The 110,670-nt window shown below is 68.2% G+C and carries 109 protein-coding genes and 2 pseudogenes (2 of these 111 cut by a window edge); 54 read left to right on the top strand and 57 right to left on the bottom strand.

Annotated elements, in window-relative coordinates; all coding sequences use genetic code 11:
• A protein-coding gene (locus EAO78_RS02610; protein WP_122104307.1) for a DUF499 domain-containing protein crosses the window boundary here: on the bottom strand, positions 1–3,086 show its 5' portion. Its footprint begins 130 nt before the window's first position; the window shows 3,086 of its 3,216 coding nt (coding positions 1–3,086); its start codon is at positions 3,084–3,086; the stop codon falls past the left edge of the window.
• 145 nt (positions 3,087–3,231) lie between these two features.
• Here EAO78_RS02610 and EAO78_RS02615 point away from each other — a divergent pair, with 145 nt between their 5' ends.
• Together EAO78_RS02615 and EAO78_RS02620 are read left to right on the top strand one after the other, a co-directional pair.
• The gene (locus EAO78_RS02615; protein ID WP_122104308.1) at positions 3,232–4,986 is read left to right on the top strand and encodes a DEAD/DEAH box helicase; all 1,755 of its coding nucleotides are present in this window, start codon (positions 3,232–3,234) and stop codon (positions 4,984–4,986) included.
• Positions 4,979–6,136 carry a hypothetical protein gene (locus EAO78_RS02620; RefSeq protein WP_122104309.1) on the top strand — a complete coding sequence of 386 codons (1,158 nt, stop codon included), beginning with the start codon at positions 4,979–4,981 and terminating at the stop codon, positions 6,134–6,136. Before EAO78_RS02615 ends, EAO78_RS02620 begins: the two co-directional genes overlap by 8 nt.
• A 67-nt stretch (positions 6,137–6,203) precedes the next feature.
• Here EAO78_RS02620 and EAO78_RS02625 read toward each other — a convergent pair whose 3' ends face one another.
• The 4 genes from EAO78_RS02625 to EAO78_RS18055 all read right to left on the bottom strand — a co-directional run bounded on the left by EAO78_RS02625 (position 6,204) and on the right by EAO78_RS18055 (position 9,533).
• Positions 6,204–7,154 (bottom strand): HhH-GPD family protein, encoded by a 951-nt coding sequence (locus EAO78_RS02625; RefSeq protein WP_122104310.1) that lies wholly within the window; start codon positions 7,152–7,154, stop codon positions 6,204–6,206.
• A gap of 117 nt (positions 7,155–7,271) precedes the next feature.
• A complete protein-coding gene (locus EAO78_RS02630) occupies positions 7,272–8,612 on the bottom strand; it encodes a class-III pyridoxal-phosphate-dependent aminotransferase (RefSeq protein WP_122104311.1) in 1,341 nt (446 codons plus the stop codon).
• Between the two features lie 100 nt (positions 8,613–8,712).
• On the bottom strand, positions 8,713–8,988 hold the full coding sequence (locus EAO78_RS02635) for a PadR family transcriptional regulator (protein WP_066411259.1): 276 nt from the start codon (positions 8,986–8,988) through the stop codon (positions 8,713–8,715).
• Positions 8,989–9,386: 398 nt separating this feature from the next.
• On the bottom strand, positions 9,387–9,533 hold the full coding sequence (locus EAO78_RS18055) for a hypothetical protein (RefSeq protein ID WP_198664597.1): 147 nt from the start codon (positions 9,531–9,533) through the stop codon (positions 9,387–9,389).
• 123 nt (positions 9,534–9,656) lie between these two features.
• Between EAO78_RS18055 and priS the strand changes: the two genes are divergently transcribed.
• The 4 genes from priS to EAO78_RS02655 all read left to right on the top strand — a co-directional run bounded on the left by priS (position 9,657) and on the right by EAO78_RS02655 (position 13,935).
• Complete coding sequence (gene priS, locus EAO78_RS02640; RefSeq protein WP_122104312.1) at positions 9,657–10,820, top strand: DNA primase small subunit PriS; 1,164 nt, start codon at positions 9,657–9,659, stop codon at positions 10,818–10,820.
• A complete protein-coding gene (locus tag EAO78_RS02645) occupies positions 10,817–11,938 on the top strand; it encodes a DNA replication complex subunit Gins51 (RefSeq protein ID WP_122104313.1) in 1,122 nt (373 codons plus the stop codon). The genes priS and EAO78_RS02645 overlap by 4 nt, the downstream gene beginning before the upstream one ends.
• 84 nt (positions 11,939–12,022) lie before the next feature.
• Positions 12,023–12,661: a DUF998 domain-containing protein gene (locus EAO78_RS02650; RefSeq protein ID WP_122104314.1), complete on the top strand. Its 639-nt coding sequence runs from the start codon at positions 12,023–12,025 to the stop codon at positions 12,659–12,661.
• A 23-nt stretch (positions 12,662–12,684) separates the two neighbouring features.
• On the top strand, positions 12,685–13,935 hold the full coding sequence (locus tag EAO78_RS02655; protein ID WP_122104315.1) for an MBL fold metallo-hydrolase: 1,251 nt from the start codon (positions 12,685–12,687) through the stop codon (positions 13,933–13,935).
• 4 nt (positions 13,936–13,939) lie between these two features.
• Here the strand turns inward: EAO78_RS02655 and EAO78_RS02660 are convergent, their stop codons facing one another.
• Together EAO78_RS02660 and EAO78_RS02665 are read right to left on the bottom strand one after the other, a co-directional pair.
• Complete coding sequence (locus EAO78_RS02660; protein ID WP_122104316.1) at positions 13,940–14,923, bottom strand: hypothetical protein; 984 nt, start codon at positions 14,921–14,923, stop codon at positions 13,940–13,942.
• A gap of 6 nt (positions 14,924–14,929) precedes the next feature.
• On the bottom strand, positions 14,930–15,514 hold the full coding sequence (locus tag EAO78_RS02665; RefSeq protein WP_122104317.1) for a DUF7344 domain-containing protein: 585 nt from the start codon (positions 15,512–15,514) through the stop codon (positions 14,930–14,932).
• Between the two features lie 440 nt (positions 15,515–15,954).
• On the opposite strand from EAO78_RS02665, the gene EAO78_RS18365 reads away from it, so the two are divergent.
• The 3 genes from EAO78_RS18365 to EAO78_RS02675 all read left to right on the top strand — a co-directional run bounded on the left by EAO78_RS18365 (position 15,955) and on the right by EAO78_RS02675 (position 19,253).
• A complete protein-coding gene (locus EAO78_RS18365; RefSeq protein ID WP_238987605.1) occupies positions 15,955–16,653 on the top strand; it encodes a hypothetical protein in 699 nt (232 codons plus the stop codon).
• Between the two features lie 69 nt (positions 16,654–16,722).
• Positions 16,723–17,319, top strand: a complete 597-nt coding sequence (locus EAO78_RS17640; RefSeq protein WP_136516478.1) for a hypothetical protein — start codon at positions 16,723–16,725, stop codon at positions 17,317–17,319.
• A gap of 194 nt (positions 17,320–17,513) precedes the next feature.
• The gene (locus EAO78_RS02675; RefSeq protein ID WP_122104318.1) at positions 17,514–19,253 is read left to right on the top strand and encodes a DUF1102 domain-containing protein; all 1,740 of its coding nucleotides are present in this window, start codon (positions 17,514–17,516) and stop codon (positions 19,251–19,253) included.
• Between the two features lie 142 nt (positions 19,254–19,395).
• Here EAO78_RS02675 and EAO78_RS02680 read toward each other — a convergent pair whose 3' ends face one another.
• Complete coding sequence (locus EAO78_RS02680; protein WP_122104319.1) at positions 19,396–19,653, bottom strand: hypothetical protein; 258 nt, start codon at positions 19,651–19,653, stop codon at positions 19,396–19,398.
• Between the two features lie 152 nt (positions 19,654–19,805).
• Between EAO78_RS02680 and EAO78_RS02685 the strand changes: the two genes are divergently transcribed.
• Positions 19,806–20,693, top strand: a complete 888-nt coding sequence (locus EAO78_RS02685) for an inositol monophosphatase family protein (protein WP_122104320.1) — start codon at positions 19,806–19,808, stop codon at positions 20,691–20,693.
• Positions 20,694–20,706: 13 nt separating this feature from the next.
• Here EAO78_RS02685 and hmgA read toward each other — a convergent pair whose 3' ends face one another.
• Both hmgA and EAO78_RS02695 read right to left on the bottom strand, forming a co-directional pair.
• Positions 20,707–21,927 (bottom strand): hydroxymethylglutaryl-CoA reductase (NADPH), encoded by a 1,221-nt coding sequence (gene hmgA / locus EAO78_RS02690; RefSeq protein WP_122104321.1) that lies wholly within the window; start codon positions 21,925–21,927, stop codon positions 20,707–20,709.
• A gap of 84 nt (positions 21,928–22,011) precedes the next feature.
• Positions 22,012–22,485 carry a GNAT family N-acetyltransferase gene (locus EAO78_RS02695; protein ID WP_122104322.1) on the bottom strand — a complete coding sequence of 158 codons (474 nt, stop codon included), beginning with the start codon at positions 22,483–22,485 and terminating at the stop codon, positions 22,012–22,014.
• Between the two features lie 111 nt (positions 22,486–22,596).
• On the opposite strand from EAO78_RS02695, the gene EAO78_RS02700 reads away from it, so the two are divergent.
• From EAO78_RS02700 to EAO78_RS02710, 3 genes are read left to right on the top strand one after another with little or no spacing between them, the layout of a single operon-like run.
• Positions 22,597–23,463: a DUF502 domain-containing protein gene (locus tag EAO78_RS02700; RefSeq protein WP_122104323.1), complete on the top strand. Its 867-nt coding sequence runs from the start codon at positions 22,597–22,599 to the stop codon at positions 23,461–23,463.
• Positions 23,460–23,912, top strand: a complete 453-nt coding sequence (locus tag EAO78_RS02705; RefSeq protein ID WP_122104324.1) for an archease — start codon at positions 23,460–23,462, stop codon at positions 23,910–23,912. The genes EAO78_RS02700 and EAO78_RS02705 overlap by 4 nt, the downstream gene beginning before the upstream one ends.
• Positions 23,913–23,960: 48 nt before the next feature.
• Entirely contained in the window at positions 23,961–25,469 is a 1,509-nt protein-coding gene (locus EAO78_RS02710) for an RtcB family protein (protein ID WP_122104325.1), read from the top strand.
• A gap of 8 nt (positions 25,470–25,477) precedes the next feature.
• Here the strand turns inward: EAO78_RS02710 and EAO78_RS02715 are convergent, their stop codons facing one another.
• From EAO78_RS02715 to EAO78_RS02725, 3 genes are all read right to left on the bottom strand, one after another.
• Positions 25,478–26,095, bottom strand: coding sequence for a thymidine kinase (locus tag EAO78_RS02715; protein ID WP_122104326.1), 618 nt, complete (start codon positions 26,093–26,095; stop codon positions 25,478–25,480).
• 86 nt (positions 26,096–26,181) lie between these two features.
• Entirely contained in the window at positions 26,182–27,240 is a 1,059-nt protein-coding gene (locus EAO78_RS02720) for an amidohydrolase family protein (RefSeq protein ID WP_122104327.1), read from the bottom strand.
• A 91-nt stretch (positions 27,241–27,331) separates the two neighbouring features.
• Positions 27,332–28,591, bottom strand: coding sequence for an HD domain-containing protein (locus tag EAO78_RS02725; RefSeq protein ID WP_122104328.1), 1,260 nt, complete (start codon positions 28,589–28,591; stop codon positions 27,332–27,334).
• Between the two features lie 100 nt (positions 28,592–28,691).
• On the opposite strand from EAO78_RS02725, the gene EAO78_RS02730 reads away from it, so the two are divergent.
• Positions 28,692–29,093: a universal stress protein gene (locus EAO78_RS02730; RefSeq protein WP_122104329.1), complete on the top strand. Its 402-nt coding sequence runs from the start codon at positions 28,692–28,694 to the stop codon at positions 29,091–29,093.
• 38 nt (positions 29,094–29,131) lie between these two features.
• Here EAO78_RS02730 and EAO78_RS02735 read toward each other — a convergent pair whose 3' ends face one another.
• The 3 genes from EAO78_RS02735 to EAO78_RS02745 all read right to left on the bottom strand — a co-directional run bounded on the left by EAO78_RS02735 (position 29,132) and on the right by EAO78_RS02745 (position 31,695).
• Positions 29,132–30,325: an HD domain-containing protein gene (locus tag EAO78_RS02735; protein WP_122104330.1), complete on the bottom strand. Its 1,194-nt coding sequence runs from the start codon at positions 30,323–30,325 to the stop codon at positions 29,132–29,134.
• Positions 30,326–30,332: 7 nt separating this feature from the next.
• A complete protein-coding gene (locus tag EAO78_RS02740) occupies positions 30,333–30,920 on the bottom strand; it encodes a helix-turn-helix domain-containing protein (RefSeq protein ID WP_122104331.1) in 588 nt (195 codons plus the stop codon).
• Between the two features lie 88 nt (positions 30,921–31,008).
• A complete protein-coding gene (locus tag EAO78_RS02745) occupies positions 31,009–31,695 on the bottom strand; it encodes a TVP38/TMEM64 family protein (RefSeq protein WP_122104332.1) in 687 nt (228 codons plus the stop codon).
• A gap of 126 nt (positions 31,696–31,821) precedes the next feature.
• Between EAO78_RS02745 and ddh the strand changes: the two genes are divergently transcribed.
• On the top strand, positions 31,822–32,814 hold the full coding sequence (gene ddh, locus EAO78_RS02750; protein ID WP_122104333.1) for a D-2-hydroxyacid dehydrogenase: 993 nt from the start codon (positions 31,822–31,824) through the stop codon (positions 32,812–32,814).
• 308 nt (positions 32,815–33,122) lie between these two features.
• Here the strand turns inward: ddh and EAO78_RS02755 are convergent, their stop codons facing one another.
• On the bottom strand, positions 33,123–33,392 hold the full coding sequence (locus tag EAO78_RS02755) for a DUF2249 domain-containing protein (protein ID WP_122104334.1): 270 nt from the start codon (positions 33,390–33,392) through the stop codon (positions 33,123–33,125).
• Between the two features lie 87 nt (positions 33,393–33,479).
• Here EAO78_RS02755 and EAO78_RS02760 point away from each other — a divergent pair, with 87 nt between their 5' ends.
• The 3 genes from EAO78_RS02760 to EAO78_RS18370 all read left to right on the top strand — a co-directional run bounded on the left by EAO78_RS02760 (position 33,480) and on the right by EAO78_RS18370 (position 34,713).
• Positions 33,480–33,749 carry a DUF2249 domain-containing protein gene (locus EAO78_RS02760; protein WP_122104335.1) on the top strand — a complete coding sequence of 90 codons (270 nt, stop codon included), beginning with the start codon at positions 33,480–33,482 and terminating at the stop codon, positions 33,747–33,749.
• Positions 33,750–33,919: 170 nt separating this feature from the next.
• The gene (locus EAO78_RS02765; RefSeq protein WP_122104526.1) at positions 33,920–34,306 is read left to right on the top strand and encodes a cupin domain-containing protein; all 387 of its coding nucleotides are present in this window, start codon (positions 33,920–33,922) and stop codon (positions 34,304–34,306) included.
• A gap of 137 nt (positions 34,307–34,443) precedes the next feature.
• Positions 34,444–34,713 (top strand): cupin domain-containing protein, encoded by a 270-nt coding sequence (locus EAO78_RS18370; RefSeq protein WP_238987610.1) that lies wholly within the window; start codon positions 34,444–34,446, stop codon positions 34,711–34,713.
• On the opposite strand, the gene EAO78_RS02775 is transcribed toward EAO78_RS18370, so the two are convergent.
• The gene (locus EAO78_RS02775; protein WP_122104336.1) at positions 34,655–35,974 is read right to left on the bottom strand and encodes a phosphoribosylglycinamide synthetase C domain-containing protein; all 1,320 of its coding nucleotides are present in this window, start codon (positions 35,972–35,974) and stop codon (positions 34,655–34,657) included. The genes EAO78_RS18370 and EAO78_RS02775 overlap by 59 nt on opposite strands.
• A gap of 320 nt (positions 35,975–36,294) precedes the next feature.
• On the opposite strand from EAO78_RS02775, the gene katG reads away from it, so the two are divergent.
• Positions 36,295–38,442, top strand: a complete 2,148-nt coding sequence (gene katG, locus EAO78_RS02780) for a catalase/peroxidase HPI (protein ID WP_122104337.1) — start codon at positions 36,295–36,297, stop codon at positions 38,440–38,442.
• Positions 38,443–38,542: 100 nt separating this feature from the next.
• Positions 38,543–39,829 (top strand): MFS transporter, encoded by a 1,287-nt coding sequence (locus EAO78_RS02785; RefSeq protein WP_122104338.1) that lies wholly within the window; start codon positions 38,543–38,545, stop codon positions 39,827–39,829.
• A 15-nt stretch (positions 39,830–39,844) separates the two neighbouring features.
• Here EAO78_RS02785 and EAO78_RS02790 read toward each other — a convergent pair whose 3' ends face one another.
• Positions 39,845–40,828 carry a nucleoside recognition protein gene (locus EAO78_RS02790; protein WP_122104339.1) on the bottom strand — a complete coding sequence of 328 codons (984 nt, stop codon included), beginning with the start codon at positions 40,826–40,828 and terminating at the stop codon, positions 39,845–39,847.
• A gap of 162 nt (positions 40,829–40,990) precedes the next feature.
• On the opposite strand from EAO78_RS02790, the gene EAO78_RS02795 reads away from it, so the two are divergent.
• The gene (locus EAO78_RS02795; RefSeq protein WP_122104527.1) at positions 40,991–41,971 is read left to right on the top strand and encodes an HVO_0234 family beta-propeller protein; all 981 of its coding nucleotides are present in this window, start codon (positions 40,991–40,993) and stop codon (positions 41,969–41,971) included.
• A 27-nt stretch (positions 41,972–41,998) separates the two neighbouring features.
• Here EAO78_RS02795 and EAO78_RS02800 read toward each other — a convergent pair whose 3' ends face one another.
• Entirely contained in the window at positions 41,999–42,949 is a 951-nt protein-coding gene (locus EAO78_RS02800) for an aminopeptidase (RefSeq protein WP_122104340.1), read from the bottom strand.
• 205 nt (positions 42,950–43,154) lie between these two features.
• On the opposite strand from EAO78_RS02800, the gene EAO78_RS02805 reads away from it, so the two are divergent.
• Positions 43,155–44,222 (top strand): type II glyceraldehyde-3-phosphate dehydrogenase, encoded by a 1,068-nt coding sequence (locus EAO78_RS02805; RefSeq protein ID WP_122104341.1) that lies wholly within the window; start codon positions 43,155–43,157, stop codon positions 44,220–44,222.
• A 79-nt stretch (positions 44,223–44,301) separates the two neighbouring features.
• Here EAO78_RS02805 and EAO78_RS02810 read toward each other — a convergent pair whose 3' ends face one another.
• Complete coding sequence (locus EAO78_RS02810; protein WP_122104342.1) at positions 44,302–44,523, bottom strand: hypothetical protein; 222 nt, start codon at positions 44,521–44,523, stop codon at positions 44,302–44,304.
• A gap of 113 nt (positions 44,524–44,636) precedes the next feature.
• Positions 44,637–46,160 (bottom strand): amidase, encoded by a 1,524-nt coding sequence (locus EAO78_RS02815; RefSeq protein WP_122104343.1) that lies wholly within the window; start codon positions 46,158–46,160, stop codon positions 44,637–44,639.
• A gap of 245 nt (positions 46,161–46,405) precedes the next feature.
• On the opposite strand from EAO78_RS02815, the gene EAO78_RS02820 reads away from it, so the two are divergent.
• The 5 genes from EAO78_RS02820 (at position 46,406) to EAO78_RS02840 (ending at position 52,477) form a co-directional block, all read left to right on the top strand.
• Entirely contained in the window at positions 46,406–48,178 is a 1,773-nt protein-coding gene (locus EAO78_RS02820) for an ABC transporter substrate-binding protein (protein WP_122104344.1), read from the top strand.
• 82 nt (positions 48,179–48,260) lie between these two features.
• Positions 48,261–49,220, top strand: coding sequence for an ABC transporter permease (locus tag EAO78_RS02825; protein WP_122104345.1), 960 nt, complete (start codon positions 48,261–48,263; stop codon positions 49,218–49,220).
• A gap of 2 nt (positions 49,221–49,222) precedes the next feature.
• Positions 49,223–50,119: an ABC transporter permease gene (locus tag EAO78_RS02830; protein ID WP_122104346.1), complete on the top strand. Its 897-nt coding sequence runs from the start codon at positions 49,223–49,225 to the stop codon at positions 50,117–50,119.
• Entirely contained in the window at positions 50,116–51,354 is a 1,239-nt protein-coding gene (locus EAO78_RS02835; RefSeq protein WP_122104347.1) for an ABC transporter ATP-binding protein, read from the top strand. Before EAO78_RS02830 ends, EAO78_RS02835 begins: the two co-directional genes overlap by 4 nt.
• Entirely contained in the window at positions 51,344–52,477 is a 1,134-nt protein-coding gene (locus EAO78_RS02840) for an ABC transporter ATP-binding protein (protein WP_122104528.1), read from the top strand. The genes EAO78_RS02835 and EAO78_RS02840 overlap by 11 nt, the downstream gene beginning before the upstream one ends.
• Before the next feature lie 83 nt (positions 52,478–52,560).
• Here the strand turns inward: EAO78_RS02840 and EAO78_RS02845 are convergent, their stop codons facing one another.
• The 3 genes from EAO78_RS02845 to EAO78_RS02855 form a co-directional block, all read right to left on the bottom strand.
• A complete protein-coding gene (locus EAO78_RS02845) occupies positions 52,561–52,860 on the bottom strand; it encodes a hypothetical protein (protein WP_122104348.1) in 300 nt (99 codons plus the stop codon).
• 81 nt (positions 52,861–52,941) lie between these two features.
• The gene (locus tag EAO78_RS02850) at positions 52,942–53,991 is read right to left on the bottom strand and encodes a hypothetical protein (RefSeq protein ID WP_122104349.1); all 1,050 of its coding nucleotides are present in this window, start codon (positions 53,989–53,991) and stop codon (positions 52,942–52,944) included.
• 61 nt (positions 53,992–54,052) lie between these two features.
• Positions 54,053–56,449, bottom strand: a complete 2,397-nt coding sequence (locus tag EAO78_RS02855) for a heavy metal translocating P-type ATPase (protein WP_122104350.1) — start codon at positions 56,447–56,449, stop codon at positions 54,053–54,055.
• 147 nt (positions 56,450–56,596) lie between these two features.
• On the opposite strand from EAO78_RS02855, the gene EAO78_RS02860 reads away from it, so the two are divergent.
• The 4 genes from EAO78_RS02860 to EAO78_RS02875 all read left to right on the top strand — a co-directional run bounded on the left by EAO78_RS02860 (position 56,597) and on the right by EAO78_RS02875 (position 60,956).
• The gene (locus EAO78_RS02860; RefSeq protein ID WP_122104351.1) at positions 56,597–56,959 is read left to right on the top strand and encodes a DUF5518 domain-containing protein; all 363 of its coding nucleotides are present in this window, start codon (positions 56,597–56,599) and stop codon (positions 56,957–56,959) included.
• Between the two features lie 130 nt (positions 56,960–57,089).
• The gene (locus EAO78_RS02865) at positions 57,090–57,434 is read left to right on the top strand and encodes a DUF5802 family protein (protein ID WP_122104352.1); all 345 of its coding nucleotides are present in this window, start codon (positions 57,090–57,092) and stop codon (positions 57,432–57,434) included.
• A 63-nt stretch (positions 57,435–57,497) separates the two neighbouring features.
• Complete coding sequence (locus EAO78_RS02870) at positions 57,498–58,412, top strand: Vms1/Ankzf1 family peptidyl-tRNA hydrolase (RefSeq protein ID WP_122104353.1); 915 nt, start codon at positions 57,498–57,500, stop codon at positions 58,410–58,412.
• 258 nt (positions 58,413–58,670) lie between these two features.
• Positions 58,671–60,956 carry a PGF-CTERM sorting domain-containing protein gene (locus EAO78_RS02875; protein WP_122104354.1) on the top strand — a complete coding sequence of 762 codons (2,286 nt, stop codon included), beginning with the start codon at positions 58,671–58,673 and terminating at the stop codon, positions 60,954–60,956.
• Positions 60,957–61,055: 99 nt separating this feature from the next.
• Here EAO78_RS02875 and EAO78_RS02880 read toward each other — a convergent pair whose 3' ends face one another.
• The 3 genes from EAO78_RS02880 to EAO78_RS02890 form a co-directional block, all read right to left on the bottom strand.
• Positions 61,056–61,436 carry a rhodanese-like domain-containing protein gene (locus EAO78_RS02880; protein ID WP_122104355.1) on the bottom strand — a complete coding sequence of 127 codons (381 nt, stop codon included), beginning with the start codon at positions 61,434–61,436 and terminating at the stop codon, positions 61,056–61,058.
• Positions 61,436–61,762 (bottom strand): cupin domain-containing protein, encoded by a 327-nt coding sequence (locus EAO78_RS02885; protein WP_122104356.1) that lies wholly within the window; start codon positions 61,760–61,762, stop codon positions 61,436–61,438. The genes EAO78_RS02880 and EAO78_RS02885 overlap by 1 nt, the downstream gene beginning before the upstream one ends.
• A 64-nt stretch (positions 61,763–61,826) precedes the next feature.
• Positions 61,827–62,780, bottom strand: coding sequence for an alpha/beta fold hydrolase (locus EAO78_RS02890; RefSeq protein ID WP_122104357.1), 954 nt, complete (start codon positions 62,778–62,780; stop codon positions 61,827–61,829).
• 283 nt (positions 62,781–63,063) lie between these two features.
• On the opposite strand from EAO78_RS02890, the gene EAO78_RS02895 reads away from it, so the two are divergent.
• The 4 genes from EAO78_RS02895 (at position 63,064) to EAO78_RS02910 (ending at position 67,287) form a co-directional block, all read left to right on the top strand.
• The gene (locus tag EAO78_RS02895) at positions 63,064–64,176 is read left to right on the top strand and encodes a branched-chain amino acid ABC transporter permease (RefSeq protein ID WP_122104358.1); all 1,113 of its coding nucleotides are present in this window, start codon (positions 63,064–63,066) and stop codon (positions 64,174–64,176) included.
• Positions 64,173–65,579: a branched-chain amino acid ABC transporter permease gene (locus EAO78_RS02900; RefSeq protein WP_122104359.1), complete on the top strand. Its 1,407-nt coding sequence runs from the start codon at positions 64,173–64,175 to the stop codon at positions 65,577–65,579. Before EAO78_RS02895 ends, EAO78_RS02900 begins: the two co-directional genes overlap by 4 nt.
• A 191-nt stretch (positions 65,580–65,770) precedes the next feature.
• Entirely contained in the window at positions 65,771–66,586 is an 816-nt protein-coding gene (locus EAO78_RS02905; RefSeq protein ID WP_238987611.1) for an ABC transporter ATP-binding protein, read from the top strand.
• On the top strand, positions 66,583–67,287 hold the full coding sequence (locus EAO78_RS02910) for an ABC transporter ATP-binding protein (protein ID WP_122104361.1): 705 nt from the start codon (positions 66,583–66,585) through the stop codon (positions 67,285–67,287). Before EAO78_RS02905 ends, EAO78_RS02910 begins: the two co-directional genes overlap by 4 nt.
• Before the next feature lie 566 nt (positions 67,288–67,853).
• Here EAO78_RS02910 and EAO78_RS02915 read toward each other — a convergent pair.
• Together EAO78_RS02915 and EAO78_RS02920 are read right to left on the bottom strand one after the other, a co-directional pair.
• The gene (locus EAO78_RS02915; protein ID WP_122104362.1) at positions 67,854–69,161 is read right to left on the bottom strand and encodes an ABC transporter substrate-binding protein; all 1,308 of its coding nucleotides are present in this window, start codon (positions 69,159–69,161) and stop codon (positions 67,854–67,856) included.
• A gap of 194 nt (positions 69,162–69,355) precedes the next feature.
• Positions 69,356–69,985, bottom strand: a complete 630-nt coding sequence (locus EAO78_RS02920; protein WP_122104363.1) for a class I SAM-dependent methyltransferase — start codon at positions 69,983–69,985, stop codon at positions 69,356–69,358.
• A 147-nt stretch (positions 69,986–70,132) separates the two neighbouring features.
• Here EAO78_RS02920 and EAO78_RS02925 point away from each other — a divergent pair, with 147 nt between their 5' ends.
• Positions 70,133–70,753 (top strand): CinA family protein, encoded by a 621-nt coding sequence (locus tag EAO78_RS02925; RefSeq protein WP_122104364.1) that lies wholly within the window; start codon positions 70,133–70,135, stop codon positions 70,751–70,753.
• A gap of 31 nt (positions 70,754–70,784) precedes the next feature.
• Here the strand turns inward: EAO78_RS02925 and EAO78_RS02930 are convergent, their stop codons facing one another.
• The 5 genes from EAO78_RS02930 to thyA all read right to left on the bottom strand — a co-directional run bounded on the left by EAO78_RS02930 (position 70,785) and on the right by thyA (position 75,257).
• Positions 70,785–71,675 carry an MOSC domain-containing protein gene (locus EAO78_RS02930; protein WP_122104365.1) on the bottom strand — a complete coding sequence of 297 codons (891 nt, stop codon included), beginning with the start codon at positions 71,673–71,675 and terminating at the stop codon, positions 70,785–70,787.
• Between the two features lie 63 nt (positions 71,676–71,738).
• Entirely contained in the window at positions 71,739–72,557 is an 819-nt protein-coding gene (locus EAO78_RS02935) for an archaeal proteasome endopeptidase complex subunit alpha (protein WP_122104366.1), read from the bottom strand.
• Positions 72,558–72,740: 183 nt separating this feature from the next.
• The gene (locus EAO78_RS02940) at positions 72,741–73,517 is read right to left on the bottom strand and encodes a competence/damage-inducible protein A (RefSeq protein ID WP_122104367.1); all 777 of its coding nucleotides are present in this window, start codon (positions 73,515–73,517) and stop codon (positions 72,741–72,743) included.
• Positions 73,518–73,605: 88 nt separating this feature from the next.
• Positions 73,606–74,229: a dihydrofolate reductase gene (locus EAO78_RS02945; protein ID WP_122104368.1), complete on the bottom strand. Its 624-nt coding sequence runs from the start codon at positions 74,227–74,229 to the stop codon at positions 73,606–73,608.
• Positions 74,229–75,257 (bottom strand): thymidylate synthase, encoded by a 1,029-nt coding sequence (gene thyA, locus EAO78_RS02950; RefSeq protein WP_122104369.1) that lies wholly within the window; start codon positions 75,255–75,257, stop codon positions 74,229–74,231. The genes EAO78_RS02945 and thyA overlap by 1 nt, the downstream gene beginning before the upstream one ends.
• Before the next feature lie 179 nt (positions 75,258–75,436).
• Between thyA and EAO78_RS02955 the strand changes: the two genes are divergently transcribed.
• From EAO78_RS02955 to speB, 4 genes are all read left to right on the top strand, one after another.
• Complete coding sequence (locus EAO78_RS02955; RefSeq protein ID WP_122104370.1) at positions 75,437–76,627, top strand: aminotransferase class I/II-fold pyridoxal phosphate-dependent enzyme; 1,191 nt, start codon at positions 75,437–75,439, stop codon at positions 76,625–76,627.
• Position 76,628: 1 nt separating this feature from the next.
• Entirely contained in the window at positions 76,629–76,886 is a 258-nt protein-coding gene (locus tag EAO78_RS02960; RefSeq protein WP_122104371.1) for a hypothetical protein, read from the top strand.
• Between the two features lie 126 nt (positions 76,887–77,012).
• Positions 77,013–77,390 carry a translation initiation factor IF-5A gene (locus EAO78_RS02965; protein WP_094532605.1) on the top strand — a complete coding sequence of 126 codons (378 nt, stop codon included), beginning with the start codon at positions 77,013–77,015 and terminating at the stop codon, positions 77,388–77,390.
• A gap of 7 nt (positions 77,391–77,397) precedes the next feature.
• The gene (speB, locus tag EAO78_RS02970; protein ID WP_122104372.1) at positions 77,398–78,222 is read left to right on the top strand and encodes an agmatinase; all 825 of its coding nucleotides are present in this window, start codon (positions 77,398–77,400) and stop codon (positions 78,220–78,222) included.
• 50 nt (positions 78,223–78,272) lie between these two features.
• Here speB and EAO78_RS02975 read toward each other — a convergent pair whose 3' ends face one another.
• From EAO78_RS02975 to EAO78_RS02985, 3 genes are all read right to left on the bottom strand, one after another.
• On the bottom strand, positions 78,273–78,524 hold the full coding sequence (locus EAO78_RS02975) for a SelT/SelW/SelH family protein (protein ID WP_122104373.1): 252 nt from the start codon (positions 78,522–78,524) through the stop codon (positions 78,273–78,275).
• 131 nt (positions 78,525–78,655) lie between these two features.
• Positions 78,656–79,333 carry a TIGR00266 family protein gene (locus tag EAO78_RS02980; protein WP_122104374.1) on the bottom strand — a complete coding sequence of 226 codons (678 nt, stop codon included), beginning with the start codon at positions 79,331–79,333 and terminating at the stop codon, positions 78,656–78,658.
• Between the two features lie 128 nt (positions 79,334–79,461).
• The gene (locus EAO78_RS02985) at positions 79,462–80,112 is read right to left on the bottom strand and encodes an HVO_0476 family zinc finger protein (protein WP_122104375.1); all 651 of its coding nucleotides are present in this window, start codon (positions 80,110–80,112) and stop codon (positions 79,462–79,464) included.
• Between the two features lie 152 nt (positions 80,113–80,264).
• Between EAO78_RS02985 and prs the strand changes: the two genes are divergently transcribed.
• A complete protein-coding gene (gene prs / locus EAO78_RS02990; RefSeq protein ID WP_122104376.1) occupies positions 80,265–81,146 on the top strand; it encodes a ribose-phosphate diphosphokinase in 882 nt (293 codons plus the stop codon).
• 57 nt (positions 81,147–81,203) lie between these two features.
• Here the strand turns inward: prs and EAO78_RS02995 are convergent, their stop codons facing one another.
• Positions 81,204–82,598: an ATP-binding response regulator gene (locus EAO78_RS02995; protein ID WP_122104377.1), complete on the bottom strand. Its 1,395-nt coding sequence runs from the start codon at positions 82,596–82,598 to the stop codon at positions 81,204–81,206.
• Between the two features lie 115 nt (positions 82,599–82,713).
• Between EAO78_RS02995 and EAO78_RS18715 the strand changes: the two are divergent.
• The 4 genes and pseudogenes from EAO78_RS18715 to EAO78_RS03010 all read left to right on the top strand — a co-directional run.
• Positions 82,714–82,962: pseudogene (locus EAO78_RS18715) on the top strand (helix-turn-helix domain-containing protein); the annotation flags it as partial.
• A 9-nt stretch (positions 82,963–82,971) separates the two neighbouring features.
• Entirely contained in the window at positions 82,972–83,364 is a 393-nt protein-coding gene (locus EAO78_RS18375) for a hypothetical protein (protein WP_238987606.1), read from the top strand.
• Between the two features lie 97 nt (positions 83,365–83,461).
• Entirely contained in the window at positions 83,462–84,484 is a 1,023-nt protein-coding gene (locus tag EAO78_RS03005) for an ATP-binding protein (RefSeq protein WP_122104378.1), read from the top strand.
• A 116-nt stretch (positions 84,485–84,600) separates the two neighbouring features.
• Positions 84,601–86,118, top strand: a complete 1,518-nt coding sequence (locus EAO78_RS03010; RefSeq protein ID WP_122104379.1) for a replication factor C large subunit — start codon at positions 84,601–84,603, stop codon at positions 86,116–86,118.
• 111 nt (positions 86,119–86,229) lie between these two features.
• On the opposite strand, the gene EAO78_RS03015 is transcribed toward EAO78_RS03010, so the two are convergent.
• A complete protein-coding gene (locus EAO78_RS03015) occupies positions 86,230–87,339 on the bottom strand; it encodes a sensor histidine kinase (protein WP_122104380.1) in 1,110 nt (369 codons plus the stop codon).
• Between the two features lie 264 nt (positions 87,340–87,603).
• On the opposite strand from EAO78_RS03015, the gene EAO78_RS03020 reads away from it, so the two are divergent.
• Complete coding sequence (locus EAO78_RS03020; RefSeq protein WP_122104381.1) at positions 87,604–88,665, top strand: zinc-dependent alcohol dehydrogenase family protein; 1,062 nt, start codon at positions 87,604–87,606, stop codon at positions 88,663–88,665.
• A gap of 21 nt (positions 88,666–88,686) precedes the next feature.
• On the opposite strand, the gene EAO78_RS03025 is transcribed toward EAO78_RS03020, so the two are convergent.
• The gene (locus EAO78_RS03025) at positions 88,687–89,613 is read right to left on the bottom strand and encodes a COX15/CtaA family protein (protein WP_379747943.1); all 927 of its coding nucleotides are present in this window, start codon (positions 89,611–89,613) and stop codon (positions 88,687–88,689) included.
• A 124-nt stretch (positions 89,614–89,737) separates the two neighbouring features.
• Positions 89,738–90,193 carry a DUF5814 domain-containing protein gene (locus tag EAO78_RS03030; protein ID WP_122104382.1) on the bottom strand — a complete coding sequence of 152 codons (456 nt, stop codon included), beginning with the start codon at positions 90,191–90,193 and terminating at the stop codon, positions 89,738–89,740.
• Positions 90,194–90,282: 89 nt separating this feature from the next.
• Between EAO78_RS03030 and EAO78_RS03035 the strand changes: the two genes are divergently transcribed.
• The gene (locus EAO78_RS03035; RefSeq protein WP_122104383.1) at positions 90,283–90,891 is read left to right on the top strand and encodes a hypothetical protein; all 609 of its coding nucleotides are present in this window, start codon (positions 90,283–90,285) and stop codon (positions 90,889–90,891) included.
• Between the two features lie 31 nt (positions 90,892–90,922).
• Here EAO78_RS03035 and EAO78_RS03040 read toward each other — a convergent pair whose 3' ends face one another.
• The 3 genes from EAO78_RS03040 to EAO78_RS03050 form a co-directional block, all read right to left on the bottom strand.
• The gene (locus tag EAO78_RS03040) at positions 90,923–92,767 is read right to left on the bottom strand and encodes an SLC13 family permease (protein ID WP_122104384.1); all 1,845 of its coding nucleotides are present in this window, start codon (positions 92,765–92,767) and stop codon (positions 90,923–90,925) included.
• 100 nt (positions 92,768–92,867) lie between these two features.
• Positions 92,868–93,152: a translation initiation factor eIF-1A gene (gene eif1A / locus EAO78_RS03045; protein ID WP_066417331.1), complete on the bottom strand. Its 285-nt coding sequence runs from the start codon at positions 93,150–93,152 to the stop codon at positions 92,868–92,870.
• Between the two features lie 115 nt (positions 93,153–93,267).
• Complete coding sequence (locus EAO78_RS03050) at positions 93,268–93,834, bottom strand: P-loop nucleotide/nucleoside kinase family protein (RefSeq protein ID WP_238987607.1); 567 nt, start codon at positions 93,832–93,834, stop codon at positions 93,268–93,270.
• 120 nt (positions 93,835–93,954) lie between these two features.
• Between EAO78_RS03050 and EAO78_RS18585 the strand changes: the two genes are divergently transcribed.
• From EAO78_RS18585 to EAO78_RS03070, 5 genes are all read left to right on the top strand, one after another.
• Positions 93,955–94,080 carry a hypothetical protein gene (locus tag EAO78_RS18585; protein ID WP_275263138.1) on the top strand — a complete coding sequence of 42 codons (126 nt, stop codon included), beginning with the start codon at positions 93,955–93,957 and terminating at the stop codon, positions 94,078–94,080.
• A gap of 62 nt (positions 94,081–94,142) precedes the next feature.
• Positions 94,143–94,628: an Lrp/AsnC family transcriptional regulator gene (locus tag EAO78_RS03055; protein WP_122104386.1), complete on the top strand. Its 486-nt coding sequence runs from the start codon at positions 94,143–94,145 to the stop codon at positions 94,626–94,628.
• A 172-nt stretch (positions 94,629–94,800) separates the two neighbouring features.
• Complete coding sequence (locus EAO78_RS03060; protein WP_122104531.1) at positions 94,801–96,285, top strand: proton-conducting transporter transmembrane domain-containing protein; 1,485 nt, start codon at positions 94,801–94,803, stop codon at positions 96,283–96,285.
• On the top strand, positions 96,275–98,794 hold the full coding sequence (locus tag EAO78_RS03065; RefSeq protein ID WP_122104387.1) for a DUF2309 domain-containing protein: 2,520 nt from the start codon (positions 96,275–96,277) through the stop codon (positions 98,792–98,794). Before EAO78_RS03060 ends, EAO78_RS03065 begins: the two co-directional genes overlap by 11 nt.
• 178 nt (positions 98,795–98,972) lie before the next feature.
• Positions 98,973–100,226: an outer membrane protein assembly factor BamB family protein gene (locus EAO78_RS03070; protein ID WP_122104388.1), complete on the top strand. Its 1,254-nt coding sequence runs from the start codon at positions 98,973–98,975 to the stop codon at positions 100,224–100,226.
• A 327-nt stretch (positions 100,227–100,553) separates the two neighbouring features.
• Here the strand turns inward: EAO78_RS03070 and ndk are convergent, their stop codons facing one another.
• The 9 genes from ndk to EAO78_RS03110 form a co-directional block, all read right to left on the bottom strand.
• Complete coding sequence (gene ndk / locus EAO78_RS03075; protein WP_122104389.1) at positions 100,554–101,033, bottom strand: nucleoside-diphosphate kinase; 480 nt, start codon at positions 101,031–101,033, stop codon at positions 100,554–100,556.
• Positions 101,034–101,222, bottom strand: a complete 189-nt coding sequence (locus EAO78_RS03080) for a 50S ribosomal protein L24e (protein WP_122104390.1) — start codon at positions 101,220–101,222, stop codon at positions 101,034–101,036.
• 3 nt (positions 101,223–101,225) lie between these two features.
• Positions 101,226–101,450 (bottom strand): 30S ribosomal protein S28e, encoded by a 225-nt coding sequence (locus tag EAO78_RS03085; RefSeq protein ID WP_112077388.1) that lies wholly within the window; start codon positions 101,448–101,450, stop codon positions 101,226–101,228.
• A 6-nt stretch (positions 101,451–101,456) separates the two neighbouring features.
• Positions 101,457–101,819: a 50S ribosomal protein L7Ae gene (rpl7ae, locus tag EAO78_RS03090; protein WP_094529274.1), complete on the bottom strand. Its 363-nt coding sequence runs from the start codon at positions 101,817–101,819 to the stop codon at positions 101,457–101,459.
• 238 nt (positions 101,820–102,057) lie between these two features.
• Positions 102,058–102,792 (bottom strand): ABC transporter ATP-binding protein, encoded by a 735-nt coding sequence (locus EAO78_RS18060; RefSeq protein WP_203227812.1) that lies wholly within the window; start codon positions 102,790–102,792, stop codon positions 102,058–102,060.
• The gene (locus EAO78_RS18065) at positions 102,789–103,535 is read right to left on the bottom strand and encodes an ABC transporter ATP-binding protein (protein ID WP_203227813.1); all 747 of its coding nucleotides are present in this window, start codon (positions 103,533–103,535) and stop codon (positions 102,789–102,791) included. Before EAO78_RS18065 ends, EAO78_RS18060 begins: the two co-directional genes overlap by 4 nt.
• Complete coding sequence (locus EAO78_RS03100) at positions 103,532–104,563, bottom strand: branched-chain amino acid ABC transporter permease (protein ID WP_122104391.1); 1,032 nt, start codon at positions 104,561–104,563, stop codon at positions 103,532–103,534. Before EAO78_RS03100 ends, EAO78_RS18065 begins: the two co-directional genes overlap by 4 nt.
• The gene (locus tag EAO78_RS03105) at positions 104,560–105,453 is read right to left on the bottom strand and encodes a branched-chain amino acid ABC transporter permease (protein WP_122104392.1); all 894 of its coding nucleotides are present in this window, start codon (positions 105,451–105,453) and stop codon (positions 104,560–104,562) included. The genes EAO78_RS03100 and EAO78_RS03105 overlap by 4 nt, the downstream gene beginning before the upstream one ends.
• Before the next feature lie 9 nt (positions 105,454–105,462).
• Positions 105,463–106,737 carry an amino acid ABC transporter substrate-binding protein gene (locus tag EAO78_RS03110; RefSeq protein ID WP_122104393.1) on the bottom strand — a complete coding sequence of 425 codons (1,275 nt, stop codon included), beginning with the start codon at positions 106,735–106,737 and terminating at the stop codon, positions 105,463–105,465.
• A gap of 154 nt (positions 106,738–106,891) precedes the next feature.
• On the opposite strand from EAO78_RS03110, the gene EAO78_RS03115 reads away from it, so the two are divergent.
• Entirely contained in the window at positions 106,892–108,301 is a 1,410-nt protein-coding gene (locus EAO78_RS03115; protein ID WP_122104394.1) for a bifunctional metallophosphatase/5'-nucleotidase, read from the top strand.
• A gap of 22 nt (positions 108,302–108,323) precedes the next feature.
• On the opposite strand, the gene EAO78_RS03120 is transcribed toward EAO78_RS03115, so the two are convergent.
• Positions 108,324–109,217 carry a bifunctional methylenetetrahydrofolate dehydrogenase/methenyltetrahydrofolate cyclohydrolase gene (locus EAO78_RS03120; protein ID WP_122104395.1) on the bottom strand — a complete coding sequence of 298 codons (894 nt, stop codon included), beginning with the start codon at positions 109,215–109,217 and terminating at the stop codon, positions 108,324–108,326.
• A gap of 235 nt (positions 109,218–109,452) precedes the next feature.
• Here EAO78_RS03120 and EAO78_RS18380 point away from each other — a divergent pair.
• Positions 109,453–109,566: pseudogene (locus tag EAO78_RS18380) on the top strand (AN1-type zinc finger domain-containing protein); the annotation flags it as partial.
• Positions 109,567–109,837: 271 nt separating this feature from the next.
• Here the strand turns inward: EAO78_RS18380 and EAO78_RS03130 are convergent.
• Both EAO78_RS03130 and EAO78_RS03135 read right to left on the bottom strand, forming a co-directional pair.
• Positions 109,838–110,602: an aldo/keto reductase gene (locus EAO78_RS03130; RefSeq protein WP_122104532.1), complete on the bottom strand. Its 765-nt coding sequence runs from the start codon at positions 110,600–110,602 to the stop codon at positions 109,838–109,840.
• Between the two features lie 67 nt (positions 110,603–110,669).
• Position 110,670: a 1-nt sliver of an HAD family hydrolase gene (locus EAO78_RS03135; protein ID WP_122104397.1), read on the bottom strand. 674 nt of this gene lie beyond the right edge of the window; only 1 of the gene's 675 nt is visible here; its start codon lies off the right edge, out of view; its stop codon straddles the right edge of the window (only 1 of its three bases is visible, at position 110,670).

Here is a 110,670-nt window from a genome sequence, read left to right on the forward strand (position 1 = left end):
GCGGTTCCCTGAAGAGCACCGGGAACACCCTCCCGTTCGGGCAGCATGAACGTGACGTCGCCGTACTCGACGCTTCCCGTCTGGTGGTTGTTCCGCCACTTGCTCCGCATCGCGGCGACGTCGTCGCCGTTGTACTCGAAGCGCCACGTATCGGCCTCCGTGTCGGCCTTCCGGAACGGATAGCCGGGCACCCAGTCGGTGGCCTTGTCCGACCCGGTCGTGTTGACGACGTACTCCGGCTCCTCGTCCTTCCCGATGTTCTCCAACAGGAACGTCCGCACCATGTACTCGGTGACGCTGTCGTCGAAGCGGTCGGTGACCTTGTTGACGGTGAACTGGTCGCCCGGGTCCAGGTCCTCGAGGTACGACAGGATCCGGTCGCCGATCCGGTCGGACACCGTCGGGACGATCTTCACCGTCGTCGGCTCGCGGTCGCCGAGCGATCCGAGGTACCGACCGCCGGCCTCCAGCACGTAGTCGTCCACGAGGAACTCGTTGACCGCCTCACGAGCGACCGACTCGGTCTCGTCCGGCGGCAGGAACACCGCTTCATCCGACCGAACCTCGCCGATGATCGTGTCGAGGTTCGCGTACCCGTCGTCGTCGATGTGCTCCTCGATACGGTCCACGAGGGACGACGCACCGACGACCTCCGCACCGCCGACGTCGCGGAGGGTCGCGTCGGACTGCGGCTTGTCGAGGATCTCGTTCCCCTTCACGATGACGTACTGGTCCTCGTGGGCGAGCCGACCGAGAGCCCGCATCACGACGTCGTGGCTGTCGCCGTCGATCCAGATCTCGCCGTCCTCGACGAGCTCCAACTCGAAGTCGCCGATGTCGAGCGCACTCGTCCCGCTCCCGAAGCGCTGGCGGAGCTCCTGCTCGGCGTCATCGACGCCCCACACGTCCACGTCGTCCTGGTGAACGAGCACGGTGTCCAGCGAGCTTCCGGAGAGGTCGTCGCGGAACCCGCCGGTGTCACGGGCGAGCACCGGCTTGCCGCCGAGCGCTTCGACGGTCGCGTTCAACACGTCGTTCGGGCTGCCGGGGATCGGGAGCTCCGGGTCACGGAGGAACTGCTCGTAGACGTCCTCGACAGAGATCTCTCCGCGTCGTTCCAGCAGGTCCTCGGCGATGTCCCAGACGTGCGACCGGAGGTCGAACGGGTCAGCTGCCGCGGAGTCCGCGATGTTCGAGGCGTCGAGTTCCGCCTCGTCGAGGACAAAGACGTCGAGGTCCATCGGCTCCACTTTCGCCCACTCGTCGTCGTCCATCAGATCGTCCCCGTCGATCACGTCGCCGTACAGGAGTTGGAGCTCCTCGCGGAGTTCGTTCTCCTCCTGTTCCTTCATACTGCGAATCGACGTGCGGATCTCGTCGTCGAGAGACTCGTCGGCGAGCACCTGCCGCGCGCCCTCGATATACCGTGCCTTGTCGATGTACCGTGTTCCCGACTCGATGGCCTTCTCGCCCGAGGGCTGCACGAACACGAGCGTGTTGCGCCACTCGCGGCCGCGACCGTCGTTCGTGATGACCTTCTTCACCTCCGCTTGGGTCCACTGGCCGTCCTTCACGACGACCTTCACCTCACGGTCGTCCGGGATGTCCCGCATGTCGTTGGTCCGGAATCCGACAGGGTGCGCGTTCGATCCGAAGATGTCGGTGATGAAGTCCGCGATCTCGGCCTTCGCGGACGTCTCCGACACGTCCACGGCCGCGTTCCGGATGAGCGCGTTGGGGTTCTGTCGGTCTCGAATGGCGTACTTCCCGTTCAGCTTGTGGAGGTGCCACGCGACGCCGTGCAACCGTTCGAGGTTGAGGACGACGTCGGAGACGAGGTCACCCGTCTGGTAGGCACCCATCACGATCTCCGAGACCTCCGCGCCCTCGCCCTCGCTGGGCTTCAACGAGTACAGGAGGATCGTGTTCAGGATGCGGCGACCGTGAGGCACTTCATCGGTGTCGATACGGCTTTTGATGTCGCCGGTGGCGGCGTTCAGCCGTTCGTAGTTGATCTTCGCCAGTTCGTCTTCGAACTCGATGGCGTCGATGTCGCCGTGCGTGATCAGGTCCGTCTGGTCCTGCATCTGCAGGAGGACCTTCGAGAAGAGGTAGATCATCCCGCGCGTGTTCTGGTTGCCCTCGTCGGCGTAGTAGCGCGTCTCGAGCGCGTCCAGAAGCACGGGGTGGAACGGATAGAGGTCGTGCATCTCCGACAGCAGGTCGTCGGGGAGATCGACGTGCCCGTCGGCTTGGTCGTACGCGTCGAAGTACCCGTTGACGATCTCTCGGGCTGCACCCTCGTCTACGGAGTCGATCAGGCGGTGGCGAAGGACCTCGCGCTTGTCCACCTGGTTGTTCATGTTGACCTCGACCGCCCGTTCCCGATTCAGAATGTCGTGAACCTCGGACCCCTCTCGGAGGACGGAGACGATAGTGTAGAGTTCGAGGTCGGAGAGCGCGGTCGATTCGAGCAGCGACTGGAGGAACGCCTTGTTCGCGCTCTTGCGGTCGCCCTGCAGCGTGTCGAACCAGTCCTCCAGCTCGTCCACGAAGAACGCGACCGTGTCGTCGCCGACGGCCTCCTGGATCGTCTGCATGTCGGGGTACCCACCCGACTCGAACGTTCCGGGATCGTAACCGAGCGCCTCGAAGAACGGCTCCCAGAGGTACTCGTACTGTTCGTTCTGCATGGCAACCGTGACCGGTGTCGCGGACTCCGGAAGCGCGGCATCGAACCCCTCAACCGAACCACTCACCCACGCGCCTGCTGCCGTGGGATCGTCGAAACAGTGGTACAGCGCCACCATCTGGTGGGACTTCCCGCTGCCGTACGGTCCGTAGAGGACGTGCGTTCCCCGAGGGTCATCACCAGTCAACGAATCGCGGAGTATCGAGAGGGCCTCCCGAAGGCCCTGTGTCATCAGCGTCCGCTCGAAGAAGAGTTCCGCATCGGACTCGAACTCGTCGTCGTCGTCAACGTTGTAGAGCTTGACCTGCCCGTCGATCTGCCCCTCTTCTCGAAGCTCACGGCTGAGGGTAACCGTGTCTTCGAGGGTGTTCGATAAGGATCCCGTCTGTGCCATCTTGATACTTAAACAAACCTCAGTGGCACCCAATAAACACTATGGTCCCGATGAACACGTCCCGAGGCGCAACAACGGTACTGCGTACCGATCCACGACCGTCGGTCACAAAACGTATTTCACGCTCACCTGTCTCTACGAACGTATGAGCGGATACGACCTCGTGGATGTCGAGGTCACACACGAACCCGCTGGCGACCTTCTCGATTCGCTGTCTGAGGACGGCACTGAGGAGGACCATCTACGGAGTATCCAGGCTGTCCGTCTCCAAGCGGGCCAGCCGGACTCCGAACTTCGGTCGCTGAAAGAGCTGGACGAGAACTCAGTCAAGCTACTCGAACACCAGGTCGATGCCGCCTACCGCGCCCTCTTCGAGATGGACGGGAAGGCCCTCCTCGCAGACGAGGTCGGGCTCGGAAAGACCATCGAGGTCGGGATGATCCTCAAGGAGATGCACTTCCGAGAGACGGACGATTCCGTCCTCATCCTCACGCCCGCACAACTGGCCAAACAGTGGCAAGCGGAACTCCGTGAGAAGTTCGGACTCGACTTCATCTGTAACTACGACGATGAATTCGAAGATTTCGACGCCCACGACTACGTCATCGCAAGCATCGATACTGCGAAGAGCGAGCGACACCGTCGGACCGTCCTTGACCGCGACTGGGACGTGCTGGTACTCGACGAGGCACATTACGTCAAGAACGAGGAGACGGACCGCTACGACCTGATCGACCGGCTCTCCTACGACTATGCGTTCTTCCTGACGGCGACACCGATACAGAACGAGCTGACGGACCTGTACAACGTGGTCTCGCTGCTCCGACCCGGGCTGTTCGGAACCCGTGACGTCTTCCACCACTACTTCGTCAACGGTAGCCAGGAGACGCTGGTGAATCGAGACGAACTGCAGGACCGCCTGAACAGGGTGATGATCCGGAACCGACGGGAGGACACGGACATCGACTTCACCGACCGGACGATCGACACACGGACGTTCGACCCAACCCCGAAGGAACGCGAACTCTACCAGGCAGTCTCTGACTACGTGAAAGGTGCCTACGGCCAGGACCAGGGCCAGAAGCTCGTGTTGATGCTCCTCCAGAAGGAAGTCGTCAGCAGCCCGGTCGCACTTAAGCGGACTATCGAGAAGAGGCTCTACGAACAGTCGGAGCTCACGCACGCGGACGAACTGGAGACCATCCTGGACCTGATCGATGAGATCGATACGGTAACCAAACAGGAGCGGCTCTTGGACATCGTCGAAGAAGCCCGCGACAACGTCGAGATGGGGAGGGTCATCGTCTTCACTCAATTCCGAGCAACCCAACAGCGGATCCTCGACAGACTCGTCTCGGAGGGATACACAGTACATGCGTTCCACGGCGGGCACTCAAGTAGCGAGAAGGAGCGGATCGTCGAAGACTTCGAAGAGGAGGGAGGAATTCTCGTTTCAACCGACGCGATGAGCGAAGGCCGAAACCTCCAATTCTGCAATATGTTGGTCAATTTAGACTTGCCCTGGAACCCGATGCGCGTCGAACAACGCATCGGTCGGATACATCGAATCGGACAGAAACGGGATGTCTTCATCTTCAATATGGCGCTGAAAGACACGATCGAAGAGTACGTACTGGAACGGTTGTACCACAAGATCGATCTATTCCAGCAGAGCGTTGGTGAACTGAGCTCGATCTTAAGCCGCTTGGAAGAGTCGGGGACGAGCTTCGAAGACGAGATCTTTGAACGGCTGATGAACGCTAACTCCGAAGTCGATCTTGAGAACGACTTCGACGCGATGGCCGTTGACCTCCAGGAACAGCGTGAGCTCGCCAACAAACTGGAGGAGTTCAACAGCGCCGTGTTCGAAGGATTTGACCTCGGGGAGGGCGATGCCTGACGCGTCGATCCCCGTCACGCGATCCGCGGTAGAGCAGTTCACGGAACGGTATCTTCGCTCTCTCGGCTGCTCCATCGAGCGAAGCGACGAACACTGGGTGGTGTCGGTACCTGAAGACACGGACGCCGGGATCTCCCACGGAAAACACACGCTCGTCCGTGGAGAGGGTGCTCCAGACGATGACGATGATGGCACGAAGCGGCTGCATCCGGAGAGTGCGTTCTTTCAGCGACTCCTCCGTGAGGCAGGGGAACGGTCGCCTACTGGCAAGCTATCGATCGAGAGCAACTCTGATATCGAGACGCCGGAGTGGATCCACAATGGCGGCGTTGGAGTACAGAACGTGGAGTTCACTCCGTACTACGACCGCACGGCCGTCGTGGTTCTCTTCCGCGTCGGCATCGAGACCGTCAGTGAATACCAACGAGAGTTCCTCCGCGCCGTCGCCGTGGATGCACGATCAGGGGATCATCTACCGGAATTAGCGGATTCCTTCCTCGAACTGACGTCGATAGAATCCAGCGAAGTCTCCGGTGGCTACGCGCAATTGGGACGAACGGAGGTGGAACCGCTTCTAGATACGGCTCGTGAGCTGGTCCTGGACGGGCTACAAGACCGACTCGACGAGATCCATCGGGAAGCCTCCCGTGCGGCAGATTCGGAAGTCGAAGAGTACCGCCGGCTGCAAGAGCAGCGCATCGAGGAACTACTGGAGGAACACTCGGACTTGTCGTCGAAGATCAGCGACCTGAGTGAGCAGATCAACACCGGAGACGAAGGTTCACGGGTCCAAGCGCTGCGGGAACGAAAGGAACTCAAATCGGAGTACGAGGAACTCGACGAGACGCTCAACGAGTTACGAGAGCGCCGTGACGGTGGGTTCCCCGAGCGACAGCGCGAGATCCGGGAGCGGCACGCACTCGACGTGCGGGTCACGCCGCTCACGTTGACGGAGATCGAGTACGAGCGGGGCGAGGTCGATTTCAAGCTTCGTGACGGGGACACAAGTCGAACCGTTACTCTCGGATACGGGAGCGGGGTGACGGAGACTGTACGATGTGCGTCGTGTGATCGGGTACTCTCTGAACACAACCCGCTACGATCGATTTCGAACGGTCTCGAATGTCAGATCTGTGCTAAAGAACAGTGAGATCATGGTTCTTCACCTGAAGACCCGGAGTAGTTCGACCGGTCACGACCAACAGATCGACTGATTGCTACCGGAGGCGAGCAGTTATCCGATCGTCCCCGTTCTCGATCTGGACGAGACCGTCATCGGAAAGGTCCGAAAGGAGACCTCGCAGCCACTCTCGCCCGTGTTCGCCGTCCGGCGTGTAGTCTACTCGAATCCGATGGCCGAGCGTGTCTATCTCGATCTCCTCGTGTTCGCCGAGGAGTCGAACAACGCGCCCGCGGAACTGCCGACGGCTCCCCTCGAAGCTCGGCTGTGTGGGCACGTCGGGCGCGGTGAAGTCGCCCGTTTGGTACGCGTGACACCACTCGCGCCAGGGACACCCGGCCTCGTCACACCGTGGTTTCTTCCCGCAGGCGACGCCGCCGAGTTCCATGATCGCGTTGTTCCAGGTTCGGGAGCCGCCCTCGGGCATGAGGTGGGAGGCGACCCGCTCGAAGGCCGCGTCGTCGTCCGGGACGTCGAACGCGCGGTAGAGCACGCGTTTCACGTTGGTGTCGACGACCGCGTCGCCCGCGTCGAACGCGAACGACGCCACCGCGTTGGCGGTGTACGGGCCGACGCCCATCAGCTCCTGAAGCTCCTCCGGAGACTCCGGGAACTCCCCGCCGTACTCCGTCCCGACCTGCGTCGCCGCCTCGTGGAGGTACTTCGCGCGGTTGTTGTATCCGAGCGAGTGATCCGACCAGAAGGCGACCACGTCGCTTCGGTCGGCGTCCGCGAGAGCGGCCGCGGTCGGCCAGCGCTCGAGGAAGTCCTCCCACGCGGGAACGACCCGATCGAGTTGCGTCTGTTGGCTCATCACTTCGCTGACGAGGATCTCGTAGGGATCGGTCGTCCGCCGCCAGGGGAACTCGCGATGGTCCCCCTCGTACCACTCGACGAGCGCGGTGCGAACCGCGTCGCGGTCCGCCGGAAGCGACGGAGCGTCGTCGGCGGCGAGTCCGCGGGAGGAGGTCCCGTCGTGGTCGGTCATACGTCTCGTCGGAACGCGGGCGGTTTATCGGTGATGGTCCGGATCGACGCGAGTGAGAAGACGGGCGGCGGGATCGAGAGTCGATCGAGGAGGACCCGAACCGTGGGCGGCGAGCCGCTACGCGACCTCGGCGATCGCGGTCGTCAACAGATCACAGCCGAGGTCGATCTCGCGTTCGGTGACGTCGAGCGGCGGGAGGATCCGGATCACCTTCTGGCCGCATGCCAGGGTGAGCAGGCCGTGTCGGACCGCCCGTTCGACCACCTCGTCGCGGCGGTCCGTCGTGTCGAACTCCACGGCGAGCATGAGCCCCTTTCCGCGCACGTCGACGACGCCCTCGGGATCGGCGTCGCGCATCGTCTCGAGGAACTGTCGGCCGCGCTCGCTCGCGTTCTCCATGAGCCCCTCCTCGCGGATCGCGTCGATCGTCAGCGAGCCCTGAAGGGAGCCGATGATATCGCCCGCCCCCCACGTCGAGGAGATCCGACCGGTCTCCTCGGGGAACACGTCCGACCGGGAGACGGTCGCGCCGACGCGCAGGCCCTTCGCGCTCGTGATCACGTCGGGCTCGAGCGCGTAGTTGTCCGCACCCCACATCTCGCCGGTCCGGCCGAGTCCGGACTGGATCTCGTCGGCGATGAGGGTGATGTCGTGTTCCTCGACGAGGTCGGCGATCTCGTCGGTGAACGCCTCCGAGGGGAACCGATAGCCGCCCTCGCCCTGGATCGGCTCCATGATGAGGTACGCGACCTCGTCGGGGTCGATGTGGCCGCTCTTCGGGTCGAACTTCTCGCGGAGTCGGGACTCGCCGTCGGCGAAGAAGCCACACGAGCAGGTGTTGGCCGAACACGTCCGGTCGTCACAGAACGGCGCGTCGTGGACGCCGCTCATCTCCGGGAAGTCCCGGCGATAGACCGACTTCGAGCGGTTGAGCGAGAGCGCGCCGAGCGTCCGCCCGTGGAACGCGCCCTCGAAGGTGATCGCGTACTTCGCGCCGTCGGCGGCGTCGTATGAGATCTTGATCGCGTTCTCGACCGCCTCCGCGCCCGAGTTCGAGAGGAACACGGTGTCCATGTCGTAGTGGGCGGTGATGTCGGTGAGCCGGTCCATGAGGTCGGCGGGACCGGGAGCCGCCTCGCCCGGCGGGTTGCCGTCGGAGACGTAGAAGTCCTGTCCCGCGATCTTCGTCGGATCCACGATATCGAACTCCTCGAGCGGCTCGGTGATGAGCGGGTTGTTGTATCCGAGCGGCGCGGCGGCGACGTGGCTCGTGAAGTCCAGGAGGACGTTGCCGTCGACGTCGGTACAGAAGGGTCCCGTCGCGGGCGCGGTGCGGTCCCAGACGAACTCGTAGACGTACGTGCTCGGCGCCGCCGATCGGTGGTGGTGATCGACCCACTCCTGGGCTCGCTCGCCGGGGAAATCGGCCACTTCGGGTGTTACGGTGTCACGGTCCATACGATGGGATGTATCCCGACGGCGAAAAAACGGGGGGCTACCATGGGAGGACGCCCGGCGACGAACGCGTCGGAGATCGAGAGAGAACGCGTCGGGTCGGTCAGTGTTCGATGTACGTGGTCTCCCACTCGGTGCGCGCGTCTATCTCGCGTCGACCGCGGCGAGTGAGGGTGTAGTAGTTCGTCCGCCGGTCGCGCTGTCCCTTCTCGACGAGCCCCTTCTCGACGAGCGTGTCGAGGTTCGGATAGAGCCGGCCGTGGTGGATCTCCTTCTCGTAGTAGTCCTCCAGTTCGTCCTTGATCGCCAATCCGTGCGGCTCCTCGAGGCCGGCGATCACGTAGAGCAAGTCGCGCTGGAAACCTGTGAGGTCGTACATGCGGCTGTGCGAACATATATGTGGAAAATAAATAAATATACCGTTACATAGGATCGGAATTCCAGGTAATCCGACACGTATCACCCCGGTATGAGTCGTTCGGAAATGTCATGTGACGTAGTGAATTTACCGGATCGTCCGACGTTTTCGGCGGCAAAAACTCATTACATAACTGATGTATATCCGGTGATGCCGGTCTCTCGTCACCGTTGGATCGACGGACTCGGCGTCGACGAACCGGGGGCTACGTGTTCGATCGTCGAGAACGAACGCAGGCCCCACGCGGAAAAAAGCCGCGTGAGGCGCGTTCGAATTGGTCCCCGCTGACGCTTCGGCCCTCCAGACGAAGCGTCACGTGACAGTATTGGGTTGATAGTAATAAACCTATCGAGCGCTGGCTACATGTGTTCCTCTTCCAACACCCATCCGAGCGCACGCTTGTAGTGGGTGAAGAGCTCCTCGACGCCGCGGTGGGACATGTCGTCGTCGGCCAACTCCTCACACAGGAACTCGTACTGCTCGCGGACCTCCTCTTCCGAGCGCATGCGGAACGGTACGCGTGCCCGACCCAAAGGGTTGTGGTCGTCGACGCCGAGCGGCGTCGGATCCGGTCCGACCCGGTCGCGAGCGACACGCCTATACGGTGACCCCGGATACATGGTGGAACGATGGACGATCGGACGCGCGAGTACCTCCGGGGTCGGTTCGGCGACTACTATCGAGGGATCTCCCTGTCGCCGCCGCCGGACGCCCACCTCCGCGAGTGGGGACACATCCCGTGGACGCCCGGCGCGGGCACGACGATGGTCCGCCACCAGTCGATGTACGACCTGGGCGACCTCGACACGTTCTTCGCGGACAACGCCCCGCGACACGCGTACTTCTCGGCCGCGCGATACGACGATCCGGGCGCGTCGACCATGTCGAGGAAGGGGTGGCGCTCCGCCGACCTCGTCTTCGACCTCGACGCCGACCACCTTCCCGGCGTCGACCCCGAGTCCGCGAGCTACCGGGAGATGCTCGAGAGCTGTAAGGACGCCCTCCTTCGACTGCTCGATTTCCTCGAGAACGACTTCGCGTTCGAGGACCTCACGGTCGTCTTCTCCGGGGGGCGCGGCTACCACGTCCACGTCCGCGACGAGTCGATCCGCGAGCTGGAAAGCGAGGCTCGCCGGGAGGTCGTCGACTACGTCCGCGCGATCGACCTCGACGTCGACGGGCTGATCCGCACCGTCTCCGACCGCGGAACGACGAAACGGGTGCTCCGCACCGAGGGCGGGTGGGGCGCGCGCGTCCACGACGCGCTCGTCGAGTACGCCGACGACCTCCGGGAGATGGACGACGCGGACGCCCGCGAGCGGCTCATGGAGCTCGACGGGATCGGCGAGGGCCGCGCGGAGACGATCCTCGGCGCGTTCGATCGAAACCCCGACGCGGTCCGTGAGGGAAACGTCGAGGCCGGCGGCCCGGGGGTGCGCCGGCTCGTCTCCGCGCTCGCCGCCCGGGTTGCCGCGACCGACGCCGCCCCGATCGACGAACCGGTGACGACCGACACGCGCCGGCTCATTCGGCTGCCCGGAACGCTTCACGGCGGGTCGGGACTCGTCGTCACGCCCATCGACCGTGACGACCTCGACGGGTTCGACCCGCTTCGGGACGCGGTGCCCGAACGGTTCGTCGGCCGGGACATCCGGATCGAGGCCGACGGGGACTCGACGGTAGAATTAAACGGCAAGAGGGTCACAGTCCAAGCCGGCGAGAACACCGTACCCGAGTTCGCGGGCGTCTTCCTGATGACCCGCGGCGAGGCACGGAAGGCCCCCGAACGATGAACCTGGACGAACTGCGCTCGGTACAGGCGAAGGAACGCCGCAAGGACAGCCTCCAGCACCTGCGGGACGCCTTCTACGACGACGTGGCGGGATACGTCTCCGACCTGCGCGCCGCGCGTGACGGACGCGCCGACCAGGTCGACGACCCCTTCTCGGACGACGACGTTCGGCGGATGTCCGACGAGCTCGAGACGGCCGAGGAGGTCGCGGAGGCGCTCTACGAGCGCCGCGTCGGCAAGGTCGTCAAGCTCGCGTCGTTCGCGGCGGCGGACATGTCCGTCGAGACGGAGGGGATGACCACCCAGGAGCGCGCGCTCTTCGACGACCTCGTCGCGCGGATCCGCGCCAACAAGTCCGAGGTCCTCGCGACGCTGGCCGGCGAGGTGCCGCCCGCGGGAGACGGCGAGACCCCCCCGAACCCCACGGATCAGAGCGAACCGACGGATCGTTCGACCGCAAGCGACGCCGACGGATCACCGACGGAGGAAGCGGACTCGATCCCCGAATCGGAGATCCCGCCCGCCTCCGACGTTCCGCCCGACTCCGATTCGCCGGAGGCCGATGACCCCGTCTCACGGGCAGCCGAGACCTCCGACGACGCTCTGCCACAGGACCTCGAGGAGGACACATCGCCGGAAGCCGCTCCCGATCCGGACGTGCTCGCGGGAGCGATGGGCGGTGGCTCCACGGAGCCGTCCGACGACGGATCGTCCTCCGATCGGATCGAGCCGACCGACGCGAACGCGTCCACGAGCGACGCCGAACCCGGTACCGCGAGCACCGACGGCGGCCCGACGCCGGTGGACCCGGATCCCGCACCTCCCGGCGCGCCGGGGGTGGACGGTTCGGGTGTCGACGAACCGGGTCCGGTCTCGAACGGACCGGCTCCGTCCGAAGACAACAGATCGGCAGCGACGGAGGAAAGAGAGTCGTCGTCGACGACTGAAACCGACACGCCGACGATCGACCGCGAGACCGTCCGCATCACCCGTGACGTCGGCGAGATATTCGGCGTCGACGAGCGCGAGTACGACCTCGCGAGCGAGGACGTCGTCACGCTCCCCGCCGCGAACGCGGACCCGCTCGTCCAACGGGACGCCGCGGAGCGGATCGACTGAGGTCGGGGCGTCGTCGTGTCGACACCACACCGATTCCCCGGACACCACGTCGACTTTTACGCCGCCATCGGATACCGTTCGACCATGGACGACGATCGAGCGACGGACGAACGGATCGAGGGGCCGTCCCCGACCGCCTCCCGCGTCCTCGGTGCGGTCGCGACGCTCGCCGCGCTCGGCGGGATCCTCCTCGCGATACGCCTCGATCCGACGTTCTCGTGGACGACCGACGCGCTCTCCGATCTGGGCGTTCGCGACCGGAGCGCCCCGGCGTTCAACGGCGGACTGGTCCTCGGCGGGCTCGCGGGGCTCGGCTACGCCGCCGGGCTATGGGGACGCGGACAGGCGGACATGCCCGTTCGGCTCCGAGCGATCGTCCTCGCGCTCGCGATGGTCTCGATGGCCGGCGTCGGCGTCTTCGACCTCACGCGGCCGCTCCACGGCCCGGCGGCGGTCGGCTTCTACCTCCTGGTCACGGTCGTCTTCGGGATCGACGGGACCGTTCGTCGGAACGTCACGACCGGCCGGATCGCGCTCGCATTCGTCCCCGTTCACGTGGCCGTCTGGGCCTCGTTCCTCGCGGGATTCTGGCCGGTGATGGGGCTCGCGCTGCCGGAACTCCCGGGCGCGCTCATGCTCGCCGCGTGGGTGTGGCTCGTCGGCCCGCTACCGGTGATCCGGGCAGGGTCGGTCGACTCCGAGTCCGCGACCGACGAACACTAACCCGGTCGCGGGCTACGGGGGCCATGGAGATCGAGTTCCTCGGCGGGGCCCGCGAAGTCGGCCGGAGCGCGGTCCTCGTCGACGGCTCGCTGCTTCTCGACTACGGCATCCTGACCGCCGATCCGCCGCAGTACCCGATCCGTGACCCCGAACCCGACGCGGTCGTGGTCTCGCACGGCCACCTCGACCACGTCGGCGCGGTGCCGGCGCTGTTGAAAGGTGACCGACGGCCGGCGATCCACTGGACGCCGCCGACCGCGGACCTCGCGCGCGTCCTCGCACGCGATACGCTGAAGCTCCACGGGAACGGCCCGCTCTGCCCCTTCGGCGAGGAACACGTCGCCCGGATCGGCGAGGTGGAGGAGCGGCACGGCTACGGCGAACCCTTCCCCGTCGCCGGCGGGATAGGGAGCGGAGGATACGAGGTGACGCTCCACTCTGCGGGCCACATCCCCGGCTCCGCACACGTCCTCGTCGACGACGGCGACACTCGGCTGTTGTACACCGGCGACTTCCACACCGACGACCAGCGGCTGGTGGCGGGCACCACGGCGCGGCCGGACGCCGACGTCGTGATCTGTGAATCGACCTACGCGGACGTGACCCACGAGGACCGCGCCGCGGTCGAGGAGGGGTGGGCCGAGCGCGTGCGGACGACGATCTGGGAGGGCGGCACCGTCGTCGCGCCCGCGTTCGCGATCGGGCGGACACAGGAGCTGCTGCTCGTCGCCGACGCCCACGACCTCGCTCCCTACGTCGACGGGATGGGCAAGGAGGTCACCCGCCTGCTCCAACGGCATCCCGCGTTCCTCCGCGATCCCGAGGCGCTCCGGCGCGCGACGGGGGCCGCGCGTTTCGTGACGGGCCGGGACGGCCAGCGCGAGCGGATCGCCGCCGACAACGCCCTGGTCGTCACCACCTCGGGGATGCTCGCCGGCGGCCCGGTCCACTCGTACCTCCCGGAGATCCGGACGAACCCGACGAACGCGGTGACGCTGACGGGGTATCAGGTCGAAGGGACGCCCGGGCGCGAGCTCCAGGACCACGGCCGGATGGAGATGAACGGTCGCGTTCGGCCCGTGAGCGCGCGGGTGTCCTCACACGACTTCTCCGCGCACGTGGACCGCGACGGGCTGGAGTCGTTCCTCGAGTCGTATCGCGGCTCGGAGGTGCTGGTGACCCACGGTGATCGATGCGAATCGTTCGCCGAAGACCTGCGGGAGGACGGGTTCGAGGCGAGCGCGCCGGCGTTGGGGGAGCGGGTGGAAGTGTAGGCAGTTAGTCGTCGGACTCTTCTCCGTCGTTGCTGGCGTCGACGACCTGTCCGCCCTCGACGACGGCGTTCAACAGGAAATCCTCGTCAACGGTGCCGCCGTATTCGACTCCGTCGCCCGACTTCGGCGAGGTGTACTTCCCGTTATCCCAGCCGGGGTGAACGTACGTGACTCCCTGGTTCGGGAACTCGATGGCAGCGATCTTCCAGTTGCCCGGAACTCCACTCGCCGACGGGTTTTGATTGATCTGTGGCCGGACCTTTCTCGACGCGTCGAACTTCAGGTTCCCTTCGAACTCAACTTCGGTCAGGTCGTCAGCCCGCTTGTTCGGCGGGTTGGGAGCGAGCCACACGTGGGCGGTGACCTCGCCGCCTCCCCGTTCGGTGTTGACTCTCGCGTTTCCGTTGCCGTCGTTGCCAGTGCTGTTACCCCCGACCGTGCTCTGCGTTCCGACGCCGGCGTTCGCGGCGTCGTTGAACGTGACGCCCGTCACCTCGGGTTCTTCCGGCACGCATACAACCGTGACCGTTCGATTTAACGAGACGCTGACGTCTCCTCCGCTCCCGTTGACACTCAATTCGAGCGGGACCTCCTTCTCGACGTCACAGTGGAGTGTGACCTCGACCGTGCTCTCGTTTCCTTTCGGCAGGATCTCGGGCGGGTCGTCAAGCTCGGCGCTCACGTCCGAATCATGAGCCGACACGTCGACGTGGAACTCGGTCAGGTTGACGCCGAACTGGTTGCGAAACTCGACGATATCGGTCGGTTCCTTCTCGTCGATCTCTTCACGATCGTCGACGACAGGCTCGTAGCCCAGATAGGCGCTTTCGTCGTTCGTCACGTTGGCGGCGACTCCGCGGTCGGCCTCCATCGCGGTGAAGCCGGCGGTCCCGAACACCAGCCCGACCGCCGCCGTGAACGCGAGCACGATGCTCAGGGTACGGAGGGCGCTCACGCGGGCCGGCGGCGTTCGGGTGCTGGTGCTCATTCGTGTTCACTCGATCTTTCGCACTTCGGGCGGCTTCTCCGTGTTGCCGAGGCGGGCGCGTCGGCCGACGACGTGGTGGACCACCGCCGAGACGCCGAAGGTCGTCGCGATGAACACCCCGACGTCGAGCGGGGTGAACACGCCGAATCCCGGGGTGTTCGTCGCGACCGCGAGCAGCAGCGAGACGGCGACGCTCGCAAGCCCGACGTAGTAGAGGCTCCACGGGATCTCCTTGCTCCCTAAGGCCTCGATGTAGATGTCGAGGTTCTCGAGCGCCGGCGTGGGCCTGACGCGGTTCTCCTCGTCGACCTCGACGATGTCCTTCTCCTCGAGCTTCGGGAGGTGGGTTCGCTGGAGCGTGCTGTAGACGTTCCGGCGGTCCTCGTACTCCACCTCTTTCGGATCGACGTCGAGCTCCCACGCGGTGACGTGCGTGGAGAGGTCCGAGACGTCGAGCGGCTCCTCCGTGCGCTTGAGCGCGTGGATGACGAAGCGCCTGCGGCGGTTGGAGAGCACGTCGAATATCTCGTCCTCGGTCAGTTTCTCTCCGGTAGCGTTCGATTCGTCCGTCGTGGCGGCAGCGGATAGCATGCGTTAGAGACCCTCCCCGCCGGCGATCGGCTCTCCCCCGTCCGATACCGGCATGTTTCGCTTGTTGTGTGTGAGTGGATACCGTATAAAGTGGTTGGATAGTTTATCTGTTAATGAGTGATATATGATAATAGATGGCGTTCCTCGTTGGCGATACCGCAGATATCGTCCACGTATAGGGTACACATACCGATCTTCAGGGCCTTCCCAACCGGACCGCTGATCATGCCTGAAGGTTGCTCTACCGAGTGTCTAACGCTTCAGGCTCGGATCGATGGCGACGACGAGGTGTGCTCACGACGCAACGAGGCGACCTCGGAGATCCAACGAGACGATCCCGTGAACATGTCGAGGATCTCATAACGAAGTACCACCCTCCCCATGGCCTATCCGAGCACTCCCGGCCCGGACGTCCGGGTTGTGAGGGTGCGTGAACACAGGTGAGATACGACATGGAACGACGCAAATTCGTGATCGGACTGGGTGCATTGGCAAGTGGAAGCGCGGCTGCGGTGGGGACGGGTGCGTTCACCGCAGCGGAACTCGAAGATCGGAGTGTGGGGGTCACTGTCGCGGACGACAGTCAGGGTCTCGTCGCGCTCGTCGCGGGCGAAAACGATTACGTGAACGAGACGAACGGTGAGCTTGGTATCGATCTCTCCAACGGGAGTTACGGTGTGAACCCGAACTCCAAGTACCAGATCGGTGCGATTCCGGATCTCGACGACGAGACGGCACTCGGTGTGGATCCGTTACACGTCGGTCCCAACGATAGCGACCACGCCTTCCAAGTCCAGAACCAGAGTTCGAGTGAGCAGGCCATCGAGGTCGAGGTGGACATGGACGACTGTCCCGATGACGCCACAATCTACCTCGTCGGTTACACGAACGACAACGCCAGCGGGGACGGCGAAGAAGCGCTCGTTGAAGGAAAGGTCGCGGAGTCCAACGATTGGGAAGGCCTCCTGTCTTTCACGGAGGAAACTAGCGGATCGATCATCGGCAGTGGCGGTGTGATCTACGTCTCGATCCTCGTCGACCGCGACGACAAGACCACCTCAACGGCCAGCGAGGAGTGGAGCGGGACGATGACTGTTCGGGCCGGCGAGCACGACGACATCTTCGACCCGAACGCGTAATAGAGGTAATCTAAACAACCTCTCTCCATTATGAATCGAAGACAAATAATCTTGGGTCTGGGTGCCACCGTGAGCGGGATGACCGCTGCTCTCGGAACGGGTGCGTTTACAGCAGGGGAGCTGAGCGACCGTCAAGCTCGCATCACCGTAACAAACGATGATGCGAGCTTGATCGCCTTGGACCCAAACGACGATCTCCGTGGTGTTCGACTAGAGAACGGGGAACTCACTATCGATCTCGACGATCCCGGAATAAACGCGAATTCGATCTATCAGTTCGGATACTTCGCAGAAGACGGAGAGGAACTTGACGTGGGAAGTAGTACTTTTCCACTGAGGATGGAAGACCCAGTTTCGGGCTCAGGTTTCGGATCGGCTTTCGTTGTTCGAAACCAATCATCAAGCTCGAAGAAGGTCGAACTCGATTTTACCGTCAATACCGAAGGATCTGACCCGGGGGGAACCACGTTCGTCTATCAGACGCATTCCAAAGACGAGACTGACACACTTGTCTACCCTGATGATGAAGTTCTTGCCCTCAGTGTAGACGAACTTGGCGTTGGTGAGGAGTTCGGTGTGTCATTTCTTGTCGACACAACAGAAGGAAGCATCGGGGACCGATTCCGAGCATCCTTCTCGATTACTGCTGGCCCGGCGAGCCAGTAGCCTCAGATTTTTGATCTACGTTTGTCTAGCACTCAATCTCAATTTCATTGACACGATGGAGGGATCCGGAAACAACCAGAACCCGTTGATCGAAGGAGATCACAGGAATAATCATCGAAATCCGACATCAAGCACTCCTCGATGCGGCTCGTGCGGTCTATACTTTTGATACCGGGATCCTATTGATCGGACGCATGACGCGAACGCGGGGTTCGGCGACGGTCCTCCTCCTCGTAGCTGCAGCCACCCTCGCCCTCATCGTCTCCAGCGGCGCGGTCGTCCTCGACGGCCCCACCGATCCCATCACCGATGAAGTCGCCCTCCAGCCCGGCGACAACCCGTACACCTACCTCGACGAGGACGGCGAACTGGTAGTCGACGTCACCGAGGACAACCGGAACCTCGACGCCGGCGGCGTCAACCCGGACGCGTTCGTCGCCGAGGACACCCTGTTCTACGTCGTCTACGACGCCAACGCGACCGCCGAGGTGTGGATCGAACACGACTCGAAGGCGGTGACGTTCGTCGCGAGGGGCGAGCCGATCGAGAGCGGCGAGGACCCCCTCCTCTTGACCCCCGAGGACGAGGCCGTCCCGGTCGGCGTCGAAGTCGACACCCGGATCGTCGACGCCGTCCCCGGCGACCGCGTCCTCGACGAGATCTCGGTCCACGCGCGACCCGCCGAGCCGGAGGCGATAACCCAGGACGACGGTGGTGCGGGGACCGATGGCGACGACGGAGGCGATGGAGACGGCGGAGACGACGAATCCGGCGACGAGGATGGCGACTCCTCCGGGCCGACCGTCACCGTCGAGTCGCCCGAGCCGACCGCCCGCCAGGTCGAGGTCTACTCGGTCGCCGTGAACGACGAGACCGAGGTCGACCTCTCGGGCCTCCACGTCGGCGGGCCGTCGGTCCGGCTCGACGGGCTGTCGTTCGTCCGGGAGGAGCCGGGCGACGTCGAGTTCTCGGTCGAGGGAAGCGCGGACGCGCCGGCGGGGGTCGACCCCGTCGACCGGGCAGGCGTCGACCCGCTCGGCTACTATGCGGTCGCCTTCGCGGAGCCCGACCAGCCGATCGAGTCGGCGACCGCGGAGGTGGTCGTCGAGCGCGACCGGCTCGAGGAGGCCGGCGTCGACCCCGCGAACCTCGCCGCCTACCACGAGACCGGGGACGGCGACGACTGGAACGCGACGGACCTTCGCGTGACCGGCGAAACCGAGGGGACGGTCCGGCTCGCGATCGAGTCGGACGGCTTCTCCGCGTTCGCGCTCGGGGTCCGCCGTCCGGCGCTCGACCCGGTCGACGCGGAGATCGCGTCCGAGTCGGTCGCCCCCGGCGAATCCGTACGTCTCGACGTGACCCTCTCGAACGTCGGCCCGGCCCCCGCCGAGGGCGCGCGGGTCTCGGTCCGGGCGGTCGACGCGACCGACGACGACGCGGCCGACGCCGACGATCCCGACCCCGCGGACGCCGAGCGCCTCTCCGTGGACGCCGAGCCGAACGGGACCGTCACGCGGACGCTGACCGTCGAACTCGACGATCCCGGCGAGTACGACCTCGTCGTCGACGGCGACCGGGTGACCGACCCCGAGGCCGTCGCGTCGCTCGCGGTGCGGGAGCCCGAGCCGGAGCCGACCGATCCGGACTCCGGTGACGGGGAAGGAGCGGGATCCGGGACGGACGCGGAGCCCGGATCGGGAACGGACTCCGGGTCGGTGCCGACCCCCGGCACCGGTCCCGACACGGGGGACGAACCCGGAGACGGCGATACCGAGGAGTCGGTGTCCGGCGACGGCGCGGGCGACGACGCGGAGACCCCGGTCGAGTCGGTGGAACCGAACGGGTTCGAACCCGAGGACTTCGCCGGCCTCGCGGTGCTCGTGACGATCGTGCTCGCCACGCTGTTCCTGGTTCGGCGCGCCCCGAGGTGATCGGGTCCCGTGACCGAGGCGGACGGATCCTCGTCTCGGCGGACGGCCATCGGATAGAGGGAGTCGTCGGGGAAAGAGGGGTTGGGCAGGGGACGAGAGGAGAGGAAGGAAAAACGGTGGGGTCCGGGGGTCCGGACTGCGACTACTCCCCGCCGTCGGTGTACGCCCGGTCGGCGAGCACGCGATCGGCCGTCTCGTTCGCCTCGGCGGGGGTCGGACAGTCGCCGCAGACGACCTCGTCGGCGAGCTCGCCCGCGAGCGCGTAGACCGCGGCCCCGTCGGCGCGGTCGGCGACGCGCTCGAACGTCGGACGGTAGCCCGCGGCCGCGCGCTGGCCGATCTCGTCGAGCGAGGCGTCGATGGCGTATTCGAGCTGACGGACCGCTTCCTCGGGTCTCATACGCGTACCAACCACGTGGACGCACTTAAATATACTCGGATTCGGAACCGAGTTAATACCGTCGGCCGCGCCGGCCGCGATCGTCCCGAACTCCGGAACGACGGGCGTCTCGAACCGACGTTTATACGCGTCGGGAGCGACGACCCGGGCCCATGACCGACGGAGACGAGCGCGCGGCCCTGGCCGAGCGGGCCGCGCAGGCGGGTGCCCGCGTCGCGAGCGACGCCTTCCGGACCGACGTCGCCGTGGAGGCGAAAGGCGAGGACGACGTGGTGACCGAGGCCGACCGGGCCGCCCAGCGGACCACCATCGAGGCGATCCGCGAGTCGTTCCCGGACGACGCGGTCGTCGGCGAGGAGGAGGACGTCCGCAAGCGCGTGCCCGACGAGGGGCCCGCGTGGGTGATCGACCCCATCGACGGCACCCACAACTTCGTCCGCGGGATCCGCGTGTGGGGGACCGCGGTTGCGGCCGTCGTCGACGGCGAGCCGGTCGCGGCGGCGACGGTCTGCCCGGCGCTCGACGACGTCTACACCGCCGACGCCGACGGGGCGTACCGCAACGGCGACCCGCTGTCGGTCAGCGACGTCGACGAGCCCCGGCGGGGCACGGTCGACCCGACGCTGTGGTGGGATCACGACGCCCGCGAGGAGTACGCCAACGCCTGCGAGGCGATCGTGACCCGGTTCGGCGACATGCGCCGGCTCGGCGCGGCCCAGGTCGTCCTTCCCACGGTCGCGGCGGGCGGGCTGGAGGGGACGATCTCGAACCTCCGGGCGAACCCCTGGGACTCCGTCGCCGGCGTCTTCATGGTCCGGCAGGCCGGCGGCCGGGTGACGGACCTCGAGGGGAACCGCTGGCGACACGACTCGGTCGGGCTCGTCGCCTCCAACGGCCGCCTTCACGAGGAGGTGCTGGCCGCGGCGCGGGCGATCGACGAGAGGGGCGTGGACGTGGACGGGGACGAGGACGGCATCGACGGGAACGATATCGACGGCGGTGACGATATCGACGACGTCGACGGCGGCGACGGAAACTGAGTCGTTCGTCCGGCTACCGCCCCAGGTCGGCGTGCGCCGACGCCAGGTGCCTCGACCCGAGCGCGGCGAGAAGCGAGAGCTCGCCCGCGAGCGCGCCGACCGCGATCGCCTCCGCGAGCGCGTCCGCGTTGCTGCCGGCGGGGTCGCCGCCGCCGCGGATGCCGAGCACGTCGAGGCCGGCCGCCTGCGTCGGGAGCTTCGTCCCGCCGCCGACCGTGCCGACCTCGAGGCTCGCGATCGACACCGAGACGTAGAGGTCGCCGTCGGCGGTCGCCTCGGCGGTGGTGATCGCGTTCGACCCCTCGACGACCTGTGCCGCGTCCTGGCCGGTCGCGAGGAACATCGCCGCCACCGCGTTGGCGACGTGGGCGTTGAATCCGAGCGAGCCGGCCTTCGCCGAGCCGACGTGGTTCTTGCGCGTGTTGATCTCGGCGATCGCCTCCGGCGTCGTGTGGAGCCGCGCCTCGACGACCTCGCGGGGGATCTCGACGTCGGCGGTCACCGACCGGCCGCGACCCTCGACCGCGTTGACGGCGGCGGGCTTCTTGTCCGAACAGAGGTTCCCCGAGAGCGCGACGAGCTCGGCGTCGGTCTCCGCCTCGAGGGTGTCGCAGGCCTCGCCCGTCGCGATGGTGACCATGTTCATCCCCATCGCGTCCTTCGTGTCGAAGCGGAACCGGAGGTAGACGTTGTTGCCGACGACGTAGGGAGTGACGTCGAGCAGCTCGCCGTGGCTCGTCGTCGACTCGGCGGCCGCCCGCAGCGCCGGCTCGTTGTCGCGGACCCACTCGACGAGCGCCTCCGCCTCGGCCACGTCGGCCACGCGGAAGACGGGCGCGCGGGTCATCCCGCGCTTCGTGACCCGGGCGGTCGCGCCGCCCGCCGCGTCGACCACGGAGCAGCCGCGGTTGACCGAGGCGACGAGCGCGCCCTCCGTCGTCGCCATCGGAAGGAAGCGGTCGCCCTCGAACGCGCCGCCGTCGACGGCCACCGGCCCCGCGACGCCGAGCGGGACCTGGACCCCCCCGATCATGTTGTCGATGTTGGGGTCGGCGGCGGCGGCGTCGAAGGCGTACTCGCCGACGACGTCGAGGTCGGCTCCGGATCGGTCCGCGACCAGCCGGCGGCGCACCGTCGCGGCCGTCTCGGCGTCGACGTGGTCGTCCAGTTCGTGGAGCCGCACCTCACCCTCGCGGACGCGCTCGAGGAGGTCCTCGACTGTGGGATCGGTCATGCCCGCGTCTCCTCGCGGGGGGCGCTAATGCGTGTCGGTTCCGGGGCTCCCGGGGCGGCTGACACGGTCCGGTCGACCGGCGACCTACCCGCGGACGAACTCGGAGAGGCGCTCCCGGAGGCTGTTCGGCCCCAGGGTGAGGTAGTAGGCGTCGCCGCCGTCCTCGTAGTAGCCGTCGATCCGGCGTTTCACCTCGAAGCCGACGTGTTCGTAGAAGCCGAGCGCGCGCTCGTTCGTGGTCCGCGCGTGACACGAGACGGACTGGTACTCCTCGGCCACCTCGGCGATCAGCCGTTCGGCGAGCCCGCGTCCTCGATGGTCCGGGTCCACGGCGAGAAAGAGCACGTAGCCGTCCCGTCGGACCGAGGCGAACGCGATCACCTCGTCGTCCTCGAGTATGAGGTGTGTCGTTGATCGACGGTAGGCGTCGGTGAAGAACCCGCGTCGCTGCCGGAGAACGCCGTCGACCCGATGGATCCGCTCCTTGAGTTCCCACGCCTCACGGACGTGTTTGGAATCGCCGGGCGGGTCCGTCCGTCGCTCCACGTTGACGCTCACTGGGAAAACGTAACACGCCTGTGGAATATAACTCCACCGGCCGCGCGGCGCGCCGCGGTCGTTTCAGTCGGGTGACCGAAGCGTTTTGACGGGGTCCACCGTCTGTCCGCCATGACCGACGAACCGAGATCCGGTCGCGCACGGCTCCGGGGGGCGTTCCTGACCGGCGTCGCCGTGATCGTCCCGCTCGTCATCACGCTCGTCGTGCTCACGATCGCGTTCAACGCGGTGTACGACTACCTCGACGCGTTCTCCTCGGCGGTCGTGGTCGTCTCCCCGGAGTTCGTCCTGCCGGTCGTCGGACGGGTCGGACGCGAGCTGTTGATCGAGCTCGTGACGCCGGTCGTGTTCGTCGCGCTGATCCTCCTCATCGGTCTCGCCGTCGAGTCCACGCGGTACGGGGAGCTCGCCGTCGACTACGTCGACCTCGCGATGGAGCAGGTCCCCGGGGTCGGCTCCGTCTACGAGGGGTTCAGACAGATGAGTGACGCCATGCTGGAGTCCGACGGCGGGAACTTCCGGGAGGTCGTGCTCGTCGAGTTCCCCACCGGGGGCGTGTACACGCTGGCGTTCGTCACGAGCGAGACGCCGGAGACGGTGGCCGCCCCGGCCGACTCGGCCGACGACGAGGGGATTCGGACCCTCTTCATGCCGATGGCACCCAACCCCGTGATGGGCGGACACGTCGTCTTCGTCCCCGAGAGCCGGGTCGTCGAGGTCGACCTGACGGTCGAACAGGGGATCCGCGCGCTGGTGACGAGCGGGGTCGCCCTCGAGGGAGCGGCCGACGACGTCGGGGGGTTCTCCGACGAGGAGCTCCGCGACCTGTCGGTCCCCGACCGGCTGGACGGGTGGCTTGATCCGTCGTTCGGGGAGACGACGGACCGGGGCGACGCGAGCGACGTCGATATGACCGACGACGACGCGACCGACGATGACAACGCGGAAACCGACCCGACCCGAAACGACGGACCGTGACGTACGAACTCCGCGACCACACGGCCGACGTCGCCGTCGAGGCGACCGCGCCGACCCTCTCGGCGCTGTTCGCGGCGGTCGCCGACGGACTGACGGCCGCGAGCTGTGAGTCGGTCCCCGCCGAGGGCGGCGACCGGTTCGCGATCGAGGAGGCGGCCGAGAGCCGCGAGGCGCTGCTCTTCGACTACCTCGACCGCCTGATCTACGAGCGCGACGTGCGGCTCGTCCTCCCCGCGGACCACGAGTGCCGGGTGACCCCGCCCGGAAACGCCGCCGGTTCCGCGTGGCGCGTCGAGGCCGACGCTCGCGGCGTCCCGCTCGACGCGGTGAGCGCCCGGGAGATCAAGGCGGTCACGTACTCGGAGATGACGCTCGAACGGCGCGAGGGTGGTGACGATGGCGACGGTGGTGACGGCGAGTGGTACGCGTACGTCGTCTTCGACGTCTGAAACGCGCCTCTCGTAACGCCCTTCCCCGCCGGCGTCGAAGCCTCGCGTATGACTTCACGCGAGTTCGACGGGATCCGGCTTGAGAAGGTGCGAGAGCACGTCTGGGAGATCCCGCGCGAGGGCGAGATGAACGTCCCGGCGCGGGTGCTCGCCAGCGAGGCGTTGCTCGAGGAGATCGGCGAGGACGACACGCTCCAGCAGCTGCGGAACGCGACGCACCTCCCCGGCATGGTCGAGCCCGCGCTGTGTATGCCCGACGGCCACCAGGGATACGGCTTCCCGGTCGGGGGCGTCGGCGCGATCGACGCCAGAACCGGCTGTATCTCGCCCGGAGCGATCGGGTACGACATCAACTGCGGCGTCAGAATGGTGAACACGACGCTCACCTACGACGACGTCCGCGGCCGCGAGGCGGAGCTCGTCGACGCGCTCTTCGAGGCGATCCCGTCGGGGCTCGGCGGCGGCGGCGTGATCGACGGCGACGCCGACGCGATCGAGGGCGCGCTCGAACGAGGCGTCGAGTGGGCGATCGAGGAGGGGTACGGGATCGAGAGCGACCTCGCGCGCTGTGAGGACGAGGGGCGGCGGCCGGACGCCCGCCCCGAGTACGTCTCCCAGAAGGCCAAGGACAGGGGCCGCAACCAGCTGGGTTCGCTCGGCTCCGGCAACCACTTCCTCGAGGTCCAGCGCGTCACGGACGTGTTCCGCGAGGAGGTCGCGGAGGCGTACGGGCTCTCCGAGGGGCAGGTCGTCGTCCTGATCCACTGCGGGAGCCGTGGGCTCGGCCACCAGACGTGTAACGACTACCTCCGGCGGATCGAGACCGAACACGCCGACCTCCTCGAGTCGCTGCCGGACAAGGAGCTCGCGGCCGCGCCGGCGGGCTCGGAGCTCGCGGAGGAGTACTACGGCGCGATGGGCGCGTGCATCAACTTCGCGTGGGTGAACCGACAGCTGATCACCCACCGGACCCGCGAGGTGTTCGGCGACGTCTTCGACGCCGACCCGCTCGACGACCTCGGGATGGAGCTGCTGTACGACGTGGCCCACAACATCGGGAAGAAGGAGACCCACGAGGTCGCCGTCGACGCCGACGGCCACCCCGCCGTCGGCGACGAGGCCGTCTCCCGCGCCGAACGCGAGCTGTACGTCCACCGAAAGGGGGCGACGCGGGCGTTCCCGGCCGGCCGCGAGGAGGTTCCCGAGGCGTACCGCTCGGTCGGCCAGCCCGTGATCATCCCCGGGAGCATGGGCGCGGGCTCGTACGTGCTCCGCGGCGGAGCGGAATCGATGTCGCTCTCGTTCGGCTCGACCGCCCACGGGGCCGGCCGACTGATGAGCCGGACGCAGGCGAAACGGGAGTTCCGGGGCGGCGACGTCGCCGACGACCTCGAGAGCGAGCAGGCGATCTACGTGAAGGCCCAGTCGGGCGCGACCGTCGCGGAGGAGGCTCCCGGCGTGTACAAGGACGTCGACGAGGTGGTCCGCGTCAGCGACGAGCTCGGCATCGGCGACAAGGTCGCCCGGACGTTCCCGGTGTGTAACATCAAGGGATAGCCGTTTCCTCAGGCTCGCCGGTCCAGCCGTTCCTCGCGCTCGCCGGTTCGGAGCACGTGACAGTCGCGACACCGCGCCTCGTAGGACTCCTCGGCGCCGACCAGGATCGTCGGGTCGTCGACGTGGGCGGGCTCGCCCTCGATGAGCCGCTGGTTCCTGGTCGCGGGCTCACCGCAGACGGTACAGATCGCCCGGAGCTTGTCGACGTACTCGGCGGTCGCCATCAACTGCGGCAGCGGCTCGAACGGCTCGCCCCGGAACGTCTGGTCCGTCCCCGAGACGATCACCCTGGAGCCCCGGTCGGCGAGGACGTTACAGACCTCGACCAGCGCCTCCGAGAAGAAGTTGGCCTCGTCGATCGCGACGACCTCGGCGGCGGAGTCGGCGTCGAGGATCTCCAGGGGTCCGTCGCCCTCGTTGTCGACGACGGTCGCGTCCCACTGCCGGCCGTTGTGCGTCCCGATCGTGGTCTCGCCGTAGCGGTCGTCGACGGCGGGCTTGTAGACCGCGACGGACTGGCCGGCGATCTCCGCGCGCCGGAGTCGTCGGAGCAGTTCCTCGGTCTTTCCCGAGAACATCGAGCCGGAGATCACCTCGACCCACCCTGACTGGGTGATCGCGTGCATGCGCTCACCGGGTGGATCCAGCGACTAAACCGTTTCTCTCCGGGCGGAGTATCGCGACCCGACGTCTCGCGGGGCGCGTCCCGACGTCACGCCCGATGGACCGTCTCGCCGCCGATGACGACCCGAGAGACGTCCGCGCTCCCGGCGCGGCGCACGACCGCGCGGACGACGTCTCGCGCGCCCGCGAGGTTGTCCGAGTCGCCGTCGAGCACCAGCAGGTCCGCCGGCCGCCCCGGCTCGATGACGCCGCGGTCGATCCCCGCGATCCTCGCCCCGTTCAGCGTCGCCATCCGGAGCACCTCGCGGGCGGGCAGGTCCGAGAGCTTCGCCGCGAACTCCATCTCGCGGAACATCGACGGCGAGTCGAGCATGACGTTGTCGGTGCCGAGCGCGACCGTCGTCCGCTCGGCGAGTTCGCGGATCGGCGGGACGCCGACGTTCGTCACGAGGTTCGACCGCGGGCAGACGACGACGGGCGTCCCCCGGTCCGCGAGGCGGTCGAGGTGTAACGGCTCCGCGTGGACCATGTGGACGAGGAAGTCCGGATCCAGGTCCATCGCGGGATTGACGTCGTCGGCGTCGCGCTCGCCGGCGTGGATCCCGAACAGCTTGCCGGCCTCCCGGGTCGCGGTCCGCACCGCGTCGAAGTCGCCGTCGCGCGCGCCCGACGCCCCGTAGCCGTCCGCGACCGGGAGCACGTCGGGGTCGTCGCGACCGAACACCACCGCGCGGAGGTCCCGCTCCCCGAACTCGACGCCGTCGCCCGCGAGCGCGTCGCGGATCGCCCGGACCCCGTCGACGCCTCCCTCGCGGAACTCGAGGAAGGTCCCGGTTCCCGTCGACTCCATGTACCGGAGGGTCCGCGCCATCGCCGCCACCTTCTCCTCGTGGCTCGCCGCCCGCAGCAGGCGGTGTTTCAGCCCGTCCGGCGGGGCGACCAGATCGTCGAGCGAGAGCCCCGCGCCGGCCTCCTTGGCGATCGAGTCGCCGATGTGGGTGTGCGCGTTCACGAACGCGGGGAGGATCACGGCGTCGCTCTCCGTCTCTCGCTCCTCGATGTCGGCGATCCCGCCCCCCTCGACGACGACGCAGCCCTCGACGGGCTCGAAGTCGGGGCCGCGGAGGACAGTCCCCTCGATGTCCATACGCGGGGGTCTCCGGCCCGAGGGTAAAACGTACCGGGACGGATCGGCGGAGGGGGTGGCGTGGGATTACCCGACCGTCCCCGGACGTCGGTCAGAACTCGTCGAGCGTCGTCGGCATCGCCTTCCGCACCTCGATCACGAGCGCGTCGGGATCGAGCCCGAGCACGTCCGCGGCCGCCCGGCCGACCCGATCGGTCGCCGAGTCGGGCGCGTACACGCCGAGCCGCCACTGGTTCCGCTGGGCGACCCGCAGCGCCGAGACGAGCGGCGACTGCCGCTCCAGTCGCCGGACCTCGCCGTTGACCGTCACCCGCGCCGTCGACTCGCGCATCGAGGGTTCCGGAGGAACGTCGAGTATCACGTCCTCTCGGGCGACGCCGGCCGTCTCGGCGATCTCGCGTTCGAGCGATAGCTCGGCCTCGTGGTCCGCGTCGTGGACGCGGTCGGGGACGTCGTCGTACTCCGCCCACACCGCCCGCTTGTAGAGGTCGCGTTCGTCGTACCGCCGCGAGAGCTCCGCCGTCGCCGGACGGTCGCGGATCGCCGCGAGGAAGTCGTGGTCGTCCATCCGTCGGAGCTCGGCCGCGGTCGTCGCCGTGGCGTCGAGCAGGTCGGCTGCCGCCCGGCGCAACATCGCCTTCGAGATCCGCGCGACGTGGTGGGTGTACACGACCGGGTTCATCAGCGCCCGGGCGAGGAGGAGGCTCTCCGCCGTCTGGACGTTTCCTTCGTCCAGCACGAGCGTGGGCGAGGAGCCATCGTCCGTCCCGTTTCCACCGATCTCATTCCCCTCGACGAAGGTGAGCTCCCGAACGAACCGCTCGGTGTCGATGGTTCCGTAGGGGACGCCCGTGTGGTAGGCGTCGCGCACGAGGTAGTCCATGCGGTCGACGTCGAGCTCGCCCGAGACGAGGCCGGCGTACGTGCCCTCGCCGGCGACGACGTCGGCGACCCGACCGGGGTCGAGGCCGTGATCGCGGAGGACCGCTCCGACCTCGCCGCCGTCGAGCAGCTCCGCGACGTCGTCGTGGTACTTCCCGGTTCGGCGGTGCGTGAGCGACTCGAGGTTGTGGCTGAACGGGCCGTGTCCGACGTCGTGGAGCATCGCGGCCGCCTCGATCCGGTCGGCCCGCAGTCCTTCGATTCCGAGGTGATCGAGCGCCTGACGGGCGAGGTGGTAGACGCCGAGGCTGTGTTCGAAGCGGGTGTGGTTCGCGGAGGGGTAGACGAGCTGGACGGTACCGAGCTGTTTGACGTGTCGCAGCCGCTGGACCGCGGGCGTGTCGAGGAGGGCCGCGCCGACGCCGTCGATCTCGATGTGGTCGTGGACGGTGTCCTTGACCGTGGTCATGCGCGCTCTTCGTCGGGATCGGTTAAAAACGCGGGCGTTCCGAGGGCGGACGTCCCGAGGGTGCCACCGTTTTATTACCCCGCCCGATCGACCGCGACGTATGTACGACGTGCTCATCGCCATCGACGACGACGAGGCGCGAGCGACCGCCCAGGCGCGCGCGGTCGCGAACTGGCCCGGCGCGGACGGCGGGCTGACCGCCCATCTCTGTCACGTGTTCACGGACAACCCGGAAGGGGCGTCGGTCAACCAGCTCGCGTCGGTTCGGCGCGCCCGGGAGGCCCTGGAGGACGCCGGCGTGGCGGTCGTCCACCACGAGGCGAGCGGGGAGCCCGGCCCGGAGATCGTCGACGCCGCCGACGACGTCGACGCCGACGCGATCTGCGTCTCGGGACGGAAGCGCCGGCCGAGCGGCAAGGCCGTCTTCGGAAGCGTCACCCAGGACGTGATCCTCTCCAGCGACGTCCCCGTGTTCGCGGTCCCGAAGCCGACCACGGAGTAGTCGGTCACGTCGCGTTCACGGAGCCGCCGTCCTCCCGCTCACCCGGCGATCCGGAGCCCCAACACGTCCCGGGCGGCCCCGCGGACCGCGTCGACGTGGTCGCCCGGACAGTAGACGCCGAGCCGCCAGCGGCTCCGCTCGGCCGCACGGATGCCGGCGACGAGCTCGGAGGCGTCCGACAGTCGCTGCGTGATCCCGTCGACGACGACGGCGGATCCGGACTCCTTGAGGCCCGGTCGAGACGGGACGTCGACGACGACGGCCCCGGGGTCGACGCCGGCCCGTTCCGCGATCTCGCGTTCGGCCGCGAGCTCCGCGTCGTGGTCGGCGTCGACGGTGCCCGCCGGTACCTCGCTCAGGCCGACCCAGACGGCGCGTTTGTACAGGTCGCGGTGCTCGATCCGCCGGCCGAGGTCCGGGGCGTGTTCGCGGAACGCGACGAGGAGGTCGTGGTCGGCCATCCGACGGAAGGCCTCGACGTCCGTCCCCGTCCGGTCGAGGTAGCGCTCGCAGGCGCGCTCGAGCATCGCGCCGGCGACCCGGGAGACGTGGTGGCGATAGACGACGGCGTTCATCAGCGACCGGGCGAGGAGCAGGCTCTCGGCGGTGGCGACGTTCCCCTCGGCGAGGACCAGCTCCGCGTCCGCGGGGTCGTCGCTCCCGTCGCCGAGGAGCCGGAGCTCGTTCACCAGCCGACCGGTGTCGACGGTGCCGTAGGGGACGCCCGTGTGGTGCGCGTCGCGCACGAGGTAGTCCATGCGGTCGACGTCGAGCTCGCCCGAGACGAGCGTGCCGACGCCGCCCTCCCCCGCGATCAGTTCGGTCACGCGTACCGGATCGAGGCCGTTGCGCTCGAGGACCTGACAGACCTCGCGGTCGGCGTCGGTCAGGAGCCACCCGACGTCGTCGTGGTCCCGACCCGTCCGTCGTCGGATGATCCCCTCGGTCTGATGGCCGTAGGGGCCGTGGCCGGCGTCGTGGAGCAGCGCGGCCGCCCGGACGTGCGCGGCTGTGTCTGGGTCCAGATCGAGCCCGTCGAGCGCTCCCCGGGCGAGGTGGTAGACGCCGAGGCTGTGTTCGAAGCGGGTGTGGTTCGCGGAGGGATACACGAGACGGACCGTGGACAGCTGTTTGACGTGGCGCAGTCGCTGGAACGCCGGCGTGTCGATCAGCTCGGTCGCCGCCGGATCCAGCCGGACGTGGCCGTGAACGCTGTCCTTGATCGCGTTCATCTCGCGCTCATTCCTCGACGAGTTCCACGTCGAGCCGCTCCGCGACCGCGCGGACGACCGAGCCGCCGACGCCCGCCGTCGCCGCCCGCCCGTCCTCGATCGCCAGCAGGTCGTCCTCGTCGACGTCGAGCTCCGCGGCCAGCTCCTCGACGGTGAGTCCCGCCTCCCGGCGCGCCTCGGTCGCCAAGTCGCCGTAGCCCGAGACGAGGTACGGGAGCCGGTCCGTCTCGTAGTTCGTCCCCTCCTCCTCCCAGTGGGAGGAGTCGCCGGTCGCCGCGTCGTACATCCTCGCCTGCTTGTTGGCGATCTCCTGTGTACGGCTGCGCGGGCCGTCGGTCCCGTCCGCGCCGCCGGCGCTTCCCGAGCCGCCGGTACCGCTTCCGCCGCCGGCGCCGCCGGCACTGCCCGAGCCGCCGCCGCCACCGCCGCCGCCCGATCCCCGCCGAGAATCATCGTGCGGGCGACAGTTCGAGCAGACGAGCAGGCGCGCGCCCGCGACGTTCGCGCGCTGGAGGTTCGTCGTCTCCCGCCCGCAGAGCTCGCAGGCGCCGCCGTCGTCGTCGCCGCCACCGCCGCCCGTCGAGTACTTCGGCATACCTCACGTAGCACCCCCGGCGCGGTAAAAGGTGACGGGCCGGGAACCGTCGAACGGTGGAACGGCAGAGCGGCGTCCTCCGACCGCGTCACCGCCACCGCTCCAACGCGGCCAGGATCCGGTCACGCCGGAGGTATCCCACCACCGAGAAGCCGAACAGTGCCGCCAGGAGTCCGACCGCCAGCGCGAGGTCGCCGTTCGCGAGGCTCGACCCGGAGACGGCGACGACGACGTACGCCGGCGTCCGTCCGACGACCATGACGGCGACGAGGTTCCGGAGCCTGACGTCGGTCAGCCCGCCCATGAGACAGAGGACGTCGTCCGGCAGGCCGGGGATCAGGAACACGAGGAACATGCCCGGAAGTCCGGCCTCGGCGACGAACGCGTCGAACCGCTCCAACGCGTCCGGGCGGACCACCCGCTCGACGAAGGGGCGGCCGTATCGGCGGGAGAGTCCGAACGCGACGGTGCTCCCGATCACGACCCCGATCAGGCTGTAGACGGTCCCGAGGAACGCCCCGAACAGGTAGCCGCCCGCGAACGCGATCACCTGTCCCGGGATCGGTGCCAGAACCACCTGTGCGGCCTGGATCCCGATGAACACGAGCGGTGCGAAGGGACCGTATCCGGCGACGAAAGCCCGGAACTCGGGGCCGCTCGCCAGGAACGGGAAGTACTCGCGAACGAGCACGTAGGCGCCGCCGAGGACGACGACGAGGCCGACGGCGACGGCGACGGATCGTCGACGGTCCGCGGCCGATCGGAAGATTCCCATGGGTCGTGGTTCGATGGCCGTCGATCCGTCCGGATCGACATCAAACCCCGTCACCGGAGCCGAAGTGATCCGCCCATCACCGGATCCGGAGCAACCTATTTGTGCCGCCTGCCGGTAGCCGCCGGTATGGTGTCCACCCTCGGCATCCACGAGTCCGTCGAGTTACTGTTTCCCCCGACCGCCCTGCGTGACGCCCTCGACCCTGCTCACGGCGACTCCGCGGGCGACGGGGACTCGGCAGGCGACGGCGAGTCCACGGGCGACGAGGGCTCCTCCGAGGTCCGCGTCGTCGGGTCGTCGGCCGAACTCGAGGGCTGTGACGCGCTGGTGACGTTCGCCTACGAGGAGGCGTTCCTGTCGGCGGGGCTCTCCTGGATCCACTCGGTCCAGGCCGGCGTCGACCGATTCCCGTTCGACGAGCTCGAGGAGCGGGACGTCCGGCTCACCAACAGCACCGGGATCCACGGCGACGCGGTGGGCGAGACCGTCCTCGGCTACATGACGTCGTTCGCCCGCCGGCTCCACCGCTACCGCGACCGCGGGCGGGACGGCGAGTGGAAACACCCGGAGTGGGACGAGCCGTTCACGCTCTCCGGCGAGTCGCTCTGTGTCGTCGGTCTCGGCACGCTCGGGCGAGGGATCGCCGCGCGCGCCGACGCCTGCGCGATGGACGTCGTCGGCGTGAGACGGACGCCGACGCCCGTCGACCACGTCGGGGAGGTGTACACGCCCGAGGAGATCGAGAGGGCCGTCGCGGACGCGCGGTTCGTCGCGGTCGCGACGCCCCTGACCGAGGAGACGCGGGGACTGATCGGCGCCGACGAACTGGCGGCGATGCCCGACGACGCGTACCTGCTGAACGTCTCCCGCGGCGGCGTCGTCGACGAGGCGGCACTCCTCGCGGAGCTCGAACGCGACCGGCTCGCGGGCGCGGCCCTCGACGTCTTCGAGACGGAGCCGCTGCCGGAGGACTCCCCGTTCTGGGAGCTCGACGACGTCATCGTCACGCCGCACGCGGCCGCGACGACGCGGGACTACTACCGGCGGATCGCCGACATCGTCCGCGAGAACCGCCGCCGAGCCGTCGCCGGCGAACCGTTCGTGAACCGGGTGGTCTGATAGTGATTACTGCGAGTCTTTACCGCCGCGACGATCCGTGTCGGTGATGTGAGCCGCTGAACCGGCGTCTTTCGACACCATCCATGAAACTAGTCGCAGTAATCACTATGAGGGGCGGACGGCTCGATCGCGGATCGGGTCGTCCGTCGAACTGTCTGCGTCGCCGCCCGCCCGTCGGGGTGGGAGCGCGCCGAGGAGGACCCGTCTCTATCCTCCGGCTACGACTCCCATGGAAGTGAGTACTTCTCGCCCGATCCCGCCGATGAGCGTGTCGGCGACGGCGTCCCTTCGGAACGCCGACCGCCCCGCTAGCCCTGCGGGGTCCAGATCACGGTCACGACCGTGTCGTCCTCCTCGAGGGTCTCGTGGCGGTATCCACGCTCGTCCAGTCGCGGATAGAGGTGTTGCGGTCGGCGGTCGTTGCGTTGGACCAACGCCACGTCGTCGTCCAGTTCCGCCAGCCGCTCGAGGGTGTCCTTGAGCGGTCGCGGCGGCGGGAGCTCCCGCGCGTCGAGCGTCTCGTGTTCCCGCCCCTCCGGGACCCCGGCTCGGTCGAGGAACGCCGTCGTCTCGGGCATGTCTCAAAGGGGGAGGTCCGTCCACGTACGCCTCCTCCCGAACGGGTTCGGGAGAACCCCTACGCCGACCCCGTTCCGGTATCCGGTATGTCCGTAGACCAGTTCGACCGGGGCGATCAGTCCGACGCGGGACGACGGCTCGACGTCCGCGAGATCGACGGCGAACCGTTCGGCGAGATCATGGCCGCCCTCGAGGGCCTCCCCGACGACGGGTCGCTGCTCCTGGTGAACTCCTTCGAGCCGGAGCCGCTGTACGACGTTCTCGAACGCCGCGGGTTCCGATACGAGACCACGTCCGAGGAGTCGGCGGAGGGCGACGGCTCGACGGTCTGGTACGTCGAGATCGCTCACGCGTGAAACGCCGGTCGGCCGGAGGCTACTCCTCGTGCTTCGGGAACTCGGCGACGAACTCGCCGGGTGACTCCTGGCTCACCTCGTAGGCGCGCTCGTCTCGGACGTCGACGCCGACTCGCACTTCCCGTACGCCACGGAGCACCGCGACTCGTCCGCCGAGAGGGGTGAGTGACGTGCCCGCGACCGACATCCACGCCGAGCGACGCTACGACGACGAGCGGTTCACGACGAGCGGGGTGTTCCGAAGCGACCGGATGAAGGTCGTCTGCGGCTACTTCGAGCCGGGGCAGTTCATCCCGGTTCACGCCCCCGACAGCGACGTGGCGGTCACGGTCCGAACCGGGTCGGGGACCGTCCGGGAGGGCGGGACCGATCACCGAGTGGAACCCGGAGACGTGGTCGTCGTGGAGGCGGGGACCGAACGCGGCGTCAGAGCGGACGACGGCGAGCGTTTCGAGGCGCTCCTCGTCACCGCGCCGCCGCCGACCGACGCGGAACACGGTCCGGTCCGCGAGGGGATACGCCGCGGCGAGTTCGACCCGCGCGGAGGCGAAGCGTGACGACCGTCAGGTCGCTCTCGGATCTCGATGGAACGCCGCACGCCGTCGTCTTTCCGGACGCCGAACCACGGACGATCCGTCTCACGCTCGACGCGGGCGAGTCGGTCGCGCCACATACCCATCCCGATCGGGAGATCGTGTTCCACGTGACCGACGGAACCGTCGAGTTGGACGTCGGCGACGGGACGCACGAGCTGTCCGCCGGCGACGTCGCCCCGGTTCGACGGCGCACGCGAGATCTCGCCGCGTGCGACCGAGTCGGCGACCGTGCTCGTCGTCCTCGCGAAGCGCTCGGACGGGTGACTCGCCTCGTCGTCCGGGGTGACTCCCCTGCCGTCCGGGCCGAGTCTATCCGTCGCCCGGGCCGAGGTACCCCCACGCCTGGAGGCGGTCGCCGTCTCCGTTGATCCACCGTTCCCCGATGTCGTCACGGTAGTACATGTTCGGCATGACGATGTCGTCGATCCGGTCGTACGCCTGCTCCCGCGCGGCCTGCATCGTGTCACCCTTCCCGGTCACGACGATGGGCATTCCGTTACCGCCGGCGACGCGCCACTGCCCGTCGACCTTCTTCGCGTCTTCGAGATGGATCCCCTCACGACTCTCCGTCTCGAAGACCACCGCTGCGTTCCGGGAGTTCTCGTCGTACGTCTTGTCGTCGTCGAACGGGAACGGCGGAAGGACGATCCGAATGCCGATCTGGTACCCGTTGTGGACCTCGACGTCGGGCTCGTTGCCGTGTGCGAGGTCGGAGAAGAACTCGCCGGTGGACGACTCGATCGACTCCTCCTGCAGCGCGATCGTCGGGTACCCGAACCGCGGCGTGAACTCCAACGGATAGATCCCGTTCTCGTTGACGATGCAGTTGATGTCGATGCTTCCCACGTACCCCTCGTCGGCGAGCCAGCCCTCCAGCTTGCCGAACGTCTCCTGAAACAGTTTGTTCTGGGCTGCCCAGAACATCGACGTTCCCATCTCACCGGTCTGTGGACCGATGTTTCCGGGGAACAACTTCTTGTGCTCGAAGTTGAAATTGACTTGATCAATGAACTCCTCGCCGTTGAAGAACCCGCAGATGGCGACCTCGACGCCTTGGACTTTCCGTTGGAGCTGGAACCCCTTCATGCGATGTCCCCACGCCTTCTTGTAGGCGCGGAGGACGTCTACGACGTCGCTCCCGTCGTCCTCGTTCCCGACGTAGAGCAGTCGTTTGACGTTCTGAACCTCGCCGAGCGGCTTGATGACGTACGGGGCCGGGTTCTCCTGGACGTGCTGGATGCCCGCATCGAAGTCGTTGAAGACGTGATGTTCGACGGTGTTGACGCCGTGCTCCTCGAGGACCTCCATCGCGTAGCCGCGGTCCTCCTCGAGGTGATCGGTGTTCGGCGTACCGCCGACGACGGCCTTCCCCTGCTCGCGGAGTTCCTGTGCGAGTTCGCCCGTCCCAACATCCGATCCCACCCAGACGTCGTCGAAAACGATGACGTCGGCCCACTCGACCTCCGCGCGCCAATCATCGGTTTTGGGCACGAAGCCGTCCCCGATCTCCTGGTCGCTTTCGGCCTCGATGTAGTACTTCACGTCGTGGCCCTCACGGTGGACCTGCCACGCGAGGTCGGTGATCAACGCGGCGTCCGCGGAGACGAACAGGAAACGCTCGGTGTCCATGTCCCCGTATCCAGCCTCGGGACCTTGAGTGTGTGCCCGCCACGGAGATCCGACGATCCCGGGTGCGAGGGACGGATCGATCGACTCACGACGACCGTCCGGTACGGGGACCCTCGCGACGACCGTCCGGCGCGGAAGCGTCCGCTGACCGTGCTCGGTCCGTCGACCGATGGCACGACGAATAGTAAAAAAACGTTCGCCGTTTTCGCGGTTGTGAAATATATGTTTATACTGTACGAATATAGGTTGTTTTAACCGGCTTTTTGCCACCGAAGTGGACACCTTTTTATTCGAGGTAACGGAATATCGGAGCGAACCTGATGTCTCAGAAGACAACTCGAGAGTGGTGGCCGAACCAACTGGACCTCGACGTCCTCGACGAGCACGCCGGCAACGCCGGACCGCTCGACGAGGAGTTCGATTACGCCGAAGCGTTCGAGGAGCTCGACCTCGACGCGGTGAAGGCCGACATCGAGGAGGTAATGACGACGTCACAGGACTGGTGGCCGGCCGACTACGGCCACTACGGGCCGCTCTTCATCCGGATGGCGTGGCACAGCGCCGGCACGTACCGGACGCACGACGGGCGCGGCGGCGCGGCCGGCGGGCGACAGCGGCTCCCGCCGCTCAACAGCTGGCCGGACAACGTCAACCTCGACAAGGCGCGGCGACTGCTCTGGCCGGTCAAACGGAAGTACGGTCGGAAGCTCTCGTGGGGCGACCTGATCGTTCTCACCGGGAACGTCGCCCTGGAGTCGATGGGCTTCGAGACGTTCGGCTTCGCCGGCGGCCGCGAGGACGACTTCAAGCCCGACGACGCCGTCGACTGGGGCCCCGAGGACGAGTGGGAGTCGACCTCGGCGGAGCGCTTCGACGAGGGCGGACGCCTCGACGACGAGCTCGGGAACACCGTCATGGGCCTCATCTACGTGAACCCGGAGGGGCCGAACGGCGAGCCCGACCTGGAGGGGTCCGCGGCGAACATCCGCGACACCTTCAGCCACATGGCGATGGACGACAAGGAGACGGTCGCGCTCATCGCCGGCGGTCACACCTTCGGAAAGGTCCACGGCGCCGACTCCGGCGACAACCTCGGACCGGAGCCCGAGGACGCCCCGATCGATCTGCAGGGACTCGGTTGGGACAACGAGTTCGGCGAGGGGAAGGGTCCCGACACGATCACCAGCGGCATCGAGGGCCCGTGGAACGCCACGCCGACCTCGTGGGACCTGAGCTACGTCAACAACCTGCTCAGCTACGAGTGGGAGCCGGAGAAGGGCCCCGGCGGCGCGTGGCAGTGGACCACGAAGAACGACGAGCTCGACGGCGCCGCCCCCGGCGTTCAGGACCCCGCGGACAAGGAGGACGTGATGATGCTGACGACGGACGTCGCGCTGAAACACGACCCCGACTTCCGGGCGGTCTTGGAGGAGTTCCGCGACGACCCCGACGAGTTCCAGGAGTCGTTCGCTCGGGCGTGGTACAAGCTCATCCACCGCGACATGGGCCCGCCGGAGCGGTTCCTCGGCCCCGAGGTCCCCGAGGAGACGATGATCTGGCAGGACCCGCTTCCCGACGCCGACTACGACGTCGTCGGCGACTCGGAGATCGCCGAACTCGAGGGGCTCATCGCCGATTCGGACCTCTCGGTCTCCGAGCGGGTGAAGACCGCGTGGGCGTCCGCGTCGACGTTCCGCCACAGCGACAAGCGCGGCGGCGCGAACGGCGCGCGGATCCGCCTCGAGCCCCAGCGGAGCTGGGAGGTCAACGACCCCGACCGGCTCGAGTCCGTCCTTGGGACCTACGAGGAGATCCAGGCGGAGTTCAACGACTCGCGGAACGACGACGTGCGAGTGTCTCTCGCCGACCTGATCGTCCTCGGTGGCAACCTCGCCGTCGAGCAGGCCGCGGCGGACGCCGGGTACGACGTCGACGTCCCGTTCGAGCCGGGACGCGTCGACGCCACGCCGGAGGAGACCGACGAGGAGTCCTTCGAGGTGCTCGAACCCGACGCCGACGGCTTCCGCAACTACCTCGGCGAGGACCTGCCCCACGAGCCCGAGGAGGAACTGGTCGACACGGCCGAACTGCTGCGGCTGACCGTCCCCGAGATGACGGTGCTCGTCGGCGGCATGCGCGTCCTCGACGCGAACTACGACGGCTCCGACCGCGGCGTGTTCACCGACGAGCCGGGGACGCTGACGAACGACTTCTTCGTCAACCTGCTCGACTTCGACCGCGACTGGGAGCCCGTCGACGAGGACGAGGAGGTCTTCGAGCTCCGCGACCGCGAGACCGGCGAGGTCGACTGGACGGCGACGCGGTTCGACCTGATCTTCGGATCGAACTCCCGCCTCCGCGCCGTCACCGAGGTCTACGGTGCCGAGGACGGCGAGGAGAAGTTCGTTCGGGAGTTCGCCGACGCGTGGAGCAAGGTCATGAAGCTCGACCGATTCGACCTCGAGTGAGGATCGACCCCCGGAGGAGTCCGTAGCCTCGAAACGCACTCCTCGGCAACGCCGGCCGATTGACACACCGTTTTCCCCGGATCTCACGATGGACCGGTAGATGTTCGAGCGCCTGGGGTTCGATTCTGTTCCGCGTGAGACGGCCCTCGTGGTCGGACTCGTGAGCGGTTCGCACGTCGTGAACCACCTGTACCTCGTGTTGTTCCCGCCGATCCTGGCGACGCTGGCCGCCGACTTCGACGTGGGGCTGGCCGCGTTGGGGATCGCGATGGGCGTCCAGGCGTTCGTCAACACCGCCTTACAGCTGCCGTACGGCTACCTCTCGGACAACTACGACCGCGTCATCACCCTCGCGCTCTGTCTCGGGCTCGGCGCGCTCGGCGCGGGGATCCTCGCCGTCGCGCCCACCTTCGAGGTGCTCCTCGTCGGGCAGGCGGTGCTGGGGGCGGGCATCGCCGGCCACCACCCGTCTCACTTCCCGCTGCTCTCGGACGCCAGCAGTTCCGACCTCCGCGGGAAGGCCTACAGCGCCCACGGCTTCGCCGGCAACCTCGGCTTCGCCGCCCCGCCCGTGGTCATCCTCGGCGTCACGTCGTTGCCGGGCGCGACCTGGCGACACGCGTTCGGGCTCATCGCCGTCGTCGGCGCCGTGTACGGCGCGATCGCCTGCTACGTGCTCGCCATCCACGTGAGCGACGAGGTGACGCGGCCGAACCCGGAGGCCGACGACGCGCGTACGGAGGCCGGTTCCCGTCTCGCCCGCGTCCGCGAGGAGCTCCGCGCGCTCGGCGCGTCGCGACCGATCCTCGGGCTCGGCGTGGTCGCACTGCTCTCCTCGACGGCGTTCTGGGGCGTCTCCTCGTACCTCGTGGTGTTCTTGGAGAACGGCTACGGCGTCGCCTCCGGGGTCGCGAGCCTCTCGCTGACGGCGATGTTCATCGCGGGTGCGGCACTGATACTCGCCGGCGGGGTGTTGGCCGACCGGTTCCGACCGGGGACGATCCTCGCGGTCGCCTACCTGCTCGTCGGCGTCGCCGTCTTCGCGCTGGCGTCCGAGCTCGCCCCGCCGATCGTCGCGGTCGGGATCGGCGTGCTCGCCGGCAGCCTCGGGAGCCTCGGTCTGCCCGCCAGGGACAAGCTCGCCGACCTGCTGTCGGCGCGGAGCGACATCGGGCGGAACTTCGCGGTCGTGACGATCGGGATCATGATCGGCAACACGGTCGCGCCGCCGCTCTTCGGTGCGCTCATCGAGTCGAGCGGCTACCGCGCGACGTTCACCCTCGTCGGCGCCTTCGCCGTACTCGCCGCGGTCGCGACGGTCGCGATCGTCGCCCGCTACCGCGACGGGATCCGGGCCGGACCGGAGGCGGCGGCGACCGCGGAGTGATATCGCTCGCTCCTCTCACCACGTCGGGACGAGGAGCAGCGCGACGGAAAGCGAGATGAAGAGGAGCTTCAGCGCCGTGTTGACCGCGATCACCTTCGTGCCGAAGGAGGCGCCCCAGATCCCGTACTGGAACGGGATCGAACGCCGGAACGTCGAGACCGCGAACGATAAGATTCCGCCGATGAGCAGGGTCGCGACCGCGGTCCGGGGGGTGAACGTCGTCCCCAGGAGCGGCTGGATGGCGACCGCCCCGGCGGTCGTGTCGAGAGTGTACACCGCGATCACGGGAACGGCCGCGCTCGGCAGCCCGATCGCCTCCGTGAGCGGCCCCGCGACCGCGGTCAGCGACTCCACGTCGTAGGCGGTGACGAACGCGACCACGAGCGTGTACACGACCGCCAGTCGGGGAACGATCCGGCGGAGCGTCGACCACGACTTCGCCGCGGCCTCGCGGACGCGCTCGGTGTGGGTCCGGTCGTCCTCGTCGGGCCCGGCGGCGTCGACGTCGGCGAGCGCCGAACGGTCGACGTTCCGCTCCGAGACGAGGAGTCCGCCGAGGAGCACCCCCGTGACCGTGATAGCGAGCGCGATGCCGGCGCGCGCGGAGACGTAGAGAACGCCCGTGGTCGCTCCGAGGATCGGGATCAGGACCGGGACGTAGTAGGTGAACACGTGCTGGACGAACCCGAAGAACGTGTTGATGACCACGGCGACGAGCGTCGCGCGGTCGTCGAGCAGTCCCGATTCACGGTACTCCGCGAGCGTGGCGTACCCGGCGGTGGTCGACGCCGCGGTCGTGAGGATCGCGGTACCGACCTCGTCGGGGAGGTTCGCGGGACGCGTGAGATATCCGGAAAGCCCGGCCACGTACCGTATCAGCCCGAACGCGACGGCGACGTTGGCGACGAACACGCCGGCGGCGATGAACGCGGAGATCCGCGCGAGCCGCGGGAGGACCTCGGCGAACAGCCCGAGGAGCTCGGCGACGACCGGTTGCACGCGACCCGGTACGCCGCGTGCGGCCAAATGGCCGTCGGATCGGGAGCGCCGGATCGGAGTCGCCGGCGCCGGATCGAGGTCGACGACGTGGCCGTGGAACCGGGACGACGCGGCGGGCGAGCCACGCGGGGCTTATGTCCGCCGGGCGTGAACCCCCTCGAGATGGCACCCGCCGAGGACGACATCTCGATCGAGGAGAAGCGCGTGTACGCGGGCTCCGCGGGCCGCACGGACGCCTACGTCGCGACCGGGACCGGCGTCGTCCGGGTCGCGATCTCCGGCGACAAGGTCGGCGGGTTCGAGCTGGCCGCCCGCGACCCCGCCCGCGACGTGGCGGTCCTCGCGCGGACGGACGACCCGGACCGCCTCGCGGTCGCGACCGACGACGACCTCCTCGTCGCCCCGATCGACGCCGACCGCGACGGCGTCGACGGCTCGGCGTTCTCTCCCGTCGGGATCGGGCCCACGGTCGCGGTCGGCGTCCACGACGGCGAGTTCCTCGCGGCCGACGGGGCTGGCGAAGTTCACCGGATCCGAGTCGGCGGCGACGGTGACGTGGACGCCGAGGACGCCGAGGGCGACGGATCCCCGTCGGAGCCGACCCGGATCGGGAGCGTCGACGATCCGAGGGCAGTCGACGGCCCGCTGGTGGCGGCAGCCGACGGGGTTCACCGGGTCATGGGCGGAGGGGCCGCCGGGGGCGCCCCGACCCTCGAACCCGTCGGGCTCGACGACGCCCGCGACGTCGCCGGCGCGGGGGTCCCGCTGGCGGCGACGCCCGCGGGGCTCTACTGGCTCGGGAACGGCTGGATGTCGGCCAACGAGGGGGATGCGACGGCGGTCGCGGCCGACGGTGACGGCCACGCCCTCGCGGCCGTCGACGACGAGTTGCTCGTGCGTGACGTCACGGACGTCACGGACGCCGCGGCCGGCATCGGCTGGGACGCCGACGCGTGGCGCGTGGCCCCCCTCCCGGTCGACGAGCGGCCGGTCGCGCTCGGATACGGCCCGGGGCTCTCCGTCGTCGTCACCGACGCCGGGACGCTGTGTGTCAACGCGGGCGACGGCTGGCGACACCAGGCCATCGGCGTCCGCGGGGTCGCGGGCGTCGCGCTGGCGGTCGTGGAAGGAACCGGCGGATAGATCGGTGAACGGCGGAAGCGGCCCGGTTCAGGGGCTCGGTAGCTCGATCTCCTCGCCGTCGGCGTAGACGGTGGGGTCGCGGAGGATCCCATCGAGGTGGAGCGGGGCGTCGGTCTCGCCGCCGATCCCGGCGTTATCGCCGATGGCGACGTGGACCGTTCCCGCGGCCTTCTCGTCGAGGAGGACGGAGCCGACCAGCTCCTCGACGCCGACGTTGGTGCCGATGCCGAGCTCCGCGAGGTTGTAGGCGGCGTCGCCGACCGCCTCGGCGGCCGCCTCGACGTCGGCGCGGATCGCGTCGTCCGAGATCGAGGTGACGAGGCCGTCCTCGACCTCGAAGGCGAGCTCGCGGCCGTCCTCGAGCAGCCCGTGGGGCATCATCGTCCCGTCGACGACGTAGGTCCCGGTCGCGGTCTCGGGCGCGACGAACACCTCGCCGGCGGGCAGGTTCGAGAAGTCGCCGGGCTCGTGGACCATGCCCGTGTCCGTGAGCCACTCGCGGTCGCCGATCCCGAACGTGACGTCGGTCCCCGCCGGCGACGTGACGCGGACCTCCTCGGCGTCGCCGACCGCGTCCAGCACCCGATCGCAGGCGGCGTCGATGGCGGCGTAGTCCGCGTCGAGCCCGGTTGTGAACACGTCCTCCGTGATCCCCGGGAGCGTCGCGCCGCGCGAGCCGGCCTCGCAGGCGGCCCCGCGGGCGCGGGTGTGGCTCAGACTCTTCGTCGTCGGCGCACAGAAGACGTCGCTTTCGGCCATCGCGGCCGCGACGGGGGCGGGCGGTTCGGTCCCGTGCTGCTCGCTCGGCGGATACCGGAGGAGCGTCGCGTCGTCGGTGGCGGCGGTCGCGGCCGCGTACAGCGCCTCGCCGATCGGCGCGCGCTCGTCGTCGGTGACGACGACGACCGACTCGTCCGCGCCGACGTCCAGACACTGATCGATGGCGGTACGTGCCGCCTCCGCGAGGGGATCGTCCATGTCACGCCGTGGGTCGTCGCGAGCGTTAGTCCTTGTCATCCCGGATCGATTCCGAACGCGGCCGAATATTCTATTATTACTCAGTTACGGAACAAGGTTGTAAGCTCATATCGCTCCGAATTAACGGAGTCGTTACTCACGGCGTAGTTAATTTCTATAAAAAAACCTCGAAACAATTATAGTGTGCCGTGGCGGACGTAAAGATATGATACGCGTGGGCGTGAACGGCTACGGGACGATCGGGAAACGCGTCGCGGACGCGGTCGCGACCCAGCCCGACATGGAACTCGTCGGCGTCACGAAGACGAAACCGAACTACGAGGCCGAGGCGGCTATCCGCCAAGGATACGACCTCTACGCCGCGATATCGGACCGCGCGGCCGCGTTCGACGACGCCGGCGTCGGGATCGCCGGAACCCTCACGGATCTGCTCGACTCCGTCGACGTGATCGTCGACTGTACCCCGTCCGGGATCGGCGCGCGGAACCGCTCGATCTACGCGGCCCGCGACACGCCCGCGATCTTCCAGGGCGGCGAGGACGCCGACGTGGCCGACGCCTCGTTCAACGCCCGGACGAGCTTCGAGGCGGGTCGCGAGGCCGACTCGCTTCGCGTGGTCTCGTGTAACACCACGGGGCTCGCCCGCCTCCTCGCGCCGCTGGAGGAGACGTACGGGATCGAGAAGGCCCGGGTCACGCTGGTCCGTCGCGGCGGCGACCCGAGCGAGACCGAGCGCGGCCCGATAAACGACGTCGTTCCGGACCCGACGACGGTACCCTCACACCACGGCCCGGACGTGAACACCGTCCTGCCGGGCGTCGCCGTCGACACGGCCGCGCTGAAGGCCCCGGTGACCACGATGCACACCCACAGCGTCAACGTCACGCTCCGCGAGACGCCGACGACGGAGGCGGTCCGCGAGCTCCTCGCCGGGGAGTCCCGGATCTTCCAGATCCCCGAGGCGGCCGGCATCGACGGGGCGGGGAAGCTGAAGGAGTACGCGATGGACCGCGGTCGGCCCCGCGGCGACCTCTGGGAGAACTGCGTCTGGGAGGAGTCGATAAACGTCTCCGGTCGCGACCTGTACCTCTTCGAGAACGTCCACCAGGAGGCGGACGTGGTCCCCGAGAACGTCGACGCGATCCGCGCGCTGACCACGGACCTCTCCGCGTCGGAATCGGTGGAGCGCACCGACGAGGCCCTCGGCGTCGGGTTGGAGAGCCTGCTCTCGACCGGCGACGACGCCCGCGACCCGATCACCGCGGACGACTGATCCGGCCACGGACCGAATCGTCGGCGAGCTCTCGGCTCCCGTACCCACGACGCGTTTCCGTTCGTTACCGCGAGACGGTTCAACCGTTACCGCGAGATGCTTCAACCCGATACCGCGACGACTCCCCGTCGGTCGGCGTCGCCACGAGGTACGTCCGGCCGCCTCGGCGTTCCAGGTGAACCTCTCCGCCGGCGACCCGGTTCGATCGGATCCGATCCGCGATGCGGTCGGTTCGACACTCCGTGACGTCCACGCGCGTCGGCGCCGCGTATCGCGGTCGGTCCTCCAGTGACACGCTCATACTCGTACCGACGACCGGAACGCCCCTATAACCGAGCCAACCGCGGAGTGAAACTGAAAGTGAAGGACGGAGCCCCGGTGAGGGGCCGAAAAGGCGTACGACGGACGACCCCGCTACGCGAACCGCTCGGGCGGTCGACGGTGTCCCGTCGCCTGTTCGTACGCGTACGCGAGTTCGAGGAGCCGGGGCTCGTCGAACGGACGGCCGAGGAGCTCGAAGCCGACCGGGAGCTCCTCGTTCCCGTCATCGCCGCTCGCGTCGGCGAATCCGGCGCGCAACACGATCGACGGGAGCCCCGTGTGTGCCGACAGCTCACACCGCATCTCCGAGAAGGGCTGGTGTTCGGGCATCTCGACGGGAAGCGCCATGGAGGGTGGGTACAACAGCGCGTCGAGGTCGTCCGCAATCAGCCGATTCACCGTCTCCACCCGGATCGTCTCGCGCCTCGCGAGCGCCCGCTGGTACTCGAGGTCGTCGTCCAGGCCGTCGACGTCCACGTCGAGGATCCCGCCCTCGAGCACGCGCTCCTCGACGCTCGGAGCCATCGTCCCGCTCTCGGCCAGCTCCCGCAGCGAGTCGACGGGGGTCCCCTCGTGTGCCGCCAGATACGCGTCGTAGTCCCGCTCGAACTCCTTGCCGACGACCCGCGCGGAGTCGAGGAACTCCTCGTCCACGACCTCGACGGGGTCGACGAGGGTGGCTCCCGCCGCCTCCAGTTCCGCCATCGCCGATTCGATCGTGGAGACGACCGCCTCGCCCGTGTCCGCCGCCGGGTTCCCCGGATCCGACACCTCGAAGAGGTCGCGGAGGACCCCGATCCGTGCGCCCTCGAGGCCGTCGGGATCGAGGTGTGACGCGTAGCCGTCCTCCGGCACCTCGCCGACGCCGAGCGCCGTGACGGGGTCCTCGGGGTCGTATCCGACCATCGCCTCGAGCGTCCGCGCCGCGTCGGCGACGGTCCGGGTGATCGGTCCCGCGGTGTCCTGTGTCGCCGAGAGCGGGACGATCCCGGTGCGGCTCACCAGCCCCCGCGTGGGACGTACCCCGACGAGGTTCGTGAACGCCGGGGGCGACCGGACCGACGAGCAGGTGTCCGTCCCCGTCCCGACCGCCGCGAGGTTGCTCGCGACCGCCGCGGCGGTCCCGCCGCTGGAGCCCGACGGCCGGCGGTCGGGCGCGTAGGGGTTCCGCGTCTCGCCGCCGAGCGAGCTCACGGAGTCAACCCCGAAGGAGAGCTCCTGGAGGTTCGCCTTCGCGAGGATCACCGCGCCCGCCTCCCGGAGCCGCTCGACGACGAACGCGTCGTCGTCGGGACCGAACTCCGCGAAGAGTTCGGAGCCCGCCGTCGTCGGCATGTCCGCCGTGTCGTGGTTGTCCTTGATGACCGTCGGGATCCCGTGGAGCGGGCCGACCGGTCCGTCGGCCGCGTACCGTTCGTCCAGCTCGCTGGCGCGTTCGATCGCCTTCCCGTTCACCGTCAGGATCGCGTTGAGCGCGTCCGCGTGTTCCGCGATCCGATCGAGGTAGGTCTCGACCAGTTCCTCCGCGGTCAGCGCCTCCGCCTCGAACGCCGCGTGTATCTCGCCGACGGTCGCCTCGAGCACGTCGAAGTCGCCGTCGTTCGTTCGGTCGTCCATCCCCTGAAGGGGACTGATCGAGTACGGATAGTGTTTTCGCCGGTTTGCCGTCCGATCGCCAGCAGCCACCACACGATCGAGGTTCAAGAACCTCCTCGAGAACGGGCGTATTCTCTAATGGTATTTTTCTAATATATCTATGTTTAGTATTGGTGTATTATGCCATACCCGAGTTACACTATGACCTACCATTCACCTGTCCATAGATTTTTGAACTGCTGGCCTGATCATGCGAGTTGTCGACAATGACCGAAAACATAGACAGAGCGGATCTGGAGGGGCCGAAGATAGATCGGCGGACGACGATGAAACTGCTCGGCGCGTCGGGGATCGCGGCGACCGCCGGCTGTCTCGGGGGAGACGGCGGCGGCGGAGACGACGGGGGTAGCGGTGACGACGGGGGTAGCGGTGACGACGGAAGCGGGTCGAGCGACGATGACGGAGGGAGTAGCGGCTCCACTGGCGGACGGGTAAGCGCCGGGTGGCTCACGGACGAGATCGAGTTCCTCGACCCGCACATGGTCGACCTGGGGATCCAGATCGAGATCCACTCGAACCTCTTCAACGGGCTGTTGAAACTCGACGAGGACGTCCAGATCGTCGGGGACGCGGCGGCTGACTGGTCGCTTCCCGACGAGTCGACGTACGTGTTCGAACTCGAGGAAGGGATCACGTTCCACAACGGGGACACCCTCGACGCCGAGGCGGTCAAGTGGTCCCTGGAACGGCTGGCCGACATGGACACCTCCCCGCACACCGGAAAGGTATCGAACGTCGACTCCATCGAGGCGGACGGTCTGGAGCTGACGATCAACCTCACGGAACCGTACGCGCCGTTCGTCTCCTTCATGCTCCGCGGTCCCGGCCGCGCGGGGACCATCGTCCACGAGAGCGCCGCGGACGACCCCGACGAGTACGCGAGGATGCCGATCGGCAGCGGTCCGTTCGAGCTCACCGACCGGACCGCCGGCGAGTCGCTCACCCTCGACGCCTACGACGACTACTGGGAGACCGACGAGGACGGCAACCAACTGCCCTACCTCGACGGGATCGACATCGAGCTGATCCCGGAACCGAGCACGATGTGGTCCGCCCTCCAGGGCGGCGAGGTCGACTACGCGAACATCCTCACCGGCGAGTTCGCCCAGCAGGCGGAGGGAGCCGGAAACATCACGATCCAGACGGCGAGTTCGGGCGAGTGGACCGGCATCGCGCCGCTCTGTACGAACCCCGCCGACCACGAGGAAATGGTTCGGTGGATCAGCGGTCTCGGCGAGGACCCGACCGACATGTGGAACGGCGAGGACATCCCGACGTCGGACCCGCGCGTTCGAGAGGCGATCTCGCTGGCCATCGATCGGGAGGAGATCGTCGAGCGGGCGTGGTTCGGCTACGCCGCGCCGGCTCACACGCTGTACAATCCGGCGATCGGCTGGCTCTACGACGCTCTCGGGGGAGACGAGCCCGATCCGGGACTCTACAGCGACCCCGAACGCGCCGAGGAGCTGCTCGACGAGGCCGGGTATACCGGTGACCCGCGGATCGAAGCCTCGATCCTCGCGCTCCCGGAGGACGAGCGCGAACTCACCGTCGTCCAGGACCAGCTCAGCGACGTCGGGATCGAGGTCGAACTCGACATCCAACAGCAGTCCTCCTACTGGGACAACACCTACCGGTACGAACAGCTCCTGACCGCGTACGGCGGTGCGGCCGACGTCGACCCGTGGATGTCGGACTTCAAACAGCTCGGCTATCCGAACGAGGAGACGACCGAGGGTGCGTGGCAACGTTCGCTCTACTTCAACGAGGAGTACAGCGAACTGCTCAACGAGGCGAACGCGACGCCGGACCTCGAGGAGCGCGCCGAGGTGTACCAGGACGTCAACGCGAAGTTCGTGGAGGACGTACCGTTCATCCCCACGGTGTTCCCGCTCAACCCGAAGGCGCTCGGCAGCGGTCTCTCGGGAGTCGGGACCCAGGCGGGACTGAGCAACTTCCACACAGCCTCGATGGAGTGAGTAGCGTGCGACACCCGCCGACAGCTCACGTCAGCGTCGTGACTGGGGAGGCCATCGGATCCGATCCGGAGGACGATCACGTATGGGGTTAAGGGAGTACCTACTCAAGCGGCTGGTTCACTCGGTGTTCGTGATGTTGTTCGTCGTGACGGTGGTGTTCGCCGCCGTCCGCTCGATCCCCGGAGATCCGGCGCGGTTGATGCTCGGCGGGGACGTGGACACGGCCACGCTCGAGGCGCTCCGCGCGGAGTTGGGGCTGAATCAACCCCTGTACATCCAGTATTTCCGCTGGCTCCGCCGTCTCCTGACCGGGGACCTCGGCGAATCGATCCGTACCGGTGAACCCGTCCTCGGGTCGATCGTTCAGGTCGCGGGCCCCACGCTGAGCATCGCGGCACTCGGCATGGTGATCGCCCTCGTGATCGCCATCCCGACGGGGATCATCAGCGCGGTCAAACGATACGAGATCGAAGACTACCTGTCGACGACGATCGCGTTCTTCGGGATCAGCATGCCGGCGTTCTGGATCGGCATCGTTCTCGTCCTCGTGATCGGGGTCAACGTCGAATCCATCCCGACGTTCGGGTACACGCCGATAGACGAGGGGATAAGTCCCTGGTTCCGGTCCATACTTCTCCCGTCGTTCGCGGTCGGCTTCCCGTACGGCGGGATCCTGATGCGGATGATGCGCTCCTCGATGCTGGAGGTGCTCAACGAGGACTACATGCGGACCGCACGCGCGAAGGGATTGAGCTCCAACCTGGTGCTGTTCAAACACGGGCTGCAGAACGCGCTGATCCCGGTCGTCACGCTCGCGGGGATCTTCCTCGCCGTCGTGCTCGGCGGCGTGGTCGCCGTCGAGATCGTCTTCGGGATCCGCGGCCTCGGTCGACTCCTCATCGGGTCGATAAACCGGCGGGACTTCCCGCTGATCCAGGGGACGGTGCTGCTCATCGCGTTCGTGTTCGTGCTCGCGAACATCGTCGTCGACCTCCTGTATACCATGATAAATCCACGGATCAAATACGGCGGTGGTGACTGACCGTGTCGAGCCGTTTCGACACCGAGGGCGGCAGGATATTCGGCGTCCGTACGGACCTCGTCGAACAGTTCGTCAACACGGTTCGACGCGATCTGAAGGCCAAGATCGGGGTGGTCATCGTCACGCTGTTCCTTCTCGCGGCGATCTTCGCCCCGGAGTTGGCCCCGTACGATCCCATGGCACAGGACTTCGCGCCGCTCCAGGCTCCGGCGCTGTCGAGTGAAACGCCGCTCGGGACCGACTCGTTCGGCCGCGACCTGCTCTCACGACTGATGTACGGCGCACGCATCAGCCTCGGAGTCGGGTTAGGTGCGGTCCTCTTTGGGGCGATCACGGGCGTCCTCCTGGGACTGGTCGCCGGCTTCTACGGCGGCTGGGTCGACGACCTCCTGATGCGGAGCGTCGACGTGATGTGGGCGTTCCCGTGGCTCCTCATCGCCATCATGCTCGTCTCGATATTCGGGCAGGGGGTGTGGAACGTCATCATCGCGGTCGGCTTCGCGTACATCGACGACTTCGCACGGATAACCCGTGGAGAAGTCCTCTCCATCCGTGAGGAGGAGTACATGCTCGCCGCCGAAAGCGTCGGACTCGGCGACCTCGAGATCATCTTCGAGGAGGTGTTTCCGAACACCGTCGCCCCGATCATCGTCCAGTTCACGGTGCTCGTGGCCCGCGCCATGCTCGCGGAGGCGACGCTCTCGTTCCTCGGGCTCGGCGTGAAGCCGTCGACGCCGACGTGGGGGTCACTGCTGGGTCAGGGTCGGGACTTCATCACGCAGGCGTGGTGGATATCGATCCTCCCCGGAGTGCTGATCATGATCACCGTGCTCGGAATAAACCTCTTCGGCGACGCGTTACGCGACGCCTTCGACGTTCGGGAGGTGGATAGCGAATGACAGATCCGCTGTTGGACGTCCGCGGACTCACGACGTCCTTCGAAACCGGACAGGGAAGACTCACCGCGGTGGACGACATCACCTTCCAGATCGAGGAGGGCGAAGTGTTCGGCGTCGTCGGCGAGTCCGGGTCGGGAAAGAGCGTCACGGCCCTGTCGGTGATGCGACTCCTCGATGACGCGGGGACCGTCGAAGCGGACGAAGTGCGGTTCAAAGGCACCGACCTGCTCTCGGTGAGTGAATCCGAGATGCGATCGATCCGCGGTGGGGAGATCAGCATGATCTTCCAGGACCCGATGACCAGCCTGAATCCGGTGATGACGATCGGCGAGCAGATCGCCGAGGTCGTCCGTCACCACGGTGACGTCGGCGAACGCACCGGGTTCTGGAGCGAGATGCGACGGAAGTACGTCACGGGGACCTCCGAAGGGAGCCGGTCCTGGCAGCGGGCCGTGGAGCTGTTGGAGACGGTCGGAATCCCCGAGCCCGAAAAGCGGGCGACCGAATACCCCCACCAGCTCTCCGGCGGAATGCGTCAGCGCGTCGTCATCGCGCAGGCGCTCGCGGGGGATCCCTCCCTCATCATCGCCGACGAACCGACCACGGCGCTGGACGTGAGCATCGAGGCACAGATACTCAACGAGATCCTCGAGTTGAGCGAGGAGTTCGGCATCTCGGTGCTGCTCATCACCCACGACCTCGGCGTCGTCAGGGAGACCTGTGACCGGGTCGCCGTGATGTACGCCTCGGAGTTCATGGAGACGGGCCACGTCAACGACATCTTCGAGGACCCGCATCACCCGTACACCGAGGGGCTTCTGGCGAGTATCCCACGGATCGCCGACGAACGCGAGTGGCTCAGCGTCATCGAGGGGACGGTCCCGGACCTGATCGACAAGCCGTCCGGCTGCCCGTTCCGGGACCGATGTGACTACGCCTTCGAGCTCTGTGATCGGCCGCTCGTCGAGTACGAGATCGAGGGATCGGCTCTGGAGACCCACACGGTTCGGTGTCACCGGGAGAACGAACACGTCGAGGTCGACGACTCGGGTCACGTCGAATCGGTACCCGACGAGGCCGTCGCGGCGCTCGAACGACGGATCGAGGCGGAATCGGCCCGTGACGCGGACGGAGGCGTCTCCCCGACGGCCGACGCGAGCGCGCGTGCGGACGGGGGAAGTCGACCGTCTCCCGCTGCGGACGCCGAGAACGGAGGTGATCACGGTGAGTACTGACTCTCCCGGGACGACCGGAACGACTGCCGAACCGGCCGACGAGGAACCGTTGCTTCGTGCGACGGGGATCGAGAAGTACTTCCAGACGGAGACGGGGCTCTTCGATCGGTTCTTCGGAGAGCCCACGCACGTCAGGGCGGTCGACGGCGTCGACCTCTCCGTCGGCGAACGGGAGACGCTCGGACTCGTCGGCGAATCGGGATGCGGGAAGACGACGCTCGGCCGCGTGCTCTCCCGTCTGTACGACCCGTCGGCCGGAACGCTCGAGTTCGACGGGGACGACATCACGGACTTGAGCGGTGACGCGCTCAAGCGGCTCAGAAAGCGGGTTCAGGTCATCTTCCAGGACCCCATGTCGTCGCTTAATCCGCGAAAGACCGCCGGCGAGATCGTCGGGAAGCCGCTGGAGGTCCACGACATCGCGACCGGCCAGGCCAAGCGGGACCGGCTCGTCGAGCTGTTCGACGAGGTGGGACTCCAGGAGTCACACCTCGACCGATATCCGCACGAGTTCTCCGGCGGGCAGCGTCAGCGGATCGGGATCGCGCGTGCGCTCGCCGTCGAGCCGGACCTGATCGTCGCCGACGAGCCGGTGAGCGCGCTCGACGTGAGCGTCCAGGCACAGATCATCAACCTGATGAAGCGGCTTCAGGACAAGTACGGGCTCGCGTACGTGTTCATCGCTCACGACCTGAGCGTCGTCAAACACATCAGCGACCGCGTGGCGGTGATGTACCTCGGTCGGATCGTCGAACGGGGCAAGAAGAGGGACATCTTCGGCAACCCGCAACACCCGTACACTCGAGCGTTGCTCCACTCCATTCCACGAGTCGACGGCAAGCGGAAACGCAACGAGTCGCTGCTCGAGGGGAACCCGCCGAGTCCGATCGACCCGCCTTCCGGCTGTCGGTTCCGAACCCGCTGTCCGGAGTATCTCGGGGACGAGTGTTCCGAGATCGACCCCGAACTGCAGCCCGTTGCCGGCGCGTCCGGAACCGTGGCACCACCCGAACGCGTCGAGGCGATCTCCACCGGCGGGGAGTCCTCCCCCGAACACGTCATCGCCTGCCACTGGTTAGGCGAGTCCAGCGAGCGGCGTGCGAGGGAGGACCCGATGTCGTAGGACGCCCCGGGATCGACCCCGAACGCGTCGGATTCGACGACGGTTCGACACGGCCGTCGAGAACGGATCGGCCGTTCCGCCCGCTACCGTCGCAGCCCGGCTTCCTCGTCGTCCTCGACGAACCTGACGGTGAAGTAGTCGTAGCCGCCGTAGGCCGTCTCCAACGCGCCCATCCACCAGTTCCAGCGTTCGACGAGCGATGACCCGTCGGGAGCGTCCGAGAGGTGTCGGACCACGCCGGGGACGCTCAGCGCGTGGCCGCGGTCGGTCGAGGGTTTCCCGGAGTCCGCGAGGTCGCTGGCGGCCCGGGCGACCACGCGCCGCTCCGCGGCGGTCCCTCCGAACTCCTCGGCCAACGTCCGCTCCAGCCGCTTGCGGTCCATGCGCTCGAGTAGGGCGTACGGCTATTTGAGTCGTCCGGTGAGGGAGATCCGACGAGGAGATCCGGGTCGATCGACGACGAGTCACAGCCGTGCCGCGAGCGCCAGGAACAGCAGGGTGAACGGCGCGGAGAGCAGCCCCAACGCGACCCCGCCCCCGTCCGCGCCCGCGACGGACATCGCCAGACCGACGACGAGCGAACTGCTCCCGAGGACCGCCAGGGTGACCCGTTCGGGCACGCTCGCGCGGTCGGGCCCCGGAGAGCGAGCGAGAACGCTCTCGAGTGCGGCCTCGACCTCGTCGGCTCGCCCGGTCGGGACGAACAACCAGGGCGTCGAGCGGTACCAGGCGTTCCCGCGGTACGCCAACAGGAACAGCGTCGTCCACGGCAGGTCGATCCGGCGGGTCCGGATCACGGAGTCGAGGTCGTCGCTTCGGCTCCGGTCGTGGGTGTGATACGTCCGCTCGACGACGCGTTCCGCGGGGTCGAGCCGGATCGACGTCCCCCTCGAGCCGGCCAGCACCGGTAGGAACCAGATCAGCGGGAACAGGTAGGCGAACCCGAGTTCGGCCGGCGAGGGACCCCACACCCAGAGCGCGCCGAACGGGGCGGCACCCGCGAGCACCCAGCGCGGGCGTATCGACTCCCGCGAGAGCGAGTAGTCGCCGAACGCCGACCGGAGCGTCTCACGGGCCCCCTCGGTCGATCTATCGTAGGCTATCAGGAGGTAGAAGAGCGAGAACGGGCCGCCGACGAGAAGCAACAGGGCGAGCACCCACAGATCGCTGCCCCCGGGCGTTCCGCCGCCGGTCGCCGCGCTCCACGCCGCACCCGCCACGGCGACGGCGACGACCGCGACGATGGCGAAGAGACCGACCGCGACGACGAGCCCTACCCCGAGCGCGACCGATCGGAGCCGGTCGTGGCGGACGGGTCCCCACTCGATCGGGTCGTGGATCGGAGCCGCTCCGGGATCCGCTTGCGAGTCCAAGTCGGTCGCCGGTTCCGCCGGTTCGGTCGTCCCCGCCGACTCGGTCGGATCGGTTCCTTCGGTCGACTCGGTCGACTCCGTCGGCTCGGCCGCCGCTGCCGGCTCGGTCGGTTCGGCGGCGGAGCCGCTCTCGGAGGGCATCTCGGATCCCGGTACGCGCGACGCGGGGTTAAAACTGACCGCCGTCGAGGACCCCGTTCGGCTACGCCGCGGTCTCGGCCGGTTCGCTCGCCTGTGGCGGCTCAGCGGGCTCGACGTTTCCGAGCCGAAGCGCGTTGCCGGTGACGCCGAGGCTCATCCCCATGTCGCCGACGATCACGGCCATCGCGACGGTGACGTACCCGAAGGGCGCGCCCGCCGCGAGCAGCGCCTTCACGGCGAGCGACGCGCCGATGTTCGTCCGGATCGTCCGCCCGGCGCGCGCCGAGAGGTCGATCACGTACGGGAGCCGGGTCAGGTCGTCGGCCATGAGCGCCACGTCAGCGGTCTCGAGGGCGGTGTCGGTGCCGGCCGCCCCCATCGCGATCCCCACGTCCGCGGCCGCCAGCGCGGGAGCGTCGTTGATCCCGTCGCCGACCATGGCGACCCCGCCGTCGCTCTCCGCGGCGATCTCACGGACGGCGGCGACCTTCTCGTCCGGCAGGAGCTCCGCACGGACCTCGTCGACGCCGACGGTCTCGCCGATCGTGCGGGCGGTCCGTTCGTTGTCGCCGGTGAGCATCACGACGCGCTCGATCCCGAGGTCGTGAAGCCGGTCGACGGCCCACGCGGTCTCCGGCCGGACCGCGTCCGCGACCGCGATCACGCCCTCCAGCCGCTCCTCGGTACCGACCAGCACGACCGTCTTGCCCGCGGCCTGGAGCCGCGGGATCGTCTCGCCGGCCAGGTCGAGGTACTCGCCGTGTTCACAGGGGGCGGGGTCGTCGAGCCGGTCGGGCTCGTCGCTCTCGTTCGTCTCCGCCGGCCCCTCGAGGGTTCCGCCGTCGGTTCGGACGTGGGCGTGCCCGAGATCGAAGCCGAGACCCTCGAACAGCGACGGCTTGCCGGCGTAGTGCGTCTCGCCGTCGAGTTCCGCCCGGACCCCTTTCCCGGCGAGCGCCTCGAACCCGGTCACGTCGCGGTCGGCGGCGTCGCCCTTGATGGAACCCTCCCCGTACGCCACGATCGCCTCCGCGACGGGGTGTTCGCTCCGACGTTCCAGCGCGGTCACGCACGCGAGCAGGTCGGGGGCGTCGGTCGCGCCGAGCGGGATCACGTCGGTGACCGCGAGCTCGCCGGTCGTGAGCGTTCCCGTCTTGTCGACGGCGACGGCGTCGACGTCGCCGGTCGCCTCCAGGTGCTCCCCGCCCTTGATCAGGACGCCGTTTCGCGCGGCGGCGGTCACGCCGGAGACGACGCTGACGGGGGTCGAAATGACGAACGCGCACGGACACGCGATCACGAGCAGGGTGAGCCCGCGGACGAACCACGTCTCGGCCGGGCCGCCGACGACGAGGGTGCCGAGGACGACCGTCGCGACCGCCGCGGTCACGACGATCGGCGTGTAGACGCCCGCGAACCGGTCGACGAACCGCTCGGCGCGGGTCTCCTCGCCGTTGGCCGCCTCGACGAGCTCGACCACCTGCGCGATGGTGGACTCCTCGGCGGGCGCGGTCGCCTCGACCTCCAGGTAGCCCGCCTCGTTGATCGAGCCCGCGTACACCTCGTCGCCCGGCTCCTTCTCCGCCGGGACCGACTCGCCCGTGATCGGCGACTCGTCGACCGCGCCCGAGCCCTCGCGGACGACCCCGTCGAGGGGGACGCGCTCGCCCGGCCGGACGGCGAGCCGCTCGCCGACGGCGACCGCCGCGGCCGGCACGGTCCCCTCCTCGCCGTTACGGATCACGACCGCCTCGTCGGGCGACAGCTCCATCAGCTCGCGCAGCGAGGTGCGCGCGCGGTCGATCGAGAAGCGCTCCAGAAGCTCCGCGGTCGAGAAGAGCACCGCGAGCGTCGCCGCCTCGAACGGGAGATCGATGAGCAGGGCCGCGACCACCCCGACCGACATCAGGAGGTCGATGTCCAGGCTCAAACCCCGCAGCGAGTAGTAGCCGTTCCGCAGGATGGGCGGGGCCGCGACCGCGATCGCGAGCAGGTACGCGATCGACGCGCCGGACAGCTCCCACGGACCGACGAGGCCGACGCCCTCGCCGATCGTCGCGATGGCGGGATTCACTCCCGGCAGGAACCACTCGAGGACGAGCCCGACCGCGAGGAACGCGCCGCCGACCGCGGTCGTGATCGCTCGGGGGGTTCGCCACAGGTCGTCGGCGACCGTGTCGGCGTCCGCGTCGGCGACGTCGTAGCCCGCGCCCTCGACCGCGGAGACGATCGCGTCGACGTCGAGGACCGCCGGATCGTGGGTGACGACGACGATCCCGGTGGTCGGCCGCGTGTCGACGGCGAGGACGCCCTCGCGGTCGAGGGCTCCCTCGACCTTCCCCGCGCAGGACGCACAGTCCATGTCGGGGACGGTCAACCGGAGTTCGGAGCCGTGGGGTTCAGCGGCGTCCGCCGCGGTCCCGTCACCGTCGTCGTTCGTTTCCGCTCGTTCGCTCATTGGCGGTGTCTAACCGATCCACGGTTATTAATCCATCTGCCATGATCGGCCGTATATTTATAAGTAGTTCATATTTATGTATTTGAATTTAACAACGAACGACTGGACGACGGCGAGTATTTATCCGCGGGCCGGCTACCGGCGGACATGACCGACTGGCGCGCCGTCGGCTACGGGTTCGTCGTCATGGTACTCGCCGGGTTGCTGGCGACGTTCGCACCGGTGATCGGGCACGTGGGCGCGGGGCTGATCGGCGGGTTCGTCGCGGGGTACGTCGCCGGCGGCGGGCTGCTCTCCGGGACCTGGCACGGCCTGCTCGCCGGCTCCGTGAGCGGGATAGTCGTCACCCTGCTGCTCGCGGCGTTCGGCGGGCTCGTCGGCCTCGCCGGTGGCCCTCTCGGCGGACTGCTCGGCGGCGCGGGCGTCCTCGTCGTGGGACTCCTCCTCACCCTCCTCTTCGCGATCGACTCGGCGCTCGCGGGCGCGATCGGCGGCGTCCTCGGCGAGTGAGGCTCGGGACTCGCGTCCCGAACGAAACTCGCTCTCGATGCTCGCTCCCGGTCGTCACGGGCCAAACATCACGATCGATCACGGCGAGTAACGCTTATATGTGATCGTGGCAGAGGATAACACGCACAGAATGTTCGAACGCTTCTCCAGCGGGTACTACCTGGGCGAACTGTACGTGGAACCCCACGACGACGACCGGGCCGCGATCCAGCGGGCCGACCACGAGCGGGTCAACGAGCAGCTGTACGCGGACGGCGAGGGAGTCGAGCGACTCGACGCGCCCCTCGTGATGAAGCTCGATTCGGGCCACATCCCGGTCGCCGGCGACGAGGGGATCCCGAGCGGAACGCTCGCCGTCCCGCGCTCGATCGCGGACGACGACCTGCCGTCCAGACGGAACGTCCTGCTGGCGGACGCCGACCGCGCGGAGAACCTCCTCCGTTGGGAGGGGTGGGAACCGTACGTCGACGCCTGAACCGAGTCCCCCGCCCGAACTCGAGGCCGACGCACCTTTGAGGACGGCACGGGACCTCCCTCCATGATCGACCGGCTGCTCGGCCGCGCCGAGTTGAAGGAGCGGATCGAGGAACTCGAAGAGGAGAAGCGCCACCTCGAGCGACGCACGGAAGCCGAGGAGGAGCGGCGGTCGGACGCGGTCGCGGACCGCCAGCGCGCGGAGGAGCGCGTCAACCGGCTCGAGTCGCGGATCGAGTCGCTCGAGGACCGCGTCGAGCGGACCGAAGGCGACGAGGAGACCGTCGAGTTTCGACGCGTGAGCGACGCCTACGGATCCCGCCTCGCCGACGTTCTCGGCCGGCTCCGGGGGGTCGAGAGCGACGATCCCGAGGGCGTGCTCACCGCGTTCGTCCCCGACGGCACGGTCCCGGAGAGCGTCGGCGAGCACTTCGGCGACCGCACAGCGCTCGTCCGGCGGGCCGCGCCCGCGGTCGTCGTCGCCGACGACACGGGCGCGGTGAGCGCCGCGCTCTCGGCGCCGATCGAGCCGGAGCCGTTCGACCGGTGGAGCGACGGCCCCCGGCTCCCGGTCGAGTGGTTCCGCCCCGCCGGCCGCTTCGCGTTCGCGCTGGTCCGGTCGGACACGTTCGCGCTGGGGGTCTACGAGGGCGACGAGCGGGTCGACTTCGAGGGGTTCACCTCCGACGTGAAGGGCGCCCACTCCAAGGGCGGGTTCTCGCAGGGACGCTTCGAACGCCGGCGCGACGGACAGATCGACGAACACCTCGAACGCGCCCGCGACGCCCTCGCCGACCTCGGGGACGTCGCTGGCGACGGGACCGTCGACCGGACGATCGTCGTCGGCGAGCGGAGCGTGCTCGGGGAGCTTCGGGACCTCGCCGACCAGACGGACGTGACCGACGCGACGGGCAGCCCGGAAGCGGCCCTCGAGGACGCGTTCCGTGACTTCTGGACCGTTCGGGTCCGTGCGATCTGATCCGACTCGAACCGTCGTCCGCCGAACCTCCCCTTCGCTCGCCTCGAGCCCCCGTCCGTCCCGCTCGCCGGGTCCTTCACGGACGCGAGCGAAACCGGAAAAACGTGCCAATAACTATGGTACTTGCCCGCGTAATTCCCCGTGGAGGGACTTGTCACACGCTCCCTCCCCCTTTCGATCCGAGCGGACGCGCCGCTTCGAGTCGCTTCGACCCCCTTAGAGGGACAGTACTAAACCGGGGACGGACGGTTATCGTCCATGCATCGGTTGGGGTCGTCCGGCGTTCGTGCGGTCGTCGTCGCGTTGCTGACCGTCTCGCTTCTCCTCGGCGTCGTCGCCGTCGGCGGGGCTTCGAGCGTCGACCCCGGCGATCTCTCGTCCCAGAGCGACTCGGCACCCGTCCAGTCTACGGATCCCTCGGCCGTGAGCGGGACCGGGGACGAGTGGACCGTCACGACCGGGCCGGCCGGAGCGACCGGGACCGGATCGCTGGCCGGGACGGATGGGTCCGCGGACGTCGACGACGACACGATCCACGTCGAACACGCGCTGTCCGCGACCGACGAGGCCGGGACCGTCGGGGTCACGACCACGACACGGATCCCCGACTCCGTCGGGGAGCTCGAACTCGACCTCCTGACCGCGAATGACGACCCCATCGAGACCGACGGGTTCGAACGCGACGACGACGCGGCGGGTGACGAGGAGGTCTGGGTCTGGGACGGCGAGACCGAGGCCCCGTCGATCACCTACCGGATGGACGCGAACGTCTCGGTCGAGGAGTCGGGCCCGCTCGCGACCGGCGGCACCTATCGTTTCGTCGATACGGGCGAGTGGGCCCTCGTCAGGACGCCACGGCTCAGGATCTCCTACACTGGGACGCAGGTCAGAGTCGACCGCGAGAACGTCGTCGACGGCGAGGGCGTCGCCTCCCAGGCGATGGCGTTCCTCGGTCCCCACGAGGAGCACGTGCGGGAGGGCGACGAGGCGCGGTACCGCCTGATCGAACCCGAGGCGGCCGACATGGAGGCGACCCCCGAGGCGGTGTTCGACGTCTTCGCGGGAGCCGAGCGGAACCTCCGGGTCGGCGCGGTCGACGACGAGGTGTTCGCGGTCGCCGCGCCCACCGGCGACGTGACGTGGGGGGTCCGCGGGCTCCAGACCGGCGACGCCGACCTGTGGGTTCGCGACGGGGAGCCGGCCGGGACCGCCGACGACGTGTGGACCCACGAGTACGTTCACACCCGTCAGGCGTACACGACCGATCCGGCGGACCCGAGCGCCCGGTGGTTCACCGAGGCGAGCGCGACCTACTACGCCGCGCTGTTCGCGCTCGACCGCGGCGCGACCGACTTCGAGAGCTTCGAACGGACGCTCGCGCGCGGCGAGCGCGACCCGGCCGCCTCCTCGACGCTCGCCGAGCCGGGGACCTGGCGCGCCAACGCCCCCTATACCAAGGGGGCGCTCGTCGCCGGCGAGATCGACCGCCGTATCCGCCTCGCCAGCGACGGGCGCGCGTCGCTGGCGACCGTCTTCCGCGAACTCAACGACGACGCCGAGCCCGTCACGAACCGCGACTTCCTCGACGCGGTCGAGGCGGCCGCGGGAGCGGGCGGCGACGACGAGGCCGCCGACGAGGTCCGCGCGGCGGCCGAGCGGCTGACGGCGACGGACGATCCCCCGGAGATGTGGGACCGGGACGCCCATACGGAGGCGTTCGGCGGGACGCCCGCGCAGATCGGGTACGGCCTCGCCGACGACGGCGTCCGCGCGACCGGCGAGTACCGGAACCGCTCCGTCGACGTCGACCCGGTCCGGCTCGTCGCGGGCGAGACGCTCGCGCTCGGCGTCGACGTCTCGAACACCGGCGGCGTCGAGGGGGCCTACGACCTCTCGCTCTCGGTCGGCGGGGAGACGGTCGAAACGCGGAACGGGACCGTCGGCGCGGGCGAGGCGACGACGGAGCGCTTCGAACACGCCTTCGCGGAGCCCGGCGAGTACACGGTCCGTGTCGGCGGCGAGACGCTCACCGTCGTCGTCTCCGAGCCCGCCGACCCGCTGGTTCGCGGGGTCTCCACCGACGTCGACCGGGTGTCCCCCGGTGGATCGGTGACCGTGACCGCGACCGTCGGCAACGACGCGTCGATCCCCGCCGGGTCGGACCTCGAGTTCCGCGTCGACGGCGAGACGGTCGGCACCGACCCCGTTCGGCTGGACGCCGACGCGGAGACGACGGTCGAGCGCGCGGTACCCGTCCCCGGGTCGGGAGACGCGGACACCGCGACCGTGAGCGTCGTCGGTCCCGCCGACGAGGCCTCGACGACCGTGGCCATCGACCGCGACGACGGCGATTCCGGGAGTTCGACCGAGGACGACGTCGATGGTTCGACGGATGGTGACGAGGGATCCGACGGATCTGCGGACGACGGCGGGAGCGCCGCCGACGGCCTCACCGACGACGGGATCCCCGGCTTCGGTCCGGTCGTCGCGCTCGTCGCGTTGCTCTCGCTGGTCGGGGTATCGGCACGACGTGGACGGGAGTGAGCGATCGACGCGAACGCGGTTAGTCCACCGTTTTCGGTCGATCCTCGGGGTTTGCTCGATCCTCGCGTCCCGAAGTCACCTCCCGACGGCCTCGGCTACTCAGAACGGCGCGTCGGGACCCTCGTCGTCCTCGCCGGGGCCGTCGCCGTCCTCGTCCGCCGTCTCCAGCTCGCGCCCCTCCTCCTGCCACGCCTCGATCCCGCCGCGGAGGCTCTCGACGCGGGCGTTCGCCGTTCCCTCGTAGCTGCCGATCAGCTGGGCGGCCTGCCGGCTCGCGATGCCGTGCGGACAGACCGTCACGATCCGGTCCGCGCCCTCCAGCTCGGCGACCCGGGTGGTCAACTCGGGAAACGGGATCGACTCGCTGTCCGGAACGTGGCCCCGGCCGAACGCCCGCCCGTCGCGGATGTCGACGATCCGAACGTCCTCGCCCTCCTCCAGCAGCGCGGCCAGCCCCGCCGGATCGATCTCTCCGTCCATTACGGGAGCGGGCAGAGGCTCGCCGTGAGCACGGCGCGCTCGTCGGCGTCGTTTCGGGCCCCGTGGACGTCCCCGCGGGCGTTGTGGACGACCGCCGGCGCGGCGAGGCGTTCGGATTCCCCCTCCCGGACCACGGTCGGTTCGCCCTCGAGGACGTGGAAGACGTTCGTCGCGTCCGCGTGTTCGTGGGGGTCGATCTCGCTCCCGGGCGCGAGGACGAACGCCTTCACGAGGACGTCGTCGGCGACGACGAGTTCCGCGGTGGCGACCTCCCCCTCGGCGGGGTCGAGGTCGCCGACTGCGTCGGCGTATCTGTCGAGCGTCATACTAGAGCGGTCGGGCCGCGGGGGTTAAAACGCGTCGTCGGAGGCGAGTCCGCCCCCCGCCCCTTCACTCGCGCGCGCCGGGCGGCAGCGGGTCGGCGTGGTCCGCGACCGCCTTCGCGACGCGGTGGGGGTCCTCGTGGATCACCCAGTGGGTCGCGTCATCGATCGTGAGGAGGCGTCCGTCAGCGCAGTAGTCGACGCTCTCGCCGGCCAGCCGTTTCTCGAGAAACGGGTCGTCCGCGCCCCAGATCACGAGAGTCGGGACCTCGACGCGGGACGTGGCGGGCTCCGGGCGATCGCGGACGATCGCCCGATACCAGTTCACCATCGCCTCGAACGCGCCGTCACGGTTCCACGCCCGGCGGTAGCGCCGGAAGTCGTCCTCGCCGAACGTCCCCGGATCGCTCGTCTCACGCAGGGTCCGCACGCCGATCCGCCAGTTTCCGGCGCGCGCGACCGCCTCCGGCAGCCGGGGGATCTGGAAGGCGAGCACGTACCAGCTCTTTCGGCGCTGTCGCCAGGAGTTCCGGAGCGCCCGCTCGAAGACGGTGGGATGCGGGACGTTGACGGCGACGAGCTCCGAGACGCGGTCGGCGTGATGGAGCGCGAGCCACCAGCCGACCGCGGCACCCCAGTCGTGGCCGGCAACCGCCGTCTCCTCCCGGCCGTAGGCGTCGATCAGCCCCACCACGTCTCGGGCGAGCTCGTCGATCCGGTAGTCGGCGACTTCGGGCGGCTTCTCCGAGAGGTTGTACCCGCGTTGGTCGGGGACGACGACCCGGTAGCCGGCGTTCGCGAGTGACGCGATCGTCTCGTGCCAGCCGTACCAGAACTCCGGGAATCCGTGGAGGAGGACGAGCAGCTTCCCGTCATCGGGACCCGCCTCGACGACGTGGAGGCGGACGCCGTTCGTCTCGATCGCCCGTGACGTTCCCGGAACTCCCTCGGGGATCTCGTCGGCCGGGACCTCGACGGGGGGCGTCGCCTCCGTCACGTCGTTTCCGGTACCGTCGACCATACCGGGCGGTCGGCCCCTGACGACTAATAGCTACGCCGGCGGTTCCGTGGCGTCCGTCGATTCCGACCGACGGTCCCAGCCGATGGCTCCAGCCGGCAGTCCTGGCCAGCGATCCCGATCCTCGACGTTCGACCGCGGACCTACCGAGCTGAATCGAGGTCAGAGATACCGTCGAAACGCGGTCTCCGCGGTCGAACGTGTGGCCTCGCCCCGCCGAGCCGGACGAGAGGTAGAAAGCGTCTTATACGTTGATTTCACACGGTATCCTGAGGAGTGTTATCACGTGAATATCTCTGAAACGTACGTCCGATACCGCCGATCCCTCGGCGAGGAACCCCTCGCCATCGGGGTCGTTCTCGTGGCCCTGTGGATGGCCTGGACCCTCGTGAGCGGGCTCGCGACGGGTGGGATCCGGGTCAGCAGTCTCGCGTCCCTCGTCTGGGACGGCTTGCTTCGGGGGCTGATAATCGGTCTGGCGGGTATCGGACTCTCGATGACGTACAGCATTCTCAACTTCGCGAACTTCGCACACGGCGATTACCTCACCAGCGGGGCGTTCGCCGGAATGGCCACCAGCTACCTCATCGCGGGGATCGGCGAGAACAGCGTCGGCGCGCTGTTGCTCGTCGGGGCGGGCGGATCGGTGTTCGGCGGCGCGATCGGGATCGGCGTCACCACGTCGCCGGTCGCGGTCGCCCTCGGGGCGATCGTCGCGGGGGCCTCGACGATCGCGCTCGCGCTCGCGATCGACCGGTTCGTGTACAAGCCGATCCGCGACGAGAGCGGGATCGCGCTCCTGATCACGAGCATCGGCGTCGCGTTCGCGCTCCGGTACCTCATCCAGTTCGTCTTCGGTGCCGGCGTTCGGGGAACCACCGCGGCGGGATCCGTCCCGCGGGTGAACGTTCCGGCGCTCGACGGGACCTTCCGGATCACCGCTCACGACGTCTCGCTGATCGTCGTCGCGGGCGGCCTCATGCTCGGCGTGCACCTGCTCTTACAGCGCACCAAACTCGGGAAGGCGATGCGTGCGATGTCCGACAACGAGGACCTCGCACGGATCACGGGGATCCCGACCGAGCAGGTCATCCGCACGACGTGGATCGTCGGCGCGGGGCTCACCGGCGTCGCGGGATACATGTTCGTCCTCTGGAAGGGGACGCTCGGGTTCAACGACGGGTGGCTCCTGTTGCTCTTGGTGTTCGCCGCGGTCATCCTCGGCGGCATCGGATCGATCTACGGGGCGATCGGCGGCGGCATCGTCATCGGGCTGACCGCCTCGGTGTCCGTGATCTGGATCCCCTCCGAGTTCGGCCGGGCCGCCGCGTTCATGGTGATGATCGTGATCCTACTGTTCAAACCGTCGGGCATCTTCAGCGGGAGGACCACGGCATGAGCGACGAAACTGACGCTGACGCCGTCGACGTCCGCGGGCGGATCGACCGCCTCCTCGACGGCGACGCGACGCTCGTGCTCGCGGTCCTCGGAGCGATCTACCTGGCGTACGTCCTCGCGGGGGTCGCGTTCGGCTACGGGCTCCGCGGACAGCTGAACTCGATCGCGAACCTCACGTTCTACATCGGCGTGTTCGGCATGCTCGCGCTGGCGTTGAACCTCCACTGGGGGTACACCGGGCTGTTCAACATCGGCATCGTCGGCTTCATGGGGATCGGCGTCTACGTCACGGCGCTCGTCTCGAAGCCGCCGGTCGCACAGGGCGGCGCGGCACAGGTCGGCGGGTTCGGGCTCCCGCTCGGCGTCGGCGTCGTCGCCGGCGTCGTGGTTGCGGCCCTGTTCGGGCTCCTGGTGGCGCTGCCCGCGCTCCGGCTGCGGGCCGACTACCTCGCCATCGTCACGGTGGCGTTCTCGGAGATCGTCCGGTTCACGATGATGTCCCGGACGTTCCAGTCGTACACCGTCCCGGACACGATCGACCTCACGGTCGCGGGCGTCCAGCTGTTCAGCTTCGACCCCGCCGCGGACACGGTCGGTCTCGGCGGCGGCGGCGGGCTCATCCTGAACTACCCCGACCCGCTCGAGGCGCTGCTCCGGACGCTGTTCCTCTGGGAGCCGTACCTCGGGTTCGTCGGGTTCGTCCAGCGAACGCTCATTTCGAACAACCCGAAGCCCGTGATCGACGGGCTGGTCTACGGGCTCCTGCTGCTCGTCGGCGTCGGACTGTTCTACCTCCTGCTCTCGCGGGTCGGAAAGTCGCCGTTCGGGCGCGTCCTGAAGGCGATCCGCGAGGACGAGGACGTCGCGAACGCGCTCGGGAAGGACACCGACCGCTTCAAGCTCACGGCGTTCGTGCTCGGCTCCGCGCTGATGGGGCTCGGCGGGATCCTGTGGTACTCAAGCCGCGGGAGCATCACGCCGCCCTCGTTCCGGCCGAACATCACGTTCTTCATCTGGATCGCGCTCATCATCGGCGGCGCGGGCTCGAACACCGGCAGCTTCCTCGGCGGCGCGATCTTCGCCGGGCTGTTGTACGAGGGTCCACGGTACATGAAGAACCTCATCGAGACCGCGTTCGAGCTCGGCGACGCGCCGGGGAACTTCGGCACCGCGGTCGCGCCGATGGCCTCGCTCGACCCCGTTCCGTTCGTCCTGTACACGCTCGACAGCGTGAGCCAGCTCCGGCTCGTCATCATGGGCGTGGTGTTGGTCTGGCTGATGCACAACCGCCCGGAGGGACTGCTCGGCCACCGCAAGGAGACGGCCTCGAGCGTCGACCTCTCGCGACCGGGTGGTAGGGACGCGAACGACGCCGCGGCCGCCGACGGAGGCGAGAAGCGATGAGCGAGAGCGACGACACCACCGCCGACGGATCGGCGTCGACCGACGAACCGCTCGAGGACACACCGACCGAGAACGGCTCGGAACCGGTCGAGGACGGATCGCCGTCGGACGTGGGCTCGACGAACGAGAACTCGACCGATGAGAGCCCGGAGACGCCCGCAGGCGACTCGATGACGATCGAAGACGGCTCGATGACGCCCGAGGGCGGCTCACCGGAGGACGCGGACGTGCCGACCGGATCGACCCCCCTCGAGGTCGAGGGGCTTCGGAAGACGTTCGGCGGCATCGTCGCCGTCGACGACGTCAGCTTCGACGTCGAGGCGGGAACGCTGACCGGGCTCATCGGTCCCAACGGGGCCGGCAAGTCGACCACGTTCAACCTCATCACCGGCATGCTCGAGCCCGACGCGGGGACGGTCCGGTTCAACGGCGAGGAGATCACCGGGCTCGAACCGCACGAGATCGCGAACCAGGGGCTCGCACGGACGTTCCAGATCGCCCGGGAGCTGGAGGAGATGACGGTCCTCGAGAACATGATGCTCGCGCCGAAGGGGCAGATCGGCGAGTCGCTGTGGCGGTCGGTGATGCCGATCACTCGCGAGGCGGTGCGCGAACAGGAGACCGAACAGCTCGACCGCGTCTGGGAGGTGCTCGAGTTCTTCGAGATCGACCACCTCGCCGACGAGTACGCGGGCAACCTCTCCGGCGGCCAGCGGAAGCTGCTCGAGATGGCCCGCGCGCTGTTGACCGACCCCGACATGCTGCTCCTCGACGAGCCGTTCGCCGGGGTCAACCCCTCCCTGGAGAAGCGCCTTCTCGAACACATCCACGAGCTACGCGAGGAGGGGTACACGTTCCTCATCGTGGAACACGACATGGACCTCATCATGAACAACTGCGAGCGGGTCATCGTCATGCACCAGGGCCGCGTCCTGAAGGACGGGACGCCGGCGGAGATCAAGGAGAGCGAGGAGGTCATCGAGGCGTACCTCGGGGGTGAGGTATGAGCCTGCTCGAGGTCCGCGATCTGGACGCCGGCTACGGCGACCTCCAGATCCTCACCGACGTCGATCTCGACGTCGACGACGAGGAGTACGTCACGATCGTCGGCCCGAACGGGGCCGGCAAGTCGACCGTGATGAAGTCGGTCTTCGGGCTGACGACCCACATGGGCGGGACGGTGACGTTCGACGGCGAGGACATCAGCGGGACGAAACCGGAGGACGTCATCCACAAGGGACTCGGATACGTCCCGCAGAACGAGAACGTCTTCGCGGAGCTCAGCGTCGAGGAGAACCTCGAGATGGGCGCGTACATCCTCGATGAAGTCCCACAGGACGCGCTCGGAACGGTGTACGACCGGTTCCCGATCCTCGAAGAGCGGAAGGAGCAACGCGCGGGGACCATGAGCGGCGGCCAGCGGCAGATGCTCGCGATGGGGCGCGCGCTGATGCTCGATCCGGAACTCCTGTTGCTCGACGAGCCCAGCGCGGGACTCGCGCCCGACCTCGTCGACGAGATGTTCGACAAGATAGACGAGATCAACGGGACGGGCACGGCGATCCTGATGGTCGAACAGAACGCCAAGGAGGCGCTCAGACGCTGTGACCGCGGCTACGTGCTCTCGAACGGTCAGAATCGGTACGAGGACGAGGGAACCGTGCTGTTGAACGACGAGGAGGTTCGCCGGGAGTTCCTCGGGGGCTAAGCCTCCACCTTTTTCTCGTCGGGTTTACTTCCACCTTTTTCTCGTCGGGTTCCCTCGCTCACTGCGTTCGCTTCGGGAACCGCTCCTCGAAAAACCTGGAGGGAAAAAGCCGACTCCGCCGTCTCCGACGGCTCCGTCGGTGAACCGCTCGCTCGCGCTCGCGGATGCTCACTACAGCCAAAGCAACGAGCGATCGCCCGAGCGGTGGCGTGCCGGTGAGCGTCCGGCGGGCGCGAACCGCCCGCGAGGGACGTCGCGAACGAAGTGAGCGACGAGGCTGGGGAGGCGTGAGGTGCGGAGATGTACGGTGCGGGGTGGGGCTTTGCCGGTGTTCACCCCGCCAGCAACGATCCCGGTCTCATCACTCCGACCACCATTGAAAACCCGTCTTATATGCACACACGCTCGCACGGCCGTATCACCGCCACGATACTGAACACGACGCCACCTCAGACGAGCCCGTCGTCGGTCCACGTTGATCCGTCGAGCGGTCGCTCACCCCGTTCGTCGAAGCCGTCGAAAAGATCGGAACTCGAGACCGGAGCGGTCCCCGTCGCTCCCGCCGGTCAGTTCCCGCTGGAGAGCGCCTGCTCGATGACGTTGGAGTACGACGACTCGCCGATGTTGAAGCTGATCTGGTCGTACACCTCTCCGTCAAACTCGTCCTCGAACACGCCGGCGAACCGCTCGGAGAGCTGCTGTCCGTAGTCGTTGTTCACGTACAGCGTCGCGGCGGTCTCCGCCTCGAGCCGCTCGGAGGCGACCTGGGCCATCACCCGGCCCTGGAGCTGGTCGCTCGGGGCGGTCCGGAAGATGTAGTCGTCGTCCTCGAGGTTCGTCACCGACAGCGCGGTGCTGGACGGCGAACAACCGACGACCTCGTTCGGGATCAGCGTCTCCTGACAGACAGGGACGTTCACCCCGGAGGAGGCGGTCCCGCACACCGCCGGGACGCCCGAACTGATCAGCGACTCCGCGCCGCTGACACCCTGGTCGGGCGAGGTGTTGGTGTCCTCGAACTGGGCGTTGACCGTCAGGTCGAGATCGGAGTCGTTCACCTGCTGGGCCGGCAGCTCGGCGGCGCGGATCATCGGCTGACCCGTCGACGCCAGGTCGCCGGTTTCGGGCAACAGGATCCCGACGCTCACCTCGCGGCCGAACCCGCCGGGAGACTCGTCGGCGGAGTTGCCGGCACCGTCGGGGTTCTCGCCCTCGAAGTTCTGCGTCTCGTCCACTGCGACCGAGTCGGCGTCCTGGCCCTGGAACTCCCAGATGGAGTAGGCCGCGGACGCGGGGTCGCCGTTCTGGTCGAAGTTGACGGCGCTCGACGCGCCCTGGTAGTTGATGTTCTCGCCGTTCGCGGCCGCCTCGACCGCGTCGAGGAACCCCTCCGGCCCGTACTCGGTCCCGTCGGGGTTCGCGATGCGTCGGAGCTGGTCGCGGATGGCAGTTCCGTCGTTCTCACCCGCGGCGACGTTCGCGAGGATGAGCGCCGCCGCCGAGTCGTACGACTGCGAGGTGAACACGCCGGGCGACTCGTCGTACGCGTCCTGGAACAGCCCTTCGAACGCCTCCTGGTTCGGCCCGCCCGCGGCCGGCGCGGTGCCGGTGACGTTGGCCATGTCGTTGCCGACCTGGCCCGGAAGCGCGGGATCCTGAAGCCCGTCCGGGATGAGGATCTCCTCCTCCCCGTCGGACGCGCTGTAGTAGTCACGGAAGAGCTGGATGCCGCTCTCCGGGTAGCCGATGACCGTGAGGAGGTCCGGGGCGCCGCTTCCGCCGCCTCCACCGTTCCCCGAACAGCCGGCGACGCCGACCGCCCCGGCGACACCGATCCCCTTCAGTACGTCACGCCGTCTCTTGTGGTATGACATATCCCCCCATATAGGGTCCTCTTTGATAAGTATATCCCTGTCAATATCCTCAGAGATATTGTCAACTACGTGTGTTTACTGCACACCACCGCCTTCGACTCTCTCGAATTTCGATCCAACGATAATGATCGGCCGTTGACGTGATCTCCCCCACGAGAACGCCCGCGTAGGGCCGCCGATGGAGAGGCGTTCCCTCATCTGTCGTCCGGACGCTCCGGGTACGACTGACGCGAACCGTGGGACCGGCGTGCGAGGAGTCGCGCGGTCGCCCGCCGGCGGTCGTCGGGGCGTTCCTCGGCCCCCTCGTCGTAGTGGAGGACGGTCAGCCCGAGGCCCGCCCGCAGCAGTTCGTTCGCTCCGAACCGGTATCGGTCGGTGCTCGGTCCGGAGGGCGTCGGTTCGGCCGACCGGAGGTGTCCCTCGACGAAGAGGTAGCCACCCTCGACGAGCGATTCGTGGAGCTCCGTGAACCGATCGAGCGTGTGATAGAAACTCACCGTGACCAGGTCGTAGCGTTCCGTCGGGAACTCGTGCTCCCTGGCGTCGGCGTGAACCGTCTCGATCCGGTCCTCGACCCCGCGCTCCGCCGCCCGCTCTCGAACGATCCGAAGCCCCTCCGACGAGGCGTCGAGCGCGTCGACCTCGTAGCCGGCCGCCGCGAGGAACAGCGCGTTCCGCCCGGTTCCGGTCGCCAGATCGAGCGCCCGACCGTCCGGGATCGACGGCTCGTACGAACGCAGCACCGGCGACGGCTCGGGGTCCCGCGGATACTCGCCCGAGGCGAAGCGCTCGTCCCAGTCGCCCGTCCCGTCGTGGTCGTCCATGGGGTCGGGTTGCCGACCCCGGCGGATAACCTCCTCGACGGTTCCCGTCTCGCCTCCGTGGTTCCGGTCCGCCTCGATGGTTCCCGTCCCGAACCGAGGCGGGCATCCCCCGGACGTTTCAAGCCCGGCGCGGACGGACCGAACCGTATGACTCACGACCCCGACGTGAACGCCGACCGCGACCGCTCCGGCGAGGCTGACCGCCCCGGCGAGGCTGACCGCCCCGGCGAGGGTGACCTCCACGGCGACGACGTTCGTTCGCTCGAGGGCCGGCCCGAGGCGGTGCTCGGCGAGCTGTTGACGGACCGCGACGAGACGCTCGCGACCGCGGAGTCGCTGACGGGCGGGCTCGTCGGGTCGACGGTGACGGACGTCCCGGGGTCGAGCGCGTACTTCGACCGCGGCTACGTGACCTACGCGTACGACGCCAAACGCGAGGAACTCGGCGTCGCCCGCGAGACGCTCGACGAACACGGCGCGGTCAGCGGTCCCGTCGCCCGTGAGATGGCCGCCGGTGCCCGCGATCACGCCGACACGACGTGGGCCGTCTCGACCACCGGGATCGCGGGTCCGGGCGGCGGAACGGCGGAGAAGCCCGTCGGTCTGGTGTACGTCGGGGTGGCCTACGCCGCGCCGTGGGGGACGGAGGAATCGTTCACGCGGAGCGTCCGGGCGGAGTTCTCCAGCGACCGCGACGCGGTGAAGCGGGCGAGCGTCGACCGCGCGCTCGCGGAACTCGTCCGGGCGATCCGAGAGCTGGAGGGGTGAAGTGCTGGAGGAGCGAAGTCCCGGGCGGCCCCTACGCGACGACGACTCCGACGTCCGTCTCCGCGACGTCGACGAGGTTCCCGACCTCGACCGCGTCGCCGACCGCGACGACCGCCCCCCATGACTCCTCCGGGACGACCGTGTTCACCATGAGCCGGAAGTCGTGGTCGAACCGGTCGCTCTCGGTCCACGCCGGCAGCGTCTCCCTGCGCTTCCGGAGGAACGTCTCCCGGAAGCCGTCGATCTCGGTCGCGGTGTCGGGGTGTCGCGACGGGACGACGCATCGCTGACAGGGGTTGACTCCGACGAGGTCGGCCTCGCCGACCGAGAACCGAACGCCCGTTCCGTGGTCGCCGAACAGTCGGTCCTCGAGGAAGGCCGGGCAGTCGCCGAGCACGACGTTCGGCCTGAACCGGCGGCTTGCCTCCGTCGCGTCCGCGATCCCGTCGAACCACGAGGCGACCGCCTCGAGCGTCCCTGCCGATATCACGGTCGGGCCGGGAGCGGCCCGGTCGTCGGGAAACCCGCCGGCGGGCTCGCGGACGAGGTCGACCTCGTAGCCGAGGTACTCGCCGACCCACCTCGCCAGCGCGTCGCCGTCGTCGGGAAGCGCGAACGCCCGCTGGCCGGCCGGCGCGTCGCCACTCTCCGGTCGCTCCAGCGTCACCGCCGTCGGCGTCGCGTCCGCCGGACCGGCGAGCTCGTAGCTCGCCCGTAGCCGATGGATCGCCGGTTCGCTCTTCCCGTTGACGTAGCCGCCGCCCCCGCCGACCGACGCGGCCTCCGGATCGACGCCGGCCTCCACGAACGCGTACGAGCGGTCGCCCCGGAGCGCGCCGCGCGGACCGAGCTCGGCCCGGTCGACGCGGACCCCGTCCAGCGACTTCAGCGGATACGCGACGAGTTCGTCGAGACGTGTCATACGCGTCGTTCGCGGGACGAGGGCAAAAGGATGGTGAGGCGGGACGGGATCGTCGTCGGGGGGTTACTCCCCGTCCGCGTCGCCGTCGGTGCTGTCGGCGTCGTCCGCGTCGCCGTCAGCGGCGTCGTCTTCCGCCGCGTCGTCGGCGGTCTCCTCGTCGTCCGCGGACAGTCCCACGGCCTCGAACGCCTCGCGCACCTCGCCTTCGGGGACGGTGCGGTACCCGTCCGCCGCCGTCACCGTCGCGACCGCGAGGTCGCCCGGGACGAACTCCTCCTCGTGGGTCGCGAGCGCGCGAACGCCGAGTTCGATCCCCTCGACGAGCGAGAGTCCCTCCTCCCACTCCTCCTCGAGGACGCTCTGGATCTCCTGTCTCCCGCCGCCGATGACGGTCGCCTTCCACTCGTTGGGGGTTCCCGAGGGGTCGGCCGCGAACAGGCGCGGCTCGCCGTCGTCGATGCCGCCGATGAGCAGCGCCGCGCCGTACGGCCGCGTGCCGCCGCGCTGGGTGTTCTCCTGGATGTGGTCGGTGAGGAACTTGGTCAGCGTTTCGACGCCGACGGGCTCGCCGTACCGGAGGTGGTTGCCCTGTGCCTGCCGGCGCGCGAGGTCGATGAGCTGTCGCGCGTCCGCGACGTGTCCGGCGCTCGCGGTGCCGAGGTGCTCGTCGAGCTTGTGGAGCTTCTCGATGCTCTCGGCCTCCATCAGCGTCGAGCTCGCCCGCGACATCGCGACGAAGACGACGCCGTCGGCCGTCCGGACGCCGACGCTCGGCGCGCCGCGCGAGACCGCCTCGCGGGCGTACTCGACCTGGTAGATGCGCCCGTCCGGCGAGAACAGCGACGTCCCGCGGTCGTACGCCTGCTGGTCGTTGCCGCCCATCATCGCTTCTCACCCGCTCGCGCGGTGACGTGCTCGCTCATTACCCTTTATTACGCCGGACGGTTGAAAAACCCTCCTTAACCGGTACGCGATCGGTTCCGATCCGCGTCTGCCGCGCTGCCACCCGATCCGCCCGAACCGCTCTCGATGCCGCACGAGTCGTCCGGTTCGTGCGCGTCCTCGTCAGTCGTCCGGTTCGTGCGCGTCCGCATCCCCGTCACCCCAATCGCGCGCGACGGGCGTCTCGCTCGCGTCGACGTTGGCGAGCAGCCAGTCGCCGCCCGCGGAAAGCGCCGACTCGTCCGTCCCGACGAGCTTCAACCGGTTGTGGCCCGCCTCGCGGTCGGGGTAACAGCCGACCGTGACGTCGAATCGCTCCATCGCCTCCTCGAGCGCGGGGACGATGTTCGCCTCGGGCTCGACCGTGTAGAGGAACCGCGACCGGCGCTCGCCCGCGAACTCGTCGGCCACGGACTCGAACATCGCCTTCAGCTCCTCCGGGATCCCCGGGAGGACGTAGACGTTCTCGACCACGCAGCCGGGCGCGAGCCCCGCGTCGTTCAACAGCGGCCGGCTCTCCCCCGGGATCGCGGCCTCCGCGTCGACGTCGACGTCCAGGTCGCGGTCCGGGATCCGCGTCGCGATCTCCGCCAGCCGCTCCTCGACGTCGGCGCGTGTCAGCTCCGAGACGGCGAGGTCGCGTCCGAACGCGTCGGCGACCGCCTCCATCGTCACGTCGTCGGGCGTGCCGCCGATCCCGCCGGTGACGATCACTCGGTCGAAGGCGTCGCCGTAGGTCGCCACGCGATCGGCGATCGTCTCGCGGTCGTCGGGCACGGAGAGGATCCGCTCGACCGCGACGCCGCGCTCCGCCAGCCGTCCCGCGAGCCAGTTCGCGTTCGTGTTCACCGTGTCGCCGGAGAGCAGCTCGTCGCCGACCGTGATCAACGCGACTTCCATCGTCCGCGTTCGGGCCGGCGAGAACATAGGCGTTGCCCGTTCCGACGCGCGGACGCCGCTCGTCTCGACGCTCCCGGTGGTCGGTTCGTCACGCCTCGGCCCGCTCGTAGGTGACGAACGCGAGGTCGCCCTCCGTCTCCCGGTCGACTTCCTCGAACTCGTCGCGGTCCCACTCCGGGAAGTACGTGTCGCCGTCGGGGGATCCCGGGATCTCCGTCAGGACCATCCGGTTGGCGAGCGGGAGGAACGCCTCGTAGACGGTCGCGCCGCCGATCACGTAGACCTCCTCGACGCCGAGGTCGACCGCGACCGTCCGCGCCCGCGCCGCCGCCTCCTCGACGCCGTTCGCGACGACGACGTTGCCGTCTCCGCGGCCGGCCGCCGGAAGGTCCGACGGTTCGCGGGTCGTCAACACGACGTTGGGCCGGTCCGGAAGGGGCCCCTCGAGCCGCTCGACGATGCTCTGGTAGGTGACTCGACCGAGGACCACGGGATGGCCCGTCGTCAGCCGCTTGAAATGCGCGAGGTCCGCCGGATAGTGCCACGGCATTCCGTCGTCCGATCCGATGACGCCGTTCTCGGCGACGGCCGCGACGAGGACGAACGCCACGTCCTCGGGGTCGACGTCGCGCTCGCTCGCGTCGGCGGCGTCGGCAGCGTCGGCGGCACCGGCGGCGTCGGCATCTTCGACGGGGGGTCGGGTCCCCGTCATCACTCGGCGACCGCGAACGAGATCCCTTCGGCGCAGTCGTAGTCGACGACCTCGACGTCGCCGTAGGTCAGTTCGTCGAGGGGTACGTCCGCGATCTCGATCCGCGGGCGCTCGCGCGGCTCCCGCGAGAGCTGCTCGAGGAGGCCGGGCACGTGGTCGTATCCCTCCTCGCCGTCGGCCTCCGCGGGAGCGGTTTCCTCCAGCCAGGCCCTGACGTCGCGATAGTCGTCCTTCCGCTCGACGTCGGCCAGTCGAGCTTGGAGCGCGGAGAGGCTCTCACCGTACCACTCCCCTCGGTCGCCCTGCCCGCAGTAGACGTGCGCGTCGACGATCGTGTGGCCGAACTCGCCCACCTCGAACCCCGTCCGTCCCGCGAGCGCGTTCGCGAGCAGCGCGTACGCCGCGACGTTGAACGGGACGCCGAGCGCGATGTCGCCGGACCGCTGGGTGAGGTGGAGGTTGAGCTTCCCGCCCTGGACGTTGACGACGAAGGTGTAGTGACACGGCGGCAGCGTCGAGGTCGCGGCGTTCGCCGGGTGCCACGCGTTCACGACCATCCGACGGGAGTCGGGGTTCTCCTCGAGCGTGTCGAGCACGTAGGCGATCTGGTCGAAGGTCCGGCGCGTTCCGCCGTCCGCGGTCTCCTCGACGGTCACCCACTGGTGGGCGTCGTCGGGCCACGTCTCGCCGGGAAGCCCGTCTCCGTCGGCCGGAATCGGGTACCGCCGCCAGAACCGGCCGTAGGCGGTGTCGAGGAGGCCGTCCTCGTCGGCCCAGGCGTCCCATATCTTCGTCTCCTCGCGGAGGTTCCGGACGTGCTCCTCGCCCGAGAGGTACCAGATCACCTCGTGGACCAGCGAGTTCCAGCGGTAGCCGTCCATCCGTTTGGTGGTGAGGAGGGGAAAGCCCTCCGCGAGGTCGACGGTGTACCCGGCGCTGAACGTCGCGACGGTGTCCACGCCGGTCCGGTTCGGCTTGTACGTGCCCGTCGAGAGCGCGTCGTCGACGAGATCGAGGTACTGTTGCATCGTGGTGTGTCGTGAGTGGTGGCCCCGACGCCGCCGCGCGTCGGCGCGATCGGTCTATCGGGTCATCGTGCCACACGATATAAATTACGTCCTTTCCGGGTCGAGCCCCGACGGTCGTCCCCCGCGTGCGCGTTCGTCCGACCGCAGCACCTAACCAGACGCCGCACGGAGTTCGTCGCATGAACGTCGACCCGTTCGGGCTCGAGCGCTGGTTCGCGGAGTACGAACACGAGGCGGACGTCATGCTCGCCGAGAGCGGGATCCGGTCGCTCGAGGCGGGGCGGTTCGACCTCGATCCCGGAGAGGTGGGGTACGTGATCCCGACGAACGGAGACCCGGAGTTCCGAGCGAAAGTCGGCGACCGGTACGGCCGGAGCGCCGACGAGGTGCTTTTCACCTGCGGTACCCAGGAGGCAAACTTCCTGACGTTCCTCTCGCTCGTCGCCTCGGCCGACCCGGTCGGCGAGGAGGGGATCGGCACCGGATCGCACGCCGTCGTCGTCACCCCGACCTACCAGGCGCTCCACGCGGTCCCCGAGGCGTTCGGGGAGGTGACCCGCGTCGAGCTCTCCCCGCCGGAGTGGCGGCTGGACCCCGACGCGGTCGCGGACGCGGTTCGCGAGGACACCGCCGTCGTCGTCGTGAACAATCCCAACAACCCGACCGGTCGCTACCACGACGAGGCGCGGGTCCGGGAGGTCTACGACGTCGCCGCCGCGCACGACGCCTACCTGCTGTGTGACGGGGTGTACCGCCTGTTGGCGTCGGACCCTCAGGAGCCGGTGGCGAGCTTCGGGGCACACGGGATCTCGACGACGAGCCTCACGAAGGCGTACGGCCTCTCCGGTCTGCGGTTCGGCTGGATCGCCGGCCCGGAGCCGGTCGTCGAGCGCGCCTGGCGGTGGAAGGACTACACCACCATCTCGCCGAGCATCTTCGGTCAACACGTCGCGAAACAGGCGTTGGGTCGGCGCGAGGGCCGGATCCTCGAGGAGAACCGCGAGCTGGCCGACGGGAACCGCGAGCGGATCGCGGCGTGGGTTGACCGGCACGGGCTGGAGTGGTACGATCCCGCCTCAGTCAACGCCTTTCCGACGGTTCCCGAGGGGTTCGCGGACGCCCGGGAGTTCTGTCGGACCGTCGTCGAGGAAGCCGGCGTCGTGCTCGCGCCCGGCGACCTCTTCGGGTTCCCGGACCGCTTCCGGATCGGCTTCGGGCATCGGCGGGAGACCCTCGAGGAGGGACTCGACCGCGTGAGCGCGGTCATCGAGGCGCACGCGGACGACTCGGACGGGTCCGGGAAGGACGCGGCCGGGGACGGCGGGGACGCGGCGGCCGCGAACGACGCGACCATCGACGGGGGGAGCTGAGATGGGCCTCGCCGGAGACCTCAAGGAGGACGTGGTCGGGCTCGTCCGGAACCCGACGGACGAGCAGAAGGCGATACTGGTCGCGATCGTCGCCATCGCGATCGCCGACCGCTACTTCCTCTGGATCGAGTTCCCGTTCGTGGTGCGGACGACCGCCGCCGTCGGCGTGGGATTCATCGCGCTGTTCGTCGTCAGCTACCTGCTCACCGGCCATCTCGTTCCGCCGGACGAGGACGACGAGGACGAGTTCCATCCGTGAGCGCCGTTCGACCGTGATCGCTCTCCTCCCGCGATCGCCCGCAGCCACCCGCGGAGGTCCACCCCGATCGGCGGGCAACGACGGCGTTCCAAACCGTTTATACCCGCGCCGGGGGTAAGCCGGTGTATGCCGCGAGAGCAGAAGCAGGTTCGAGAACTCCAGGAGGGGAGCTACGTCATGATGGACAGCTCGCCCTGCAAGATCAATCACTACAGCACCGCCAAGCCCGGGAAACACGGGAGCGCCAAGGCACGCGTCGAGGGAAAGGGCGTCTTCGACGAGAAGAAGCGGTCGCTCTCACAGCCGGTCGACGCGAAGGTGTGGGTGCCGATCATCGAGCGCAAGCAGGGACAGGTCGTCTCCGTCTCCGGCGACGACGCACAGGTCATGGACCTCGACACCTACGAGACGTTCACGATGCGGATCCCCGAGGGCGAGGACTTCTCCTCGGACGACACCATCGAGTACCTCGAGTACGAGGGCCAGCGCAAGGTCGTCGGGTAGTCGGGCAATGTTTCCCGGAGCGACCGCCGACCGCGACGCGGCCTCGTACGTGGTCGTCGGCGCTCCCCTCGACGCCACGACCACGTTCCAGCCCGGAACCCGGTTCGGACCCGACCGGATCCGGCGCTTCTCGGCATCCTACGACGACTACGACGACCGAACCGGGAGTCACTTCTCCGCGCTCGGCGTCCACGACGCGGGCGACGTGGACCCCTGGGACGACACGCGCGAGTACCTCGACCACCTCGCCGCCGAGCTCCGGAGCGTCGTCCTCGACGACGCGGTCCCGCTCGCCGTCGGCGGGGAACACACCGTCACCTACGCCGGCGTCGAGGCGGTCTCGCCGGACACCCTCGTCGTCGTCGACGCGCACCTGGACCTCCGCGCGGAGTACGCCGGCAACCCCTGGAACCACGCCTGCGTCACCCGCCACGCGCTCGACGTCGTCGACCGCGCGGTGATCCTCGGCGCGCGAACCGGCTCCGCCGAGGAGTGGGACCGCGCCGCCGAGCGCGACGTGGAGATCGTCGCGCCCGAGGACGCCCGCGCGTGGCTCGACGACCTCGATCCCGACCGGTTCGCCGACGGATCGACGTACCTCTCGATCGACATCGACGGCGTCGACCCCGGGTTCGCGCCCGGGACGGGAACCACGGAGCCGTTCGGGCTCCATCCGCGCGAGGTCCGCGACCTCGTCCATGCGGTCGGCCCGCACGCCGACGGCTTCGACGTCGTCGAGGTGAACGACCGCGACGACGGTCAGGCCGCGGCGCTGGGCGGCAAGCTGCTTCGGGAGTTCGTTCACGCACACGCCGCCGGACCGTCGGCGTAACGACTCGAGGAGGTTCACGCGTTTCTCGACCGGTTCGACGGGGTATCGACTCAGTGCAGCTCGGCGAGTCGACTGCGGGCGGCCGATACCGCCTCCATCGCGTCGATCCACTCGCGGGGATCGGTACACCAGATCCGGTCGCCCTCGACGCTGACGCAGAACACCGACTCCGCCGAGGGCGAGAGGGTCACGTCGTCGACGTCGGGACGATCTCCGAGGTAGGCGTCGATCAGGCGTCGGGCCGTCTCGGCCTCCGAACGGAGGCGATTCCCGGAGGCGTACTCGATGGCTATCTCGGCCATACCACGCGTTTGGATGTACACGATTAATAACTACTGTTTCCGGGCAGCGATTGCGGGGATCGAGGACGTGCGGGTTCCGCCTCGGGACCGAGATCCGCGGGCCACGGCGTATGTTCCCTCACGTCCGAGCGTCACTCGCTCCGGCTCGGCAGCCGCGGCGCGAGCGCCGCCACCAACGCGTCCATGTCGCGCGTCTGGTACCAGGCCGTCCCCGGGCCGGTGAACTCGAAGACGAGCCCTTCACCGCCAAGCAGCGTCGATTTAAGGTTCCCGACTCGCTCGATCGAGTAGTCGATCTCGTCGTCCCAGGCGACCAGGTGTTCGTTGTCCAGGACGTACGACTCGCCGGCTTCCAGTTCGAGTTTCTCCAAGCCGCCGTAGGCGTCGATGAAGACCGTGCCGGTGCCTTTCAACGCCAGCGGCGTCAGACTGGCCTCTGCCAGCATCGACTTGAGCCCGCCGATCTCCGAGTCGATGTCGATCCCCGTGGTCGCCGCGAGGAACGCGCCATCGGTGGAGTAGAGCGTTCCGTTCCGGAGTTCGTGGTCCATGACGTCACCCGGCGACGGCGGGGCGAACGTCACCGTTCCCCGCCCGCCCTCGGCGGTGAACTCGTTGGCGAACGCGGACTCTCCGCCCAGCAACGACTTCGCCGAGCTGAGGAGCCCGCCGCGGCTCGTTCCCGTCTCCATGGAGACGGTCGCGGAGTGGCCGACCATCGCGCCCGGCTCGGCGACCACCGACTCTCCCGGCTCGAGGGTGACGATCAGATGCGTGTACGACGGCTTGTGGGTGAACTCGTATTCCATCGGGGGACCTCGGGGGACGAGTTCGCCGGATAACTACTTAAACTGGTGCCTTCGGAGGGATGGGTCGACGTCGAAGCCGCCCGTTCGATCACGCGTCGGTCGAGGAGTCCCCGCTGTCGACGGGGCGGTCACCACGCCGACCAGGCGGTCATGCTCTCGTCGCGGCCGTACACCCGCTTGAGGTCCTTCGCGTACGCCATGTCGCCGGGATGGTCGAGTTTCTCGTGGCGGTACTCGGGTGCGTCCTCGCGGATGTGGACCCCCTCGATCGTGAACTCCTCGTCGCCGAACTCGACGGTCTCGCCGACGACGAACTCCATGTCCCCGGGGACGTTCACCTCGATCGATCGTGTCCGGTCGGCGTCGCCGTCCTTCGGGTGGAGCGTGACGTCGATGGCGACGTTGTCGACCGCGCGGGTCCACAGCGTGTCGACGCTCGTGATCGCGGCGTCCTCGACGCGGTGTTCGGGCCCGAGTTCGATCCCGGTGACCCGGACCTGCATCAGCGCGTCCTCGGTGTCGACGACGAACTCATCGCCCGTCTCGACGCCGCCCTCGGCGGGGACCTCCATCTCGGTGGAGAACGACTCGCCGTCCTGTGAGACGACGATCGTGAGGTCGACGGTCTCCTCCTCCGGGATCTCGGCTTTGTGCGTGTGGTCGCAGTCGGTACACCGGACGGTGGCCTGGCCGCCGGGTCGCAACACCTCGTGGACGGTCTCCTCGCCCGGCGAACACGACGGGCAGGCGAGACCGACTCGGTCTCCGGTTTCGGTCATTACGGCGTCCTTCCCGCCGCGGGCGTAAATATCCGCTCCCCTGGCGGTCGTGTGCGTGTCGGTGTCTCCCCCCGCTCGCCGTGCGTGTCGCTGTCTCGGTGGCGTGGCCGGGTACAGAAACTGGTTTACCGGTGTCGACGGAACGGACGCCCATGATCGTACCCGGGTCGAGTTCGCAACTGCTCGCGGCCGCGCTCGCCGACGGGACGGGCCGGCCGCTCGCGACCGCGACGTACGACCGCTTCCCGGACGGCGAGCGTCTCGCCGCCGTCCCGGACTTCGACGGCGGGGAGGCGACGGTGGTCGCGACGACCGACTCCGACGAGGCGTGGGTCGAACTGCTCCAGCTCCAGGACGCCGTCCGCGAGGCGGGCGCGGGGCGCGTGACGACCGTGATCCCGTACATGGGATACGCCAGACAGGACGAGTCGTTCCTCGACGGCCAGCCCGTCTCCGCCCGGGCGGTGGCGCGGGCCGTCTCGACCGGCACCGACCGCGTCGTGCTCGTCAACCCCCACGAGCCGACCGTGGCCGACTTCTACGACGTGCCGGTCGAGACGGTCGACGCCGCGAGCGTCCTCGCGGACCCGCTCGGGGGCGACCTCACGGACCCGCTCTTCCTCGCGCCCGACGAGGGGGCGATCGGGATAGCCGAGACCGTCCGGGACGCGTACGGCCGCGGGGGGACGGACCACTTCGAGAAACGCCGCGACCGCGAGACGGGCGAGATCGAGGTCTCCCCCTCGGACGCCTCCGTCGCCGGCCGCGACGTGGTCGTCGTCGACGACATCGTCGCCACCGGGTCGACCATGAGCGAGTCGGTCGACGTGCTGGTCGAGCGCGAGGCCGGGCGCGTCGTCGCCGCCTGCGTCCATCCCATGCTGGCCGAGAACGCGGTCACGAAGCTGCGGGCCGCGGGGGTCGACCGGATCGTCGGCACCGACACGATAGAGCGCGGCTGTAGCGTCGTCAGCGTCGCGCCGGTCCTCGCGGAGACGCTTGATGCGGCCGGGGCGCTACCCGAGGAGCGCTGATCGCGGAACTTCCCTGCTCCACCCTAGCGACCGTTTCCCGACTTGGCGGGTCCCGTCTCATTCCGTCTGCGGCGGCTTCGACGTTTCGACGCCGCTGACCTCGAATCTGGCACCGCCGTCCCTGCCGGCGACGACGTCGATCTCCCACTGGTGAACGTCGACGATCCCCTCGACGATGGAGAGTCCGTATCCGGGACTGTCGATGTCCGTCGAGAAGCCGGACTCGAACACGTCCGTTCGGTGTTCGGATGGTATCCCGCTCCCGTCGTCCTCGATGAAGAACCCGCCTTCGAGGGAGCCGACGCGGATCTCGTCGGCACCGCCGTGGTCGAGGGCATTCCAGAACAGGTTCTCGAACAGCCGCCGGAGCTGGCTCTCGTACGCTTCGAAGACGACGTCGTCATCGATCTCGAGAGTCGTTCCTTCGGCGGTGACCGTTTCCCACGAGTCAGGCGTGATCCCGCGGAGTGAGACCGTCGACGGCTCCAGGTCGTCGCCTCGAGCGGCGTGAAGCAGTTCGTCGATGAGGTTTCGCATACGATTGTGCGCCTGTGCGACTTCATCGAGGTGCTCGAAGTCTCCCGTCTTCTGTGCCAACTCGAGATTTCCCTCCGCGACGGTGAGCGGGTTCCGAAGGTCGTGTGAGACGGTGCTCGCGAACGACTCCAACAGCTCGTTTCGGTACTGTAGCTGCTGTTCGCGCTCCTTCGATTTGGTGACGTTCCGCGAGTGGACGGACAACCCCTCGTCAGTCGGGTAGGCACGGACCTCGATCCAGTAGTCGTACGGCGGGGGACCGCGCGTCTCGAACTCCGTCGGCTCCTGTGACGCCATCGCCTCGTGGTACCGTTCGTATGCCTCCGTCTCGGCGGCCTCGGGAAAGACGTCCCAGAGACGCTCGCCGAGAACGTCCTCGACCTGCGTTCCGGTTCGCTCGACCATCTCATGGTTCCAGTAGCGAACCGTCCAGTTCTCGTCCACGAGATAGAACCCGTCGACCCGTTCGTATAATTCGAGGAGCCGCTCTCTGGTTACCTGAGCCTGCCGCGCCGACCGTCGTCGTGCAACCGCGTGTTGGACTCGATTCACGAGCCGTTCGTACACCTCCGATCCGCCCTTTTGAACGTACGACGTCGCTCCCGCGTCGACGGCCTTCGACGCGACGGTCTCGCTTCCCTCCCCGGTGAAGAGGAAGAACGGGAGGTTCGGATACTGCTCCCGAACCGCCCGCAGAAACGAGATACCGTCGATTCCCGGCATCCGATAGTCGCTGACGACGCAGTCGAACACTGCGTTCTCGAGGCGATCGAGACCCGCCTCGGCGGTGGGTTCCGTGGTGACCGAAAAGCGGGAATCGATCCGTTCGAGGTACGTCGAGACCAGCTCTCTCAACGATGGGTCGTCCTCGACGTAGAGGATCCGGATCGGTCGGTTGCGGTCGCTGGAACGCATGGTGCGCGATATTTCGATCGCGATGCGTCAAAAAAAGGTTGGTATGTTGTTGGTATACTACATCAATTACATTTCCGTCGAGACTCAACCCTCGTAGATGGGCGATACGGACGAGATGTCGGACATACGGGCATATGTCCGGAGTTCGAAATATCGACTCACCGTCCTCGAACAGCTCTTCGAGCGAGGGGACGCGACGCCGACGGAGATCGCCGAATACGCCGACGTCAGGCAACCACACGTATCGCGGGCGCTCTCGGAGCTCCGGGCTCGGGACGTGGTCGAACTCCGCGTCTCGGAATCACGGCGAGTTAAACGATACTACGGTCTCACGGAGCGAGGGAGAGACGTCTGGTCCACCATTCGAGAGAACATGAGATCGATCGAGTGGTTCATCGAGGAACCGTCCGACACGACGATGCGATCGGTGGTCGAATTGGTGCGAGGGGAGTTCGGGGACTGCTTGCGGCTCGTCGTGGCATACGACGGCGAGACGCTGAGGATCCTCCACACCGACGATGAGGTGCTCGCGAGCTACTCCGACGAGGAGTTCGAACGCGGAGTGCGGAATCTCGTCTTGGAACACTCGATCGAGACGCTGGAGCTGTCCGATCAGGAGTGCTGGTCCGAGATCATGCATTTCCGAGATATCTCCGTACTGAAGGTACGATACGGCGACGGAGAACAGATCCTGATATCCTTTGATAACGACCATAACGTCCGTCTTCCGGCGTTCTCGGAAGACGTCGTCTCGCTGTTCAGGTGACCGGCGACCGTCCCGCGAGAATCGGTCGCCGAATCGAAACCAGTCACATACCATCCGCATACCGATCCTATTCATACGTCGACGGCGAAGACGGCGTATGACCGGGGATCTCCCGCCAGCGTTCGACGAACTCGAGGAGAGCGTGCTGTTGCTCGATTCGGACGGGGATCCGATCGATCAGAACGCCGCCGCCGCGGGCTTCCTCGGCTACTCCGACGAGCGACTCGAGCAATGTACGCTCGCGAACCTCGTTCCGGGACGAACTGCGATCACCGCCGACGACATTCGGGAGGCGCTGACACGCGTCGAGGACGAGGAGCCGCTCTCCTTCGAGTGGCAGATACGACGCGCCGACGGCGAACACCGGTGGGTATCGGCCACGCTGAGTCCGGCACACTTCTCGGACCGCCCCGCCGGGATCCTCGTCGAACTCAGCGATCTGACCGAGTACAAAGCCCGCGGTCGCCGTCTCCAGTTGCTGTACCGGGTGCTCCGTCACGACCTCCGCAACGACATGAGCGTGATCCAGGGGTACGCCTCGAACCTGGAGCGGGCCATCGAGGCGGACGACCTCGAGGAACAGATCCAAGTGATCAGACGGACCGCCGAAAAGGTCGGCGGGTTTAGCGAGTCGGTGGCGTACCTCGAGCGACTCATCGAGGAGGACGCGACGGAACGGCGGCGGGTCGACGCGACCGAGCTGGTCTCCGAGGCGATGGAGACCGTCCGGCAGAAGTATCCGGAGGCCACGATCGAAACGGGTCTCGAGGACGACCTGTGGCTCAGCGCCGATGAGGGGCTGAAACTCGCGGTCGAACACACCGTCGACAACGCGATCAGACACAACGGCTCCAGTGAGGCTCGGGTGACGGTGCGGACGAGCCCTGATCCGAGCGGCACGTACGTTCACGTCCACGTCCTCGACGACGGACCGGGGATCCCGGAGATGGAATTGAACGCGCTCGAGGGAGGGATCTCGAGCGTGGATCACGGACAAGGGCTCGGCCTCTGGCTCATCAAACGCTGTACCGAATCGCTCGGCGGATCCGTCTCGATCGAGGAGCGCGACTCCGGTGGGACCCGTGTGACTCTCGAGATCCCGCGTCTCGATCCGGTGTAGGTCGCTTTCAGTGGCTGGTGACGCCTCGCGTTATCGATGGCATCGGACGCGCTCGGGCGACGCGACGTAGGTATCGCTCCGCAACCACTAAACGGCGCTCGCGCCTCCCTCCGGTAATGGCCGACTGGACGGAGCGGTACCGCCCGAGCACGCTCTCGGAGGTCCGCGGCAACGACAAGGCCCGCGACGCGTTCGCGGACTGGGCGCGCTCGTGGGACGACCACCGCGAGGCCGTGATCCTCCACGGGAGCCCCGGCGTCGGGAAGACGAGCGCGGCACACGCGTTGGCGAACGACATGGGCTGGGAGACGGTCGAGCTGAACGCCTCGGACCAGCGGACCGCGGACGTGATAGAGCGGTTCGCCGGCCGGGCGGCGCGCAACGCCACCCTCGGCGGGAGCGCGGCCGGCGGCGGCGCGTCGGGGGGCGACACCGCCTCCAGACAGCTCGTGATCCTCGACGAGGCGGACAACATCCACGGGAACTACGACCGCGGCGGGGCCTCCGCGATCACGAAGCTGGTCAAGGAGTCGGGCCAGCCAATCGTGCTCATCGCCAACGAGTTCTACGACATCTCCCGCGGGCTCCGGAACGCGTGTCGGGACGTCGAGTTCCGCGACGTCTCCGCGCGCTCCATCGTCCCCGTCCTCCGTGATATCTGCCGCAAGGAGGGGATCGAGTTCGAGTCGGACGCGCTCCAGCGGATCGCCGAGCGCAACCGAGGCGACCTCCGCGGCGCGATCAACGACCTCCAGGCGGCCTGTGAGGGCCGATCGTCGATCGCGGTCGAGGACGTCGTCACCGCCGACCGCGACAAGGCGATGGGGATCTTCCCGTTCCTCGACGCGGTCCTCAAGGAGGAGTCCGCGGAGGAGTCGCTCCGGTCGGCGTACGCCGTCGACGAGACGCCCGACGACCTCACGAAGTGGATCGAGGACAACATGCTCTCCGTGTACGACCCGGCGGAGGCGACCCGCGCGTACGACTTCCTCGCGAACGCCGACGTGTGGCTGGGTCGCGTGCGCGCCAGTCAGAACTACACCTACTGGCGGTACGCGACCGACAACGCCGCCGCCGGGGTCGCCGCCGCCCGCGACGGGACCAAGGGCGGGTGGACCCGGTACGGCCGCCCGCAGTTCTGGCCCTCCTCCGATTCGACCGCGGACGAGGTGGTCGGGCGGATCGCCGAGACGAGCGGCTGTAGCGTCGCGACCGCCCGCAGGGAGGTGCTCCCGTTCCTCTCCGCGGTCACCCACCACTGTAAGCCGCGGGATCTCACCGTGGCGATGGCGGCCGCCTACGACCTCGACGAGGCCGGCGTGGCGTTCGTCACCGGCTCCGGGGAGTCGACGAACAAGGTCGAGTCGATCGTCGAGGACGCTCGAGCGCGCCGCGAGGAACGCATGGCGGACAACGCCGACGGCGCGTTCGCCGGCGGAGCCGCACGCGAGAGCGCCCCCGCGGAGACGAGCGAGGCTACGGGTGACGGAGGCGATCGGGAGGGAGACGGAACCGGCTCCGACGCCGACGAGAGATCCGACGACGCGGAGTCTCCCGGCACCGGATCGGCTGACGCCGAGGACGACGACGCCGGAAGCGACGACGGTCAGTCGGGGCTGAGCGACTTCGTCTAACGGGAGTGGTCGACGAGTCCGTCGTCGGGGACGGGCGAAGCACACCGGACGGAAGCGAGGGCGCGTCACTGGACGGCGGGAAGGTACGGCACTGGATCGAGAGGGGGCGCGTCACTCGGCGGACGGGGAACCGGTGTCGCCGGCCGTCGCCTCGCTCGCGGCGTCGTCGCCCGCGGCCCCTCCCGGATCTTCGTGGCGCTTCACGCCGGCGAACTCGAAGCGAGCGCCGCCGGCGTGACTTTCCGCCACGCTGGCCGACCAGCCGTGGGCCTCGACGATCCGCTCGACGATGGCGAGGCCGAAGCCCGTCCCCTCCTCGGCGGTGGTGTGGCCGGGCTCGAAGACCTCCTCACGGTGTTCCTCCGGAATTCCCGGCCCGTCGTCGGCGACGTAGAACCCGTCGTCGGTCCGACCGACGAAGACGCGGACGCCGTCGGGGTCGACCTGCCGGTCGGTATCCGCGGCGTCATCGACGGTCGCCACGCCCCCGTCGAACCCGTCGTCCGACCCGTGTTCGATCGCGTTCCGAAAGAGGTTCTCGAAGGCCTGTCGAAGCCGGTTCCGGTCACACTCGATCCGCGGGAGCGGCTCCTCGACGACCAGTTCCGCGTTCGCCGTCCGTCCGACCGTGGCCCATGCTCGGTCGACGATGACCCGGAGGTCGGCCTCGGCGGTCGCCTCGACCGAGCGCCCCTCCCGGGCGAGAGAGAGGAGATCCGAGATGAGTTCGTCCATTCGGTCCAGCGCGTCGTGGGCGCGGTCGATCCGCTCGACCGCGTCGTCGCCGTCGAACTCGCGAGCCAGCTCGAGGTTTCCGACGGCGACCGAGAGCGGGTTCCGGAGGTCGTGGCTGACGACGCTCGCGAACTCCTCGAGCCGCTCGCGTTGCTGTTCGAGCCGGCGCTGTCGCTCGATCCGTTCGTACGCGGGGAGCAGGTAGCCGATCACGTCCCCGTCTTCGGTGCGGCGACCGTGCTCGTGGACCCACGTGGGGTCGTCGCCGTCGCGGTCGATCCGGTAGGCGACGTCGACGTCGCCGTCATCGATCTCCGCGCGGAGCCGATCGCGGTCCTCCGGATGGACGACCTCGAGCCACGCGTCGAGCGGGAGGTCCTCGATCGGAAGCGCCGGGTCACCGGCCGACTCGAGCACGACCCGGGAGGGATCACCGTCCGGTCGTCGATACGCGACTCCCGGTCGTGGATCCGCCCGCGGAGACATACACCACGAAATCGTTCGTGATCCGACATAAGTCTTACCTGAATAACATTTGTATGACGCAGACATCAACGCTATAGAATCGTGAATTAACGACCGAGAGGGTGAAATAACTCGTGAAACCGTACTACGAAACGTCTCGTGTCCTCGAACGGACCGTTTCTGCCGAGACATATCATTCAAAGTATATTAAAGGGACGGCTCGGTAGTGGCGTCGGGCGCGGGTCGGGACACAACACGTATCACATCGGGCGACGACGACCCACCATGCGCGCGGCCGTCCTTCGCGAATACGGCGAGGAGTTGGCGATCCGAGACGTTCCGGAGCCGGAGCCGGGACCGGACGACGCGGTCGTCCGCGTCGACGCCTGCGGCGTCTGTCGCAGCGACTGGCACGCCTGGAAGGGCCACGGGGAGTGGGCCGACGACCGGGTTCCCCGCGGCCAGGTGCTCGGCCACGAGCCCGCCGGCGAGGTCGTCTCCGTCGGCGACGCGGTCGGCCGGTTCTCCCCCGGCGACCGCGTCGTGGTCCCGTTCTCGTTGGGCGACGGAACGTGCCCGCACTGTCGGCGCGGCCACGGCAACGTCTGTGCGGACGGGAACGCCCTCGGCTTCGAGCCCGACGCGCCCGGCGCGTTCGCCGAGCGGGTCGCCGTTCCCCGCGCCGACTACAACCTCGTCGAGCGCCCGGAGTGGCTGCCCGCCCGCGACGCCGCGGCGCTCGGCTGTCGATACATGACGGCCTACCACGCGCTGGTCGAGCGGGCCGGCGTCGGCGGCGGCGACCGGGTGGCCGTCCACGGTTGCGGGGGCGTCGGGCTCTCGGCGGTCCAGATCGCGGCCGCCGTCGGCGCACGCGTGATCGCGGTCGACCTCGACGACGACGCGCTCTCGCGGGCCGACGATCTCGGGGCCGCGGAGACGGTGTTACCCGAGGAGTCTGATTCAGTTCCCGAACGCGTCCGATCGCTGACCGACGGCGGCGTCGACGTCTCCGTCGACGCGCTGGGGATCGCCGAGACGTGCCGCAACTCCGTCCGGTCGGTCCGCCCGCGCGGGACGCACGTCCAGGTCGGGCTGACCACGGAGGCCGAACGCGGCGAGGTGTCGCTGCCGACCGACTGGATGACCCGCTGGGAGGTGTCGTTCCTCGGCGCCCGGGGCATGCCGCCGACGAACTACGAGGACCTCTTCGAACTCGTAGAGGCGACCGGGATCGATCCCGGGGCGCTCGTGACGCGGGAGCTGGAACTCGACGAGGTCTCCGATCGGCTCGCCGCGATGGACGACTACGGCGTTCGTGGGATCGAGGTCGTCACGGAGTTCTAGAGAGGAGTCGGCGCCGGCGTTCTAGTCGCCGCCGACCGGCGTCGACCGACCGGTCGCACCGTCGACTCCCCGGAGCACCCACGCCGCGCCCGCGGCGAACGCGAACGCGAGGGCGAGCGCGACGAGGTTCACCCGCTGCCAGGTCGCGGTGTACAACACCAGGTCGCGCCCGAGAAGCAGGGTGACGACGAGCGCCGCCATCGACCCGGCCGCGAGCCGCCGGACCGTCCGTGCCGTCGAGGCGTCTATCCCGGGAATCCCGCCGTCGATCGCGTCGGTCGCGACGACGAGCGTCGCGACCAGTCCGAGGTGCGCGCCCAGCCCGGCGACGTAGAAGGCCCCCTGCGCGCCCGGCGAGTAGGTGAGAAGCGGGACCGCCCGGGAGAAGACGGCGCTCGCGAGGACCCCGGCGACCGCGACGCCGAGCGCCATTCGAAGGAGTCGGGGCGATCCGCCGCGGTCGACGCTCCCGTCGCCGCGGGCGACGCCCGCGCCGCCCCACATCGTCGTCAGGCCGAGCAGCGTGAAGATACACAGCGCGACGATCAGGTGGGCGGCGTGCGTCGACACGGTGTAGCCGCCGGGGACGAGCCCCCCGATCGTGACCGTGATCGCGCCGACCGCGATCTGGACGGGGAGGATCGCGACCGCGAGCGTCGCCGCGAGTCGGGTCCGTCGGTCGAGCGACCCGAGCCAGCTCCACCCCGCCACGCCGAGTATCAGGAAGCCGGTCACCATGGCCCACACGCGGTGGAACCACTCGATGAAGTCGGGGTTGATCGTCATCGCGGGGATGAGCTGGTCCGAACAGAGCGGCCACTGGGCCTGACACGCCAGTCCGGAGCCCGTCGCCGCGGTGTAGACGCCGAGCGCGAACAGCGCCAGCGTCATCCCCGTCGTCGCCGCCGCGTACCGCCGGAACGTCAGCCACGCGGGCCGAAGACTCATTGTCCGGGATCGGGCTCGCGCGTACTTAGACCGTTCGACCGGTCCGAGACGCTGAGAAGGGAGCGGCCGTCGATCCGAGAACGATCGGTCGGGTGAGCCAGCGCTCAGCCGGAGAGTCCAGCGCTCAACCGGAGAGCTGATCGCGAGCGCGTCGCGCCTTCGAGGACATCTCCTCGTCGCCCTCGACGTCCGCGAGCGTCTCGACGGCCTCCAGTTTCCGGACCGCGTCGTCGAGGAACGACCGCACGTCGCCCGCGTACGCGTATACCATGTAATCGTCGGTCATCACGTCGACGATCGCACCGGGACCGAGCCCCTGCGCGCGCAACTCGAGCACGTACCGGATGAACTTCCGCTCGGGGCAGCCGCAGTAGGGGTTCGACTGGCAGTCGCAATCGAGGAAGTCCTCCGCGAAGTCTAAGATTCGGTCGCGGGTGGTCGAATCGAGCTTCGAGAGCCCGTCGCCGGTAAAGAGCATGTCCAGCGTCGCGCCCGCGAACGCGCTCTTGGGGACGTTCGCCTCCAGCTGGGAGGCGAGCTGACGGTGGTTCTTCACGTAGATCTTGTCGGTGAACGCCACGGCTTGCCCCTCGTAGGCCGTCCGGGCTCAAAAGGTGCGTGGTCGCCCGTGCCGTGCGCTTAAGCGGCCGCGACGCCAACTACGGCCGAATGGCCGAGCAGCCCTCCGAGGAGCGTCCAACGGTCGAAGCGGCGGATCCCGGCGACTCCGCCGACTCCACGGTCTCCGCCAACTCTCCCGACCCTCCCGACCCCGCCGTCGACGAGGAGCTCAAACGCCGGCTCCGGGAGGCGTACCTCAACGACGAGGAGGACGCGCTCGTCGTCACGGCGGTCCGAATGACGGACGACGAGGTCGTCGTCGAGACCCGGGCGCCACACGGCGAGACGACGCACGTCGAGCGATTCGACGCGCCGCGGCACGGCTCGCTCGAGGAGTGTGCCGAGTTCCTCGCGTTCCTCGAGTCCGCAGGCGTCTCGCCGCTCGATCTCGACGACCTCGTAGGGGCGCGCGTGCCGGCGACGTTCGACCCCGAGACGGGATGGCGGGTGAGGCGGGCGGCCGATCGAACCACGGGAGATGACGCCGCCGGCGACGACGACGCCTCCGGAAGCGATCCGTCGACCCGCCGGACCGTCCGATCGGGGTGGTCGGCGACCGTCGAGTGGGTCCGCGAGTACCGCGACTGGGTGATCGCGGTCCTGCTCGTCGGCGGCGAGCTGCTGTTCATCGCGCTGATCGTCGTCCTGTTCGCGTGAATCGGCACGACTCTCCGAGGAACCGATCGGCTCAGATCCCCCAGAGTGCGACGATCCCGAGGGTCGTCACGACGGAGAGCAGGAGCTGGAGCGGGCCGCCGACGCGCAGGAAGTCCGTGAACTCGTAGCCGCCGGGGCCGTACACCATCAGGTTCGTCTGATACCCCACCGGCGTCATGAAGGAGGTCGCGGACGCGAAGGTCACGGCGAGGAGGAACGTGAATCCGCTGGCGTCGAGTCTCGCGGCCGCGTCGACCGCGATCGGGATCATCAACACGATCGTCGCCACCGGCGTGATCACGTTCGCGAGCAGCCCCGTGACGAGATAAAACAGGAACAGCACGGCCACGAGCGGGAGGACGGAGCCGGTCGCGACGAGCCCCTCCGCAATGAGCGCGGCCCCGCCGGTCGCTTCCATCGCGAGCCCGAGCGGGATCACGCCGGCCAGGAGGAAGACGACGTTCCACGAGACCGCGTCGTAGGCGTCCGCCGAGGAGAGACAACCCGTGACGACCATCGCGAACACCCCGCCGAGCGCGGCGATCACGATCGGGAGGACGTCGAGGGCGGCCAGGCCGACCACGGCGACCATGATCGCGACGGCGACGGGCGTCTCCGGCGAGAGCGGCGCGACCGTCTCCGCGTCCGCCGCGTCGAGCCGATCGAGCGCGTCCTCGGGGATCACGAGGAGATCGTCGCCGTCGGCGAAGTACTCGATCGACTCGGGCGTGGTCTGTACCAAGAGCAGGTCGCCGGCCACGAGCGGAACCTCCTCGATGTCGGTCCGGATCAGATCGCTTCCCCTGCGGATCGCGAGCACCGTCATGCCGTGGAACGCCTCCAGACGGGACTCGGAGAGCGTCTCGCCGAGGAACTTGGACGTCTCGGGGACCACGGCCTTTCCGAGCCGATGAGGCGAGTCCTCGCCCGTGAACGACTCCGCGGTGACTCCGTCGGGATCGACGCGGTGGAGCCCGAACCGCCGACGCAACCGGTTCACGGCCGTCCGCGGACCGTTGACGACGACGACGTCGCCGGCCCGGAACCGCTGGTCGGTCCCGGCGGCGAGGAACGTCTCCCCGTTTCGTCGGACCTGAAGCGGCGTTACGGCCGCGGCGGTCCGGTCGTCGAGCCCCTCGATGGGGTGGTCGACCAACGGCGAGTCCGGGCCGACCGTCAGTTCCGCGAGGAAGTCCTCGAGTTCGAACTCCTCGACGAGGTCCGCGTCGGCGGGGATCCGAGCCGGAGTGAGCCACCGGCCGACGGTCATCAGATACGCGATCCCGACGACGAGCACCACCGCCCCGAGCGCGGTGAACTCGAACATCCCGATCGGTCCCCGGTCGAGCAGCGTGGCGGCGAACTCGCTGGCCAGCAGGTTCGTCGAGGTGCCGATCAGCGTCAGCGTGCCCCCGAGGATCGCGGCGTACGACAGCGGCAGGAGGAGCTTCGAGGGGGAGACGCCGGCCTCCCTCGCCAGATCGGTGATCATCGGAATGAACACCGCGACGACCGGCGTGTTGTTGACGACGCCCGCGATCGGACCGGTGGTCCCGATCGTCGCCGCCAGCGCGCGCGTCTCGCTGCCGCGGGTGAACCGCGAGAGGTGGATCCCGAGCCGGTAAACCAGTCCGGTCCGCTGGATCCCGGCGCTCAGCATGTACATCGCCACGATGGTGACCGTCGCGGTGTTCGCGAACCCGGAGATCGCCGCGCGCGCGCCGACGCCGGTCCACGGCTCCAGTGCCGCCAGCGCGACGACGATCCCGATCGCGGTGACGTCGTTGGGGATGACCTCGGAGACGAACAACGCCAGCGCGACGCCGATCAGCGCGAAGACGACGAGCGCGGCCGTGGGAACGCCGGCGAGAACCATGGCCGATCCACTCGGAGCGACGGTATATCGTTTCGGTCAGGAGTCGGACGTGGCTATCGCTCCCCCTCGGCGTGCGACTCGGAGAAGCGGGCGCGTCGTATTATTCGATGTGGCCTTCACGGCGGAGCTGGTCGGCCTGGTCGTCGGTGTAGCGCCACTCGACGTTGGCCTTCTCGTCCTGCCAGCTCCACGGCTCCGCGAGGACGACGTCGCCCTCGTTGATCCACGTGCGATACTTCATTCGGCCGGGGATCCGTCCCAGCCGCTCCTTTCCGTCCACACACCGGAGGCGGACGTGGTTGCCGCCGAGGTGTTCCGTCACGACGGCGAACACTTCGTCGTCTGAGGGCATTCGGAGGTTCCGACGCCCGGATTCTTCGCTCACGTCGTCCGATAGGAGGCACGTCCGTATAAGTGATGGGAGACGCGAGTCCGCGCACCTCACGAGATCCGGTGACACGGATCCGATCCGATGACACGGAAACGTCGACCGGCGGAGATCACCCGAAGACGGCGTCGACTTGCGCGCGCGTCTCCGCCTCGTCGCCGGAGTTGTCGACGACCACCACGTCGCCGCCGGTGCCGCGGACGGCGTCGGTCGCGTCGACCCGATCGAACAGCTCCTTGAAGTGGAGGTGGACGTCGAAGTCGGCGTCGCTTATCCCGTCACGACGACGAATCCGCTTCTTCACCACCGACTCGTCGCACTCGACCTTCACGAGCGCGAACCGGTCGGCGGCGCGGTCGGCCGTCTCCCTGGCGGCGGCCCGGAACCGCTCGTCCGCGAACGTGGCGTCGAGGACGACCGACTCCCCCTCGGCCACGCGATCGCGGGCGCGCTCGAGAAGTTCCGCGTACACCGCCTCCGTCTCCTCCTCGGCGTAGGTCGGCTCGGGGAACAGCTCCTTGCGGATCACGTCCGTGCGGAGGATCCGCGCGTCGACGTGCTCGGCCACCCGCTCCGCGACGGTCGTCTTCCCGACGCCCGGCAGCCCGCAGACGACGACGAGATCCCCCGAATCGAGGTCGGCCTGACTCATTCGAGAGGAGGGTCCGTCGAGACGCACATGAACCTTCCCTTCGGCCGTCGTGGACCCGTCAGAGGACCGAGCGATGGGGCCGTCGAGGGAAGGGGCGACGGGCCGACGAGCGAAGCCTTCAAATCGCGTCCGGGCGACCGCTCCCCCATGGACGCACTCACCTTCGAACAGGAGACCGAACACCTCTCGCCGGTCGTCGTCGTCGCGACGATCGCGTTGATCGCCGTCTTCGTCGTCGGGCTGCTCTATCAGGCGGTCGGCCTCGTGATCTGAGCGCTCGCCAGTACGACCGGTAAACGTCGAACAGTAAAGTGCCTCCCCGCGGACGCATTCGTATGACTAACAGGGAGGTCGACGACGTGGACAAAGCGATCCTGTACGCGCTCCAGGGGGACGCTCGAAACGTGTCGTCCGGCGACATCGCGGAGCGAACCGGGACCTCGGACAGCACCGTCCGCAAGCGCATCCAGCGTCTCGAATCCGACCGCGTGATCAAGGGATACAGTGCCCACGTCGACTACCAGAAGTCGGGGTACCCGCTCCGCATGTTGCTCTACTGTACCGCCTCGATCCCCGAGCGTGGCGAGCTCATCCCCGACATCCTGGACCTCGACGGCGTCGTCTCGGTCCAGGAGCTGGTCACCGGCGAACAGAACCTCCTCGTGACCGCCGTCGGCGAGACGGACGACGACATCACGTCCGTGGCACAGGAGCTCCTGGACATGGGGCTCACCGTCGCCGACGAAGTCCTCGTCCGAACCCACGAGACGACGCCGTTCGGCGAGTTCGACCCGGCGAACCACGCGGCGGATGGGGAGTAACCATAACGTTCTATAATGGGAGATATTCGAACGATTTGTGAATATAGATAGGTTTATCAAACGTTCTGTTCTCAATAGCGAGTAGACACGACCGGAAACGGAACTCGGCCCCGATCCACGGGATGACCGAGTCCGCCCCGATCGCCGGGTCGGTCGTACGATGGATCGAACGATGGCAGGACGCACCTCGAAGCCGACGGTCGGAGCGCTTCCGGACACGACGGCCGGATCGCCGTTCGTGCCGGCAGTACTGACGTGGCTCGTGTGGTCGCTTTTCGCCGCGAGCGTCGCCGTCCTCGTCGCCCGAGTCCGACTCGGAACCTCGTGGGAGGTCCCCGGCGTGATCGGCGTCGACGGCCTGACCGTTCTGCTGTGGGTCGTCGTGGCCTTCTTCAGCGGTGTCGTCCACAGCTACTCGCGCCGGTACATGGCCGGGAGCCGCCACGAGACCGGCTTCTTCCTCGCCGTGTTCGGCTTCACGGTCGTCGTCATGGGGCTCGCCGCCGCCGACCACGTCGGACTGTTCGCCGTCCTGTGGCTGGCGATGGGGCTTGTGATGGCGGAGCTGATCGGCACCGTCGACGGCTGGAAGCAGGCGCGGGCCGCCGCGAGCGTCGCCCGCACGTACTTCCTCGCCAGCAGCGCGCTCCTCTCCGTCGCGCTGACGACGCTGTGGTGGACGACCGGCGAAACGACGATCTCCGGGATCGCCGCGGTCGCCGACGGCCTCGACGGGACGGCGTGGCTCGTCGCCGCGGTCGCGCTCGTCCTCGCGGCGATGATCCAGTCCGCGCTCGTCCCGTTCCACGGCTGGCTGCTCTCCTCGATGACCGCCCCGACGCCGGCCTCGGCGCTGATGCACGCCGGGTTCGTCAACGCGGGCGGCGTCCTGTTGACCCGTTTCGCGCCGGTGCTGACCGTCGACGCGACCCTCATGCTCGGGGTCGTGGCCGTCGGCGCGACGAGCGCCCTGCTGGGTAAGCTCCTCAAGGCCGTCCAGACCGACGTCAAGGGCGAACTGGGTTGCTCGACGGTCGGACAGATGGGGTTCATGATCATGCAGGCCGGCCTCGGCTTCTTCGGGGCCGCCATCACCCACCTCGTCCTGCACGGGTTCTACAAGGCGTACCACTTCCTCAGCGCGGGCGAGCGGATCGAGCACGCGAGCCCGACTCACGAGGCGTCCAGCGAAGCGGGCGTCGCCGGCCTCGTCACCGTCCTGCTGACCGGGCTGGCGGGCGGCGCGCTGTTCGCGGCCCTCACCGGGAAGGGAACGAGCGTCGATGGCGGGCTGTTGCTCGCGCTGTTCGTGGTTCTCACCACGCTCCACGCGGCCCGCAGCGTCGTCGAACGCGCCTCGCTTCCGGGACCGGCCCGTTACGGCGCGGTTCCGCTCGTGTTCCTCCCGGCCATCACCGTCTACGCGCTCGTCTACGAGGCGATATCGGGCGTGCTCTCCGGGCTTCCGGTCGTTTCGGCCCCGACCGAACTCGGCGCCGTCCACGCGCTCGTCGCCGTCGTCTTCGTCGCCGTCTACGTCGCGATGGAGGCCGGCCTCCACGAGCGCAGTCCGCGCCTCTACGTCGCGCTGTTGAACGCGAGCCAACCCGCGTCGAGCACCGTGTCGACCGCCACGGAGGAACACGATGAGTACTGAACGCACCGTCGAGAAGTCCACCGTCGAGAAGTCCACCGTCGAGGAACGTATCGACAGGGCGGCGACCACCGTCGGCTCGCTCTGGCCGATCCACTCGTTCGTGACGGCCAACCCGCTCGCGGGCTTCGAGGACCTGCCGTTCGACGAGGCGGTCGGGCAGGCCGCAGACCTCCTGGGCGGCCGGGGCTATCCGAGCCCGGAGACGTTCCGGGCCGCCCTCGACCGCGGGCAGATCGATCCCCGGATACTCGACTCGGAGCTGACCGAGCGCGGCTACGAGGCCGACCCGGGGACCCTGCTGGAGCGCATGGAGGCCGAGGCGGAGTCCACGAGTGCGACCGGCGAGCCGGGGTTCCGAGCCGCCGACCCGGAGGGCACGGACCCGGACGTACGGCGCGCCGATCGCGTGCTGACGAAGTGGCTGTCGGCGTTCCTCGACGAGGGGCAGGCACGGTGGTCGATGCCGAACCGCGAGGCGGGGTTCTACCGTGCGGTCCGGTCCGTGGCCGCCCACGACCGGCGGATCCCCGACGAGGGGGTCGTCGCGGACCTGCCCGAGTCCCCGATCGACGCCATCGAAGCCGTGCTGGAGCCGTATCCGGAGAGCCAGTGGGTCCCCGTCTTCGAGGAGCAGTTCGCCGCGCTCTCGGGGTGGACGGGGTTCATCAACCGTCGCGCCGACGACGACGGCGCGTGGCAGTCGGCGTTCCCGATCGCGCTCGAGGGGTACCTCGCGGTGCGGCTCGCGCTGCTGGACGGCTTCGGCGTCGATCTCGAGCCGTCGACGGGTCGCGACGGGGGGACGGTCGGCCCGGCCGACGGGATCGCCGACGCGTTCCTGAGTGCGTGGGAGGCGAGCTACCGGGGTGACCTCGTCGAGGCCGTTGCCGCCGAGAGCGAGGCGCTCGACGATGCGGCGTCGGCCGATCGCGGGTCCGCCGACCGCCCGGACGCGCAGTTGGTCTTCTGTATCGACACGCGCTCGGAGGTGGTCCGCCGGCACGTCGAGGCGACCGGCGACTACGAGACCCACGGCTACGCCGGCTTCTTCGGGATCCCGATGGAGTACCGGGGGTACGGTTCCGAGGTGTCGAACGACGCCTGTCCGCCGATCCTCGACCCGAAACACCACGTCACGGAGGCTCCCGCGGACGGGGACACGCGGGCGAGCCGTGACCGCTGGTCGAGCCTCCGGGAGGCCGCGGGCGAGGCCGTCGAGACGCTGAAGACCAACCCCGCCACCGCCTTCGGCTTCGTCGAGAACGCCGGCAGCGGGTACGGGCTGGCGCTCGCGGCCCGCACGCTCGTCCCCGGCCGCGTCCGCGACCTGCTCGTCGGCGCCGACGACGCCGTGCCGGACGACCACGAGTTCTGCGACCAGACCGTCGACCACCGTGGCGACCGCGCCGGCGACCTCCCCGTGGGGCTGACGCGCGAGGAGAAGGTCGAGTACGCCGCGACCGCCTTCGAACTGATGGGCTGGGAGACGTTCGGACGGCTCGTCGTCTTCGCCGGGCACGCCGGCGAGACGGCCAACAACCCCTACGACTCGAGTCTGGACTGCGGGGCGTGCGCCGGCAACCCCGGGGGCCCGAACGCGCGTCTCCTCGCGGCCGTCTGTAACGACGAGTCCGTCAGGGCCGACCTCCGCGACCGCGGGTTCGACGTGCCCGAGGACACCGTCTTCCTCGCCGGCCAGCACAACACCACGACCGACGAGATCGAGCTGTACGACGGCCACGTCCCCGAGAGCCACGACGACGACCTCGACCGGCTGCGCGCGGACCTCGACGCGGCTCGCGAGCACGCGGCCGCCGAGCGCGTCGGGTCGACGGACGGGGACGACACGGCGAGCGTCGACGGGGCGGACGGCGGAGCGAGCGTCCGGGAGACGGAGCGTCGCGCCGCCGACTGGGCCGAGACGCGTCCCGAGTGGGGGCTGGCCGGCAACGCCGGGTTCGTGATCGGTCCCCGCGGGCTGACGAGCGACCTCGATCTCGACGGTCGCGCGTTCCTCCACTCGTACGACTGGTCGACCGATCCCGACGGCGACGCGCTCGAGGCGATCCTCACGGGGCCGATGGTCGTCACCCAGTGGATAAACGCGCAGTACTACTTCTCGACGGTCGACAACGCCGCCTACGGGAGCGGATCGAAGGTGACGCAGAACCCCGTCGGCAACGTCGGCGTGTACCAGGGCAACGGCGGCGACCTGATGACCGGGCTCCCCCTGCAGTCGGTGATGGCCGCGGACGACGAGCCGTACCACCAGCCGCTCCGGCTCTCGACGGTCGTCCACGCGCCGGTCGACCGCGTCACCGAGGTGCTGGCCGACCACGGGAAGCTGACCGGACTGCTCGACAACGACTGGCTCTCCCTGACGGTCGTCGATCCCACCCGAGAGCACCGTGCGTTCCACTACGAGGACGGTCTGGAGTGGTCGTCCGCGTCCGAGGCTCCGGACGCCCGCCGGGCGGTACCGAACGCGCCCGCGGTCGCGGACGACTGACGGGGTCGGCGAAGACGACTGACGGGGTCGGCGAAGACGACTGACGGGACGCGTCGAGGGACGACCGACGACGCCCGCGGGATCGCGTCTCGGGGTGCGCGAGACTCGAGGGGTCTCAGGTCCGCCGTTCCGACCCGCATCCGACAGCCGTATGTCGCCACCGGCCGAACCGGGCGTAATGGACCGTCGAGTCCTGTTCGCGATCCTGATCCTGTTCGCCGGCGGCGCCACCGGCGTCGGCGTCGCCACGTTCGCGTTCGTCGGCCTCGACGACGCGAACGCCGAGGCCACGGTCGTCTGGGAGTCCGAACCCGCGCCGGGCGACGACGGAACCGGAGCCGCGACCGTCGACGTCGACGGGGAGACGCTGGTGGTCCAGCCGACCGTCGAGGACGGCGACCGCGCCGTCCGCGCGGTGGTTCCGGGGGACGGCCGGGCGTGGACGACGCGGATATCGGGAACGCCGGGCGAAAGCGGTGACGACGAGGGCGACGGAAACGAGACCGGCCCGGTCGACGTGAGCCGACTCGCGACCGGCACGCTCGACGGCGATCCGGTGGTCGCGCTGACGACCGGACCGGGGAGACTCGTCGTGTTGAACGCCGCCGACGGCGAGGAGCGGTTCGTCGTCGATCTCGACGGATCCGGCGCGGTCGTCCCGGCGATCGGATCGCCGACGGGGGACGGCAGGAACGTCGTCGCCGCGACGACCGCCGACGGCTCGGTCCTCGCCGTCGCCGGCGACGGCGACCCGGTCTTCGCGGCGTCGGTGGACGGACGGGTCGAACGGCGGCCGCTCGTCGTCGGGCCCGACCCGGACCCCGACGGACGCGACGAGTCGGTGCCCGGCGGGGTCGCGGTCTCGACCGCGGGAAGCGGTCCCGGAACCGTCCACTTCCTCGACGAGCGGGGGGAGGTCCGCTGGACGACGACGCCGACGGTGACGGCGGTCGGGTGGAACGTCGCGGAGACGCGCCGTGGCCCGGTTCTGACGCTCGGCGGGTCCAACGGGAACCTCGAGGCGCTGGAGGTCGCGGACGGCTCCTCGCGGTACGAGGTCGGCCTCCAGGACCGTCCCGTCGCCGTGGGCGACGTCGACGGCGGCCAGGTCCTCGTCGGCGGCGTCGGCAGCGTCTGGGCGGTCAACCTGCTCGACGGCGAGGTCGTCTGGAAACAACAGTTCGGCGGGCAGACGCGCGTGAACGCGCCGGCCGTCGGAGAGCTCACCGGCGACGACACGCCGGAGTCGGCCGCGGTGAACCGCGAGGGTGAAGTGCTCGGATTGACCCGCAACGGCGAGGTCGTCGTCCGCGGGAGCGTCCCGGAGACGGTGGTGTACGCGAGCCCCCGGTTCGCCGACGCGAACGGCGACGGAACCGACGAGGTCCTCGTCGTCGACCGGGACGGCGTCGTGCGTGCGCTCTCGACGTAGCGGGAACTTCGTGCGGTCGTCCAGTGGATCGCTCGAGCGTCGACCGGATCTTCGAGCGCCGACTGAGCCGTTCGAACGCCGAACTAGCCCGGTGGGCCGTAGTAGCGCACCCGGCGTGGACGGCGTGATCGGCGTGGATGGCGTGTGGGCTCGCGGGGGTATTCATATACGCCGAAAAACGGAATATCGAGTGACTGCAGCGAGATCACGGCGCGTTTTCACCGGAAACGAGGTGTGTCAACGAGGCTGCCGCTCGGCGGTCGTCGTCGGGTCGTTTCGACGGGAGATCGGCCGTCGAGAGGGCGTCGATGGGCGGGTGGTCCGGCCTCAGTGGTCCTCGTCCTCGTACACCCACGCGGCGGCGTCGAGGTCGTAGTCGACGAGTTCGTCCTCGTCGAAGAACAGGTCGATCTCGCGTTCGTTCGCGCCCTCGTCCTCGTGGTCCGACGCGTGGATCACGTTGTGGCCGAGGTCGAGCCCGAAGTCGCCGCGGATCGTGCCCGGGGCTGACTCGGCGGGGTCGGTCTCGCCGACCATCGCGCGGACCTGGCGGGTCGCGTCCGCGCCCTCCCAGACCATCGCGAAGACGGGTCCGGAGGTGATGAACTCGACGAGTCCGTCGAAGAACGGCTTGTCCGCGTGCTCGCCGTAGTGATCGTGGGCGAGCTCCTCGTCGATCCGCATGAACTTGCCGCCGACGAGCTTCAGGCCGCGCTCCTCGAACCGCGAGACGATCTCGCCGATGAGTCCGCGCTGGACGCCGTCGGGCTTGACCATCACGAAGGTGCGCTCGTCGTGGTGGCTCATCTACTCGCCTCCCTCGTTGCGTCCTTCCTCGGTCCACTCGAGGTCGCGCGCCTCGCGGCCGAGGAAGTAGTTCTTCTCCGCCTTCGAGTCGACGAAGTGGAGGATCTGTCCGTTCGTCTTCACGAACATCGTGCCCGTGCCGGGCTCGATCTCCTCGCCGGTGTAGTCACAGGTGCGTGTATCGACCATGGGTTATCGCCCTCCGATGGCGTCGGCGTCACGCTGGGTCTCGCGTAACTGGAGCACGTCGCCCAGTCGGACGGGACCCAGGACGTTTCGCGTGATGATCCGTCCCTGGTTCGATCCCTCCTGGATGCGGCATTTGACCTGCATGGCCTCGCCGTGCATCCCGGTCTTGCCGACGACCTCGATCACCTCGGCGGTGGTCGAATCGCCGGGTCCCTCTTCTGCGCTCATGGGTGGTTATCGAAGCTCCGCGACCTTCTCGCCGATGTCCTCGATGTCGTCGGCGGCGTCGCCGGCCTCGACGACCGCGGCGGCGGCGGAGCCGACCTCGAGGCCCGCGGCGTGTCCGACCTCGTCCTGGGTGTCGACGAAGACGACCGGGATCCCCTTCTCCTCGGCGAGCTCGGGGAGGTGCATCACGATCTCCTCGGGCGAGACGTCCTCGGCGACGAGGACGAGCTTCGCGTTGCCGCGCTCGACGGACTTGGTGGTCTCGTTCGTTCCTTTCTTTACTGTACCGGTGTCTCGGGCGACCTCGAACGCCTCGAGCGATCGCTCGGCGAGGTCGGCCGGGGTGTCGTAGTCTACGTAAACTGGCATGTGTTGTTCACCTATGTCCTCCGTGTGGGCTCGCGTGTCCGTCCCGTAGTCGATCCCTGTCGGAACGGCACATCATCGACCCCACAGAGGGTGTACTCCGGAGTACTCTTGGACAGCATAAAAGCGCTTTCAAAGCGCTCGGGGCGTGTGAGAGGGCGTGACGAACGACGTGTGGAAGGGAGCATCGAACGGCGTATGCGAGGAGGTACCGTGGCGGGGTCGAACCGGGAGAGCCGGTCTACAACCCTAGGTACAGCTCCATCAGCTCGTCCTCCTCGGAGAGGTCCTCCGGCGGCCCGTGGAACTGTACCTCCCCTTCCGCGAGGATGTACACGTAATCGGCCAGCCGGAGCGCCGCCCGGACGTTCTGTTCGATCAACACGACCTGTGCGCCACGGTCGACGAGCCGTTCGATCAGGCCGAACGCGTCGTCGACGAGCCGGGGCGCGAGCCCGGCCGACGGTTCGTCGAGCAGGAACGTGTCGGCCCCGGTCATCATCGCCCGCCCGAGACTCACCATCATCTGTTGGCCCCCGGAGAGGTCCCGTGCCTTCTGGCCGAGCTTGTCCTCGAGCGCCGGGAACACCTCGAGCACCTCCGCCTTCCGTTCGACGATCGCGTCGGCGTCGTCGACGGTGAACGCTCCGACGTTCAGGTTCTCCTCGACAGAGAGGCTCCCGAATATCCCGCCGCCCTGCGGGAGCGTCGCGATCCCGTGAGTGACGATGTCTTCGGGTTTCGCCTCGGTGAGGTCGACGTCGCCGTAGGTGATCGTTCCGTCCCATACGGGGACGATCCCGTTCAGCGTCTTCAGGAACGTCGACTTGCCGGAGCCGTTCGGGCCGAAGATACACGTCACGCCGTCGCGGCTCTCGAAGGTGATCCCGTGAAGGACCTGGTGGCGGTCGTAGCCGGCCTCCACTCCGATGGCCGAGAGCGTCGGCACGTCGCTCGAGCCGTCTCCGCCGCTCATATCGGCACCTCGTCGTCCTCCGCGGTCGTTCCGCCGAGGTACGCCTCCCGGACGGCGTCGTCCTGGGAGACGTCCTCGAAGTCGCCCTGTGCGATGTGGCTCCCGGAGTCGAAGACGGATACCGAGTCCGCAAGCGTCTTCATCACGTGCATGTCGTGCTCGATGACGACGAACGTCGTTCCCTCGTCGTTCAGCTCGTGAATGTGGTCCATGATCCGCGACTCGAGCGCCGGGTTCACGCCGGCTGCGGGTTCGTCGAGCATTACGACCTCCGGATCGAGCATTAACACCCGACCGAGCTCCAACAGCTTCTGTTGGCCCCCGGACATGCCGCGCGCCTCGTTGTCGGCGATGTGGTCGATCTCGAGGAACTCCAATATCTCCCCGGCGCGATCGCGTTTCTCCTCGCGTGAACGGCCGTCGTCGGTCTGGACCGCGAGCATGTTCTGTCGTACGGTCATGTTCTTGAACGGGGAGACGATCTGGAAGGTTCGTCCGAGCCCGCGACGCGCGAGCCGGTGAGGCTCCCAGCCGGTGACCTCCTCCCCGTCGAAGTGGACGCTTCCACCGTCGGGCTGATAGAAGCCCGTGACGGTGTTGAAGAACGTGGTCTTCCCGGAGCCGTTCGGCCCGATGATCCCACGGATCTCGCCGCGCTCAACCGAGAGTGAGATCTCGTCGTTGGCGGTCAACGCGCCGAATCGCTTCGTCAGGTCGGTCGTTCGGAGTATGTCGTCGGTCATAGTAGGTCGAACTTCTCTCCGAGTTCCTTCACGTTCTCCCGGACGTCGGCCCGGTCGACCTCCCCGCGGAGGATCCCGATGATCCCGCTCGGTGCGAACAGGACAGTGATCATTATCAGGATACCGATGAGCGGCAGGTAGAACGTGGTCGAACCGAGGAACACCGACGAGAGACGCTCCAGGAGGAACACGAGTAGCCCGCCGACCACCGGTCCGGTCAGCGTGCCGAGCCCGCCCAGAAGCGCCATGATGACCATCCGGTCGGTGATGATCGGTGCGAGGACGTCGTTCGGGTGGACGTAGACGATGTACCACGCGTGGACCGCGCCGAAGAGGGCCGCGACGACACACGAGAGCACGTACACCTGCCGTTTCACTCGTGTCGTGTCGATCCCGAGCGACTCGGCGGCGTCCTGGTCGTCCCGAAGCGCCTTCACGCGGTATCCGAACTCGTGGCGCTCGAACAGGTAGTAGGTGAGCGCCATCGTGGCGAGACACAACACGAGCATCGCGTAGTAGAAGAACGCCTCGGAGATCGGGAACGGGACCGGAACGCCGACGAACGTCTCCGACGAGCGCGGCAGACTCAACCCGAAGGTCCCGCCGGTGATCCCGGTCACGAGCGCAGCCTGTTTGATCGATTCGGCCAACGCCCACGTCGCGATCGCGAAGTATGCACCGGTGAGCCGCAACGTCGGGACGGCGACGAGGTAGGCGACGGTCGCCGCGACGACGGCGGCCAGTACGAACCCGACGACGAAGGGATACCCGAGCTGCGCCATCGCGATCCCCGTCGCGAAGGCACCGATCCCGAAGTACGCACCGTGTCCGAAGTCGAGGTAGCCCGCGTAGCCGCCGATCATGTTCCACGACTGGGCGAGGCCGATCCACATCAGCGCGCCCAGCCCGATCCGCGCCCAGAAGTCGCCGAACAGGAGCGGCCAGGCGACCAACAGGACGGCCAATCCGGCGTACCAGTAGCGTGGTTCCCCCGGAAGCCGATCCAGGGAAGGAACGGGTCCGGTCATGTGGCCCACTCACCCTTTCCGAGGATCCCCGCCGGCGACACCAGCAGGACGACGTAGATGATCGCGAACAGCACGAGCAACACCAGGTTACCGCTGATGTACACCGCCGTGAACGACTGCGTGAGCCCGAGGACGATCCCGGCGAGAATGACACCCGGGAGATACCCCATCCCGGCGAGCACCACCATGAAGAACGCGAACGCGGTGTACTGGAGCCCCATGCCGGGGTTGGCCGTGAACGTCATCCCGATGAAGACGCCGGCGCTGCCGGTCAAGGCGGCGTACGCCCCGTAGGCTATCGACTGGTAGCGGTTGATGTTGATCCCCATCAGTCGGGCGTTCGTCCGGTCCTCGGCGATCGCGCGGATCGCCATTCCACCGCGCGTCCGGTACAGGTAGTACATGAACACGAGCAGTCCGGTAACGCCGAAGACCGCGGTCACGGTCCTGACGACCGGAAAGGTTCCGATCCCCGGAATCGTCACTCCACCCGTCAGAAGCGAGGAGGGGACGTCCTGGTTGTTCGGACCGAAGATCGTGAGCACCGAACCGCGGAGAAACGTGGCGAGCCCGAACGTGAACACGAGTCCCATCAACAGCGGATGAGGTCTGTCACCCGTCGTTACGTGGTGGATCAGCGGCTGGATGAGCGCCCCGACGCCGAAGAATACGACGAGGACGATCGGTATCACGAAGACACCCTCGGATCCGAGGATCGGAGCGAGAACCGCCCCCATGAACGCGCCGACCATCACGTACTCGCCGACTGCGAAGTCGACGACCTCAAGCACGCCGAACGCGAGCGAGAACCCGACGCCGATCGTGACGTAGATCCCCCCGAGCAGGAGACCGTTGATGACGATCTGTGTGAACAGTCCGATGTCGACCATCTATCGGTTTTACCGCTCGTCCCACGCGGGGACGGGATAGTTGGCCTCGGCGGTCGCGGACTCCTCGGGTCCGACGATCGACGGCGAACCGTCCTCGCCGAGCTGGACGAGGAGGGTCTGCGTGTTGATGTTGTTGTGGTAGTACTCGCCCTCTGTCTCGAAAGCGACGTCCCCGTAGAAGGTGTTGACCTCGATCTCCTCGAGGATCCCGATCAGCTCGTCCTTGTCGTCCTGGGTCAACGGCGGGGCCGATCCGAGCTCCTTGAACGCCTCCTGGAAGACGATCCCGGCGGCCGTCGATCCGGCCTGCGTGTAGTCGGGCGCGGTGTCGTACGCGGACTGGGAGGCGTCGGCGTACGCCTGCGGGGAGTCGAAGAGGACGCCGCCGGAGCGGTCGACGCCCGGGATCCAGACGGTTGCGCCGAAGGTGTACGGCCCCTGGTCGCCCGCGCCGTCCCTGTACGAGCCGGTGTTGACGCCGTAGTGCATCAGGAACCCGTCCGGGTTGTATCCGAGCTGTTCGGCGGCGTTGACGAGGTCGACGTGGCTCCCGATGTGCCCCCCGTGGAGGTGGAGGTCCGGATCCGCGTTCTGTGCCGCGCTCACGACGTTCGTGTAGTCGGTGTCGCGCGGGAACTCCTCGTAGTTCTCGACGGTGATCCCCGCCTCCTCGGCGGCCGCCCGCATCGCCTCGCCGGTCGCGACCGAGAAGGGTTCGTTCACGGCCGTGACGTACACCGACTCGGGCTGCGGCTCGAGGTTCAACAACGCGGACGTCGCCTCGTTGCCGATGATGCTCACCGTCGGGATCGTCCCGAAGCTGTACTCGAAGCCCTCCTGCCAGATCTGCGGCGACTCGGCGCTCCCGCTGATGTGGGGCATGGAGTTCTGCTCCATGATCGGACAGACCGCGAGGGTGACGTTGCTGGAGTAGGGGCCGAGAATGGCGTCGGCTCCGTCGTTGATCATCTGGGAAGCCGCGTCCGCGCCCGTCGACGGAGTCGACTGTGCGTCGGCGTACTCGATCTCCACTTCATAGGTCTCTCCGCCGACCTCGATTCCGCCCTGTTCCTCGTTGATCGTGTCCGCCCACAGGTCGTATCCCCGCTGGGTGACCTCGCCGCCGAAGCGGAGTTCCCCCGAGAGCGACGTCACCGCACCGAGTTTGAAGTAGTCGCGTTCGGAGCCGCCGCCGAGCCCGGCACAGCCGGCGAGGCCGACCGCGGTCGCCGCGCCACCGACACCTTTCAGGAACGTCCGCCGATCGTCGTGTTTGCGTGTCATAGCTACGCACGGGAATCTCGAATCGTGTGTAATAAATGTTTATGTGGAAGACAGTATGTGTGTTCGTTCGGGAACGATCCGGGAGGCCGGATCGACCCTTCCGCTTCGCTTGCGATCGTTTTTGTCCGCCGGGGTCCCAGCGATCCACACTCACATGGCTCGTCTCCTCCACTACTCCGACATCGAGAACGTCTTCGACGTCCCCGAGCGGGCGGCCCGGCTGGCGGGACGGATCCGCGAACTCGACGGTCCCGACGCCGCGGTCGTCGCCACCGGCGACACCACCGCGCCGGGCGTCCTCTCGCTGGTCGCGAAGGGACGCCAGACGATCGACTTCTACGCGGCCACCGACACGCTGCTCGACACCTTCGGCAACCACGAGTTCGACTACGGTCCCGACGCGCTCCGCGGGCTCGTCGACGACGCGCCGGTCGAGTTCGTCTCCGCGAACGTCCGCGACGAGGACGGCGACCCCTTCGGACGGCGGGAGGGCGTCGTCCCGTGGACGACCCGTGCGGTCGACGGCGCGACCGTCGGCTTCGTCGGCGTCACCGACCCGGCGACCGACTCGCTGAACCCGATGGCCGCGCCGCTCACGTTCGACGAGCCGGTCGCGGCCGTCCGGGAGGCGCTCGCCGACCTTGAACGCGAGGGGCCGCCGGTCGACCACCGCGTCGTCCTCTCGCACCTCGGCGGCGGCGACGACGACCTCGCCCGCGAGCTCGACGTGGACGCGATCCTCGGCGGGCACGTCCACAGCCGGCGGAACGAGCGCGTCGACGGGACGCTCCTCGTCCGCCCCGGCGTGAACGGCGAGGCCGTCGCCGAGGTCGACCTCGGCGATCCGAACGACCCGGACGGCCTCGCCGACTCCGGCGGCCACGTCACCGCGACGCTTCACGAGCCGGACGGCGTCGATCCCCACGGGGAACTCGAGCGGGCGCTCGCCGAGCGGATGGGCGCGGCCGACCTCGACGAGGTCGTCGACCGGGTCGCGGAGCCGATCGAGCGAACCGGCGAGGTCGTCCACGGCGGGGAGTGCCGCGCCGGCAACTTCGTCGCCGACGCGTTCCGCTGGGCGCACGACGCCGACGTGGGACTCTCGAACGCCGGGGGACTCCGGCAGGGCGACCCCTGGCACGGCGACGTGACGAAGGCGGACCTCATCAGCCTCATTCCGTTCGAAGAGCCGGTGGTCCTGACGTCGGTCACCGGCGCGGAGCTGCGCGCCGTCCTCCGGGAGATGGCCGCACCGGACATCGACTTCGGCGAGGACGACTGGTGGCACGGCCACGTCTCGAACGCGCGGGTCGTCTGGGACGCGGAAAGCGAGACGATCGTCGAGGCGACCGTCGGCGGCGAGCCGATCGACCCGGACGCCCGGTACACGGTCGCCACCTCCGAGTACCTGCTTCACTCCGATCACGAGTTCCCGACGCTTTCGGAGCGTCACCGGGTCGGCGAGGCCGACATCCAGTACGAGGTGCTCGCCGACTTCGCCCGCGAGCGCGGCATCGATCCCCGGATCGAGGGGCGGATCGAGATCCGGAACGGGAAGGAGTGAAACGACGAAACGGTCGAATACGCTACGGCAGTTCCACGTCGACGGCGTGTTGCCGGCCCGCCGCCTTCACCGTGTTGTACAGGAGCATCGCGCGGGTCATCGGCCCGACGCCGCCGGGGACCGGCGTGATCGCGCCGGCGACCTCCTTCGCGGAGTCGTAGTCCACGTCGCCGACGAGCTCGTACCCCCTCTCCGTGTCGGCGTCGACGCGGTTGATCCCCACGTCGATCACGGTCGCGCCCGGCTTCAGGCTCGAGCCGTCGACGAACTCCGGGATCCCCGCGGCGGCGATCACGACGTCGGCGTCGGCGAGCTTCCCCTCGAGGTCCTCGGTTCGCGAGTGACAGACGGTCACGGTGGCGTTCCCCTGCGGAGCCTTCTGGATCAGGAGGTTCGCCATCGGCTTGCCGACGATGTCCGAGCGGCCGACGACGACCGCGTCGGCCCCCTCGGTCTCGACGTCGTAGGCGGCGAGCAGCTTCTGGACGCCGTGGGGCGTACAGGGCTTGTAACGGGCGTCGCCGGCGACGAGCCGCCCGACGTTCTCGGGATGGAAGCCGTCAACGTCCTTCTCGGGGTCGATCCGTCGGAGCACCTCGCGACCCTCGACGTGGTCGGGGACGGGCAGCTGGACGAGGATCCCGTGGACGTCCTCCCGCGCGTTGAGGTCGTCGATGGTCGAGAACAGCTCCTCGGCGGGCGCGTCGGCGTCGACGTCGACGTGGATCCCCTCGATGCCGACCTCCTCGCAGTCGCGCTGTTTCATCGAGACGTACGTCTCGCTCGCGGGGTCGTCGCTCATCAGCACGGTCGCCAGCCCGGGCTTCACGCCCGCGTCCGCGAGCGTCTCCACGCAGTCGGCGACGCCCGACCGGACGTCCGCCGCCACCGCCTCGCCGTCGATGACCTCGGTCATACCCGTACGGGACGGCGGGAGCGGTAAAAGCTACCCGGGATCGTGTCGATCGAAACGGAGCGAATTAGAAATATATCCACGAACGTGGATCTATTTCGCCGCTCGCTCGTCAAATCCGCCTGCCACCCGCTTTCTGGACGGATGGCGGGATAAACGTACGAGATAACTCACCAGTCCGGCGAAACGGACCTGCTTCTCGCCATAATATTATTACAGTATCTTGTTATGATCATCCATGAATTGTGAGGTGTGTGGAGAGACTGGTTCGATGCCGTACACCTGTAATCGGTGTGGTCAGACGTTTTGCGTCTCTCATCGCCTTCCTGAGTCACACGGCTGTGGCGGACTCGAGGTCGAGAAAGCCCACCGAGCCACACTTAGGGAAGAAGGAACAGAAGTTCCTTGGTTCGAGAACGATCGACCCCGATCAAATAATACAGCCGAAAAAGACTCGATGCCGACTTTGAACACCATCCTCCTCGTCTTGGTAATCCTGCTCGCAACCGCCGGATTCGCGGCTTTCGCTATTTCGTTGATCCTCTAAGACCCGTTGTGAGCATCTATCCGTAAATTCACCTACCGAGATCCGACTCTCCATCAGTTGTCGGATCCACCCCCGATCACTCCGGATACAGCTCCTCCTCCCGGTCGATCGCGTCGATCGCGGCGATCTCGTCGGGCGCGAGCGCGAGGTCGGCGGCCGCGAGGTTCGCCCGGAGGTGTCGCTCGCTCGACGCCTTCGGGATCGCCACGACCGGGTCCTTCGCGGTCGCCCACGCGATCGCGACCGTCTCGGGCGTCGCGTCATGTCGATCCGCGATCTCGACCACCTCGTCGATCTCGCCCACCTTCCCGCCCGCGAGCGGCGAGTACGCCACGACCGGATAGCCGTGCTCCCGGGCGTGTTCGAGCAGTTCGGGACGGTAGAAGAGCGGGTGGAGCTCGGTCTGGTGGGCCGCGATCGATGCGTCGAGTACCTCGCTGGCGCGCTCGAGGTCGTCGATCTCGAAGTTCGAGACGCCGACCGCGCCGGCGACCCCCGCATCGACGAGGCGGTCCGTCGCGGGCAGGGTCGTCTCCGGGTCGTACGCGCCGCGCGGACGGTGGACGTACAGCAGGTCGATCCCGTCGACGCCCAGCAGCTCGGCGCTCTCCCGGGCGGTCGGCCCGACGTCATCCGCGGCGAGCGCGTCTATCCAGAGCTTCGTCGCGACCGTGACCGCCTCGCGGTCGACGTCGCTTTCGGCGAGTCCCTCCCCGACGACGGCCTCGTTGCCGTAGATCCGAGCGGTGTCGACGTGGCGGTAGCCGAGGTCGAGGGCGGTCGCGATCGGGTCGGGCTCGTCGATTCCCATCGTTCCGAGCCCCACCGGCGGGAGGTTCAGGTCCATACTCCGACTCGCGGTCGACGATCCATAAACGCCGGCGTCACGGCGACGTGGAACTGGGGTGT

Source organism: Halobellus captivus (genome assembly GCF_003697845.1).
GTDB lineage: Archaea > Halobacteriota > Halobacteria > Halobacteriales > Haloferacaceae > Halorubrum > Halorubrum glutamatedens.

Excerpts from the sequence above, each read along its gene's own strand:
- prs (WP_122104376.1), top strand. The coding sequence starts at position 80,265 with ATGATCGTACCCGGGTCGAGTTCGCAACTGCTCGCGGCCGCGCTCGCC.
- EAO78_RS02620 (WP_122104309.1), top strand. The coding sequence starts at position 4,979 with ATGCCTGACGCGTCGATCCCCGTCACGCGATCCGCGGTAGAGCAGTTC.
- EAO78_RS02680 (WP_122104319.1), bottom strand. The coding sequence starts at position 19,653 with ATGAGACCCGAGGAAGCGGTCCGTCAGCTCGAATACGCCATCGACGCC.
- EAO78_RS02775 (WP_122104336.1), bottom strand. The coding sequence starts at position 35,974 with ATGGACACCGAGCGTTTCCTGTTCGTCTCCGCGGACGCCGCGTTGATC.
- EAO78_RS02645 (WP_122104313.1), top strand. The coding sequence starts at position 10,817 with ATGAACCTGGACGAACTGCGCTCGGTACAGGCGAAGGAACGCCGCAAG.
- priS (WP_122104312.1), top strand. The coding sequence starts at position 9,657 with ATGGACGATCGGACGCGCGAGTACCTCCGGGGTCGGTTCGGCGACTAC.
- EAO78_RS02995 (WP_122104377.1), bottom strand. The coding sequence starts at position 82,598 with ATGCGTTCCAGCGACCGCAACCGACCGATCCGGATCCTCTACGTCGAG.
- EAO78_RS03040 (WP_122104384.1), bottom strand. The coding sequence starts at position 92,767 with ATGGTTCTCGCCGGCGTTCCCACGGCCGCGCTCGTCGTCTTCGCGCTG.
- EAO78_RS03015 (WP_122104380.1), bottom strand. The coding sequence starts at position 87,339 with ATGTCTCCGCGGGCGGATCCACGACCGGGAGTCGCGTATCGACGACCG.
- EAO78_RS02880 (WP_122104355.1), bottom strand. The coding sequence starts at position 61,436 with ATGGACGGAGAGATCGATCCGGCGGGGCTGGCCGCGCTGCTGGAGGAG.
- EAO78_RS18375 (WP_238987606.1), top strand. The coding sequence starts at position 82,972 with ATGAGATCGATCGAGTGGTTCATCGAGGAACCGTCCGACACGACGATG.
- EAO78_RS02855 (WP_122104350.1), bottom strand. The coding sequence starts at position 56,449 with ATGAGCGAACGAGCGGAAACGAACGACGACGGTGACGGGACCGCGGCG.
- EAO78_RS02800 (WP_122104340.1), bottom strand. The coding sequence starts at position 42,949 with ATGGACGATCCCCTCGCGGAGGCGGCACGTACCGCCATCGATCAGTGT.
- EAO78_RS02665 (WP_122104317.1), bottom strand. The coding sequence starts at position 15,514 with ATGCTATCCGCTGCCGCCACGACGGACGAATCGAACGCTACCGGAGAG.
- EAO78_RS03060 (WP_122104531.1), top strand. The coding sequence starts at position 94,801 with ATGGCAGGACGCACCTCGAAGCCGACGGTCGGAGCGCTTCCGGACACG.
- EAO78_RS02700 (WP_122104323.1), top strand. The coding sequence starts at position 22,597 with ATGACCGACGAACCGAGATCCGGTCGCGCACGGCTCCGGGGGGCGTTC.
- EAO78_RS02725 (WP_122104328.1), bottom strand. The coding sequence starts at position 28,591 with ATGACCACGGTCAAGGACACCGTCCACGACCACATCGAGATCGACGGC.
- EAO78_RS02655 (WP_122104315.1), top strand. The coding sequence starts at position 12,685 with ATGGAGATCGAGTTCCTCGGCGGGGCCCGCGAAGTCGGCCGGAGCGCG.
- EAO78_RS02920 (WP_122104363.1), bottom strand. The coding sequence starts at position 69,985 with ATGGACGACCACGACGGGACGGGCGACTGGGACGAGCGCTTCGCCTCG.
- EAO78_RS02960 (WP_122104371.1), top strand. The coding sequence starts at position 76,629 with ATGGGCCTCGCCGGAGACCTCAAGGAGGACGTGGTCGGGCTCGTCCGG.
- EAO78_RS02925 (WP_122104364.1), top strand. The coding sequence starts at position 70,133 with ATGACTCACGACCCCGACGTGAACGCCGACCGCGACCGCTCCGGCGAG.
- EAO78_RS02755 (WP_122104334.1), bottom strand. The coding sequence starts at position 33,392 with ATGCCCGAGACGACGGCGTTCCTCGACCGAGCCGGGGTCCCGGAGGGG.
- ndk (WP_122104389.1), bottom strand. The coding sequence starts at position 101,033 with ATGAGCCACCACGACGAGCGCACCTTCGTGATGGTCAAGCCCGACGGC.
- EAO78_RS18065 (WP_203227813.1), bottom strand. The coding sequence starts at position 103,535 with ATGACCGACGACATACTCCGAACGACCGACCTGACGAAGCGATTCGGC.
- EAO78_RS02940 (WP_122104367.1), bottom strand. The coding sequence starts at position 73,517 with ATGGAAGTCGCGTTGATCACGGTCGGCGACGAGCTGCTCTCCGGCGAC.
- EAO78_RS02630 (WP_122104311.1), bottom strand. The coding sequence starts at position 8,612 with ATGGACCGTGACACCGTAACACCCGAAGTGGCCGATTTCCCCGGCGAG.
- EAO78_RS02650 (WP_122104314.1), top strand. The coding sequence starts at position 12,023 with ATGGACGACGATCGAGCGACGGACGAACGGATCGAGGGGCCGTCCCCG.
- EAO78_RS03035 (WP_122104383.1), top strand. The coding sequence starts at position 90,283 with ATGGCCGAGCAGCCCTCCGAGGAGCGTCCAACGGTCGAAGCGGCGGAT.
- EAO78_RS02635 (WP_066411259.1), bottom strand. The coding sequence starts at position 8,988 with ATGTACGACCTCACAGGTTTCCAGCGCGACTTGCTCTACGTGATCGCC.
- EAO78_RS02910 (WP_122104361.1), top strand. The coding sequence starts at position 66,583 with ATGAGCCTGCTCGAGGTCCGCGATCTGGACGCCGGCTACGGCGACCTC.
- EAO78_RS03080 (WP_122104390.1), bottom strand. The coding sequence starts at position 101,222 with ATGGTCGATACACGCACCTGTGACTACACCGGCGAGGAGATCGAGCCC.
- EAO78_RS02965 (WP_094532605.1), top strand. The coding sequence starts at position 77,013 with ATGCCGCGAGAGCAGAAGCAGGTTCGAGAACTCCAGGAGGGGAGCTAC.
- EAO78_RS02785 (WP_122104338.1), top strand. The coding sequence starts at position 38,543 with ATGTTCGAGCGCCTGGGGTTCGATTCTGTTCCGCGTGAGACGGCCCTC.
- EAO78_RS03010 (WP_122104379.1), top strand. The coding sequence starts at position 84,601 with ATGGCCGACTGGACGGAGCGGTACCGCCCGAGCACGCTCTCGGAGGTC.
- EAO78_RS03065 (WP_122104387.1), top strand. The coding sequence starts at position 96,275 with ATGAGTACTGAACGCACCGTCGAGAAGTCCACCGTCGAGAAGTCCACC.
- EAO78_RS02835 (WP_122104347.1), top strand. The coding sequence starts at position 50,116 with ATGACAGATCCGCTGTTGGACGTCCGCGGACTCACGACGTCCTTCGAA.
- EAO78_RS02815 (WP_122104343.1), bottom strand. The coding sequence starts at position 46,160 with ATGGACGACCGAACGAACGACGGCGACTTCGACGTGCTCGAGGCGACC.
- EAO78_RS02715 (WP_122104326.1), bottom strand. The coding sequence starts at position 26,095 with ATGCACGCGATCACCCAGTCAGGGTGGGTCGAGGTGATCTCCGGCTCG.
- EAO78_RS02735 (WP_122104330.1), bottom strand. The coding sequence starts at position 30,325 with ATGAACGCGATCAAGGACAGCGTTCACGGCCACGTCCGGCTGGATCCG.
- EAO78_RS02745 (WP_122104332.1), bottom strand. The coding sequence starts at position 31,695 with ATGGGAATCTTCCGATCGGCCGCGGACCGTCGACGATCCGTCGCCGTC.
- EAO78_RS02660 (WP_122104316.1), bottom strand. The coding sequence starts at position 14,923 with ATGAGCACCAGCACCCGAACGCCGCCGGCCCGCGTGAGCGCCCTCCGT.
- speB (WP_122104372.1), top strand. The coding sequence starts at position 77,398 with ATGTTTCCCGGAGCGACCGCCGACCGCGACGCGGCCTCGTACGTGGTC.
- ddh (WP_122104333.1), top strand. The coding sequence starts at position 31,822 with ATGGTGTCCACCCTCGGCATCCACGAGTCCGTCGAGTTACTGTTTCCC.
- EAO78_RS03115 (WP_122104394.1), top strand. The coding sequence starts at position 106,892 with ATGGCTCGTCTCCTCCACTACTCCGACATCGAGAACGTCTTCGACGTC.
- EAO78_RS03070 (WP_122104388.1), top strand. The coding sequence starts at position 98,973 with ATGGACCGTCGAGTCCTGTTCGCGATCCTGATCCTGTTCGCCGGCGGC.
- EAO78_RS02935 (WP_122104366.1), bottom strand. The coding sequence starts at position 72,557 with ATGGGCGGCAACGACCAGCAGGCGTACGACCGCGGGACGTCGCTGTTC.
- EAO78_RS02875 (WP_122104354.1), top strand. The coding sequence starts at position 58,671 with ATGCATCGGTTGGGGTCGTCCGGCGTTCGTGCGGTCGTCGTCGCGTTG.
- EAO78_RS02805 (WP_122104341.1), top strand. The coding sequence starts at position 43,155 with ATGATACGCGTGGGCGTGAACGGCTACGGGACGATCGGGAAACGCGTC.
- EAO78_RS02985 (WP_122104375.1), bottom strand. The coding sequence starts at position 80,112 with ATGACCGAAACCGGAGACCGAGTCGGTCTCGCCTGCCCGTCGTGTTCG.
- EAO78_RS02885 (WP_122104356.1), bottom strand. The coding sequence starts at position 61,762 with ATGACGCTCGACAGATACGCCGACGCAGTCGGCGACCTCGACCCCGCC.
- EAO78_RS02850 (WP_122104349.1), bottom strand. The coding sequence starts at position 53,991 with ATGCCCTCCGAGAGCGGCTCCGCCGCCGAACCGACCGAGCCGGCAGCG.
- EAO78_RS02820 (WP_122104344.1), top strand. The coding sequence starts at position 46,406 with ATGACCGAAAACATAGACAGAGCGGATCTGGAGGGGCCGAAGATAGAT.
- EAO78_RS02795 (WP_122104527.1), top strand. The coding sequence starts at position 40,991 with ATGGCACCCGCCGAGGACGACATCTCGATCGAGGAGAAGCGCGTGTAC.
- thyA (WP_122104369.1), bottom strand. The coding sequence starts at position 75,257 with ATGCAACAGTACCTCGATCTCGTCGACGACGCGCTCTCGACGGGCACG.
- EAO78_RS02710 (WP_122104325.1), top strand. The coding sequence starts at position 23,961 with ATGACTTCACGCGAGTTCGACGGGATCCGGCTTGAGAAGGTGCGAGAG.
- EAO78_RS02685 (WP_122104320.1), top strand. The coding sequence starts at position 19,806 with ATGACCGACGGAGACGAGCGCGCGGCCCTGGCCGAGCGGGCCGCGCAG.
- EAO78_RS03025 (WP_379747943.1), bottom strand. The coding sequence starts at position 89,613 with ATGAGTCTTCGGCCCGCGTGGCTGACGTTCCGGCGGTACGCGGCGGCG.
- EAO78_RS02845 (WP_122104348.1), bottom strand. The coding sequence starts at position 52,860 with ATGGACCGCAAGCGGCTGGAGCGGACGTTGGCCGAGGAGTTCGGAGGG.
- EAO78_RS03110 (WP_122104393.1), bottom strand. The coding sequence starts at position 106,737 with ATGACACGCAAACACGACGATCGGCGGACGTTCCTGAAAGGTGTCGGT.
- EAO78_RS03120 (WP_122104395.1), bottom strand. The coding sequence starts at position 109,217 with ATGACCGAGGTCATCGACGGCGAGGCGGTGGCGGCGGACGTCCGGTCG.
- EAO78_RS02900 (WP_122104359.1), top strand. The coding sequence starts at position 64,173 with ATGAGCGACGAAACTGACGCTGACGCCGTCGACGTCCGCGGGCGGATC.
- EAO78_RS03100 (WP_122104391.1), bottom strand. The coding sequence starts at position 104,563 with ATGACCGGACCCGTTCCTTCCCTGGATCGGCTTCCGGGGGAACCACGC.
- EAO78_RS02860 (WP_122104351.1), top strand. The coding sequence starts at position 56,597 with ATGACCGACTGGCGCGCCGTCGGCTACGGGTTCGTCGTCATGGTACTC.
- EAO78_RS02975 (WP_122104373.1), bottom strand. The coding sequence starts at position 78,524 with ATGGCCGAGATAGCCATCGAGTACGCCTCCGGGAATCGCCTCCGTTCG.
- EAO78_RS02675 (WP_122104318.1), top strand. The coding sequence starts at position 17,514 with ATGACGCGAACGCGGGGTTCGGCGACGGTCCTCCTCCTCGTAGCTGCA.
- EAO78_RS02740 (WP_122104331.1), bottom strand. The coding sequence starts at position 30,920 with ATGCCGAAGTACTCGACGGGCGGCGGTGGCGGCGACGACGACGGCGGC.
- katG (WP_122104337.1), top strand. The coding sequence starts at position 36,295 with ATGTCTCAGAAGACAACTCGAGAGTGGTGGCCGAACCAACTGGACCTC.
- EAO78_RS02955 (WP_122104370.1), top strand. The coding sequence starts at position 75,437 with ATGAACGTCGACCCGTTCGGGCTCGAGCGCTGGTTCGCGGAGTACGAA.
- EAO78_RS18060 (WP_203227812.1), bottom strand. The coding sequence starts at position 102,792 with ATGAGCGGCGGAGACGGCTCGAGCGACGTGCCGACGCTCTCGGCCATC.
- EAO78_RS02915 (WP_122104362.1), bottom strand. The coding sequence starts at position 69,161 with ATGTCATACCACAAGAGACGGCGTGACGTACTGAAGGGGATCGGTGTC.
- EAO78_RS02890 (WP_122104357.1), bottom strand. The coding sequence starts at position 62,780 with ATGGTCGACGGTACCGGAAACGACGTGACGGAGGCGACGCCCCCCGTC.
- EAO78_RS18055 (WP_198664597.1), bottom strand. The coding sequence starts at position 9,533 with ATGCGCTCGGAAGAGGAGGTCCGCGAGCAGTACGAGTTCCTGTGTGAG.
- EAO78_RS02810 (WP_122104342.1), bottom strand. The coding sequence starts at position 44,523 with ATGAGCGTGTCACTGGAGGACCGACCGCGATACGCGGCGCCGACGCGC.
- EAO78_RS03105 (WP_122104392.1), bottom strand. The coding sequence starts at position 105,453 with ATGGTCGACATCGGACTGTTCACACAGATCGTCATCAACGGTCTCCTG.
- EAO78_RS02930 (WP_122104365.1), bottom strand. The coding sequence starts at position 71,675 with ATGACACGTCTCGACGAACTCGTCGCGTATCCGCTGAAGTCGCTGGAC.
- rpl7ae (WP_094529274.1), bottom strand. The coding sequence starts at position 101,819 with ATGCCAGTTTACGTAGACTACGACACCCCGGCCGACCTCGCCGAGCGA.
- EAO78_RS03020 (WP_122104381.1), top strand. The coding sequence starts at position 87,604 with ATGCGCGCGGCCGTCCTTCGCGAATACGGCGAGGAGTTGGCGATCCGA.
- EAO78_RS02625 (WP_122104310.1), bottom strand. The coding sequence starts at position 7,154 with ATGACCGACCACGACGGGACCTCCTCCCGCGGACTCGCCGCCGACGAC.
- hmgA (WP_122104321.1), bottom strand. The coding sequence starts at position 21,927 with ATGACCGATCCCACAGTCGAGGACCTCCTCGAGCGCGTCCGCGAGGGT.
- EAO78_RS02825 (WP_122104345.1), top strand. The coding sequence starts at position 48,261 with ATGGGGTTAAGGGAGTACCTACTCAAGCGGCTGGTTCACTCGGTGTTC.
- EAO78_RS03005 (WP_122104378.1), top strand. The coding sequence starts at position 83,462 with ATGACCGGGGATCTCCCGCCAGCGTTCGACGAACTCGAGGAGAGCGTG.
- EAO78_RS03085 (WP_112077388.1), bottom strand. The coding sequence starts at position 101,450 with ATGAGCGCAGAAGAGGGACCCGGCGATTCGACCACCGCCGAGGTGATC.
- EAO78_RS02865 (WP_122104352.1), top strand. The coding sequence starts at position 57,090 with ATGTTCGAACGCTTCTCCAGCGGGTACTACCTGGGCGAACTGTACGTG.
- EAO78_RS02905 (WP_238987611.1), top strand. The coding sequence starts at position 65,771 with ATGACGCCCGAGGGCGGCTCACCGGAGGACGCGGACGTGCCGACCGGA.
- EAO78_RS03055 (WP_122104386.1), top strand. The coding sequence starts at position 94,143 with ATGACTAACAGGGAGGTCGACGACGTGGACAAAGCGATCCTGTACGCG.
- EAO78_RS02870 (WP_122104353.1), top strand. The coding sequence starts at position 57,498 with ATGATCGACCGGCTGCTCGGCCGCGCCGAGTTGAAGGAGCGGATCGAG.
- EAO78_RS02615 (WP_122104308.1), top strand. The coding sequence starts at position 3,232 with ATGAGCGGATACGACCTCGTGGATGTCGAGGTCACACACGAACCCGCT.
- EAO78_RS18585 (WP_275263138.1), top strand. The coding sequence starts at position 93,955 with ATGGACGCACTCACCTTCGAACAGGAGACCGAACACCTCTCGCCGGTC.
- EAO78_RS02760 (WP_122104335.1), top strand. The coding sequence starts at position 33,480 with ATGTCCGTAGACCAGTTCGACCGGGGCGATCAGTCCGACGCGGGACGA.
- EAO78_RS02945 (WP_122104368.1), bottom strand. The coding sequence starts at position 74,229 with ATGACGGGGACCCGACCCCCCGTCGAAGATGCCGACGCCGCCGGTGCC.
- EAO78_RS02980 (WP_122104374.1), bottom strand. The coding sequence starts at position 79,333 with ATGGAATACGAGTTCACCCACAAGCCGTCGTACACGCATCTGATCGTC.
- EAO78_RS02730 (WP_122104329.1), top strand. The coding sequence starts at position 28,692 with ATGTACGACGTGCTCATCGCCATCGACGACGACGAGGCGCGAGCGACC.
- EAO78_RS02720 (WP_122104327.1), bottom strand. The coding sequence starts at position 27,240 with ATGGACATCGAGGGGACTGTCCTCCGCGGCCCCGACTTCGAGCCCGTC.